This window comes from Acidovorax sp. YS12, assembly GCA_021496925.1.
GTDB lineage: Bacteria > Pseudomonadota > Gammaproteobacteria > Burkholderiales > Burkholderiaceae_C > Paenacidovorax.
Genome location: CP053915.1, coordinates 1,701,333 through 1,816,675 on the forward strand (window position 1 = coordinate 1,701,333; position 115,343 = coordinate 1,816,675).

The 115,343-nt window shown below is 69.2% G+C and carries 91 protein-coding genes, 1 tRNA gene and 4 pseudogenes (2 of these 96 cut by a window edge); 42 read left to right on the forward strand and 54 right to left on the reverse strand.

Annotation, left to right across the window (positions count from 1 at the left end):
- A protein-coding gene (locus YS110_07720) for a PD-(D/E)XK nuclease family protein (GenBank protein ID UJB64641.1) crosses the window boundary here: on the reverse strand, window positions 1-864 show its 5' portion. The gene continues 432 nt to the left of window position 1, outside the view; only the first 864 of its 1,296 coding nucleotides appear in the window; the start codon lies at window positions 862-864; the stop codon falls past the left edge of the window.
- A 229-nt stretch (window positions 865-1,093) separates the two neighbouring features.
- On the opposite strand from YS110_07720, the gene YS110_07725 reads away from it, so the two are divergent.
- Genes YS110_07725 through YS110_07740 form a run of 4 tightly spaced genes read left to right on the forward strand, consistent with a single transcriptional unit; the run spans window position 1,094 to window position 4,439 of the window.
- A complete protein-coding gene (locus tag YS110_07725; protein ID UJB64642.1) occupies window positions 1,094-1,561 on the forward strand; it encodes a hypothetical protein in 468 nt (155 codons plus the stop codon).
- Between the two features lie 15 nt (window positions 1,562-1,576).
- Complete coding sequence (locus tag YS110_07730; protein ID UJB64643.1) at window positions 1,577-1,963, forward strand: hypothetical protein; 387 nt, start codon at window positions 1,577-1,579, stop codon at window positions 1,961-1,963.
- A 5-nt stretch (window positions 1,964-1,968) separates the two neighbouring features.
- On the forward strand, window positions 1,969-3,456 hold the full coding sequence (locus YS110_07735) for a DUF2779 domain-containing protein (GenBank protein UJB64644.1): 1,488 nt from the start codon (window positions 1,969-1,971) through the stop codon (window positions 3,454-3,456).
- A gap of 5 nt (window positions 3,457-3,461) precedes the next feature.
- Entirely contained in the window at window positions 3,462-4,439 is a 978-nt protein-coding gene (locus YS110_07740) for a WYL domain-containing protein (GenBank protein ID UJB64645.1), read from the forward strand.
- Between the two features lie 129 nt (window positions 4,440-4,568).
- Here YS110_07740 and YS110_07745 read toward each other — a convergent pair whose 3' ends face one another.
- From YS110_07745 to cysM, 3 genes are read right to left on the reverse strand one after another with little or no spacing between them, the layout of a single operon-like run.
- Window positions 4,569-4,796: a sulfurtransferase TusA family protein gene (locus YS110_07745; GenBank protein ID UJB64646.1), complete on the reverse strand. Its 228-nt coding sequence runs from the start codon at window positions 4,794-4,796 to the stop codon at window positions 4,569-4,571.
- A gap of 5 nt (window positions 4,797-4,801) precedes the next feature.
- Window positions 4,802-5,365 carry an NUDIX domain-containing protein gene (locus tag YS110_07750; protein ID UJB64647.1) on the reverse strand — a complete coding sequence of 188 codons (564 nt, stop codon included), beginning with the start codon at window positions 5,363-5,365 and terminating at the stop codon, window positions 4,802-4,804.
- Between the two features lie 59 nt (window positions 5,366-5,424).
- Complete coding sequence (gene cysM / locus YS110_07755) at window positions 5,425-6,342, reverse strand: cysteine synthase CysM (protein UJB64648.1); 918 nt, start codon at window positions 6,340-6,342, stop codon at window positions 5,425-5,427.
- A 42-nt stretch (window positions 6,343-6,384) separates the two neighbouring features.
- On the opposite strand from cysM, the gene YS110_07760 reads away from it, so the two are divergent.
- Window positions 6,385-6,469: transfer RNA gene (locus YS110_07760), tRNA-Leu, on the forward strand.
- A 72-nt stretch (window positions 6,470-6,541) separates the two neighbouring features.
- Here the strand turns inward: YS110_07760 and YS110_07765 are convergent.
- From YS110_07765 to YS110_07780, 4 genes are all read right to left on the reverse strand, one after another.
- Window positions 6,542-6,769, reverse strand: a complete 228-nt coding sequence (locus tag YS110_07765; protein ID UJB64649.1) for a hypothetical protein — start codon at window positions 6,767-6,769, stop codon at window positions 6,542-6,544.
- Between the two features lie 212 nt (window positions 6,770-6,981).
- On the reverse strand, window positions 6,982-8,445 hold the full coding sequence (locus YS110_07770) for a deoxyribodipyrimidine photo-lyase (GenBank protein UJB64650.1): 1,464 nt from the start codon (window positions 8,443-8,445) through the stop codon (window positions 6,982-6,984).
- Window positions 8,446-8,450: 5 nt separating this feature from the next.
- Window positions 8,451-9,140 carry a glutathione S-transferase gene (locus tag YS110_07775; protein ID UJB64651.1) on the reverse strand — a complete coding sequence of 230 codons (690 nt, stop codon included), beginning with the start codon at window positions 9,138-9,140 and terminating at the stop codon, window positions 8,451-8,453.
- Window positions 9,141-9,185: 45 nt separating this feature from the next.
- Window positions 9,186-10,091, reverse strand: a complete 906-nt coding sequence (locus YS110_07780) for a LysR family transcriptional regulator (protein ID UJB64652.1) — start codon at window positions 10,089-10,091, stop codon at window positions 9,186-9,188.
- A gap of 128 nt (window positions 10,092-10,219) precedes the next feature.
- Here YS110_07780 and YS110_07785 point away from each other — a divergent pair, with 128 nt between their 5' ends.
- The 4 genes from YS110_07785 (at window position 10,220) to YS110_07800 (ending at window position 13,935) form a co-directional block, all read left to right on the forward strand.
- Window positions 10,220-11,416 (forward strand): acyl-CoA dehydrogenase, encoded by a 1,197-nt coding sequence (locus YS110_07785; protein UJB64653.1) that lies wholly within the window; start codon window positions 10,220-10,222, stop codon window positions 11,414-11,416.
- A gap of 125 nt (window positions 11,417-11,541) precedes the next feature.
- On the forward strand, window positions 11,542-12,804 hold the full coding sequence (locus YS110_07790; protein ID UJB64654.1) for a CoA transferase: 1,263 nt from the start codon (window positions 11,542-11,544) through the stop codon (window positions 12,802-12,804).
- A gap of 111 nt (window positions 12,805-12,915) precedes the next feature.
- Entirely contained in the window at window positions 12,916-13,125 is a 210-nt protein-coding gene (locus YS110_07795; protein ID UJB64655.1) for a hypothetical protein, read from the forward strand.
- 165 nt (window positions 13,126-13,290) lie between these two features.
- The gene (locus YS110_07800; GenBank protein ID UJB64656.1) at window positions 13,291-13,935 is read left to right on the forward strand and encodes a DUF4124 domain-containing protein; all 645 of its coding nucleotides are present in this window, start codon (window positions 13,291-13,293) and stop codon (window positions 13,933-13,935) included.
- A gap of 196 nt (window positions 13,936-14,131) precedes the next feature.
- Here the strand turns inward: YS110_07800 and YS110_07805 are convergent, their stop codons facing one another.
- The 5 genes from YS110_07805 to YS110_07825 form a co-directional block, all read right to left on the reverse strand.
- Complete coding sequence (locus YS110_07805; protein ID UJB64657.1) at window positions 14,132-16,798, reverse strand: diguanylate cyclase; 2,667 nt, start codon at window positions 16,796-16,798, stop codon at window positions 14,132-14,134.
- Between the two features lie 93 nt (window positions 16,799-16,891).
- A complete protein-coding gene (locus YS110_07810) occupies window positions 16,892-17,710 on the reverse strand; it encodes an amino acid ABC transporter substrate-binding protein (protein UJB64658.1) in 819 nt (272 codons plus the stop codon).
- 192 nt (window positions 17,711-17,902) lie between these two features.
- Window positions 17,903-19,033 (reverse strand): two-component system response regulator, encoded by a 1,131-nt coding sequence (locus tag YS110_07815; protein UJB64659.1) that lies wholly within the window; start codon window positions 19,031-19,033, stop codon window positions 17,903-17,905.
- Window positions 19,034-19,069: 36 nt separating this feature from the next.
- On the reverse strand, window positions 19,070-23,854 hold the full coding sequence (locus YS110_07820; protein ID UJB64660.1) for a PAS domain S-box protein: 4,785 nt from the start codon (window positions 23,852-23,854) through the stop codon (window positions 19,070-19,072).
- Between the two features lie 6 nt (window positions 23,855-23,860).
- Window positions 23,861-26,296, reverse strand: coding sequence for an EAL domain-containing protein (locus YS110_07825; protein ID UJB67394.1), 2,436 nt, complete (start codon window positions 26,294-26,296; stop codon window positions 23,861-23,863).
- A gap of 470 nt (window positions 26,297-26,766) precedes the next feature.
- Between YS110_07825 and mutS the strand changes: the two genes are divergently transcribed.
- The 5 genes from mutS to YS110_07850 all read left to right on the forward strand — a co-directional run bounded on the left by mutS (window position 26,767) and on the right by YS110_07850 (window position 36,053).
- Entirely contained in the window at window positions 26,767-29,358 is a 2,592-nt protein-coding gene (gene mutS / locus YS110_07830) for a DNA mismatch repair protein MutS (protein ID UJB67395.1), read from the forward strand.
- A 269-nt stretch (window positions 29,359-29,627) separates the two neighbouring features.
- Window positions 29,628-31,685, forward strand: coding sequence for a cache domain-containing protein (locus tag YS110_07835; protein ID UJB64661.1), 2,058 nt, complete (start codon window positions 29,628-29,630; stop codon window positions 31,683-31,685).
- A 126-nt stretch (window positions 31,686-31,811) separates the two neighbouring features.
- On the forward strand, window positions 31,812-32,618 hold the full coding sequence (locus YS110_07840) for an alpha/beta hydrolase (protein UJB64662.1): 807 nt from the start codon (window positions 31,812-31,814) through the stop codon (window positions 32,616-32,618).
- 130 nt (window positions 32,619-32,748) lie between these two features.
- Window positions 32,749-34,218: a DUF2236 domain-containing protein gene (locus YS110_07845; GenBank protein ID UJB64663.1), complete on the forward strand. Its 1,470-nt coding sequence runs from the start codon at window positions 32,749-32,751 to the stop codon at window positions 34,216-34,218.
- Between the two features lie 89 nt (window positions 34,219-34,307).
- A complete protein-coding gene (locus YS110_07850; GenBank protein ID UJB67396.1) occupies window positions 34,308-36,053 on the forward strand; it encodes a GGDEF domain-containing protein in 1,746 nt (581 codons plus the stop codon).
- A gap of 9 nt (window positions 36,054-36,062) precedes the next feature.
- Here YS110_07850 and YS110_07855 read toward each other — a convergent pair whose 3' ends face one another.
- Complete coding sequence (locus YS110_07855) at window positions 36,063-36,887, reverse strand: undecaprenyl-diphosphate phosphatase (GenBank protein ID UJB64664.1); 825 nt, start codon at window positions 36,885-36,887, stop codon at window positions 36,063-36,065.
- A 242-nt stretch (window positions 36,888-37,129) separates the two neighbouring features.
- On the opposite strand from YS110_07855, the gene YS110_07860 reads away from it, so the two are divergent.
- Window positions 37,130-38,176 (forward strand): histidine kinase, encoded by a 1,047-nt coding sequence (locus YS110_07860; GenBank protein UJB64665.1) that lies wholly within the window; start codon window positions 37,130-37,132, stop codon window positions 38,174-38,176.
- A complete protein-coding gene (locus YS110_07865; GenBank protein ID UJB64666.1) occupies window positions 38,142-38,960 on the forward strand; it encodes a response regulator transcription factor in 819 nt (272 codons plus the stop codon). Before YS110_07860 ends, YS110_07865 begins: the two co-directional genes overlap by 35 nt.
- A 44-nt stretch (window positions 38,961-39,004) precedes the next feature.
- On the opposite strand, the gene YS110_07870 is transcribed toward YS110_07865, so the two are convergent.
- From YS110_07870 to YS110_07905, 8 genes are all read right to left on the reverse strand, one after another.
- Window positions 39,005-41,179: a DUF1566 domain-containing protein gene (locus YS110_07870; protein ID UJB64667.1), complete on the reverse strand. Its 2,175-nt coding sequence runs from the start codon at window positions 41,177-41,179 to the stop codon at window positions 39,005-39,007.
- Window positions 41,180-41,237: 58 nt separating this feature from the next.
- Window positions 41,238-43,016 (reverse strand): DUF1566 domain-containing protein, encoded by a 1,779-nt coding sequence (locus YS110_07875; protein ID UJB64668.1) that lies wholly within the window; start codon window positions 43,014-43,016, stop codon window positions 41,238-41,240.
- Window positions 43,017-43,087: 71 nt separating this feature from the next.
- The gene (locus YS110_07880) at window positions 43,088-45,145 is read right to left on the reverse strand and encodes a DUF1566 domain-containing protein (GenBank protein ID UJB64669.1); all 2,058 of its coding nucleotides are present in this window, start codon (window positions 45,143-45,145) and stop codon (window positions 43,088-43,090) included.
- 71 nt (window positions 45,146-45,216) lie between these two features.
- Entirely contained in the window at window positions 45,217-46,980 is a 1,764-nt protein-coding gene (locus tag YS110_07885) for a DUF1566 domain-containing protein (protein UJB64670.1), read from the reverse strand.
- 8 nt (window positions 46,981-46,988) lie between these two features.
- Entirely contained in the window at window positions 46,989-49,157 is a 2,169-nt protein-coding gene (locus YS110_07890) for a DUF1566 domain-containing protein (protein UJB64671.1), read from the reverse strand.
- A 413-nt stretch (window positions 49,158-49,570) separates the two neighbouring features.
- Window positions 49,571-51,628, reverse strand: coding sequence for a fibronectin type III domain-containing protein (locus tag YS110_07895; protein ID UJB64672.1), 2,058 nt, complete (start codon window positions 51,626-51,628; stop codon window positions 49,571-49,573).
- An 87-nt stretch (window positions 51,629-51,715) separates the two neighbouring features.
- The gene (locus tag YS110_07900) at window positions 51,716-52,720 is read right to left on the reverse strand and encodes an AraC family transcriptional regulator (GenBank protein UJB64673.1); all 1,005 of its coding nucleotides are present in this window, start codon (window positions 52,718-52,720) and stop codon (window positions 51,716-51,718) included.
- Window positions 52,721-52,958: 238 nt separating this feature from the next.
- A complete protein-coding gene (locus tag YS110_07905; protein UJB63256.1) occupies window positions 52,959-53,117 on the reverse strand; it encodes a hypothetical protein in 159 nt (52 codons plus the stop codon).
- A gap of 36 nt (window positions 53,118-53,153) precedes the next feature.
- On the opposite strand from YS110_07905, the pseudogene YS110_07910 reads away from it, so the two are divergent.
- Window positions 53,154-53,288 (forward strand): annotated as a pseudogene (locus YS110_07910) (IS256 family transposase).
- Between the two features lie 34 nt (window positions 53,289-53,322).
- On the opposite strand, the pseudogene YS110_07915 reads toward YS110_07910, so the two are convergent.
- From YS110_07915 to YS110_07940, 6 genes and pseudogenes are all read right to left on the reverse strand, one after another.
- Window positions 53,323-53,442 (reverse strand): annotated as a pseudogene (locus YS110_07915) (transposase).
- A 6-nt stretch (window positions 53,443-53,448) separates the two neighbouring features.
- Window positions 53,449-54,247, reverse strand: a protein-coding gene (locus YS110_07920; GenBank protein UJB64674.1) for an IS5 family transposase whose coding sequence is annotated in 2 segments (ribosomal slippage) — window positions 53,449-53,977 and window positions 53,976-54,247 — 801 coding nt in all. Because the reading frame shifts where the segments join, the coding sequence is not laid out codon by codon here.
- A 39-nt stretch (window positions 54,248-54,286) separates the two neighbouring features.
- A pseudogene (locus YS110_07925) lies at window positions 54,287-54,934 on the reverse strand (IS256 family transposase).
- Between the two features lie 366 nt (window positions 54,935-55,300).
- On the reverse strand, window positions 55,301-56,455 hold the full coding sequence (locus YS110_07930) for a porin (protein ID UJB64675.1): 1,155 nt from the start codon (window positions 56,453-56,455) through the stop codon (window positions 55,301-55,303).
- Window positions 56,456-56,847: 392 nt separating this feature from the next.
- Entirely contained in the window at window positions 56,848-58,026 is a 1,179-nt protein-coding gene (locus YS110_07935; GenBank protein UJB64676.1) for a saccharopine dehydrogenase NADP-binding domain-containing protein, read from the reverse strand.
- Between the two features lie 36 nt (window positions 58,027-58,062).
- Window positions 58,063-59,502, reverse strand: a complete 1,440-nt coding sequence (locus YS110_07940) for an APC family permease (GenBank protein UJB64677.1) — start codon at window positions 59,500-59,502, stop codon at window positions 58,063-58,065.
- Window positions 59,503-59,701: 199 nt separating this feature from the next.
- On the opposite strand from YS110_07940, the gene YS110_07945 reads away from it, so the two are divergent.
- Window positions 59,702-60,400 carry a TetR family transcriptional regulator gene (locus YS110_07945; GenBank protein UJB64678.1) on the forward strand — a complete coding sequence of 233 codons (699 nt, stop codon included), beginning with the start codon at window positions 59,702-59,704 and terminating at the stop codon, window positions 60,398-60,400.
- Window positions 60,401-60,466: 66 nt separating this feature from the next.
- Window positions 60,467-61,069: pseudogene (locus YS110_07950) on the forward strand (IS5 family transposase).
- Window positions 61,070-61,087: 18 nt separating this feature from the next.
- Here YS110_07950 and YS110_07955 read toward each other — a convergent pair.
- A complete protein-coding gene (locus YS110_07955) occupies window positions 61,088-61,723 on the reverse strand; it encodes an ATP-binding cassette domain-containing protein (GenBank protein UJB64679.1) in 636 nt (211 codons plus the stop codon).
- Window positions 61,724-61,780: 57 nt separating this feature from the next.
- Between YS110_07955 and YS110_07960 the strand changes: the two genes are divergently transcribed.
- Window positions 61,781-62,137 carry a hypothetical protein gene (locus YS110_07960; GenBank protein ID UJB67397.1) on the forward strand — a complete coding sequence of 119 codons (357 nt, stop codon included), beginning with the start codon at window positions 61,781-61,783 and terminating at the stop codon, window positions 62,135-62,137.
- Window positions 62,138-62,143: 6 nt separating this feature from the next.
- Here YS110_07960 and dut read toward each other — a convergent pair whose 3' ends face one another.
- Window positions 62,144-62,590: a dUTP diphosphatase gene (gene dut, locus YS110_07965; GenBank protein UJB64680.1), complete on the reverse strand. Its 447-nt coding sequence runs from the start codon at window positions 62,588-62,590 to the stop codon at window positions 62,144-62,146.
- Entirely contained in the window at window positions 62,587-63,807 is a 1,221-nt protein-coding gene (coaBC, locus tag YS110_07970; GenBank protein UJB64681.1) for a bifunctional phosphopantothenoylcysteine decarboxylase/phosphopantothenate--cysteine ligase CoaBC, read from the reverse strand. The genes dut and coaBC overlap by 4 nt, the downstream gene beginning before the upstream one ends.
- A 104-nt stretch (window positions 63,808-63,911) precedes the next feature.
- Here coaBC and YS110_07975 point away from each other — a divergent pair, with 104 nt between their 5' ends.
- The 4 genes from YS110_07975 to ftsB all read left to right on the forward strand — a co-directional run bounded on the left by YS110_07975 (window position 63,912) and on the right by ftsB (window position 68,115).
- The gene (locus tag YS110_07975; protein UJB64682.1) at window positions 63,912-65,561 is read left to right on the forward strand and encodes a CTP synthase; all 1,650 of its coding nucleotides are present in this window, start codon (window positions 63,912-63,914) and stop codon (window positions 65,559-65,561) included.
- A gap of 4 nt (window positions 65,562-65,565) precedes the next feature.
- Entirely contained in the window at window positions 65,566-66,423 is an 858-nt protein-coding gene (gene kdsA / locus YS110_07980) for a 3-deoxy-8-phosphooctulonate synthase (protein ID UJB64683.1), read from the forward strand.
- 94 nt (window positions 66,424-66,517) lie between these two features.
- On the forward strand, window positions 66,518-67,804 hold the full coding sequence (gene eno / locus YS110_07985) for a phosphopyruvate hydratase (protein ID UJB64684.1): 1,287 nt from the start codon (window positions 66,518-66,520) through the stop codon (window positions 67,802-67,804).
- A 20-nt stretch (window positions 67,805-67,824) separates the two neighbouring features.
- Window positions 67,825-68,115 carry a cell division protein FtsB gene (gene ftsB, locus YS110_07990; GenBank protein UJB64685.1) on the forward strand — a complete coding sequence of 97 codons (291 nt, stop codon included), beginning with the start codon at window positions 67,825-67,827 and terminating at the stop codon, window positions 68,113-68,115.
- A 73-nt stretch (window positions 68,116-68,188) separates the two neighbouring features.
- On the opposite strand, the gene YS110_07995 is transcribed toward ftsB, so the two are convergent.
- The 9 genes from YS110_07995 to YS110_08035 form a co-directional block, all read right to left on the reverse strand.
- Window positions 68,189-69,916: an ATP-grasp domain-containing protein gene (locus YS110_07995; protein ID UJB67398.1), complete on the reverse strand. Its 1,728-nt coding sequence runs from the start codon at window positions 69,914-69,916 to the stop codon at window positions 68,189-68,191.
- Window positions 69,916-71,700 (reverse strand): 5-oxoprolinase/urea amidolyase family protein, encoded by a 1,785-nt coding sequence (locus YS110_08000; GenBank protein ID UJB64686.1) that lies wholly within the window; start codon window positions 71,698-71,700, stop codon window positions 69,916-69,918. The genes YS110_07995 and YS110_08000 overlap by 1 nt, the downstream gene beginning before the upstream one ends.
- A 4-nt stretch (window positions 71,701-71,704) precedes the next feature.
- On the reverse strand, window positions 71,705-72,460 hold the full coding sequence (locus tag YS110_08005) for a LamB/YcsF family protein (GenBank protein ID UJB64687.1): 756 nt from the start codon (window positions 72,458-72,460) through the stop codon (window positions 71,705-71,707).
- A 55-nt stretch (window positions 72,461-72,515) separates the two neighbouring features.
- Window positions 72,516-73,283, reverse strand: a complete 768-nt coding sequence (gene map / locus YS110_08010) for a type I methionyl aminopeptidase (protein ID UJB64688.1) — start codon at window positions 73,281-73,283, stop codon at window positions 72,516-72,518.
- A complete protein-coding gene (locus YS110_08015; GenBank protein UJB64689.1) occupies window positions 73,280-73,492 on the reverse strand; it encodes a ParD-like family protein in 213 nt (70 codons plus the stop codon). Before YS110_08015 ends, map begins: the two co-directional genes overlap by 4 nt.
- A gap of 156 nt (window positions 73,493-73,648) precedes the next feature.
- Window positions 73,649-74,428, reverse strand: a complete 780-nt coding sequence (locus YS110_08020) for an ATP-binding cassette domain-containing protein (protein ID UJB64690.1) — start codon at window positions 74,426-74,428, stop codon at window positions 73,649-73,651.
- 11 nt (window positions 74,429-74,439) lie between these two features.
- On the reverse strand, window positions 74,440-75,153 hold the full coding sequence (locus YS110_08025; GenBank protein UJB64691.1) for an ABC transporter permease subunit: 714 nt from the start codon (window positions 75,151-75,153) through the stop codon (window positions 74,440-74,442).
- Window positions 75,150-75,839, reverse strand: coding sequence for an ABC transporter permease subunit (locus YS110_08030; GenBank protein UJB64692.1), 690 nt, complete (start codon window positions 75,837-75,839; stop codon window positions 75,150-75,152). The genes YS110_08025 and YS110_08030 overlap by 4 nt, the downstream gene beginning before the upstream one ends.
- A gap of 25 nt (window positions 75,840-75,864) precedes the next feature.
- Window positions 75,865-76,626 (reverse strand): transporter substrate-binding domain-containing protein, encoded by a 762-nt coding sequence (locus YS110_08035; GenBank protein ID UJB64693.1) that lies wholly within the window; start codon window positions 76,624-76,626, stop codon window positions 75,865-75,867.
- A 225-nt stretch (window positions 76,627-76,851) separates the two neighbouring features.
- On the opposite strand from YS110_08035, the gene YS110_08040 reads away from it, so the two are divergent.
- From YS110_08040 to YS110_08050, 3 genes are all read left to right on the forward strand, one after another.
- The gene (locus YS110_08040; protein UJB64694.1) at window positions 76,852-77,367 is read left to right on the forward strand and encodes an RNA polymerase sigma factor; all 516 of its coding nucleotides are present in this window, start codon (window positions 76,852-76,854) and stop codon (window positions 77,365-77,367) included.
- Complete coding sequence (locus YS110_08045; protein ID UJB64695.1) at window positions 77,364-78,257, forward strand: FecR domain-containing protein; 894 nt, start codon at window positions 77,364-77,366, stop codon at window positions 78,255-78,257. Before YS110_08040 ends, YS110_08045 begins: the two co-directional genes overlap by 4 nt.
- A 191-nt stretch (window positions 78,258-78,448) precedes the next feature.
- Window positions 78,449-80,884: a TonB-dependent siderophore receptor gene (locus YS110_08050; GenBank protein ID UJB64696.1), complete on the forward strand. Its 2,436-nt coding sequence runs from the start codon at window positions 78,449-78,451 to the stop codon at window positions 80,882-80,884.
- A gap of 98 nt (window positions 80,885-80,982) precedes the next feature.
- Here the strand turns inward: YS110_08050 and YS110_08055 are convergent, their stop codons facing one another.
- Window positions 80,983-81,972 (reverse strand): Hsp33 family molecular chaperone HslO, encoded by a 990-nt coding sequence (locus YS110_08055; protein ID UJB64697.1) that lies wholly within the window; start codon window positions 81,970-81,972, stop codon window positions 80,983-80,985.
- Between the two features lie 11 nt (window positions 81,973-81,983).
- Window positions 81,984-82,508, reverse strand: a complete 525-nt coding sequence (locus tag YS110_08060; protein UJB64698.1) for a gamma carbonic anhydrase family protein — start codon at window positions 82,506-82,508, stop codon at window positions 81,984-81,986.
- Window positions 82,509-82,579: 71 nt separating this feature from the next.
- Here YS110_08060 and YS110_08065 point away from each other — a divergent pair, with 71 nt between their 5' ends.
- The 3 genes from YS110_08065 to YS110_08075 all read left to right on the forward strand — a co-directional run bounded on the left by YS110_08065 (window position 82,580) and on the right by YS110_08075 (window position 86,121).
- Entirely contained in the window at window positions 82,580-83,383 is an 804-nt protein-coding gene (locus YS110_08065; GenBank protein UJB64699.1) for a ferritin-like domain-containing protein, read from the forward strand.
- An 85-nt stretch (window positions 83,384-83,468) separates the two neighbouring features.
- Complete coding sequence (locus YS110_08070) at window positions 83,469-84,728, forward strand: HDOD domain-containing protein (GenBank protein ID UJB64700.1); 1,260 nt, start codon at window positions 83,469-83,471, stop codon at window positions 84,726-84,728.
- Window positions 84,729-84,840: 112 nt separating this feature from the next.
- Window positions 84,841-86,121, forward strand: coding sequence for an HDOD domain-containing protein (locus YS110_08075; protein ID UJB64701.1), 1,281 nt, complete (start codon window positions 84,841-84,843; stop codon window positions 86,119-86,121).
- 111 nt (window positions 86,122-86,232) lie between these two features.
- Here YS110_08075 and xerD read toward each other — a convergent pair whose 3' ends face one another.
- The gene (xerD, locus tag YS110_08080) at window positions 86,233-87,180 is read right to left on the reverse strand and encodes a site-specific tyrosine recombinase XerD (protein UJB64702.1); all 948 of its coding nucleotides are present in this window, start codon (window positions 87,178-87,180) and stop codon (window positions 86,233-86,235) included.
- Window positions 87,181-87,535: 355 nt separating this feature from the next.
- On the opposite strand from xerD, the gene YS110_08085 reads away from it, so the two are divergent.
- Window positions 87,536-89,608: a CocE/NonD family hydrolase gene (locus tag YS110_08085; GenBank protein ID UJB67399.1), complete on the forward strand. Its 2,073-nt coding sequence runs from the start codon at window positions 87,536-87,538 to the stop codon at window positions 89,606-89,608.
- Between the two features lie 34 nt (window positions 89,609-89,642).
- Window positions 89,643-90,548, forward strand: a complete 906-nt coding sequence (locus YS110_08090; protein ID UJB64703.1) for an AEC family transporter — start codon at window positions 89,643-89,645, stop codon at window positions 90,546-90,548.
- 63 nt (window positions 90,549-90,611) lie between these two features.
- On the opposite strand, the gene YS110_08095 is transcribed toward YS110_08090, so the two are convergent.
- Window positions 90,612-93,647: a diguanylate cyclase gene (locus tag YS110_08095; GenBank protein ID UJB64704.1), complete on the reverse strand. Its 3,036-nt coding sequence runs from the start codon at window positions 93,645-93,647 to the stop codon at window positions 90,612-90,614.
- Between the two features lie 237 nt (window positions 93,648-93,884).
- Here YS110_08095 and YS110_08100 point away from each other — a divergent pair, with 237 nt between their 5' ends.
- Window positions 93,885-94,214: a helix-turn-helix transcriptional regulator gene (locus tag YS110_08100; GenBank protein ID UJB64705.1), complete on the forward strand. Its 330-nt coding sequence runs from the start codon at window positions 93,885-93,887 to the stop codon at window positions 94,212-94,214.
- Between the two features lie 116 nt (window positions 94,215-94,330).
- Here the strand turns inward: YS110_08100 and queG are convergent, their stop codons facing one another.
- Window positions 94,331-95,449, reverse strand: coding sequence for a tRNA epoxyqueuosine(34) reductase QueG (gene queG / locus YS110_08105; GenBank protein ID UJB64706.1), 1,119 nt, complete (start codon window positions 95,447-95,449; stop codon window positions 94,331-94,333).
- On the opposite strand from queG, the gene tsaE reads away from it, so the two are divergent.
- From tsaE to YS110_08125, 4 genes are all read left to right on the forward strand, one after another.
- Window positions 95,387-95,902 carry a tRNA (adenosine(37)-N6)-threonylcarbamoyltransferase complex ATPase subunit type 1 TsaE gene (gene tsaE / locus YS110_08110; GenBank protein UJB64707.1) on the forward strand — a complete coding sequence of 172 codons (516 nt, stop codon included), beginning with the start codon at window positions 95,387-95,389 and terminating at the stop codon, window positions 95,900-95,902. The genes queG and tsaE overlap by 63 nt on opposite strands.
- On the forward strand, window positions 95,899-97,293 hold the full coding sequence (locus YS110_08115; protein UJB64708.1) for an N-acetylmuramoyl-L-alanine amidase: 1,395 nt from the start codon (window positions 95,899-95,901) through the stop codon (window positions 97,291-97,293). Before tsaE ends, YS110_08115 begins: the two co-directional genes overlap by 4 nt.
- 106 nt (window positions 97,294-97,399) lie before the next feature.
- Complete coding sequence (locus tag YS110_08120) at window positions 97,400-98,218, forward strand: mechanosensitive ion channel family protein (protein ID UJB64709.1); 819 nt, start codon at window positions 97,400-97,402, stop codon at window positions 98,216-98,218.
- Window positions 98,219-98,306: 88 nt separating this feature from the next.
- Complete coding sequence (locus YS110_08125; GenBank protein ID UJB67400.1) at window positions 98,307-98,528, forward strand: glycine zipper 2TM domain-containing protein; 222 nt, start codon at window positions 98,307-98,309, stop codon at window positions 98,526-98,528.
- Between the two features lie 67 nt (window positions 98,529-98,595).
- On the opposite strand, the gene YS110_08130 is transcribed toward YS110_08125, so the two are convergent.
- Window positions 98,596-99,237: a DedA family protein gene (locus YS110_08130; protein ID UJB64710.1), complete on the reverse strand. Its 642-nt coding sequence runs from the start codon at window positions 99,235-99,237 to the stop codon at window positions 98,596-98,598.
- A gap of 62 nt (window positions 99,238-99,299) precedes the next feature.
- Between YS110_08130 and mutL the strand changes: the two genes are divergently transcribed.
- The 3 genes from mutL to YS110_08145 are packed head-to-tail and all read left to right on the forward strand — an operon-like array spanning window position 99,300 to window position 103,294.
- On the forward strand, window positions 99,300-101,207 hold the full coding sequence (gene mutL, locus YS110_08135) for a DNA mismatch repair endonuclease MutL (protein ID UJB64711.1): 1,908 nt from the start codon (window positions 99,300-99,302) through the stop codon (window positions 101,205-101,207).
- A gap of 6 nt (window positions 101,208-101,213) precedes the next feature.
- A complete protein-coding gene (locus tag YS110_08140) occupies window positions 101,214-101,885 on the forward strand; it encodes a response regulator transcription factor (GenBank protein UJB64712.1) in 672 nt (223 codons plus the stop codon).
- Complete coding sequence (locus tag YS110_08145) at window positions 101,882-103,294, forward strand: sensor histidine kinase N-terminal domain-containing protein (GenBank protein ID UJB64713.1); 1,413 nt, start codon at window positions 101,882-101,884, stop codon at window positions 103,292-103,294. Before YS110_08140 ends, YS110_08145 begins: the two co-directional genes overlap by 4 nt.
- 63 nt (window positions 103,295-103,357) lie before the next feature.
- On the opposite strand, the gene YS110_08150 is transcribed toward YS110_08145, so the two are convergent.
- Genes YS110_08150 through YS110_08165 form a run of 4 tightly spaced genes read right to left on the reverse strand, consistent with a single transcriptional unit; the run spans window position 103,358 to window position 109,168 of the window.
- The gene (locus YS110_08150) at window positions 103,358-104,665 is read right to left on the reverse strand and encodes a TolC family protein (GenBank protein UJB64714.1); all 1,308 of its coding nucleotides are present in this window, start codon (window positions 104,663-104,665) and stop codon (window positions 103,358-103,360) included.
- Window positions 104,662-105,000 (reverse strand): DUF3240 family protein, encoded by a 339-nt coding sequence (locus YS110_08155; GenBank protein ID UJB64715.1) that lies wholly within the window; start codon window positions 104,998-105,000, stop codon window positions 104,662-104,664. Before YS110_08155 ends, YS110_08150 begins: the two co-directional genes overlap by 4 nt.
- Window positions 104,997-108,101: an efflux RND transporter permease subunit gene (locus YS110_08160; GenBank protein UJB64716.1), complete on the reverse strand. Its 3,105-nt coding sequence runs from the start codon at window positions 108,099-108,101 to the stop codon at window positions 104,997-104,999. The genes YS110_08155 and YS110_08160 overlap by 4 nt, the downstream gene beginning before the upstream one ends.
- Entirely contained in the window at window positions 108,101-109,168 is a 1,068-nt protein-coding gene (locus YS110_08165; protein UJB67401.1) for an efflux RND transporter periplasmic adaptor subunit, read from the reverse strand. Before YS110_08165 ends, YS110_08160 begins: the two co-directional genes overlap by 1 nt.
- Window positions 109,169-109,557: 389 nt before the next feature.
- Between YS110_08165 and gdhA the strand changes: the two genes are divergently transcribed.
- Both gdhA and miaA read left to right on the forward strand, forming a co-directional pair.
- Window positions 109,558-110,901, forward strand: coding sequence for an NADP-specific glutamate dehydrogenase (gene gdhA / locus YS110_08170; GenBank protein ID UJB64717.1), 1,344 nt, complete (start codon window positions 109,558-109,560; stop codon window positions 110,899-110,901).
- 112 nt (window positions 110,902-111,013) lie between these two features.
- Entirely contained in the window at window positions 111,014-112,018 is a 1,005-nt protein-coding gene (gene miaA, locus YS110_08175) for a tRNA (adenosine(37)-N6)-dimethylallyltransferase MiaA (protein UJB64718.1), read from the forward strand.
- 150 nt (window positions 112,019-112,168) lie between these two features.
- Here the strand turns inward: miaA and YS110_08180 are convergent, their stop codons facing one another.
- The 4 genes in view from YS110_08180 to YS110_08195 are tightly spaced (at most 51 nt apart) and all read right to left on the reverse strand, a layout consistent with a single transcriptional unit that may run on beyond the window.
- Entirely contained in the window at window positions 112,169-113,155 is a 987-nt protein-coding gene (locus YS110_08180) for a branched-chain amino acid ABC transporter permease (protein UJB64719.1), read from the reverse strand.
- A gap of 16 nt (window positions 113,156-113,171) precedes the next feature.
- Window positions 113,172-114,056 carry a branched-chain amino acid ABC transporter permease gene (locus YS110_08185; GenBank protein UJB64720.1) on the reverse strand — a complete coding sequence of 295 codons (885 nt, stop codon included), beginning with the start codon at window positions 114,054-114,056 and terminating at the stop codon, window positions 113,172-113,174.
- 51 nt (window positions 114,057-114,107) lie between these two features.
- Window positions 114,108-115,307 (reverse strand): ABC transporter substrate-binding protein, encoded by a 1,200-nt coding sequence (locus YS110_08190; GenBank protein UJB64721.1) that lies wholly within the window; start codon window positions 115,305-115,307, stop codon window positions 114,108-114,110.
- Window positions 115,308-115,339: 32 nt separating this feature from the next.
- Window positions 115,340-115,343: the final stretch of an ABC transporter substrate-binding protein gene (locus YS110_08195; protein ID UJB64722.1), read on the reverse strand. It continues 1,193 nt past the right edge of the window; the window shows 4 of its 1,197 coding nt (coding positions 1,194-1,197); the start codon falls outside the window, past its right edge; it ends in the stop codon at window positions 115,340-115,342.

Below are 115,343 nucleotides of genomic sequence, written 5' to 3' on the forward strand. Positions count from 1 at the left end.
TTGGCGTTCTGCAGCAGTGCCTTTCAGTTTTTGATCAAGCGCGGAAATCACATTCTCCCGAAAGCTCTTTTTTATTGTATCCAGCACACCTTTCAAGTGCTCCCGCACATCCAAAGCCGCTGCCAGATTTCCGGAATCCTGCAGCAATTCGGTAATTTTTTTATTCTCCAAAGCCATCTCTTCACTTCCTTTTGCTGCGCGATAGATGCCATGGCACAGCCGGACATATTGATTGACCGTCACCTTGAGTGAAACAGCGGTTTCCGGACAATCCGCCAAGCCATCTTCGAGTACCATGGCCAGATCCGCATACGACATGCGCACATATTCATTGCCGTTGGCAGTAATTCCGTGGCGCCCATCAGGCGTCAAGAAAATCAGTCTCAAATTTTCCGTACCCATGCGACGGCGTCGCAGCCAATTCCAATAGCGCTCCAACTGCCTCTCACTCTCGTAATAGTTTATCTTATTCTCAATGGCAATGGTTGTGCCGTCGCACAATTGAATCACCAGGTCGATACGTCCATCTTCCTCGGCATGCTTTTCCGTTTGAACGTGGGCCGCTACCGCATGCCGGAGCACCGTGTCTGGAAGCCCGCCCGGTTTTTCAGCCAGCCATCGCAAGAAACTGTTCAGGAACACAGCTCCCTGGTCATGCTCTGCCACAGGATCCAACAGATAGGCAATCAAGCGCGAGTGATAGTTTTCCTTATGGCCCACCCCCAGCGCATCGAAAATATTGTGGCGTTGCGCCGTCAGGGTCCGCAACATGCGGCGCTGGATTCGATTTTCCCGAATGACCGGATTGCGCAGCAAATCCCAGACCTTCTGAAACCTCTTTTCACCATCGGCATGGGAATCCATGGGCTATGTCCCTCCATTATTTTTGATTACAAGCAGGGCCGCACTATACCCAGCGCCAACCACCATCACCGCGATTCAATGCACGGCTGAAAGCGACACATTTTGTCGCGCCCATGCTGGATGATGCTGCCACGCAAGAAATCGCCATGCCCCAACCGATCCAGACCATCGACCACATCGCCCGCACCCGGCAACACGGGGCGCGGATACGCCACCAGCAGATCAAGATATGACCACGCAAAACCCAGGAACCCAGACACCCCGCATCGTCCTGCAAACCTGCACGCTGCTTGTTGCCCACTTCCGCCATCTGCTGGAGCATGGCGGCTCCGGATTTCACACGCGGCTTTTCTCGCACATGCTTCATCCGGAAGCCCAGTTCGTATTCACCGGGAGATCGATGGCCGCCCACCAGGACGTTCCAACCCACCCCGAGCATGTCGTCCCATGCGCCGTTCTGATTTCCGAGTGCAAAAGAATGATCCAGGAAGGCGCTCCCGATGCACAGATCGCCGCCCTGCTGGCCAGGCACTGGAAGCTCGCCACGATTACCAAGGAAGAGCAAAAATGCCTCGACTACACGTGGGGCTACAAGTCCAAGATGCCGCCGGGGTGGCGCTTTGAAGAAGGCGACACGTTCGCCCGTTTTCATGCGGCAGGCATCGTGCTTGCCGAGCGGCCAAGTACCGTCTCCTGATGCGCCGAGGGATTCATGACCCCAGAACTTGACACGCTGCTGTGCCAGCGCCACCCGCAGCTCTTCCGGCACCGCGACGCCGACCCGCAAACCCACCCCATGGGGTGGGGCCTGCGATGCGGCGATGGCTGGTTCGACCTGATCGACACCTTGTGCGAACGCCTGCAACAAGAAACCGAACACGGCGATGCGCCACAAGCGGTCACCATGCAGGTCAAGCAGAAATGGGGACGGCTGCGCTTTGCCGTGGAACCCGCCACCGAACGCCAGCAAGCCATGATCGACCTGGCCGAGGCCCTGTCCGCGCGCCTGTGCGAGCAGTGCGGCAAGCCCGGCCAGATGCGGTCCATCAGCGGTTTTCGCACCCCGCGCTGCGCGGAACACACGCCGCCTGCGCCTTGACTGCCATGCGCGTCCTGTCCAAATCCAAGCTCTTGGCCTTGCGCCAGTGCCCCAAGCGCCTGTGGCTCGAAATCCACCAGCCCAGCGCCTGCGAAGACTCCGGCGCCACCGTCGCCACCCGCGCAGCAGGCCACCAGGTGGGCGACATCGCGCGCCAGATTTACGATCCGCAGCAGCAAGGCACGCTCATCGACCCGCAGGCCGAGGGCTTCGACGCCGCCTTCGCGCGCACCCAGGCGCTGCTGCCATCCGCCCAACCCATCTTCGAGGCAGGCTTTCGCGCCGAGGGCGCGCTGGCCTTTGCCGACGTGCTGCTGCCGACACGCCGCAACGGCTGGCGCATGGTGGAAGTGAAGTCATCCACCACCGTGAAGGACTACCACCGCGACGATGCCGCCGTGCAGTCCTTCCTCGCCCGCGCCTGCGGCGTGAAGCTGCAATCCGTCGCCATCGCGCACATCGACAACCAGTTCATCTATCCCGGCAACGGCGACTACCGGGGGCTGCTGGTGGAAGAAGACCTGACCGAAGAAGCCTTCGCCCGCGCCGACGAAGTGCGCGGCTGGATCACCGACGCACAGGCCGTGCTGGCCCGTGAAACGGCACCGCCCATCGCCACCGGCGGCCAGTGCGGGTCGCCCTACGAATGCGGCTTCCACGCCCATTGCAGCAGCCAGGAGCCGCAGGCCCAACACCCCATCCACTGGCTGCCGCGCCCCGGCAAATTCCTCAAGGCGCACGTTGCGGAAAACACCATTACCGAGCTGCGCGACGTGCCCGACGACCTGCTCAACGCCACGCAACAGCGCGTCAAGGCCGCCACCCTGTCGGGCCAGCCCTACTTCGACCAGCCCGCCGCCGCGCAAGCCCTGGCCGCGCACAGGCTGCCCGCCTGGTTCATCGACTTTGAAACCATCCAGTTCGCCGTGCCCCTGTGGCCCGGCACGCGGCCCTACCAGCAGATACCCTTCCAGTTCAGCGTGCACCACCTGAACCGCAACGGGCGCGCCACGCACCAGGCGTTTCTCGACCTCTCGGGCCAGAACCCCGCACAGGCCTTTGCCCAGGCCCTCATCGCCGCCTGCGGCGAGCGCGGCCCGGTCTTCGTCTACAACGCCGCGTTCGAGCGCACCCGCATCCGCGAACTGGCCGGCCGCTACCCGGCCCTGGCCCCGGCGCTGCACGCCATCCACGCGCGCATCGTCGATCTGCTGCCCATCGCCCGCGCACACTACTACCACCCGAGCCAGCAGGGAAGCTGGAGCATCAAGGCCGTGCTACCCGCCCTGTGCCCCGACCTCGGCTACGACGCGCTCGACGGCGTGCAGGACGGTGGCGCGGCCCAGCAGGCCTACCTGGAAGCCATCGCCCCCGATGCCACCGCCGCGCGCAAGGCCGAGCTGGAGCGTCAACTGCTCGCCTACTGCCACCTCGACACCTGGGGCATGGTGCGGCTGTGGGGGGCGTTCACCCATACGCCCGTGACACACTGACCCGCATGCCCAAGCGCCCCGACACCCTGGACACCGCCCTGCTCATGGTCGAGCTGCTGCGCCGCATCCCGCGCGGGCGCAAGATCACCACCGGCGAGCTGCACCAGCAGCTCCAGGACGCGGGCTTCGACCGCGACGTACGCACCATCCAGCGCCAGCTCGAAATCCTCAGCGAACACTTCGATATCGAGCGCGACGACCGCAGCAAGCCCTACGGCTACCGCTGGCGGGAGCGCGCCCAGGGCCTGGCCCTGGCCCAGCTCACGCCGCAGGAATCGCTGCTGCTGCAACTGGCCGAGGAACACCTGAAGTACCTGCTGCCCATGCGGCTGATGAAGTCCATGGACGGCTTCTTCGCCCAGGCGCGGCGCAACCTGGGCGGTGGCGCCAACACAGCCCTGGAACGCGAATGGCCGCGCAAGGTGCGCGTGGTCGCCACCAGCCAGCCACTGCTGCCGCCCAGGATCGCGCCGGGCGTGCTCGAAGCCGTGAGCGAGGCGCTGTACGCCAACCGCTGGCTGCACATCGACTACCAGAACGCCCAGGGCAAGCGCCGCCAGGCCCAGGTCATGCCCCTGGGCCTGGCCCAGCAAGGCCCGCGCCTGTACCTGGCGTGCCGCTACGAGGGCTTCGACAACGAGCGCAGTCTGGCGCTGCACCGTATCCGCAAGGCCGAGGCGTCCACACTGACCTTTGAGCGCCCGCCCGAGTTCGACCTGGCGAAGTACGAGGCCGATGGCCGCTTCGTCTTTGGCGACGGGCAGCGCGTGCGACTCACCTTCCGCATCACACGCGAGGCGGGACTGCACCTGACGGAAACACCGCTTTCGACCGATCAGCAGGTGCGGGAGGTGGATGACGAATGGCTGGAGATTTCGGCCACCGTGGTGGACAGCGCGATGCTGGAATGGTGGCTGCGGGGGTTTGGGGAGGCGGTCACGCGGATTGAAAAAGCGGTTCTGACTGAAACATCAGGGCACTGAGAGGCCCTATCGCCCCAACCGCGCATCCGGCATCCGTAGCCCCAGGAAGCGCTGCCATCCAAACGCTATTAAAAAAGAAGCCACTTGCGCTTGCTGCGCAAGGGTTTGTGGCCTATTCGGCTTGCAACCTCAACGCCGCCGCAGCACGTGCACGTATTCCTCACCCACCGTCTGCTGCTCCACCAGCTCGTTGCCCGTCTGCTTGGCGAACGCCTGGAAGTCGCGCAGCGAGCCGCTGTCGGTGGCCAGCACCTTGAGCAGCTGGCCGCTGGCCATGTCGGCCAGGGCCTTCTTGGCCTTGAGGATGGGCAGCGGACAGTTGAGGCCGCGCGTATCGATTTCCTTGTGGATGTCCATGTCTTTCAGTCCTTCGGCAGGCCCAGCCCGCGCCGGCGCTCCTCATTTTCCTCGGCCGTGAAGAAAACCGGCTCATGTCCGCGCGTGCGCAGCCAGTCGGCCAGCGCATAGCCCGTGCCGGCGGGCCAGCACTTGAGCTCGTGCAGGTCGTACAGGCGCCAGTCCACCAGCTCGGGCGAGAGCCTGACCTCGCCGCGCGCCACGACGTGGTAGGCGATGATGACCTGGTTCATGCGCAGGAACTCGTAGGCGCCGACGATGCGGCACGACAGCACGTCGAGGTTGGTTTCTTCCTTCACTTCGCGCGCGATGCCCTCCTGGGGCGACTCGCCCGCCTCCATGAAGCCGGTGATGAGCGCGAACATCTTCGGCGGCCAGGCGGCGTTGCGCGCCAGCAGCACCTTGCCGTCCAGCTCGACGATGGCGGCCAGTACCGGGGTGGGGTTGTTCCAGTGCGTCCAGCCGCAGGCGGGGCAGCGCAGGCGCTCCTTGTCGCCGCCGTCCTCGGCCATGACGATGGGGGCGAGCGCCGTGGCGCAGTGGGGGCAGAAGCGGGTTTCGTAGTGCATTGCTCTTGTTCTTATAGCTGTTTGCGCTTGTCCATCAAGGGCTGGAGGGCTTTTTTGCCTCAAGCCGGGAAGACGCCGGTGGACAGGTAGCGGTCGCCGCGGTCGCACACCACGAAGACGATGGTGGCGTTGCGCTCGCGCGCCGCGATCTGCTGCGCCACCCAGCAGGCGCCAGCGGCGGAAATGCCGCCGAAGATGCCCTCCTCGCGCGCCAGGCGGCGGCACATGTCCTCGGCGTCGTCCTGGCGCACATACACCAGTTCATCCACCAGGCGCGGCTCGTAGATCTTGGGCAGGTACTCCTCGGGCCACTTGCGGATGCCGGGAATACGCGAGCCCTCTTGCGGCTGGGCGCCCACGATCTGGACCGCCGGGTTCTTCTCCTTGAGGAACCGCGCCACGCCGGTGATGGTGCCGGTCGTGCCCATGGCGCTGACGAAGTGGGTGATGCGCCCTCCGGTCTGCTCCCACAGCTCGGGGCCGGTGGTCTCGTAGTGGATGCGCGGGTTGTCCGGGTTGGCGAACTGGTCGAGCACGCGGCCCTTGCCCTGCCTGACCATGGTATCGGCGAGGTCGCGGGCGTACTCCATGCCCCCGCTCTTGGGCGTCAGGATGAGTTCGGCGCCAAAGGCCTTCATGGTCTGGGCGCGCTCGATGGACAGGTCCTCGGGCATGACCAGCACCATGCGGTAGCCCTTGATGGCCGCCGCCATGGCCAGCGCGATGCCGGTGTTGCCCGAGGTGGCCTCGATCAGCGTGTCGCCGGGCTTGATCTCGCCACGCTCCTCGGCGCGCCGGATCATCGACAGCGCGGGCCGGTCCTTCACCGAGCCCGCGGGATTGTTGCCCTCGAGCTTGCCCAGCACCACGTTGCACCGCGCCTGGTTGTCCTGCGCGCCGATGCGTTGCAACGCAACCAGCGGCGTGCGGCCGATCGCGTCCTCGATGGTGGGGTAGTGCTTGGTGTGTGAAGTCATACGCCACTACTGTGCCATAATTTAAAGCTTCACGAATTCCCCGCCGGAGTGGTGAAATTGGTAGACGCAGGGGACTCAAAATCCCCCGCCGCAAGGCGTGCCGGTTCGATTCCGGCCTCCGGCACCAGAAACAAAGCCGCATGCCTGTCAGGCATGCGGCTTTTTTCATGGCGGGCAGGCCGTACCTGCCCCAGGACGCTCAGTCCTCCTGGCGCCGGATCCAGCGGCGGCCGCTGTCCGTCAGGGCGAACTGGCCTTGCGCGGTCTTGGTGATGCAGCCGTGATCCACCAGCCGCCCGGACAGGTGCTGCTTGAGCGCCTCGGGCATGCCCATGGGCTGGCCCAGTTCCAGGTGCTTGAGCGTGGCCAGCTCGTCCACGGTGGGCTCGAAAACGGGCGCGTGGTACAGGGGTTGTGCGGTGGCCATGGCGTGTCCTCCTTGCTGTGTGATGGGTAACGGAGACAGCGTATGCCTGTCGGATGCAAAGCGCAATCGGCCGCGCCCCCGGTGCGCGCCCGTGCGGCAGCCCCGGGGCCGTTCGCCATCGGCACAAGATGTGCCATGAAAATGGGCTCCAGCGCTTATGCAGCAAGCGCCAGCAGCTATCAATACGAAAGCACCCGCGGCCCGCGCGGCGTTCACGCCCGGGCGTCCGCGCCGAGGAAGTGAAAGCGCATCAGCGTGCGCTCGCGCGCGCTGGCGTGGTCCACCACCGGCAGCGGGTAGTCCTGGCCCAGGCGCAGCCCGCAGGCCTGCAGCTCCAGCGGTTTCATGGCCGCGGGGAAGTGAATGTGCGCGTCGGGCACCTGCGCCAGCTCGGGCAGGTAGCGGCGGATGAACGCACCGCCGGGGTCGAACTTCTGCGACTGCGTGACCGGGTTGAAGATGCGGAACCAGGGCTGCGCGTCGCAGCCGGTGGAGGCGGCCCACTGCCAGCCGCCGTTGTTGGCGGCCAGGTCGTAGTCGTTCAGGTGCTCGGCGAAGTAGCGCTCGCCCCGGCGCCAGTCGATGCCCAGGTCCTTGGTCAGAAAGCTGGCCACCACCATGCGCAGGCGGTTGTGCATGTAGCCGGTCTGCCGCAGTTGGCGCATGGCCGCGTCCACCAGCGGGTAGCCGGTGCGCGCCTCGCACCAGGCCTGCCAGAGCTCCGGCGCGTCGTCCCACTGCACGCGGTCGTACGCGGGCCGGAACGACTGCGTGACGACGTGCGGGTGGTGCCACAGGATCATGAAGTAGAAGTCGCGCCACGCCAGTTCGGACAGCCATGCCTGCGCGCCCGCGCAGCCCTGGGCGGCCTGCCGGGCCGCCAGGTCCGCCAGCTGGCGGATGGACACGGTACCGAAGCGCAGGTGCACCGACAGGTAGGACACCCCCTTGCGCCCCGGATAGTCGCGTGCCGCGTGGTACGCCGCCATGCGCGGCGCGAAGTCCCGCAGCAGCCGCTGGGCGCCCTGCATGCCGGCGGGCAGGGGCAGCGCCCCGGGGTCGGCCAGCGCGAAGCCCAGGCGGGCCAGCGATGGCAGCGTCTCGCCCGGCGGCGGCGCGGCCAGGTGCCTGGCGTGGCGCTCCACCGGATACGGCGTGCGCTGGAAGGCGTCGAGCCTGTCCAGCCAGGCGCGCTTGTAGGGCGTGAACACGCTGTAGGGCTGGCCCTGGCGGGTCAGCACCTCGTCGCGTTCGAGCAGCACCTGGTCCTTGTAGTCGCTGAAGGCGATGCCCTCGGCGCGCAGGGCCTCGGCCACGTGCCGGTCGCGGGCGATGGCCTCGGGCTCGTAGTCGCGGTTGGCCAGCACCTCGCGCACGCCCAGGGTGCGCGCGAGCTGCACGATGCATTCGCGCGCCGGGCCATGGCGCACGATCAGCCCGCCGCCGGGCGCGCCGCTGCGCGCGGCGAGCTGGCGCAGGCCCTCGTCCAGCGCCTGCACGCTGGCATGGATGAACGCCACGCGCCGGTCGCCGCGGCTGGGCAGCGCATCCAGGATGCCGGTGTCGAAGACGAAGGCGCAGTACACCCGCCCGTAGCGGCGCAGCGCGTGGTACAGGGCGGCGTGGTCGTCGCAGCGCAGGTCGCGCCGCATCCACACCAGGGCGCTGGCGGCCATCGGGCTCAAGCCTGCATCACCACGGGGCCGCCCTTGTCCAGCGCGCGCTGGTAGGCGGGCCTGCCGTGCATGCGCTGGCGGTAGGCCCGCAGATGGGGCCAGGCGGCCTCGTCGCCGCCGCGCGCCAGCGCGGCTTCGACGGCGAAGCTCATCTGGAAGTCGGCCATGCTCAGGTGCTCGCCGGCGAACCAGCGGTGCCGCGCCAGGTGTTCCTCCATGAACGCCAGCGCGGCCTGCACGTTGGGGCGGATGAGCTTGTGCTGCACCTTGCCGCACAGCGCGCGCGCCACCGGGCGCACGAAGAACGGCATGGGCTGGCGCGGGATGGTGTCGAACACCAGCTTCATGACCAGCCAGTTCATCAGCGAGCCCTCGGCGTAGTGCATCCAGAAGCGGCACTGGCGGTGCTCCGGCGTGCCGCGCGCGGGCTCCAGGTACGCCAGTTCGGCGGGCGCCTGCGCGCCGTAGCGCTCGGCCAGGTACTCGATGATGGCGCCGGATTCGGCCACCACCTCGCCGCCGTCGGTGACGACCGGCGACTTGCCCAGCGGGTGCACCTGCTTGAGCGCTGGCGGCGCCAGCTTCGTGGCGGGGTCGCGCGCGTAGCGGCGGATGTCGTACGGCACGCCCAGCTCCTCAAGCAGCCACAGGATGCGCTGGGAGCGCGATGTTTCAAGATGGTGAACGGTCAGCATGGGGTGGCATGGTAGTGGCGCCGCGCCATTCGCGCTGGCGCCCGGCTACACGCCCTGCGCCGCCGCCATCTCGCCCAGCCACCGGGCGAACGCTGCGAGCACCGGCGGCTGCGGCTGCGCAGGACTGACCAGGTAGTAGCCGCGCTCGCCGCGCAGCGGCCGGGCGCAGGCCACCACCAGGTCGCCGCGCGCCAGCTCGGCCTCGATGAGCAGCGGCGGGATCAGCGCCACGCCCAGGCCGTGCGCGGCGGCGGCAGCAGTCATGGAAAACAGCTCGTAGCGCGGCCCGTCGAGCGCGCGCGCCACGCCCGCCACCCCCATGGCGTCGAACCACTGCTGCCAGCCATAGGGCCGCGTGCTCTGCTGCAGCAGCGGCAGGCGTGCCAGGGCCTGCGGCGCCACGCCCCCGGGGGGCAGCAGGCGCGGGCTGCACACCGGCACCACGTCCTCCTGCAGCAGCAGTTGCGCCTGCACGCCGGGCCAGTTGGCCACCTGCTCGGGCGTGCCGGCGTACAGCGCGGCGTCGAACGCGGAGTCGGCGAACAGGAAGGGGCGCGTGCGCGTCTCGATGTGCACCACGATCTCGGGGTGGCGCGCGGCCAGCAGCGGCAGGCGCGGAATCAGCCAGCGCGTGGCGAACGTGGGCACCGCCGCCAGCGACAGCGCGCCGCCGTGGCCCTGGTGCGCCATCACGTCGAGCGTGCCCTGCTCCAGCGCCTGCAGCCAGCGCGCCACCTGGCGCCCGTAGTGGCGCCCGGCGGGCGTGAGCACCACGCCATGGCGCGTGCGGCGGAACAGTTGCACGCCCAGTTGCTCCTCCAGCGCCAGGATCTGGCGCGACACGGCGCTCTGCGTCAGCGCCAGCTCCTGCGCGGCGCGCGTGTAGCTCTCGTGCCGCGCGGCGGCGTCGAAACAGGCCAGGGCCTGGGTGGAGGGCAAATGGCGGCGCATGCGCGCACTCTACCCCATACATTCCCAAAACGCATTTCTGGATGCCAACTACGCGCTTGCCACTCCTAGGGTCGCTGCCCTACGATGCGCGCATTCCGCATGTATTCTTTTTTGCCCTGGAGACACCGATGGCCCACGCCCCCTTCCGCTGGGAAGACCCGTTCCTGCTCGACCAGCAACTCAGCGCCGACGAGCGCGCCATCCGCGACGCCGCCGCCGCCTACTGCCAGGACCAGCTCGCCCCGCGCGTGCAAGACATGTTCCGCCATGAAACAACCGACGTGTCCATCTTCCGCGAGATGGGCGCCCTCGGCCTGCTCGGGCCCACCATTCCCGAGGCCTATGGCGGCGCGGGCCTGAATTACGTCAGCTACGGCCTGATCGCGCGCGAGATCGAGCGCGTGGATTCAGGCTACCGCTCCATGGCCAGCGTACAGTCGTCTCTGGTGATGGTGCCGATCCATGCCTTCGGCACCGAGGCGCAGAAGCAGAAGTACCTGCCCCCATTGGCTTCGGGCGCGTTCATCGGCTGCTTCGGCCTGACGGAGCCCGACCATGGCTCGGACCCCGGCTCCATGGCGACGCGGGCCACCAAGGTGGCTGGCGGCTACAAGCTCAAGGGCAGCAAGATGTGGATCACCAATTCGCCGGTGGCGGATGTGTTCGTGGTCTGGGCCAAGGAAGTGTCCGAAGGCGGCGCCGTGGGCCCGATCCGCGGCTTCATCCTGGACAAGGGCATGAAGGGCCTGAGCGCCCCCGCCATCCACGGCAAGGTGGGGCTGCGCGCTTCCATCACCGGCGAGATCGTCATGGACGATGTGTTCGTGCCCGAGGAGAACGCCTTCCCCGAGGTGCGCGGCCTCAAGGGGCCGTTCACCTGCCTGAACAGCGCGCGCTTCGGCATTGCCTGGGGCGCCATGGGCGCGGCCGAGTTCTGCTGGCATACGGCGCGCCAGTACACGCTGGACCGCCAGCAGTTCGGCCGCCCGCTGGCGGCCAACCAGCTCGTGCAGAAGAAGCTGGCGGACATGCAGACCGAGATCACCCTGGGCCTGCAGGCCGCGCTGCGCGTGGGCCGCATGAAGGACGAGCACCAGAACGTGGTGGAGATCACTTCGCTCATCAAGCGCAACAACTGCGGCAAGGCGCTGGACATCGCCCGCCTGGCGCGCGACATGCTCGGCGGCAACGGCATCAGCGACGAGTTCGGCGTGGCGCGCCATCTGGTGAACCTGGAGGTGGTCAACACCTACGAGGGCACGCACGATGTGCATGCGCTCATCCTGGGGCGCGCGCAGACGGGCATCCCGGCTTTCGCCAACTAGACGGAGCTGATACAGCGCTCCTGAAAAATGAGCTGCCAGCGCTTGCCACAAGCCATTTTCGGCATTAAACATACATGAAAGTGGCGAATGGCAAGCGCAAGCAGCTCCTGATTGAATAGCAAGCCATGACCCCTCCCCCCACGGCGCCCGGCGCCCTCGCGGGCATCAAGGTGCTCGATCTCTCGCGCGTGCTGGCCGGCCCCTGGTGCACGCAGCAACTGGCCGACCTGGGGGCCGACGTGGTCAAGGTCGAGCGCCCCGGCAGCGGCGACGACACGCGCCACTGGGGCCCGCCCTTCCTGCACGACGCAGCGGGCCAGCCCACGGCCGAGGCCAGCTACTACAGCGCCTGCAACCGCAACAAGCGCTCCATCACCGTGGACATGGCGCACCCCGAGGGCCAGGCACTGCTGCGGCGCATGGCGCTGCAGGCCGACGTGGTGGTGGAGAACTTCAAGGCCGGCGGCCTGGCGCGCTACGGGCTCGACGACGCCAGCCTGCGGCCGCACAACCCGCGCCTGGTGTACTGCTCCATCACCGGCTTCGGGCAGGACGGGCCCTATGCCGGGCGCGCGGGCTACGACCTGATGGTGCAGGCCCTGTGCGGCCTCATGAGCATCACCGGCCATGCCGACGGCGAGCCCGGCGGCGGCCCGCTGCGCGCGGGCGTGGCCGTCATCGACCTGTTCACCGGCCTGTACGCCAGCAACGCCATCCTGGCCGCGCTGCACGCGCGCCAGGCCAGCGGCCAGGGCCAGTACATCGACATGGCGCTGCTCGACACCGGCATGGCCTTGCTGGCCAACCAGGCGGCGGGCTATCTGGCCACCGGCCAGGCGCCGCAGCGCATGGGCAACGCCCACCCCAGCCTGGCGCCCTACCAGGACCTGCGCACGCGCGACGGCCACGTGCTGCTGGCCATCGGCAACGACGGGCAGTTCGCGCGCTTTTGCGCCGCGGCCGGCCACCCCGAATGGGCCGAAGACCCGCGCTTCGCCACCAACACCGCGCGCGTGCGCCACCGCGACGCGCTGCTGGCCTGCATGGCGCCGGTGCTGCAGGCCCGCACCAGCGCCGAGTGGATCGCGCTGCTGCAGGACAAGGCCGTGCCCTGCGGGCCCATCAACACCATCGCCCAGGCCTTCGACGACCCGCAGGTGCGCGCCCGCGGCCTGCGCCTGGAGCTGCCGCGCTGGCGCGCGCACGAGGCCCCCGGCAGCGGCCCGGCGCGCATCGCCGGCGTGGCCAGCCCCATGCGCCTGTCGGCCACGCCCGTGGCCTACCGCAACGCGCCCCCGGCCCTGGGCCAGCACACCGACGAAGTGCTGCGCGAGCTGGGGCTCGATGCCGGCGCCATCGCCGCGCTGCGCGCCAGCGGCGCGCTGTAGGGCCGGGGCATGTGAACCAAAACCGGCCCTGGCGCGTCATAGTGGTTGCGGGTATGCGATGTTCGTGCCACCCTGCGCAGCACCCGCCGAACAAAAAAGATGGAAAGCGCCATGCCCACCCCCTTCACCCGCCCCCTGGTTCTGCTGCTGGCGCTGGCCGCCGGCGGCTGCGCCTCGGCCCCTGCCCAGCCCCCCGCGCCCGCGGCCCCCGCGTCGGCCCCGGCCCCTGGCGAGCAACCGCCGCGCCGCTTCGGCCCGCCCGGCGAGCGCACCGACCCAGGCCAACGCCCGCCGCCGTTCGACTGGAAGACATCGAAATGACCCCCCTGCGTCGCTTCGCGCCTTCCCCCCGCTCTCGCCACGCTGCGCGTGGCGGGCAGGGGGACGCCGCCAGCGCGGCGGGGCGGCCCTTGCGCGGCGTCCGCTGGCCTGGGCTGCGCCAGTTTCATGGGCCGTGGGGGGCGCGCGGCGCCATGGAGAGCTGAGATGCCCTCCCGCGCCCCCGTCCTGACCGCCTGCCTGGCCGCCTGCGCAGTGCTGGCCAGCCTGGGCGCACCGGCCCAGGTGCTGCGCTGCACCGACCCGCGCACCGGCAAGGTCACCTACACCGATGGCGAATGCACCAGCGACAGCCAGGCGCTGGAGGTCGAGCCGCGCAAGACGCCCGAGGCGCTGCGCGCCGAGCGCGAGCAGGCCGCCGAGGCCATCGCGCGCAAGCAGCAGCGCCAGCAGGCCGAGGCCGCAGAGCGCCAGCGCGAGGCCGAACTGCAGCGCGCCGCGCGCGCCACGAGCGCGGCCCAACCCTTCGACTACACGCAGTCGGCCGCCTGCCTGCAGTCGCGCCAGGAGGTCGACCGCGCGCTCGGCCGCCTGTCCTCCGGCAGCGACCAGGAGCAATTGCGCCTGCAGGCCCTGCAGCGCCAGATGGACCTGGACTGCCTGGGCCCCGAGCGCTTCGCCGAGATCGAGCGCACCCGGGCGCTGCAGCCCGCCGCGCCCGTGGTGGTGGCGCCGCCCTACCGCCCCCTGCCACGCCCGCCGCACACGCAGCCGCCCCAGCCCGCGCCGCGCATCACACACTGCAACGTGTTCCGCTGCTACGACGCGCAAGGCGGCACGCATCCGCGGTGAGAGGAAACACCCCCTGAGGCGCTTCGCGCCTTCCCCCTCTCTCTGCGCGCTTCGCGCTCCGGGAGGGGGACGCAGCCCTCGCTGCGGGGCGGCCCTTGCTCGGCTGCCCGCGCCTGGGCCGCGCCGGTTTCATGCGCCATGGAAAACTGAAACGCTTGCGCACGCCCGCGCCGGCAGCTATCGAAAATGGAGTGAATCAAGCGGCGCCGGGGCCGGCCCCGGCCATTCCCGGCGCGTACAGCACGTAGCGGTTGCGCCCGCGCTGCTTGGCCTGGTACATGGCCTGGTCGGCCTGGCGCAGGAGCTGCTCGGCGTCGCGGCCGTCCTGCGGATAGACGGTGATGCCCATGCTGCCCGAGACATGCACGGTATGCCCCTCGACCTCGATGGGCAGGGCCACGGCGTGCAGCGCGCGGCGCACGGTGTCCTCGCATTCGCGCGGGTGGCGCAGGCCGCCCAGCAGCAGCACGAATTCGTCGCCGCCCAGGCGCGCGGCGGTGTCGCCCGCGCGGATGCTGCCCTGCAGGCGGCGCGCCACCTCGGCCAGCAGGTCGTCGCCAGCATCGTGGCCGTGCGCGTCGTTCACGGCCTTGAAGCCGTCCAGGTCCATGAAGCACACCGCCAGCCCCTGGCGCGCCCGCTGCGCGCGCGCCAGGGCCTGCTGCAGCCGGTCGGCCAGCAGGGCGCGGTTGGGCAGGCCGGTCAGGGGGTCGAAGTGGGCCAGGCGCTCCAGTTGCTCCTGCTGGTGCTTGCGCTCGGTGACGTCGGAGAACACGCTGACGTAGTGCGTCACCTGCCCGTCGGCGTCGCGCAACGCGTTGATGGTGCTGGCGGCGGCGTACAGGCTGCCGCTCTTGTGCCGGTTCCAGAACTCACCCTGCCAGTGCCCGTGCTGGTGCAGCGCCTGCCACATGGCGGGATACTGCTCGCGGCTCCTGCGCCCGGAGGAGAGCAGGCTGGGCTTGCGGCCCAGGGCCTCGGCGGCGGGGTAGCCGGTGATGCGGGTGAAGGCCGGGTTGACCTCGATGATGCGCTGCATGGCGTCGCACACCATCACGCCCTCGTGGGTGTTGGCCACCACGCTGGCGGCCAGGCGCAGGGCCTTCTCGGCTTCCTTGGCGGCGGTGATGTCCTGCTTGATGCCCAGGTAATGGGTGATCCGGCCCTGGTCATCGACCAGCGGCGCGATGGTGGCGCTTTCGGTGTACAGCACGCCGCTCTTGCGCCGGTTGACGAATTCGCCCTGCCAGACCCTGCCCGCCACCAGCTCTGCCCACATGGCCTGGTAGGTGGCCGGGCTGGTCTGGCCCGACTGCAGCACGCGCGGGTTGGCCCCCAGCACCTCGGCCGGGGTATAGCCGGTGGTGCGGAAGAAATGCGGGTTGGCGTACTCGATGGCCGGGGCCGTGGAGGTGATGACGATGCTGGTGGGGCTTTGCTCCACGGCGAGCGAGAGCTTGCGGATGGTGGCCTCGTCGGCGCGCAGGCGCGAGAGGTCGTGCAGCACGCCGACGTAGTTGACCACCCGGCCCGCGCTGTCGCGGATGGCGTTGACCGTGAGCCAGCCGGTCAGCGGCGTGCCGTCCTTGCGCCAGTCGATGACCTCGCCCTGCCATGCGCCTTCGGCGGCGATGGCGGACCACATGGCGTCGAAGTGGGCGGGCACGGGCCGCGTGGGGGACAGGTGGCCAGGCAGGCACCCCGCGGCCTCGGCCGCGCTGAAGCCCGTGCCGCGCTCGAACGCGGGGTTGACGGTGACGATGCGCCCCTGCCGGTCGGTGATGACGATGAAATCGCTGCTGTGCGCGAACACGCTGGCGGCGAGGCGGTTTTCCTCCAGGCGCTGCTCCTCGCGCTGCAGCGAGCGGCGCACCCGCCAGGTCAGCGCGCCGGTGGTGAGCAGGACCAGCAGCAGGGACAGCCCGGCCAGCAGGGCCAGCTGGCGCATGTCGCGCCGCCACGCCTGCAGCACCTGCGCGCTGGAAGCCTGCGACTGCACGAACCAGGGGTAGTTGCGCGAGGCGCGGAAGGCCACCAGCCAGGTGTCGCCGCGCGGCCCGGGCCACTGCGCCACGCCCACCTGGTGCTCCAGCGCGGCGGCCAGGCGCACGCCGTCCAGCACCGTGCCGGGCAGGTCGTCCTCGGCGGTGGACAGCAGCAGCGTGCCGTCGTCGGTATAGAGCTGGTGGCGCAGCGCGGGCACGACTTCGTGGTTCAGCGCCTGGTTGATGAAGTAGTCGCTGTTGATGGCCGCGACGATGGTCCATTGCGGTGCCTCGGGCAGCACCAGGGTGATGGGGAAGAAGCCGGCATCGCGCGCGTCCGGAGCCTCCCCCGGCCCCGGCGTGGCCGGCCAGAGGCTGCCGTCGGCGAAGTCGCGCCCGCGCCAGGGCGCGCCGAAGCGCAGCACGCCCGGGGTGTGGGGAGCGACGCGCGGCAGCAGGGGCTCCAGACCGGGCTGCAGGCCGATGTTGGCGGCCTGGGTGCTGGCCAGCACCCGGCCCGAGCGCGCCAGCACCGACAGCGAGCGGACATACGGCAGCTTGTTCTGCAGGGCGGTCAGGGCGTTTTCCAGGTCCCTGGGGGCCACGCCCTGTTCGGCGTACTGGATCTCGGGGTGCTCGGCCGCGAGGGCGCGCAGGTGCATGTCCAGCAGGTTGAAGCTCTGCGTCAGGCTGTCTTCGAGGTTGTGGGTCTGCACCTGGGCATGGCTGCGCATGTGGTCGAGCGCCACGCCGCGCAGGTGCTGGCCGCTGAAATACAGCCCCGCCAGCACACTGGCCACCAGCAGCAGCTGCAAGCCCACCAGCAGCGCCACGGAGCCCCGGCCCAGGCGGCGGCCTGCCGGAGTTGCTTCGGGCATGGGCAAGAGGGAATCGGCCACTCGGTGCTTCAGGGGGCTACGCACCAGCCGCCGATGAAACCGGCGCGGCCCAGGGGGGGGCGCTGCGGCACCTCAATCCAGCACCACGATGGGGTCAAGCTTGTGCCTGCGCGCGGCGGCCAGCAGGCGGCCATCGCGCTTGATGTCGCGCAGAAACTCCTCCAGGCGGGCATGCCAGGCGTCGTCGCCGGGCTGCACGGCCCAGGCGTAGGGGGTGACGTGCCAGGCCGCCGCCGGGGCCACCAGGCGTGCCCAGTCGGTGGTCTCCAGCATGCGGCGGGTGTAGGGGAAGTCGGTCATGAACACGTCAGCACGCCCGGCCTGCACCTCCTGCTCGCGCGCGTGCGGGGTGTCGGGGGTGATGAGCCGGGCCTTGTGCAGCCGCTCGCGCATCAGGGGCTCGTGCAGCGTGCCCTTGGCCACGGCCACCACCACGCCGGGCTGGTCGATGTCGTCCCAGCTGCGGATCTTGCGGTTGCTGCGGGTGGTGATGGCCAGCACGTCGCTGGCCAGGTAGGGCTGGGTGAAGCGCACGAACTGCTGGCGCTGCGGCGTGATGCCGATGGCGAACATGGCCACGTCGCAGCGCCCTTCCTGCAGGTCGGGCACCAGGCGGGCGAAGGAGCTGTCGACGAACTGCACCGCCACCCCCAGCTCGCGCCCCAGCGCCTGGGCCAGGTCGATGTCGATCCCCGACAGGGCCTGGGTGCGCGGGTCGCGGTAGGAAATGCCGTAGTAGTCGGGCCAGATGCACACCTGCACCTGGCCGCTGCCGCGAATGCGCTCCAGGCGCCCGTCGGCCGCCGCGCCCAGGCCGCACAACGCCATGCAGGCCCCCAGGACCGCCGCCCGAGCCAGCCCGTGCCCCGCCTTGTCGCGCCGTGGATTCATGACAACCCGATACACACAAAAACAATATGGTCAATTTTAAAACACATTGCAACTTTTTGCCGTCCGGCGCCAGGGCCGGGCCGGCGGCGGCCACGCGCGATGCGCCCGGGCACCGGTGAACTCCTGATTCGATAGCTGCAAGCGCTTTCCAGCAAAGGGCTGGAAGCCTTTTTCCTTTTGAATCGCCGCGGACTAATCCGGGTCCGGATAGCGCTGCGAGATGCGCAGGAAGTCCTGGGCGATCTCGACGAAGGCATCGACCATGTCCGGATCGAAGTGCGTGCCCCGGCCCTTGACGATGGTGGCGCAGGCCTGCTCGTGCGGGAACGCGGGCTTGTACACACGCTTACTGATGAGCGCGTCGTACACGTCGGCCACGGCCATGAGGCGCGCCGACACGGGGATGGCGTCGCCCTTGAGGCCTTCGGGATAGCCCGAGCCGTCCCACTTCTCCTGGTGGCTGTAGGCGATTTCCTTGGACACGCTGAGGAACGCCACGCGCATGCCCAGGCGCCGCTCGGCCTCCTCGATGGCGTTGCGCCCCAGCGTGGTGTGGGTTTTCATGACCTCGAACTCCTGCACCGTCAGCTTGCCGGGCTTGAGCAGGATGGCGTCGGGAATGCCGATCTTGCCGATGTCGTGCAGCGGCGCCGACTTGTACAGCAGGTCGATCATGCGGTCGGTGAGCACGTGGGCGAAGCGCGGGTGGTCGCGCAGGTGCTCGGCCAGGGCCTTCACGTACAGCTGGGTGCGGCGGATGTGGTTGCCGGTCTCGTTGTCGCGCGTCTCGGCCAGCGAGGTCATGGCCATGATGGTCACGTCCTGGATGGCCTGCACCTCCAGCGTGCGCAGCGCCACCTCGCGCTCCAGATAGGCGCTCTTGTCGCGCAGGAAGTCGGCCGAGGCCTTGAGCGCCAGGTGCGTGGCCACGCGCGCCAGCAGGATGGGCGGACTGATGGGCTTGGTGATGTAGTCCACCGCCCCCAGCTCCAGGCCCAGGCGCTCGTCCTCCATGTCGGCGCGCGCGGTGAGGAAGATCACGGGAATGTCGCGCGTGTGCAGGTTCGCCTTGAGCCTGCGGCAGACCTCATAGCCGTCCATGCCAGGCATCATGATGTCGAGCAGGATGAGGTCGGGCGGCTGCTCGCCCTGCGCGATCTTCAGCGCCTTCTCCCCCTGGTTGGCCACCTTCACGTGGTAGTGGTCGCGCAGCAACCCGCCCATGAGCGAGAGGTTGTCGGGCGTGTCGTCCACCACGAGCACCGTGGCGATCGGCTTCTCGACGAACACCGACTGTGCATCAAAGAACGGGGCATGGTCCATGAATGCTCCTGCAGGGGTTGTGGCGGCGGTGCGGCATCACGGGGGCGGCGCCGCCGCGTCGATGGCCTCCAGCGCCTGCTCGAACTCGAATGCCTGGACCCTGTCGTGCACCCGCTGCAAGCCGGGCCCGAGCACCGTTTCGAGGACGGCTACATTGTGTTGCAAATACTCGATCGCTGCAGGATCGTCCTCCCGCAGCAGGGTGCGCAACTGGCGCAGGGCCTCGTCCGCCGCCAGCCCGGGCGTGCCGGATGGCACCGGCGACGGCAGGCCCGCGCTCCAGTCGGCGAGCCCCTGCAGCAGCGGGCCCAGCGCGCCCTCCAAGGCATCGCGCAGCGCCTGCACCTGCGTTTTCGGCGCCTGCGCGCGCAGGGCCTGCTCCAGCGCCTGCGCATGCTGCGACAGCGTCTGCGCGCCGATGTTGGCGGCCACCGAGCGCAGCGTGTGCGCCATGCGCTCGGCCTGCAGCAGCCCCCCGGCGGCCAGCGCCGCGTCGAAGTCCGGCACCCAGGCCGCCTGGCCTTGCGTGAAGCGGCGCAGCAGGTCGGCATAGAGGCCCGGGCGGCCCAGCGCCCGGCGCAGCCCCAGCGCCATGTCCACGCCCGGCAGGGCCGGCGGCAGCGCGTCGGCCACGGCATCGGGCGGTGGCACGGGCGCGGCGGCCTCGCCCAGCCCGGGGCGCGCGCGGATCCAGCGCGCCAGCGCCGCCCACAGCTGCGCCGGGTCGATGGGCTTGGCCACGTGGTCGTTCATGCCCACGGCGAAGCAGCGCTGGCGGTCGGCCTCCAGGGCATTGGCGGTCATGGCGATGACGGGCAGGTTGGCGAAGCGCGGGTCGGCGCGCAGCAGGCGCGTGGCGGTCTCGCCGTCCATCACGGGCATCTGCATGTCCATGAGCACCGCGTCGTAGCGCCTGCGCTCCAGGGCGTCGAGCGCCTGCCGGCCATGCGCGGCCACGTCCACCGCGAAGCCCGCGTCGCGCAGCAGCTCCACGGCCACGAGCTGGTTCAGCTCGTTGTCCTCGACCAGCAGCACCACCGCGCCGCGCACCGGGGCCAGCAGCGCCTGCTGCTGCGGGTCCTCCAGGCTGGCGCCACGGCCCACGGGCTGGCTGATGGCGGCAATGGGCTGCACCAGGGTCTCGAACAGCACCGAGGCGCTCACGGGCTTGATCAGCACCGTCTCGATGCCCTGCGTGCGCGCCGCGTGCATCACGTCCTCGCGCCCGTAGGCCGTGACCATGAGCATTTGCGGCACCGGGCCGATGTCCAGCGCCCGGATGCGCCGCGCCAGCTCGATGCCATCCATGCCCGGCATGTGCCAGTCCAGCAGCAGCAGGCTGTGCGGGTGCCCCTGGGCCACCGCTTCGCGCACCGCCGCCAGAGCCTGGGCGCCCGAGTGCACCTGCTCGGCCTGCAGGCCGAGCGATTGCAGCATGTCGCACAGCACGGTGGCCGCAGCGTGGTTGTCGTCCACCACCAGCACCCTGCCTTCCTGCAGCGCGGTGGCGGACAGCTCGCGCTGCGGCGCCGGCTCGCCCAGGTCGAGCGGCACCGTGGCCCAGAAGCGCGAGCCCTGGCCGGGCTGGCTGTCGGCACCCACGTCGCCGCCCATCAGCAAGGCCAGCTTGCGGCAGATGGCCAGGCCCAGGCCGGTGCCGCCATAGCGGCGCGTGGTCGAGCTGTCGGCCTGCTCGAAGCTCTGGAACAGGCGCCCCATCTGCTCGGGCGTGATGCCGATGCCGGTGTCGCGCACCTCGAAGCGCAGCAGCACGGCGCCCGCGCGCTGCGCCTCCAGGCGCACGCCGATGGCGATCTCGCCCGTCTCGGTGAACTTGATGGCGTTGTTGGCGAAGTTGATGAGGATCTGCCCCAGCCGCAGCGCATCGCCCACGAGGCTTTGCGGCACGTCCGCCGCCACGTCGAGCACCAGCTCCAGCCCCTTGGCGCCGGCCTTGTAGCCGACCACGTCCACCACGCCGGCCAGCATGCGGTCGAGCTCGAAGGGCTGCGGGTCGAGCTGGAGCTTGCCGGCCTCGATCTTGGAGAAGTCGAGGATGTCGTTGATCACGCCCAGCAGGTGCTGGCCGGCCTGCTGGATCTTGCTCACGTAGCCGTGCTGGCGCGCGTCCAGCCCGGACTTGAGCGCCAGGTGCGACATGCCGATGATGGCGTTCATGGGCGTGCGGATCTCGTGGCTCATGTTGGCCAGGAAGTCGCTCTTGGCGCGGCTGGCGGCGTCCGCCGCCTCCTTGGCCTCGCGCAGCTCCTGCTGGATCTGCTTTTGCTCGGTGATGTCGGTGAAGGTGCCGATGAGCCCGCCCGGCGAGCCATCGGGCAGGCGGAAGCCCCGCGTCCAGTGCGACACCTGGTGCACCAGGCCGTCGCGGAAGATGCGCTGCGTCTCCTTGTGCACCGTGATGCCCTGGCGGATGACCAGCGCGTCCTCCTCGGCCTGCGCCTGGCGCTGCGCCAGCGGCACGCCAGGGTAGTCGAGCACGGTCTTGCCGACCATGGTGTCGCGCTCCTGGCCCATGAGTTCCTCGAAGGCGCGGTTGGTGCCGAGGTAGCGGCCCTGGGCGTCCTTGTAGAACACCGGCACGGGCACGGTGTCGAGCAGCGCCTGCTGGAACGCCAGTTGCTCGCCCACCCGCGCCTCCAGCAGTTTCTGCACATGCACGTCGATGTTCACCCCGACGGCACGCCGGGCCTTGCCGTCGGCGTCGCGCACGATGCGCGCCGACAGCAGCATCCAGCGCCACTGGCCGTCGGGGCGCACGATGCGCCAGCTGTCCTGGATCTCGCTGGCCGTCCCGTTCACGCAGCCCTGGAAATGGGCCAGCGCCCGTTCGCGGTCATCCGGGTGCAAGGTGGCCGACCAGGCGGCGATCGGGCGGCGGTTGGTTCCCGGCGGCAGACCGAGCATTTCGAGCAACTTGTCGGACCACACAACCTCGCCGCGCACGAAGTCGGCATCGAACACCCCGATGAGGCCGGCTTCCTGCGCCAGCGCCAGGCGTTCGTTGGCCTCCAGCACTGCGGCCTCGGCACGCCGCGCCTCGGTGACGTTCTCGATCACCCACAGCGAGCCCTTCTCGCAACCCGCCAGCTGCACACTGCGCCCGGACAGGCGCGCCTCGAAAGGGGTGCCATCGAAACGCTGCAGCTCCCAGACGTCGCGCACGGGCTGCTGCTGGGCCAATGCCTGCGCCACGCGGGCATTGAAGTCGCGCCAGCTCTGCACGCTGCCGAACAGACGCTGCACGGGTTGCCCGGCCAGCGCCTGCTCCGAGGCACCCATGAGCTCCGCGAACGCCGGGTTGCAGCGGCGAAAACGCCCGTCGCACACCAGCAGGATCGGCGGCGCGTGGTCGAAGATGGCGGTCTGCTGGTCCAGCAGCTCGTTGAGCTGGCGTTCGCGCTGCTGCAGCTCCTGCTGCGCCTGGATGCGTGCCGTCACGTCCTGCTGCAGCCCCACCACGGCGATGCAGCGTCCTTTCCTGTCGAACACCGGCGAGAGCGTGGCATCGTCATGGTAGATGGTGCCGTCACGCCGACGGTTGATGAACTCGCCGCGCCAGGAGCGGCCCGCGAGCAGTTCGGCCCACATTTCCCGGTAGGTCTGCGCCGGCGTCTGGCCGCTGGCGACCAGGCCCGGCTTGCGGCCGCGCACCTCGGCCAGGCTGTAGCCGGTGCTGCGCTCGTACTCGGGGTTGACCCACTCGATGCGGCCCTGCGCATCGGTGATGACCACGCCCACCGGGCTGCTCTCCAGCGCCGCCCCCAGCACCTGGAAGCGCTCCATCACCGCCGCCATGCGGGCGCGGCTGCGCAGGATATCCAGCAGCATGCCCCCCAGCAGGAACAGCACCACGAAGGCGCCGCCGCCCACCTTCCAGCGCAACGCGGCCGGCACCAGGCTGGTGACATCGTCCAGCGCCACGAGCTGCCAGGGGCCCGCGGGGTCGAACCACTCGACGGGCTGCCGCGCGATGGCATAGGCCTTGCCATTGATCTGCGCGCGCGCCGCCCCCGCGGCAAACGGCAGGGCGGAGGCCATGCCGTTGTCGAAATGCGTGCCGAACTGGCGCAGCGCGCGCACCTCGTCGATGCGCTCCTGCGCCAGCGGCGGCAGCATGGCGTACTGCCACTCGGGACGCGTGGAGGCGAACGCCACGCCCTGGGGCGACAGCAGCAGCATGGTCATGCCGCTGCGCGGCAGCAGCGCATCGAGCGGCTGGAAACTCGCCTGGAACACCACGGCCCCGACCACTGCGCCCGTGGCCGCGTCCCCGGCATACAAGGGGGCGGTGTAGTACAGCCCGCGCGCATGGGTCTTCGGCGCCAGTGCGGCGCAGACGTTGGCCACGCCGCGCAGCGCCTGCTGCAGGTAGGGCTGCAGGTACAGGTTGAAGCCGGCCATGCTCTCGCCCGCAGTGTCGTGGGCGACGACCGTGCCCGCCTTGTCCAGCACATAGACATCGCTGCCGCCAAAACGCGCGCGGGCGAGTGCCATGCGGGCCAGCGCATCAGGGGCATCGGGCGGCAACTCGCCCAGCGCCAGGCCCTTGAGCAGCGGCTCGTGCAGCCCCAGTTGCGCCACGGCATCGAGCAACGGGCCGCCCGTGGTCTTGCCCAGCAAGGCCTGGGCGGTTTGCTGCAGGGTGCGGGCGCGCTCCTCGGCGCGCTGCATCTGGTGCAGCGACTCCATGGTCTGCACCGCCAGCCAGGCCCCCAGCAGGGACAGCAACACCACCACCAGCGCGCCCGGCACCCAACGTGCATCGCGCACCTGCAGTTTGTCGATCACGCTCTGCGCCATGGCGGGTCAGCGCGCGGTGAACAGCATTTCGTCCCAGGCCTGCAGGGGCGCGGGGCGGCCGAACAGGTAGCCCTGGAAGCCGCCGCAGCCATGCAGGCGCAGAAAGCCCAGCTGGCCCGCCGTCTCCACCCCCTCGGCCACGACCTGCAGGTCCAGGCTCTGCGCCAGCGCCAGGATGGTGCGCACGATGGCGGCGTCGTTCGGGTCCTCCAGCACGTCGCGCACGAAGCTCTGGTCGATCTTGATCTGCTCCAGCGGCAGGCGCTTGAGAAAGCTCAGGCTGGAATAGCCCGTGCCGAAATCGTCGAGGGCGAAGCCGATGCCCTCGCGCTTGAGCTGCTGCATGCGCGCGATGGCATCCTCGACGTTGCCCAGCAGCATGCTTTCGGTCAGCTCCAGCGTCAGCCTGCGCGGGTTGGCCGCATGTTCACGCAGGGCCTCCAGCACCTCGGCCACGAAATCAGCATGGCGGAACTGGCGCGCGCTCACGTTCACCGACAGGCCCAGGTGCGCGGTGGCGGGGCCCTGCGCCCAGCGCGCCAGCTGCGCGCAAGCCTGCTGCAGCACGAAGCGACCCAGCTGCAGGATCAGGCCGCTCTGCTCGGCCAGCGGAATGAACTCGGCCGGGCTCACCATGCCGCGCACGGGATGGCGCCAGCGCAGCAGCACCTCGGCGCCCACGAGGCGCGCGCGCTCGTCCACCACGGGCTGGTAGTGCACGCTGAACTCGCCGCGCTCCAGCCCCTGGCGCATGTCGGCCTCCAGGTGCAGGCGCGCGTTCACCGCGGCCTGCATGCCGGGGTCGAAGAAGCGCAGCGTGTTGCGCCCGGCCGCCTTGGCCTCGTACATCGCCAGGTCGGCGCGCTTGAGCAGCTCGTGCACCTCCACGCGCTCGCCCCCGAACAGCGCGATGCCGATGCTCGGTGAGCTGTAGTGGTGGCGCCCGCCCAGCACGATGGGCTGGTTGACGTGGGCCAGCAGTTTTTCCGCCACACCCTCGACCTGCAGCGCCGCCTCGGCGCTGTCGCACGCCAGGTGCTCCAGCATCACCACGAACTCGTCGCCGCCGAAGCGCGCCACCGTGTCGCTCTCGCGCACCGTGGCCACCAGGCGCCGCGCCACCTCGATGAGGAGCTGATCGCCCATGTCGTGGCCCAGGGTGTCGTTGAGCACCTTGAAGTTGTCCAGGTCGATGAACAGCAGCGCGCCCTGCTGGCGCGTGCGCTGGCTCAGCACGACGGAGCGCTGCAGCCGGTCGAGCAGCAGGCGCCGGTTGGGCAGGCCGGTGAGCGCGTCGTAGAACGCCAGGCGCTCGATCTGCTGTTCGGCCTGCTTGCGCTCGGTGATGTCCATGGTGAAGCCGTGCGAGACGACTGCGCCGTCGCTCTCGCGGTGCGGCACGGCACTGGTCATGTGCCAGCGCACGCTGCCGTCGGGCATGCGCACGCGGTATTCGCTCTGCCAGGGCACCAGGCGGCGCACCGACAGCATGGCCGAGCGGCGTAGTTGCGGCACGTCCTCGGGCAGCACGCGCTGCTCCAGCAGGCCATGGTCGCGCATCACCTCGCGGGGCGCCACGCCCAGGAACTCGCGCACCGCCTCGCTGATGTACTGCACGCTGGCCGTCGAGCCATCGCGGTGGATGCGGTACTGGTAGATGAAACCCGGCACCCGGCTGGCGATGCGCTGGATGAACACCAACTGCTCGCGCAGCTGTTCGGCCGCGCGGTGCTCCTCGGTCACGTCCTGCACCACGCCCATCTGCACCGACACGCCGTCGCGCGAGCGCACGCGCTGCACGCGCGAACGCATCCAGCGCACCTCGCCGTCGGGGCGCCGCCAGCGGTATTCCACGTTGGCGCCATCCTGGGCCCGGCTCGCCGCGTCGAACAGCGGCCGGTCCTCGGGCAGGATGCCGCTCATCGCGTATTCGGGGTCGAGCCACTCCTGGCGCTCGAAGCCGGCGATTTCGCACAGGCCCGGCGACCACAGCAGCACGGTCTCGCCCGGGTCCTTGATGCGCCGCCAGTGGCCGGCACGGGCCAGGGTCTCCATGGTGTCGAACACCTCGGTCTGCTCGCGCAGGTCGCGCCGCGCCTCGGCCAGCGCCTGCTCGCTGGCCTGCAGCGCCTGGCGCAGCCCCTCGGCTTCGGAAACGTCGCTCACGGCCACCAGCACGCAGTCGCTGGCCATGCGGCGCGCTGCGATATCCCAGGCCAGCTGCAGCCGGGGGCCGTCGCGCAGCACATGGCGCCCGTCCAGCGGCACGCCCAGCCGGGCCACGCCGCACAGCTGGTCGATCAGCGCGGTGCCGGCGAGCTGGTCGAACACGGCGCGGGCATCGGCGCCCGGCTCGCGCACCCCGCCCAGCCCCGGCATGCGGCGCGCGGCGGCGTTGGCCGTCAGCAGGACCAGGCGCTCGCCGCTCAGGCGGAACTCCATCAGGGCAATCGGCACGGCATCCAGCAAGGCCTGCAGACCGACATATGCCGCGTGCGGCAGTTGCGGTTCACCCGCAGGGGCCAGCAAGGCAGACAGCAGATCAGAGGGCTTCACGATGAATCCGGCACCTTTTCAAACCAGGCCCCGAGGGGCGTTTCGAATGCATGCACAGCAATCGCATCCGAGAATCCGAGCAGTATGGCAAACCCCGGGAGCCCCGAGAAATATTTGTTACAAATATGCCCCCCGGGAATACCCGGCAACCGTCCCGTTGCAGGCGGCTGCATCCATGCACCATACACCTTCACGGCGCGGCCGGGAACTGGCCCCAGGGCTCGGCCCGCGGCATGCAAGGTCGGGGACAATGCGGGGCTTTGCACCGCCCCGGTTCACAAAGGTTCGTACAGGCAATGAGTCCAGAAAAGCCCGCTTCCGAAGATTTGCTCCGCAACCTCGAGAGCCATACGCCCATGATGCAGCAGTACCTCGCGCTCAAGGCCGGGTACCCCGACACGCTGCTGCTGTACCGCATGGGCGACTTCTACGAGGTGTTCTGGCAGGACGCCGAGAAGGCCTCGCGGCTGCTCGACATCACGCTGACCCAGCGCGGCCAGTCGGCGGGCCAGCCGGTGCTGATGGCCGGGGTGCCGTTCCATGCGCTGGAGAGCTACCTGGGCCGCCTGATCAAGATGGGCGAATCGGTGGCGATCGCCGAGCAGGTGGGCGACGTGGCCACGGCCAAGGGCCCGGTGGAGCGCAAGGTGGTGCGCGTGGTCACCCCCGGCACGCTGACCGACAGCGAGCTGCTGTCGGACAAGAGCGAATCGCTGCTGCTGGCCGTGCACCAGGGCAAGCGCGCGCGCTGCGGCCTGGCCTGGCTCAGCGTGACGCAGGGGCGCGTGTTCCTGGCCGAATGCACGGTGGAGGAGCTGGGCGGCTGGCTGGCGCGCATCGCCCCGAGCGAGTTGCTGTACAGCGGCGGCGCCACCCAGCGCTTCGAGCAGCAATTGCAGCAGTTGCGCCAGAGCGGCGCCTGCACCTGCCCCCTCGCCCCGCGCCCCGACTGGCAGTTCGACAGCGCCCTGGGCGAGCGCAAGCTGCTCGAAGCCACCGGCGCGGCCACGCTGCAGGCCTGGGGCGCGCAGGATCTGGCGCAGGCCCACGCCGCCGCCGCCGCGCTGCTGCACTACGCCGAGCACACGCAGGGGCGCCAGCTCACGCACATCCACAGCATCCAGGTGCAGCGCGGCAGCGAACTGATCGACCTGCCCGCCAGCACGCGCCGCAACCTGGAGCTGGTCAAGACGCTGCGCGGCGAGGATGCGCCTACGCTGTTCTCGCTGCTCGACACCTGCATGACCGGCATGGGCAGCCGCCTGCTCAAAACCTGGCTGCTGGAGCCCCGGCGCGAGCGCGCCGAGGCCAGCGCCCGCCTGGCCGCCACGCGGGCGCTGCGCGGCGACGCCGCCAGCGCCGGCCCCGCGCCATGGAGCTGGCTGCGCGAGCAGCTCAAGGGCGTGAGCGACGCCGAGCGCATCACCGCGCGCATCGCGCTGCGCCAGGTGCGCCCGCGCGAACTCGTTGCGCTGGCCAAAACGCTACAGAAAGCAGAGCTGCTGGCGCAATCCGGACAAGCGCCAGAGCCGTATTTGGCCCAAATCTTCGGCCAGCTCCAGCCGCCGCCCGAATGCGCCGCGCTGCTGCAGCGCGCGATTTGCGAGGATCCTGCAGCGCTGGTGCGCGACGGCGGCGTGATCGCCAGCGGCTTCGACGCCGAGCTGGACGAGCTGCGCGCCATCCAGGGCAACTGCGACGCCTTCCTGCTCGACCTGGAAACGCGCGAGAAAGCGCGCAGCGGCATCCCCAACCTGCGCGTGCAGTTCAACAAGGTGCACGGCTTCTACATCGAGGTCACCGTCAGCCACCTCGACAAGGTGCCCCATGACTACCGCCGCCGCCAGACGCTGAAGAACGCCGAGCGCTTCATCACCCCCGAGCTGAAGGCCTTCGAGGACAAGGCCCTGTCGGCCCAGGAGCGCGCGCTGGCGCGCGAGAAGTGGCTGTACGAGCAGATCCTCGACCAGCTCCAGCCGCACGTGCCCGCGCTCACGCGCCTGGCCCACGCGCTGGCCGCGCTGGACGTGCTGTGCACCTTCGCCGAGCGCTCGCTCACGCTGGGCTGGTGCGCGCCGCAATTCGTGCCCGAGCCGTGCATCGAGATCGAGGCCGGCCGCCACCCGGTGGTCGAAGCGCGCCTGGCCGAAACGTCCAGCGGCGCCTTCATCGCCAACCACACGCGCCTGCACGCGCACCAGCGCATGCAGATCATCACCGGCCCGAACATGGGCGGTAAATCGACCTACATGCGCCAGGTGGCGCTGATCGTGCTGCTGGCCAGCATCGGCAGCCACGTGCCGGCGGCCAACTGCCGCCTCGGCCCCATCGACGCCATCCACACGCGCATCGGCGCGGCCGACGACCTGGCCAACGCGCAATCGACCTTCATGCTGGAGATGGTGGAGGCGGCGCAGATCCTGCACGCCGCCACGCCGCACAGCCTGGTGCTGATGGACGAGATCGGCCGCGGCACCAGCACCTTCGACGGCCTGGCGCTGGCCAGCGGCATCGCCACGCACCTGCACGACAGGACGCGCGCCTTCACGCTGTTCGCCACGCACTACTTCGAGCTGACCGAGCTGCCCGCCACGGCGCGCCACGCCGTCAACATGCACGTGAGCGCGGCGGAGAACGGTGCCGACATCGTGTTCCTGCACGAGATCCAGGCCGGCCCGGCCAGCCGCAGCTACGGGCTGCAGGTAGCCAAGCTGGCCGGCATGCCCGCCGCCGTGCTGCACCACGCGCGCCACGCCCTGGCGGCGCTGGAAGAACGCGCCGCCGAAGACGCCCAGCAGGTGGACCTGTTCGCCCCGCCGCCCCCGCCCGAGATGGCCGTGGGCAGCGCCGTGGAAACCGCCCTGGCGCAGATCAACCCCGACCAGCTCAGCCCGCGCGAGGCGCTGGACGCGCTCTACCAGCTCAAGCGGCTGGCACCTGCTCCCTGACATCCGCCGCGCCATGGCGCCGGGAACAGAGGGCGTCATGCGCGGCAAAGCCATGGCGCTATTCAAAGCATAGCTTTCAGCGCTTGCCAGACAAGGGCTAGAGGCCAATTCGTCCCCATTCCTGCCGGGCCGGCCGGGCTGCATTCGCGCCCCAATGAAATAAATAATCTATTGGCCTAATTAAAGCAATTGCTAGTTTCACGGACGCAGCCTTACGGTATGTACTCTTACGATCGGCCGTTTGATAAAAATTCACAATCGAGACATCCATGCCCCCCCTGCTCCCCCGCGCCAGCGACGGCGCGCCCCTGGCGCACCCGCACGCCGACGGCTCCGGCTTCTTCCAGTACCACGGCATATGGGCCCCTGGCGTACGGGCCTTCCGCCGCCTGCGTTTCATGTCCAAGGCCGCGATCATTTCGCTGGCCTTCATGCTGCCGCTGCTCGCCCTGGTGGGCTGGCTGCTGCTGGCCAACTTCGACAACACCATGCAGGAGCGCAAGGACGCCACGCGCCAGCACGTGGAGGTGGCGCACGGCGTGCTGGCCTGGGCCCATGCCCAGGAGCAGGCGGGCACGCTCACGCGCGAACAGGCGCAGCAGCAGGCGCTGCGCCTGATCGAGAAGCTGCGCTACGAGCGGCAGGAATATTTCTGGATCAACGACCTGCACCCGCGCATGGTCATGCACCCCTTCAAGCCCGAGCTGAACGGCCAGGACGTGGGCGGCCTCAAGGACCCGAACGGCCTGGCGCTGTTCAGCGCCTTCGCCGACATGGTGCGCCGCAACGGCCAGGGCTTCGTGCCCTACCAGTGGCCCAAGCCGGGCAGCGACACGCCGGTGGACAAGGTCTCCTACGTGCTCGGCTTCGCGCCCTGGGGCTGGGTGATCGGCTCGGGCATCTACGTCGATGACGTGCAGCAGGTCCTGCTGCGCCGGCTGGCCTGGACGGGCTCGTGCGTGCTCGCCACGCTGCTGGTGGCGGGCTACCTGTTCCTGAGCTTCTACCGCGTGATGGACGGCGGCCTGCGCGAGACGCGCCGCCACCTGCGCGCCATGACGAACGGCGACCTGACCACCTCCCCCGAACCCTGGGGCAGCGACGAGGCCGCCGACCTGATGGTGGAGCTGCACAAGATGCAGGACGCACTGCGCGGCATGGTCTGGCGCGTGCGCCGCTCGGGCGAGGAGATCGTGCACACGGCCACCGAGATCGCCAGCGGCGCCATGGACCTGTCGCGCCGCACCGAGGCGGCGGCGGCAAGCCTGGAGGAGTCGGCGGCGTCGATGGAGGAGATCGCCTCTACGGTGAACAACAGCACCGAGCACGTGCAGGAGGCATCGCAGATGGCGCGCCACAACGCCGAGATGGCGACGGACGGCGGACGCGTCATGCAGGAGGTGGTGCAGACCATGGAGGGCATCCGCGCCTCGTCGGCCAAGATCGCCGAGATCATCGCCACCATCGACGGCATCGCCTTCCAGACCAACCTGCTGGCGCTGAACGCTGCCGTCGAAGCCGCGCGCGCGGGCGAGCAGGGGCGCGGCTTCGCCGTGGTGGCCACCGAGGTGCGCAACCTCGCGGGCCTGAGCGCCGCGGCGGCGCGCGAGATCAAGGCCCTCATCGGCAGCAGCGTGGAGCAGATCGCCAGCGGCGCGCAGGTGGTGCGCAAGGCCGGCGCCACCATCGAGGACATCGTGGCATCGTCGCAGCACGTCAACCAGCTGCTGGGCGAAATCGCCACCGGCGCGCGCGAGCAGAACCAGGGCATCGCCCAGATCGGCCAGGCCGTGCAGCAGCTCGACCAGATGACGCAGCAGAACGCCGCGCTGGTCGAGGAGACAGCGGCCGCATCGTCGGCCATGCAGGAGCAGGCCCACACCCTGGCCGTGGAGGTGGCGCACTTCAAGATGCCCGCCCACGTGAACGAACGCATGACGCAGGACGACGCGCGCCTGGCGCTGGAGCGCCGCGAGGGCTTCGACTTCGACCAGGCCATCGAGGCCCACCGCCTGTGGAAGGTGAAGCTGCGCCAGGCCATCGCCAACCACGAACAACTCGACGCCGACACCATTTGCCGCGACGACCGCTGTCCGCTGGGCCAGTGGCTGCACGGCGATGGCGGCCAGCGCTGGGGCGGGCGCCCGCTGTTCACGCAACTGCTGCAGAAGCACGCCGCCTTCCACCAGCGCGCGGGCAGCGTGGCGCGCAAGATCAACGCCGGCCAGTACACCGACGCCGACCAGCTGATCGGCGCGGGCTCGGACTTCGCGCAGGTCTCGCTGGAAGTGACCACGCTGCTGGCCAGTGCCAAGCGCAGCCTGTGAGCGCCGTGGAGGCATGGCAGCGAAAATGGCCTCCAGCCCTTTGCTGGCCTGCGCGGGAAGCTATCATTCTTGAGTTCCGGGGCCCGTCCCCCGGAACCCCCATGCACTCCCCGCCCGGCCCATGCCATGACCTCCATCGTCTTCTCGCACGCCAATAGCTTCCCGGCCAGCACCTACCGCGTGCTGTTCAGCCACCTGCGCCAGCGCGGCTTCGAGGTCAGCGCGGTCGAGCGCTACGGCCACGACGCGCAATACCCCGTCACCAGCAACTGGCCCCACCTGGTGCAGCAACTGGCCGACTTCGCCGCCGCGCAGCAGCAGCGCACCGGGCAGCGCGCCTTCCTGGTGGGGCACTCGCTGGGCGGCTTCCTCAGCGCCATGGCCGCCGCGCGGCACCCGGAGCTGGCGCGCGGCGTGGTGCTGATCGACTCGCCCCTGATCGGCGGCTGGCGCGCCAGCGCCCTGGGCGTGGCCAAGCACACGCAGGTGGTGGGCGCCGTCTCGCCCGGGCGCGTGAGCCGCGCGCGGCGCAACACCTGGGCCAGCACGCAGGAGGCGCTGGAGCACTTTCGCCGCAAGAAGGCCTTTGCCCGCTGGGACGCCGAGGTGCTGCAGGACTACGTGACCCACTGCCTGGACGACGACGCGCACGGCAAGCGCGTGCTCGCCTTCGACCGTGCCGTGGAAACGCAGATCTACAACACCCTGCCGCACAACCTGGCGCATCTGCTGCGCCAGCACCCGCTGCGCTGCCGCGCCGCCTTCATCGGCGGGCGCGACTCGGTGGAAATGCGCCAGGTGGGCATGGCGATGACACGGCGCATCACCGAGGGCCGCATCATGATGCTCGACGGCACCCATCTGTTCCCGATGGAGCAGCCCGCCGCCACGGCCGCCGCCATCGAGGCGGCGGTGCTGAACCTCGCGGGCTGACCTGCCGCCAGCGGCAAAAAAATCGTGGTGTACGCCACGGCCGCCGCCGTTCCCCTACACTGGGTAGTATCGTTACAGCACGATACACATTGCCATTGCTGCGCTGGACGCCCCCACCCAAGGAGCCCCCATGACGGATGCCCAACTGCGCGCTGCCAACGAGGCGGAACTCAACGCCATGCAGCTCGACACCGATCCGCTGGCCGACGACACCATCGCCCGCATCCTCGGCCCCTGGCCCGCGGGCATGCCCGAACCGGACGCCCCGCAGTGGCAGGCCATCGCCACCGTGAACCGGGTCATCGCCCAATGGACCGACAACGCCAGCCTGCACACCTGGCAGCCCGGCGACGACGTGCCGGCCCCCATCGCCCAGGCCCTGCGCGACTACGTGGACGCGGCGCAGGCCCTGCCCCCGTGGGCCGACGCGCGCAAGATCGCCCGCGCCGAGCAGCTGTTCATGGAACACGGCGCGCTGTCGTGCCTGCTGCTGTTCTGCGCCAGCCTGCCCGAGTGCTATGTGATTCCGGACCTCTCGGCCGTGCTCCATACCTCGGGCCAGCTGGAGCAGCACACCGAGTACCGCATCCGCGCCACCGCCGCCATGATCTTCCCGGTGATGCTGCACGGCGGCCTGACGCGGCCCCAGGGCTGCGGCGTGGCCCAGGTGCTGAAGGTGCGCCTCATCCACGCCACCATCCGCAACCTGATCCTGCACGGCAATCCCCAGGATGCCGGGGGGCGCCTCCGGTCGGGGCAGGTCCCGGCGCTGGCGCTGCAGGCCGGCGTCCCCGTGACCATGTACGGCGCCATGTACGCACGCGGCTGGAACCTCGCGCAGCAGGGCGCGCCGTGCAACCAGGAGGAGCAGGCCTACACCCTGCTGACCTTCGGCTACGTGTTCCTGCGCGGCATGCGGCGCCTGGGCATCGGCCTGCCGCCGGCCGATGAGGAGGCATTCCTGCACGCCTGGAACGTGATCGGCCACATTCTCGGCATCGACAACGCGCTGATGGTGCACAACATGCACCAGGGCGCGTCGCTGATGGCGCAGATGCAGGAGCGCGGCCGGGCCAGCCCCGTCACTCCGGATCCGCGCCCCGCGCTGGGCCAGGCCCTGATGCAGACCATGGCCCAGGCCATTCCATGGGGGCCGGCCAAGGCCTTTCCGCCCCTCATGACGCACTACCTGTGCGGCACGCAAACCGCGCAGGACCTGGGCATCGACACCCGCGCCGTCCCCTGGACCAGCAAGCTCCTGTTCCATGGCCTGCTGGGCACCGCGCGGGCCATCGACCGGCTGGTGCGCCTCCTGCTGCCGCGCTTTTCCCTCACTCGCATGCTGGCCCGCGCGGTGAGCTACCAGTTCATGAGCCGCCTGCTCATGAGCCAGACACGCCCCCTGCAGTTGCCCGAGCAGCTGCTCAACCCCATGCAGGAAGCCGTCGCCAGCTGGAGCGACGACCCGCGCGCGCCCGCCTGGGTCAACCGCCTGGAAGACCGGCTGACCACCACCGGCACCTGGCGCCTGCACACCGCCACGGCAGCGCGGCCTCAGCCGCAGGGCGCGGCCCACACCGCACCACAGACCCCCGCTTGAACCACGTGCCAGCCCTCCCCCCCTTCGCTCTGCAGCGCAGCGGCGCACCGCGCCGCCCCCGCGTTCGACGCGGACGGCGCGGCTGGGCCCTGCTGTGGCTGGGATGGCTGTGGCTCCTGTGCGGAGCCGCCCTGGCGCAAACCAGCCCCGCGCCCGCCGAACGCCCGCCCGCGCTGCTGGCCGATGCCGCGGGCAGCGTGGCGCTGTGGCCCGCCATCACGCTGTGGGCGGACGCTTCGGCACAGGCAACGCCCGAACAGGCACTGGCGCAGCTGCCGGCCTTTGAAGCGCCCAAGGCCGGCTCCACCCTGGGGGTGCGCCAGGACGCGGTGTGGCTGTACGCCAGCGTGGCCGTGGACCCCGCATCGGCGGGCCGCTGGACCCTGGACATCAACCACCCGGACCTGAACCGCATCGACGTTTACGTGCTGCAAGGCAGCCGCCTGCTGCGCCACGTGGCCCTGGGCACCGAAATCCCGCGCGCCGAACGCCCCTTGCGCGTACGCACCCCGGCGGTGGAGCTGGCGCTGCAGCCCGGCCAGCGCTACGCGCTGCTGCTGCGCGTGCAAACGCGCGGCGCCATGATCCTGCCGATCACGCTCAACACCCCTCCGGCCATGCTGGAGCGCGCGCTGAACGAGCACATCCTGCAAGGCGTGCTGACGGGGCTGGCGCTGTGCCTCATCCTCTACAGCCTGGCCCAGTGGATGAGCCTGCGCGAGCCCCTGTTCCTGCAATACGCGCTGATGACCACCGGCAGCGTGCTGTATTCGCTGCATTTCTTCGGCATTGGCCAGCAGTACCTGTGGGGCCACAGCCCCTGGCTGACCGACCATGCCGTGGGGCTGTCCTCGCTCATGGCCCTGGGGGGCAGCTTTCTGTTCATGAGCCAGGCAGTGGCGGGGGACGTTCCGCACAGCCGCTTTCTCCGGTTCATGCGCATGGGGGCGGTGGGTGCTGCAGCCCTGTGCCTGGCCCATGCCCTGGATCTGCTCAGCCTCAAGCAGGTGGCGATGGCCGTGAGTCTCCTGGGGCCCATGCCCGCCCTGCTGTCCCTGCCCGGGGCGCTGCGGCGCGCGCGGTCTGGCGACCCCATCGGCACCACCCTGCTGGTGGCCTGGTTCATCTATGGAGCCGGCGCGGCGGTCAGCATCGGGGTCATCAACGGCGCCATCCCCGTGAACTTCTGGAGCATGCACTCGTTCCAGATCTCCGCGACGGTGGACATGCTGCTGTTCATGCGGGTGCTGGGCCTGCGCACCCAGGCGCTGCGCGTGGCGGCCCTGCATGCGCGCCAGGAGCGCGACGCCCTGCACTCCCTGGCGCACAGCGACGCCCTGACCGGCCTGCCCAACCGGCGCGCGCTGCAGGCCGCGCTGGCGTCGGCGCTCGCCCACGTGGGCCCCGACAACCTGCTGGCGGTCTACATCCTGGACCTGGACGGGTTCAAGCCCGTCAACGACCTGTACGGCCACGACGTCGGCGACGAACTGCTGGTCGCGGCCACGCACCGCCTGCAGGACACGCTGCGCCAGAGCGACCTGATCGCGCGCCTGGGCGGCGACGAATTCGTGGTGGTGACCGGACAGCTGCAAAGCCCGCAGCAGGCCCACGACCTGGGGCAAAAGCTGCTCGACGCCTTCCATGCGCCCTTCGCGCTGGACACCGTGCAGATCAAGGTCGGCCTGACCATCGGCTACGCCATGGCCCCCGAAGACAGCATGGACGCCGCCACCTTGCTCAAGCTGGCCGACGCCGCCATGTACAGCGGCAAGCAAAGCGGCAAGTTCTGCCTGCGCCGCAACCGTGGCGACCTGGCCTTGTCTTCGGCTTGAGCAGGAACGTCAGTCCGCCCAGGTCACCAGCCCCGACCAGGCGGTCAGCAGCACCACCAGCCCGAACACGATGCGGTAGTAGGCGAACGGCACGAAGCTGTGCGAGCTGATGTAGCGCAGCAGCCAGCGCACGCACAGCCACGCGCTGATGAAGGAAAACACCAGGCCCACGGCGAACAGCGGCACGTCGGCTGCCGAGAGCAGCGCGCGCTCCTTGTACAGGCTGTACACGCCCGCGCCGATCAGCGTGGGGATGGCCAGGAAGAACGAGTAATCGGTGGCCGCCTTGCGCGACAGCCCCAGCAGCATGCCGCCGATGATGGTGGCGCCGCTGCGGCTGGTGCCCGGCACCATCGCCAGGCACTGCACCAGGCCCACCTTCAGCGCATCCAGCGGGCCCATCTCGTCCACCGACTGGATGCGCACCGCCGCCTGCTGGCGCCGCTCCGCCCACAGAATGATGAAGCCGCCGACGATGAAGGTGCTGGCCACCACCACCGGCGTGAACAGGTGCGCCTTGATCGCCTTGCCCAGCAGCAGCCCCAGCACCACGGCGGGCAGAAAGCCGATGAGCACGTTCAGCGCGAAGCGCTGCGCCTGGCGCTGCGTGGGCAGCGCCGCCACGGTGGCACGGATGCGCTCCCAATAGACCAGGATGACCGCGAAGATCGCCCCCGTCTGGATGGCGATGTCGAACACCTTGGCCTTGGCATCGTCGAACCCCAGCAGCGCGCCCGCGAGGATCAGGTGGCCGGTGGAGGAGATGGGCAAAAACTCGGTCAAGCCCTCGACCACGCCCATGATGGCGGCCTTGAGCAGCAAAACGATATCCACGCGCGTTCCTCGCAGCGAAAAAGGGAGCGATTATCCGCCCCCACCGCCCCCCACCGCCCGCGCCGCCACGGCGGCATCCGGCGCCGCGCCATGGCGTTTCGTCGCAGCGCGCTTTCCCGCGGGAATGCCGGCGGGCACAGTGCGCCCCATTCCCTCAGCCCACCGGAGCCCGCCCCATGCCCGCCCGCCAGGCCTGCCGCACAATGCGGGGCACGCCGCCGCCTGCCCCGCAACCCAGCCCCATGCCGCCCACCGACCTCCGCACCTTCCTGCGCCGCGGCCTGGGCACCGCCGTTTTCTGCAGCTTCATCGCGCTGGCGCTGACGCTCTCCGGCCAGGGCGCGTGGGACGTGCAGTGGGTCTACTCCCTGGCCATCGGCCTGACCGCATGGCTGGTGATCGAGATGGGCTGCACCAAGGGCTGGCCACCCGGCCTGCGCGGCGTGCTGCTGGTGCTCGCGGGCAGCGTGACCGGCTTTGTGCTGGGCACCACCCTGGGCGACGCATACAGCGGCAACCCGCACCCGCTGTGGCAGGGCCGCAGCTGGCTGGCCATGCTGCTGCTCACCCTGGCGACGGGCACCATCCTCTCGTACTTCTTCTATACACAGGCCCAGGCGCAGCAGCTGCAGCTGCACATGGCCGAGGCGCAGCGCACCGCCACCGAGGCCCGGCTCAAACTGCTGGAAGCGCAGCTGGAGCCGCACATGCTGTTCAACACGCTGGCCAACCTGCGCGCGCTCATCGCCAACGACCCCGAGCGGGCCGGGCACATGCTGGACCGCCTGATCGACTACCTGCGCGCCACGCTGGGCGCCTCGCGCCGCGAGCGGCACCCCCTGGCCGACGAATTCGCGCGGCTGGACGACTACCTCGCCCTCATGGCCGTGCGCATGGGGCCGCGCCTGGGCTACACGCTCGACCTGCCCGCGCCGCTGGCACAGGCCAGCGTGCCGCCGCTGCTGCTGCAGCCGCTGGTGGAAAACGCCATCCGCCACGGGCTGGAGCCGCAGCTCGCGGGCGGGCGCATCCGGGTCAGCGCCCAGTCCATCGCCCAGGGCCGCCGCCTGCAGCTGTGCGTGCACGACACCGGCGCGGGCCTGGGCGAGACGGCCACGGCAACACCTGGCGGCGGCTTCGGCCTGCAGCAGGTGCGCGAGCGCCTGGCCACGCTCTACGGGCCCGAGGGCACTCTCGAATTGATAGCTGCCAGCGCAGGCGGAACAAGCGCCATCGTCACTTTCCCTTTGCAATATGCCACCGACACCACCGCGCGCCCTGATCGCTGAGGACGAACCGCTGCTGGCCGCCGCGCTGCAGCAGGCGCTGGCCCGGGCCTGGCCCGAGCTGCGCGTGGCCGCCACCGTGGGCGACGGCCTTTCCGCCGTGCGCGAGGCGCTGGCGCTGCGGCCCGACGTGCTGTTCTTCGACATCCGCATGCCCTGCCAGAGCGGCCTGGACGCCGCCGCTGCCCTGGCCGACGCCTGGCCCGCCGAAGAAGCGCCCTTCCCCGCGCTGGTATTCGTCACGGCCTACGACCAATACGCCCTGCAGGCCTTCGAGACGCAGGCCGTGGACTACCTGCTCAAGCCCGTGCAGCCCGCCCGGCTGGAAAAGACCGTGCACAAGCTGCGCCAGGCGCTGCAGCGCGGCGCCGCCCCGGCGCCGGAGGACACCTTCGCCCAATTGCGCGCGCTGCTGCACACCCCCGGCCTGGGCGCCGCGCCGGCGGCCCCGCGCCTGCACATGATCCAGGCCATGGTCCAGACCGGCGGCGGCACGCAGATCCACTTCGTGCCCGTGGCCGAGGTGCTGTACTTCGAGGCCGCCGACAAGTACGTGCGCGTGCTCACCGCCACGCGTGAGTACCTGATCCGCACCCCGCTCAAGGAACTGGCCGCGCAGCTCGACCCCGCCGCGTTCTGGCAGGTGCACCGCGGCACCCTGGTGCGCGCCAGCGCCATCGCCCGCGCCACGCGCGACGAAGCAGGCCGCCTGCACCTGCACCTGCGCGAGCGGCCCGAGCGCCTGGCGGTAAGCCGGCTGTATGCGCACCTATTCAGGGGGATGTAGCACACGCTGACGCTACGTATTCAATAGCTGGTAGCGCTTACCCATCAAGGTTTTGAGGCCGATTTTGCTCGCAATCCGCGCAGCCCCGGCAAAACCGCCAGCAGCGACAGCAGCAGCACGCTCCACGCGCCCAGCGTGGGGATGGCCTGGGCGCTGGCAGGCGCCGCCACCCGCGCCGCGCCGCCGGGGTCGGTAATCGATTGGTTGGGTGCCAGATCGTCGTCGCCGTCCTCGCCGTCGATCAGCGTCAGAGTGATGGTGTTGCCCGCGATGCGCGCGCCGCTGAACGGGTACCAGTGGGCAGCCGCCTTGTCCTTGGTGGGGCCGTACTTGTAGTAGACCGTGCCCGGCGGCAGTGCCTCGGGGTAGGTCAGCACCACAGTGGCCGTGCTGCCCGGTGTACCCAGCGCCAGGCGCAGGTTCACCACGCCGTAGGGCAGCGTTACACCTTGCGGCAGCGCGGCGCCCACGCTGGCGGCGGTTTGCGTGCTGGCACTGGCCACCTGCCAGCCGTTGGCGGCCGGCGGCGTCAGGGTAATGGTCTGCCCCGCCAGCCGCCCCTCGGGCACGGTCAGCACCGGCGGCGCCGCCTTGAACGTGGCGTTCACGCTGCAATCGGCCGTGACCTGCGCAGTGGTGAAGGTGCTGCCCATCAGGGTGCCGCCGCAGCCCGCCACCGTATCCACCACATGGCCCGTGGCGGGTGTGACGGAGATGCTGGCCGTGCCGTTGTAGGCCACGGTCTGCGCCGCGCCAATGCTGCCATTGGCCCCGGCCGAGGTGCTGACGGTGTAGCCGCGCGGGGCCTGGCAGGCGGCGTCGGTGCCGCTGTTCGCACCGGTGCAGTTCCACGTCCAGGCGCTGGTGCTGCCCGCCACGCTGGTGGCCGTGCCCGCGCTGCACAGACTGGCCGCAGGGGCGCTGGCCAGCAGTGCCGTGCCGCCGTGTGCGCTGCCGCACTGGCCATTGACCGGGGCCAGCTTGAACGTGGCGCTCACGCTGCAATCGGCCATAACCTGCGCGGTGGTGAAGACACCGCCCGCCAGGCTGCCGCCGCAGGTGCTGTTCACGGCATCCACCACATAGCCCGTGGCGGGCGTGACGGTGATGGCCGGTGTGCCGCCATAGCCCACGGTCTGCACCGCGCCGATGCTGCCGTTCGCTCCGGCCGAGGTGGCGACGGTGTAGCCGCGCGACGCCTCGCAGGCGGCCGGGGCGTCGGCCGGGGCGGTGGTGCAGCTCCATTGCCAGTGGGTGTTGCCGCCATTGACCTGGCTGGCGGTGCCGGTCTGGCACAGGCCGGCGGCGGGGCCCTGGGTTTGCAGTGGCGGGGCAGCAGCGCTGCCGCACGCAGCCGCAGCGCCAGTGCCGAAGGCGAGCTTCGCCGCCGCGCTGCCCAGGTGGCCCAGGGTGGATTCGGCCAGCAGGTAGACGTCGTAAGCGGTGCCCGCGCTCAGCCCGGTGAAGCTGAGTGCAGCCTGCTTGTCCGTCAGATCCGCGCTGCCGCTCTGGATGGCCGTGGCGGCGGTGTAGGCGCCGGGGGTCTTGACCTGCGCCGGGGTGGGCGCCGTGCTGCCACGCGCCAGCAGCAGCCAGTAGGCCCGGCCCCCCTGGGTGCTGGTGGCCGACACGGCGGCGGTGTTCGCCGTGGGCGTGCCCGCCAGGGCCACGCCGCTCCACTGCGGCAGCAGCGACAGGGCCGCGCCGTGGGTGCCGCCGCGCACCAGGCGCAGCGCGTAGGCGGCACTGGTACGCAAGGCGGCGGCCTGCGTGCCGTCGGCGAAGTCCACGGCCCACGCCTTGTCGTCACCCTCGGGCGTGCCGGTCCACACGCCCACGCCGCTGCCGTGGGCCTGGTTCTGGAATATGTCGTCGTTGATGGCGGGGGCGGTGCGGCAGTATTCGAGCAGGGTGCGCAGCTCCTTCACATTGGGCACGCGCCAGTCGCCGTGCCCGCCCAGGGAGGCCTGGACGGCCGCGCCCAGCGCCGTGGCCCAGTCCATGCTTGCGGCGGTACCGGCGCAGGTGGCCGGGTTCTGCCCGCCAAGGCAGCGCGACCACATCAGGCCCGTGCGCTGGTCGGTCACGGTGTCGCCGTCCACGGTGTAAATGGCGCTGGGGTTGGCGGGCGGGTTGCCCAGGGCGCAGTCCAGCGCCTGGGCGGGCGCGGCCAGCAGCCACAGCGCGGCGGCCATCACGGGGGTCAGGGTGTGTTTCATGACAGTCTGGCTCTCATTGAAAAAATGGTTGAGGAATCGAGAACTGGCCGGGGCGCGCTCACTGCCCGCCGCGCACCAGCCGCACGCGCAGCGCATCGGCGCGCGGCGCGGGCCGGGGGGCGCCGGTGGCGAAGTCCAGCGCCCATGCCTGGGCCGTGCTGCCCGCGAAGGGCGTGCGCGTCCAGTACGGGGCGGCGGCGGTGCCGGGGACATAGGCGGGGAAGTTGGCCGGGTCGATGCGCGGCTCGGCGCCGCTGCGGCCCAGGTCCACCAGCGTTTCCAGCTCCTGCAGCGTGGGCAGGCGCCAGTCATTCGCGCCGCAAAGGGCGGCGGCGTTCGCAGCGGCCACGTACTGGGCGGTGTCGCAGGGGGCCGCGCCCGTGCATTGCACACCGGGGGCGCCGTCGGGGCTGTGGGGGTCGAACCAGGTGTAGGTGTGGTTTTGCCCGTGCAGGCCGGTGCCGGTCTTGACCTCCCACACCAGGCCGGTCACGTTGTCGCGCGTGCAGGCCCAGGGGGCGCCAATGGGGGTGAAGTCGAAGCCGTTGCGCGCGTCGGCGCTGGCGCCGGTCTTGGCCAGTTGCCCGGTGGCGGCCCCTGCGTCGCGGCCGTGGTGGCAGTCCTGCGCGGCGGGGCGGCTGGCGTCGCAGGCCAGCGTGCCAGTGTCGTTGAGCGGGCGGGTGACAAACCGGGTGGTGTCGAACTCGGCGGTCTCGACCAGCGCGCCCGTCACGTTGGCCAGGGTGCAGGTCGCCGGCTGGCCCGCGCAGCCGCCGCCCTGCCACGCCTTGAACGGGTATTTGCTGGATGCCGCCTGGCACACCGCCGTGCCGCCATGCGGCACCGGGTTGGGCGCGCAGGTGACGCTGCCTGTGCCAAGGGGCCGCACGATGGTGCCGATGGGGTGCGGCGCGCCCAGGGTGAAGGCGGCCTGGGTCTGGCGCATGGCGGTGGCTTCGCTGCCGCCGTTGGCAGCGCCGTCGCTGGTGCCGGTGGTCTGGCCGCTGCGCACGGTGAGCGTGGCGGTGCGCGTGCTGCCCGCGCCTGCGGTGAAGCGCATGCGCACGGCGATCTGGTCGCCGCTGGTGACGATGGCCTCTGTCACCCAGGCGCCGCTGCCGTTCACCTCGAATTCGGGCTCGCCCTCGCCTGCAATGCGCGCGCCACCCCAGGCGTGGCCCCCGGCGACGTGGGGCGCGAGGGTGACGGGGGGGAAAGTCTCCTGCGCGCCCGCCGTGGCCGCGCGCGCTGCTGGCGCGGCCACGGCGGCGAAGGGCTGCCCGCCGCGCACGAGCAGGGCATAGGTCGCGTTGATGAGGGGGTTGTAGCTTTCATGGCCACTCCTGAAATTCACCCCATATGCCATGTCGTAACTATTGGCATCGGGCGAAGCCGACCAGACCACCTCTGACGGCATACCGGGGAACACGCTGCGGTTGCCCCTGGGGTCGTTGTCGCAGTTGACGGCGATGCGCATCAACTCGGTCTTGTAGGCCATGCGCCAGCCGCCGCTCTCCAGCAGGTTCTGCTGAAGGCTGTCGCTGATGTGGAAGTTGGCCTGGCCGCTGAACGGCTTGGGCAGCCATTGCGCGGCCCAGTGAACCCAGGTTCCGCCTGGGGAGCCGGTCCAGAGCGTGCATTGGCCGCTGGCGAAGCCCCTGCCCTCAATGCAGCGCTTCCACACCAGGCCCGTGTCCCAATGCATGGCGCTGGCCGCGCCCTCGGCCGTGCCCAGGATGTAGTCGCCATCGGTATTCGGGCTGGTGCAGGTTTGCGCCTGCGCGGCCAGCACCGCCAGCGGGGCGAGGCAGGCCAGGGCGGTGCGTTTCAGGGCCATGCGTTCGCTCCTTTCCCGATAGCTGCCAGCGATTGTCTGGCGTGGGTTTTTGACTGATTTCATATAAATCCTCACTGCCCGCCGCGCACCAGTCGCACGCGCAGCGCATCGGCGCGCGGCGCGGGGCGGGGGGCGCCGGTGGCGAAGTCCAGCGCCCATGCCTTGGTGATGTCGCCCGCGAAGGGCGTGGCCGTCCAGTACGCCGCCGCAGGGGTGCCAGGGAAGTAGCTCGGGTCGATGCGCGAGCCGCCTTGGCCCATGTCCACCAGCGTTTCCAGCTCTTGCAGCGTGGGCAGGCGCCAATCGGTCTGGCCGCAAAGCGCGGCGGTGTTCGCGGCGGCCACGTCCCAGGTGTAGGTGTTCATGGCGCTGCCGGCCTGGGCCTCCCAGGTGAGGCCGGTCACGTTGTCGTGCGTGCAGGCCAGGGGGTCGCCGATGGGGGTGAAGTCGAAGCCGCTGCGCGCATCGGCGCTGGCGCCGGTCTTGGTGAGTTGCCCGGTGGCGGCGCCTGCGTCGCGGCCGTGGTGGCAGTCTTGCGCGGTGGCGGCACCGGTGTCGCAGGCCAGCGCGCCGGTGTCGTTGAGCGGGCGGGCGATGAACCGGGCGGTGTCGAACTCGGCGGTTTCGGCCAGCGCGCCGGTCACGTTGGCGACGGTGCAGGTGGCCTGCGGCTGGCCGGCGCAACGGCCGCCCTGCCACGCCTTGAACGGGTGCGCGCTGGCTGCCGCCTTGCACACCGCCGTGCCGCCGTGCGGCACCAAGTCGGGCGTGCAGGCGGCGGTGCCCGCGCCCGGCGGGCTTGCGCTGGCGGTGGCCGGGTAGCGCTTGATGCTGAACTGGGCCGTGACGGCGGTCGCGCCGCTCACCGTGGGCGTGCAGGCGGCGGTGCCGCTGCAAGCCCCGGCCCAGCCGGCGAAGTCGTAGCCGGTGCCGGGCGTGGCCGTGCAGGTGGTGGTGCGGCCGTAGGTGACGGGGCTGTTGCACTGGGCGCTGTTGCCGCCCGTGGCGGGGCTGGCCGTGGCGGTGACGGCGTATTGGCGCAGCGCGCTGCACGATTCCGAGGTGCCGCCGTGCAGGCCCGCGCAGTTCCAGGTGTAGTTGGCTGCCGCCGCGCTGTTCACGGCGCTGGGGGTGCCTGCGCTGCACAGGTTGGCCGAGGGGGCAGCCAGGGTGGGCTGGCCGTCGGCGCTGCCGCAGGCGCCGTTGCCCGCCACGTTGAGGGTGAAGCTGGCCGTTTTGTCCACCGGGGTGGTGGATTCCAGGCCCTGGCCGGCGGCGTTGGTGCCGGTGGTTTCGCCGCTGCGCACGGTGAGCGTGGCGGTGCGCGTGCTGCCCGCCACGCCTGCGGTAAGGCGCACGGTGATCTGGTCGCCGCTTTTGACGATGGCCTCTGTCACCCAGGGGCCGCTGCCAACCCGGAATTCGGGACTGCCATCGCCTGCGATGCGCGCGCCGCCCCAGGCGCTACCCCCAGCGCGGGGCACGAGGGTCAAGGCGGTAAAAGTTTGCTGCGTGTCTGCCGCGACGATCAGCGCGGCGGGGGCTGCCAGAGGGGCAAAAGGCTGCCCACCGCGCACAAGCCGAACGTGGTAACTGCCGTCACGGCCGTTGTAGCCGGCTGCGCCATAGTTGAAACCCACGCCCCACGCGTAGTTCGAATCGCCCGCCACGGGCGAACCCGACCAGACAACCGAAGACGGTGGTATGTCGGGGAATACCACGCGGTTGACCTTGGGGTTGTCGCCGCAACTGGCGGTGATCCCCAGCAGTTCGGTCTTGTAGGCCATGCGCCAGTCGCCGCTGGTCAGAAAGTCCCGGCCTGTGGGGGCGGAATGCTGGTAGTCCCCCGAGTCGGCGAAGTATTGCGGCAGATAGTCTGTTGCCCAGTCTTGCCACTGTTTTTCGGTCGCACCGCCCGTGCATTGCCCGGTGGCGCTGTTGAAAGCCATGCCTTCGAGGCAGCGCTTCCACACCAGCCCGGTGGGCCAGTGCATGGCGCTGGCGGTGGTGCCCACATCGCCCAGGATGTATTCGCCATTGGTGTTCGGGCTGGCGCAGTTGTCCTGCGCCTGCGCCGTCAGCACCGCCAGCGGGGCGAGGCAGGCCAGGGCGGCGTGTTTCAGTGCCATATGTTTGCTCTTTTTATAGGAGCTTCTTGCGCTTGTCTGATGCGGGTTTGGGGCCGATTTCATATGAATCCTCATTGCCCGCCGCGCACCAGGCGCACGCGCAGGGCATCGGCGCGCAAGCGCGGGGCGGGGGCGCCGGTGGCGAAGTCCAGCGCCCATGCCTGGGCCGTGTCGCCCGCGAAGGGCGTGGCCGTCCAGTACGGGGCGGGGGCGGTGGCGGGGAAGTGGGCGGGGTCGATGCGCGGCTCGGGGCCGCCTTGGCCCAGATCGACCAGGGTTTCCAGCTCTTGCAGCGTGGGCAGGCGCCAATCGGCATGGCCGCAGAGCGCGGCGGTGTTCGCGGCGGCCGCGTCCCAGGTGTGCAGGGCGCTGCCAGCCTGGGCTTCCCAGGTGAGGCCGGTCACGTTGTCGTGCGTGCAGGCCCAGGGGGTGCCGATGGGGGTGAAGTCGAAGCCGTTGCGCGCATCGGCGCTGGCGCCGGTCTTGGCGAGCTGCCCGGTGGCGGCGCCTGCGTCGCGGCCGTGGTGGCAGTCTTGCGCGGTGGCGGCGCTGGTGTCGCAGGCCTGCGCGCCGGTGTCGTTGAGCGGGCGGGCGATGGGCTGGGCGGTGTCGAACGTGGCTGCGGCGGTGATTGCGTTCGTTACGTTGGCGAGGGTGCAGGCGCCGGTTTGGCCGGCGCAGGCGCCGCCCCATTCCTTGAATGCGAATGCGCTGGATGCCGCCTTGCACACGCTGGCGCCGCCGTGCGGCACCGGGTTGGGCGTGCAGGTGACGGCGCCCGCGCCGGGGGGCTGCGCGGCGGTGGCGATGGGGTGGGTCACCGCATCGAGGTTGAAAAGGGCCTGCGTCTGCTGCATGGCGGTGGCTTCCGCGCCTGCGTTCGCGGCGGCATTCTGGGTTCCGGTGGTCTGGCCGCTGCGCACGGTGAGGGTGGCGGTGTGGCGGCTGCCCACGCTGGCCGGGGCCGTGAGGCGCACGGTGATCGTGTCGGTGCTTTTGACGATGGCCTCTGTCACCCAGGCGCCCGCCCCGTTGACCCGGAACGCGGGGGTGCCCTCGCCCTCGATGCGCGCGCCGCCCCAGGCCGTGCCCCCGGCGATGCTGGGCGCGAGGGTGATGGGGGGGAAGGTTTCCTGCGCGCCGGCCGCGCCGGCGCGCCCGGCCAGGGCCGCCAAGGCGGCAAAAGGCTGCCCGCCGCGCACGGGGCGCACCGGGTTATGGCTGTCGAGGTTGGTCTGGTAGTCCTGGGCGGCATAGGCATAGCCGAAATCCAGGCCCCATGCCTTAGCCCCATTGCTGGCAACGGGCGAGCCCGTCCAGACATACGCGTTCTGCGCGGTGAGCGCATCGGCAAACACGGCCGGATGAGTCCACGGCGGGCCATCGCAGCCTTCGGCGAGTTTCAGCAGCTCGGTCTTGTAGGCCATGCGCCAGTCGCCGCTCTCCAGCAGGTTCTGGCTGAACTGGGCGTTGATGCCCCAGCCGTTCTGGCCGGTGAAGGACTTGGGCAGCAGGTGCTGCGTTTCGGCCCAGGCTTTCCATTGCCGGGCTTCCGGCGTGCCGGTGCATTGCCCGGTGCCTGCGTCAAAGCCCATGCCTTCGACGCAGCGCTTCCACACCAGCCCCGTCGCCCAATGCATGGCACTGGCCGCATCCTCGGCCGTACCCAGGATGTAGTCGCCATCGGTATTGGGGCTGCCACAGGTTTGCGCCTGCGCCGTCAGCACGGCCAGCGGGGCGATGCAGGCCAGGGCGGCGTGTTTCAGCGCCGTGCGCTTGCTCTTTTTATAGGAGCTGCTTGCGCTTTTCTGGCGTGGGTTTTGGGCCGACTTCATATCAATCCTCATTGACCGCCGCGCACCAGGCGCACGCGCAACGCACCGGAGCGCGGGGCGGGGCTGGGGGTGCCGGTGGCGAAGTCGAGCGCCCATGCCTGGGCGGTGCTGCCCGCGAAGGGGGTGCGTGCCCAGTACGAGGCGGCGGCGGTGCCCGGAAAGTGGGCCGGGTCAATGCGCGGCCCGGCGGCGCCCATGTCCACCAGCGTTTCCAGCTCTTGCAGCATGGGCAGGCGCCAATCGCTCATGCCGCAGAGCGCGGCGGCGTTCACGGCGGCCACGTACTGGGCGGTGTCGCAGGGGGCCACGCCCCCCGTGCATTGCGCGCCGGGGGCGCCGTCGGGGCTGTGGGGGTCGTGCCAGGTGTAGGTGTGGTCTTGCCCGTGCAGGCCGATGGCGGTTTTGGCCTCCCACTCCAGGCCGGTCACGTTGTCGCGCGTGCAGGCCACGGGGGTGCCGATGGGGGTGAAGTCAAAGCCGTTGCGCGTGTCGGCGCTGGCGCCCTGCTTGGCGATCTGGCCGGTGGCGGCCCCGGCGTCGCGGCCGTGGTGGCAGTCTTGCGCCGTGGCGCCAGTGCCGGTGCTCGCGGCGCAGGCCAGCGCACCGGTGTCGTTGAGCGGGCGGGCGGTGGGCCGGGTGGTATCGAGCCGCGCGATAACCGTGGGCGCGGCGGTGACGGCGGCCAGGGTGCAGGCGGGACCGCTTTGCCCGGTGCAGTCGCCCGCCCAGGCGTGCAGCCGCCAGGCGCTGGGTTGCAGCGCGCAGGTGGTGCTGGCGCCGTGCGGCACCGGGTTGGGCACGCAGGTGACGGCGCCCGCGCCTTGCGGGTCTGCGCTGGCGCTGACCGGGTAGCGCTTGAGGCTGAACTGGGCCGTGACAGCGGTGGCGCCGCTCACCACGGGCGTGCAGGCGGCGGTGCCGCTGCAATCCCCGGCCCAGCCGGTGAAGTCATAGCCGGGGCCGGGAGTGGCGGTGCAGGTGGCGACGCTGTAGTGGGTAGCGGGGTTGGGGCTGCACTGGGCTGTGTTGCCGCCGCTGGCGGGGCTGGCCGTGGCGGTGACGGGGTATTGGCGCGGCGCGCTGCACGATGCCGTGGTGCCGCCCTGCAGGCCGGCGCATTGCCAGGTGTAGCCCGCTGCCGCGCTGCCCACGGCGCTGGGGGTGCCCGTGCTGCACAGGTTGGCCGAGGGCGCGGCCAGGGTGGGCTGGCCGAGGGCGCTGCCGCAGGCACCGTTTTGCGCCACGCCGAGGGTGAAGCGGGTTTGCGTCTCCTGCACGGCGGTGGTTTCCGTGGAGGTGTTGATGGGGTATGCCTCGGTGCCGCCGGTCAGGCCGCTGCGCAGGCTGAGGGTGGCTTGGCGCGAGCTGCCCGCCGCGCCAGCGGTGAAGCGCACGGCGATCTTGTCGCCAGTCTGGACGATGGCCTCGGTGCGCCACGCACCCGCGCCGTTGCGCTGGAATTGGGGGCTGCCTTCGCCCTCGATGCGCGCGCCGCCCCATGCCGTGGTGCCGCTGGGCGATGCCAGGGTGACGGCCGCGAAGCCGTGCTGCACGCCTGCCGCCACCTTGGCGCTGGCCGTGCCCGCCAGCGCGTTGAAGGGCTGGCCGCCGCGCACGAAGAGCAGTGCCCCCAGGGTGCTGCGGTCAATCAGGCTGGCCGAGCCTGCGCTGATGCCGACGTAGCGCGCCTGGCTGAGCGATTGGTTCGACCCGGCGGGCGATCCGCTCCAGTACACCTCCACGCCATTGGCAGCCAGGGGGAACACCTGGCGGTTGAGCCGGGGCGAGCCCGTGCAGCCCGTGGCGAGCGCCACCATTTCATTGCGGTAGGGCATGCGCCACGCGCCGCTGACGAGGCGATCCACCTTGTGCGCTTCTTGCAACGGGGCCGCACCGCCCCACCACAGATCCATGCCGCCGTAGGGGCGGGGCATGGCCTCGGTCATCCAGTCGTTCCAGCTCTGCCGCCACGCCTCACCGGTGCAGGTGTCTCCCACGGTCATGCCCGCAGGGCAGCGCTGCCACACCAGCCCGCTGCTCCAGTGCATGGCCGTATCGCCCTCGACGATGTAGTTGGCACCGTGGTTGGGCGCGGTGGCCGCATCGCCGCCGCAGGTTTCCTGCGCCTGGGCCAGCAGCGGCGCGGCCAGGGCCAGCAAGACCCAGGTGTTCTTCATGGAGGCTCCCTCTGTTCGCTCTTTTTTCAATAGCTGCGAGCGCTTGTCCACAAAGCGCTAGAAGCCGTTCTGGCTTGAATTCAACCCAGCCCCTGGCAGGCCGGGCAGTCCGCAGGCGAAGCCCTGCACAGCCATGCGCCAAGGCTATGCGGGTGCGGCGCAAGACGCCTCCACTGAGCGCCACTGCGTGGCACATCCGGCGCCCCCAGGGCAATCGCATCTCCATTTGCGGGGCTTTCGCTGGCAGGAGCGGCCTTGGCCGCGAATGACTGCCATGGCGCGAAGGCCGTGCTTTCGCGGCCAAGGCCGCTCCTACAGCCGGGAGCGCATTGATTTCATTGATTTTTAAGATGCGATCGCCCTGCCGGCGCCCCCGCCCCACTCTTCTTTCGATAGCTCCGAGCGCTTTCCAGTCAATGGTTTTGTGCCGTTTTGGCTTGAAATCCGCGCAGGCCGAGCACGCCCAGCAGCGCCGCCAGCAGCAGCAGGCCCCACGCCCCCAGCGTGGGGATGGGCCGAGCGCCGCCGGGCGCCGGAGGGGGCTCCTGCGCCATCACGCCCACGCCGCCGGGGTCGGCGATGCGGCCCGGCGCCGGGTCGTCGTCGCCCGGACCGTTGTCGGTGAGGGTCAGCGTGACGGTGCCGGCCGCCGCGTCCACCACCGCGCCGTCGAACACGGCCCAGGCGTTGGCGGCGTTGCGCTTCCAGTACTTCGCGCCAGCGGGGATGCCGGGGTATTGCAGGTGGAGGGTGACGCTGGCGCAGCCGGCCAGGGCGAAGTCGAGCAGGCCGTGCGCCAGCGCCAGGCCCTCGGGCGGGGCCGTGGGGCCGCTGGCGGCGGGCGCCTCCAGCACGGCGCGCGTGAACGTGCATGCCGCCTCGGCACTGGTGAAGCGGCCCTGGATGCCGCCCAGCGCAAAGCTGCGCCAGGCGGGCGTGGCGCTGGCGCTGGCCGCGCCGCCGCTGCCCGCCACGTTGGCGGCGGTGACGGTGAAGGTGTATTCCTGCCCGTTGGCCAGACCCGTGGCGGTGCAGGTGGTGGCCGTGGCCGGGCTGGGCACGCACGTGCCGCCGGGGCTGACGGCCACGCTGTAGCCGCCGATGGCCGCGCCGCCGTCGCTGGCGGGCGCCACCCAGACCAGCGTGACTTCGCCGTTGCCGGGCGTGGCCACCAGCCCCGTAGGCGCGCCGGGCACGCTGCGCGGGGTGGCGCTGGCGGTGGCGGGGGCCGAGTCGCCGGCGGCGTTGCGTGCCTTCACGGCGAAGGTGTAGGCAGTGCCGTTGGCCAGGCCGACGACGGTGCAGCCCGGGGCGGTGCAGTTGGTGGCGGCGCCGTTGGCGGTGACGGCGTAGCCGGTAATGGCGCCGCCGCCGTCGCTGGCGGGGGCGTCCCAGCGGAGGGTGGCGCTGCCGTCGCCGGGCTCGGCCTGGACGTTGCGGGGCGCGCCGGGCACGGCGACGGGCGGCGTCATCAGGCCCGCGCCGCCGGTGAAGGCGATGTAGCTATTGCGGGAGTCGCTGTCGCCCGGCCGGTTGTCGGTCAGGGTCAGCGTGAGGGTGCCCGCCTGCGCGTCCACCGCCGCGCCGCCAAACGCGGCCCACTGGTCGAGGCGGTCGCGCATCCAGTACGTGGCCCCGGCTGGGAGGGGGCCGGGGTACTGGAGGGTCAGCGCCAGGGTGGCGCCGGGGCATTCGTGCAGGGAGAAGTCCACCAGCCCGTACGGCAGGTCCAGCCCTGCGGGCGGGGCGGTGGGGCCGCTGGCGGCGGGCGCCTGCGCGGCCACCAGCGTGAAGGTGCAGGACTGTTCGCCGCTGGTGAAGCTGCCCGAGACGCCGCCCGCGAGCGTGAAGCTGCGCCACACCGGGTAGATTCTGGCGAGGGCCGCCTGGCTCTCGCCAATGGTGTTGCGCGCCATCACGCGCAGCAGGTATTCCTGCCCATTGGCCAGGCCGGTGATGGTACAGCCCGATGCGGTGCAGTCGGCAGGATCGCCATTGGCGGTGACGCGGTAGCCGGTGACGGGGCCGCTGCCCGCGTCCAGCGGCGCATCCCAGGTGAGCACGGCCTGGCCGTTGCCGGGGGTGGCCTGCACGTTCATGGGCGGCAGCGGCACGATGCCCGGTGTGGCAGGGATATAGGAGGTATAGCTGCCGATATCCCCCGAGGCTGCCCTGGCCGCCACCCTGAATTCGTACTCCACCCCATTGGTGAATCCGCCGATGGTGCAAGGCGATGCGGCGCAGCCATCGAAGTTGACGCCTGAAAAGGAAAATTCCCCCCCGCGGTACTTGACCCGGTAGCCCGTCACCGGGTCACCGGGATCATCCGGCGTGGCGTTCCAGGTGAGGGTGACCTCGCCATTGCCGGGCGTGGCACGCAGGTTGCCGGGTGGTTCGATGGCGAGCGCCTGGCCCGCCAGCGCGCAGCACAGCGCGGCGCAGCAGTGTGTAAAGAAAGTGGAAATGCGCATCGCCCGAGGCTATGCGGGGGCGGCGCAAGGCGCCTCCACTGAGCGCCACAACACCGCACATTCCAGCGGCGCAGGACACAGGCGGTGCTATGCCGGCATGCCTTGCGCGTGCAGCTGCCGCACCTCGCCGGGCGCGGCAGCGAAGCGCTGCCTGAAGGCCCGGTAGAACCAAGACAGGTTGTTGAACCCGGCGTCATACGCAATGGCGCTGACGGTGCTGCGCGTGTGCCGGGGGCTGGCCAGTTGACCAAAGGCACGCTGCAGGCGCAGCTCCAGCAGGTAGCCGCTGAAGGCGGTGCCCTCTTGCTCGAACAGCGCGCGCACGTAGCGTGGCGAAATGCCATGGCGTGCCGCCACCCATTCCAGGGTCAGGTCGCCGCGCCAGGCGTGCACCCGCAGGTCGGCCTGGATCGCCTTGAGCCGCGCCTGCCGCAGTCCGCGCGCGCTGGCACGGGCCTGCGCCTGGGGCGTGGCGCCCAGCGCCAGGGCGCCGAGGTCGAGCAGTTGGTCGCTAATGCGCAGGCGCTCGGCGTCGCTGATGCCGGCGTCGTCGCTGGCACCGCTGGGGCGGGCGAGCGCCTGCGCCTGCCGGGCCAGCAGGCGCAGCGGCAGGGTGTCGGGCAGGCTCTGGTGCAGGGCGCGGTCCACGTCGGCCACCTGGGGCAGCAGGGATTCGCGCGGGAAGGCGATGAGCAGGAGGCCGCTGCTGGCGCCGTGGAAGTCGATGCGCCCTGCCCTCTCGTTCAGGCCGAGGTAGCCGGGGCCGCCGGTGCAGGCCATTTCGCCCTGCTGGCGCAGCACCCAGCCGCTGCCCCCGGCCTCTTTCGCCGCAGTGCCACCAGGGTTCAGGAACAGCAGGACATCGTCGTTGCCATCGGCGAGCTGCCGCGGGCTGCGGCTGACGCTCAAGGCGGAGCATTCAACCGATGCGATGGAAACACCGGGCAGCAGGCGTACGTGCATGGACATGTCCAGGGTACCGCCGTCAGAGATGTCGGGCGCCATGTTGGCCATGGCGGCGCAGGTTTCGCGCACGGCGTCGGCGCGCTCGTGCGGGAGGTGGTTGCGGGTGTCGAATTCGATAAAGGCCATGTAACCATCGCCGCCCCAGGACGGAAGGCGGCCTCTGCGGAGTTCATCGGGAAAGGATGGCGGCTCGCGCCAGCGGATTCCGTGAGTGCTTGTGCGCGATTCACCAGAATGGTGCGGAGTCTAGGAAAGCCTCGCGGCTGCGTCCATCGCACAAAAAGACTAGCCGCCCTAGACGGCCCGGACGCTCACTGTGGAGTTGGAGTTGACCCACTTTCGCGGACGGGTACTGGTTTGATTCTCAAACCGTTTCGGGTGTTATCTCGACATGCACGGCATCGTCGACAACATCAAACAAGGCTTCGTTGCTCCTTTCAAAGTTCAGGGGTGAGAGGTAGCCCAGGCCGCTGTGGCGGCGCCAGGGGTTGTACCAGCCTTCAATCCAGGTGAAGACGGCCATTCGGGCCTGAGCCTTGCTCTGGAAGGTGCTGCGCTCGACGAGGCGCTGACCAAGCTGTTCTACCTGGCCCTGCGCAACATCAGCCAGAAGTGGACCATGCCCATCCGGGATTGGAAGGCCACGCTGACCCGCTTTACCATTCAGTTCGGAGACCGCATCTCCGTCAATTGAAGTCCGAACCGTTTACACAAAAATTCGGACACGCCCGGGGGAAGACGGCCTCGATGGCGTCAGGAAAGCCCTTGAGCCCATCGACGCAGGCGATGAAGATGTCCTGCACGCCCCGGTTGCGCAGCTCCGTGACCACCTGCAACCAGAACTTAGAACGTGTTTACGATCTCCTGAGCAGTAGGGCCAGGAAAGCCAAGTGGACGAACTGCAGGCTGGTGTTCAGGAGCCGCTCGCAGTTCTTCCATAGCCTCCTGTTCTTGTCCAGCCACGCAAAGCTGCGCTCGACGATCCAGCGCTTGGGCATGACCTTGAAGGTGTGTAGCTCACTCCTCTTGGCGATCTGCACCGTCACGTGCTCGCCCACAATCTCCTGCACACCCTGCTCAAAAGGCTTGCCGGTGTAGCCGCTGTCGCACAGCACACTTTGCACCCGGCCCAGGTTGGGCTTGCAGCGCTTGAGCGCCTGCAGTGCCCCTTTGCGATCCGTCACCTCAGCCGTGGTCACCGCGATCGCATGCGGCAAACCCTGGGTATCCACCGCGATGTGGCGCTTGATGCCCGAGACCTTCTTGCCTGCGTCATAGCCCTTCAGGGCCGCCGTGTCCGTGTTCTTCACGCTCTGCGCGTCCACGATCAAGAACGCGCTGCATGCGTTGCGCACCAGTTTCTCGCGGGCCGCGCCAACCTGTTTTTTTTAAAGCCTGCTCCAGCACGCTCACACCGTGCTGGTCAGGCTCACTCCACTTGCGCCAGTAGGCGTACACGCTTTGCCACTTGGGAAACTCCGGTGGCAGGAAGCGCCACTGACAGCCTGTGCGCAGCAGGTAAAGCACTGCGCAAAATACTTCATACAAGTCCACCGTCACCGGCTTCGTGGTGCGCCGCACGCTGCGCAGCAGCGGCTCGATCTGCGCAAACTTCTCTCTGCTGACGTCGCTGGCGTAGGGCTTTCTCTTCACTCGGCTATTGTCGAGTCATAGAAGGATCGTAAACACGTTCTTAGCGCCCTCGGTCTGCGCCAGCCACAGGCCCAATACCTCTTTCTCGCCGTTCATGGTGATGCCGATGGCCAGGTACACCGCCTTGACCCGCACCACGCCCTCGCGCACCTTCACATGGATGCAGTCCAGGTAGACGATGGGGTAAATCGGCTCCAGCGGTCACGCTTGCCAGGCCTTGACTGCGTCGGCCACGGCGTCCGTCACCGAGGAAATCAGACTGGGCGAGACTTCGGTGCCGTACATCTCTTCGAGGTGAGCCTGTATCTCGCGCACCGTCATGCCACGAGCGTACAGCGAGATGATTTTGTCGTCGAAGTCGGCCCAGCGGGTCTGGTGCTTGGGGATGAGCTGGGGCTCGAAGCTGCCATGGCGGTCGCGGGGCACCTCAATGGGCAACTCGCCGAAATCGCCCTTGAGGGTCTTCTTGCTCTTGCCGTTGCGGGTGTTCCCGCTGGGGTTGGCCACCGCCTCGTTGCGTTCATGGCCCAGGTGCTCGGTCAGTTCGGCGTCAAGCGCCTTCTCGACCAGCAGCTTGGTCAACTGCTTGAGCAGGCTGTTCTCGCCGATGAGGTCTTCAGGCTTCTTGTAGTCGGCCAGCAGGCTGGCCAGCAGTTCTTCGGGTACTTCGTGCTTCTTGAATGCCATTGTGCTTACGGACAAACCGGCTCGCGCCGGCGGTGGATTGTCCGTTTACACAAAATTCTGCACACCCTCCCACGCTCGAATGGGTCTCGTGGTTCAACCATCACCGGTTGATGGCGCACCTGGGCTACATCCCGCCGGCTGAAGCCGAGGCAAACTACCATCGGCAACTCGCCAGTCAGGCCATCCCGGCCTGACTCACACCAACTGGCCTCCACGAAAGCCGGGGCAATTCAGCCCGCTCGAACCAGCTCGACCATCTGTTGGCGGAATTGCGCCGGGTACGGCGGTCGTACTTTGGACATTTGCGACTCCTTGAACACAAACAATGATGTGTCCACGGAAACGGGTCAACTCCAATGGCACGTCCTAGAAACGGTGGCGCAGACCAATGGTAAAGCCTGTGCGTGTGGTCGCCCCATTGGCATCCAGTGCCACACCGGAGCCTCCGTTGACCCGGGTATGGTCCACACCCACATAGGCGTCAGTGCGCTCGGAGAGCGCATAGTCCAGCGCCGCCACCACGAAATCGGCCTTGCCATTGAAGCCTCCGCTAGCCGATCCCGACTGCTTCGCATGGTAGTAGTGCAAGCCGACATTGGTCTGAGACGTGACTTGATAGCCAAAACCCAGCTTGTACATCTGGCGCTTAGTGGCATCGCCCGCCAGGAATCCGCCATCGGAAGAGCCCGTCCAGAAAGCATAAAGAATGGCTTGATCAATCTCTCCGCCTTGGGCAGCGGCTGGAAAGCTGTCCTTGCGCTTGTTCAGGCCATAGCCCATGTTGAAATACCATGGTCCCGAGCGATAGGAGCCCCCCAGCGTCCAGGCATCGACCCTGGTGCCCGCTGGAAAAATAGAACTCAAATAAGCTGCGCCAGCCGAGACGCCATTCTCCGAATAGCGCAAATAGCCACCGAATGTTTTCATGGCGCCACTTCCGGTGAAATTGACATTCGCCCCAGCCTTTTCAAACGTATTTCCCTCATCGAAGGAGTACTGCAATCCCCCGCGCACAGAACCAAACTCGCCCACATACTTGATCATATTGTTGGCACGGGCGCCCATGGAAAGTCCGATCTCTGGTTTGTAGGCCTCCATATAGGGAGAGTAGGGGAACGATGCGTAGGTTGATGTCACCAAATCGAACAGAATGTTGTACTGGCGGCCAAGAGTGATCTTGCCAAGACTCTTGCTGCGTATGCCTACCCAAGACTGCTGGAAGAAGTTGTCCTCGGAAGCCTGCATGCCTGTATCGGAGACAAAGCAGGCTTCGAGGTTAGCGATGGCCGTCAAGCCGGCGCCAAGGTCCTCGACCACATTCACACCCCAACGGCTTTCGGACATACCTCCTCCCATCATTTTCGTTTTACCGCTTCGATCTGCACCTTCGTTATTGGTATGGCGAATCGCCGCATCAACTACTCCATATATTTGCACGCCACTTTGCTGCGAGAAAGCCATGGAAGCACTGCCTCCTATGGCAGCCAGTGTAATCATCTTCTTCAAGTAAGGGATTTTCATTTTGTCTCTTTTATGGGCGTTTGGTTTGTTTGCGCGTTGTTTGTTTTGAGTTGATGGAAGTCGCCTTCGTTGCAAATAGTTTAAATTCAGAAGTCTGGTCGGGTGATTTTTTGATTTTGATGCGAAATTGATGTGAATTAATGACACTTGAGCAAGTGGTCTATTTTTATATTGACTTGATGTGTTATCGGGTGGTGATTCGCGACAGAGAAATTAAATTTTGGCTTTCCGAAGGTTTCCAGGAAATCGCGTCGAAGATTATTTCGTGGCAGTGAGTTATAAAAAACAATCACTATTGATTTCGTGACCAAAACATGAAATTCCTTCCCCACTTCGTCCGCACGCCATTGCGGCTCCACTCCTGTCGAAATGGGGTTCCGGTGGGCGATCCATCAATCCTCGGTTTCATCGATCACCAGGATGTCTTCGATGGCGGTGGTTGCCCCAGTCACGAAATGCCGGTACAGATCAAAATAATCTCGGGGGTTGAAGGCCGTTTCCGGGGCGTGCACACCTACGTCGGACATCACGCCCCTGCGTATCAGCTCCAAGCCGATGGCCAATGGGATTCCGGTATTGCCGCCCATGGCGCCAGGCAGTTCGACCCTGGGGTACGCTGCCACCGCCAGCTTTGTGCCGCCACGGCTACCGCGTGCCAGGGCAAACAGCGGCGGCAGGGTCGGGGTATCGGCTGGGGTTGGCATTTCGGTGCGTGAATCGAGCAGGTTGGCGGCTTCGTCCACGCTCATCGCACCGGATTCGACCTGGACGACAACGGTCCGCAACTGATCGAACAGCTCATCCGGGCCGCACTGCAGGTTGAGTGCGCGCTGCAACCCCGCAAAGGCGCGCGGCAGAGTGATCGGCTCGGGGTGGCCCATGGTGTAGGCGTGTACGGCTCCGAGGCCGGGAAAGTTGAAATCGACCCGCGCTAAGGGATCGATGTCGCTTGCGCAGCCCTCGCTCCAGGCTCGGATCTTGCCGGTGCATTGCAGCAGCCAGTGCTTGGCGGCGGCGGTGCCGGCGGCAAACGCTGGCTCGGGCTCGACGATGGCCGCTGCCATGCTCCACCCGGTGTGCAGCTCGTGCACTGTGTCCAAGCGCTCGGCAGCAATGCGGGCGCACAGGTTGGTGGTGCCGGGGCTGGCCCCCATGCCGATGACCACCCGGCGCCCGAGGCTGCGTGCCTGGGCGTCGAAATCGAAGGCTTCGAGCGTGGATTGCCAGTCGTCGTCGATGTCCAGATAGTCACAGCCAGATTCGAGTGCGGCTCGCAGGATGGGTGTGCCGAAACGAGCGAACGGCCCCATGGTGTTGAGCACGGCGTCATGCCCCGAGAAGGCTTGGCGCATGGCGGCGGGGTCGGTGGCATCCAGTTGCAGCGCGTGGGCGACGGGGCCGATTTCATCGGCCAGTCGCCCGGCGCGGGCGCTGTCCAGGTCAGCGACGGTGATGCGGCGTGCGCTGCCTAGCCTGGCGAGGGCGCGTACGACGTGCCGGCCCATTGCGCCGGCACCGCCGACGACGATGATCGAAAAGGGCTTGGATTCGGTCTGGATGCTTGCAGTCATAAGTGAACTTCCGGTGAAACAAAAATGGCGTGTTGCTTAAAGCTCGTGAGTTTTCGGCTGCGTGCCGATGGCGGCGTAGACGTGTGGGCGCTTACGGCGCAGCCACAGAGCGTGGGCAATGCCCCCCAGCGCCACCGCGACCAAGACCCAGGGCAGGTGATTGATGAGAGGGTTATCCACGCCGGTGAGCTGGGCGTAGTTCGCGACAATCAGTACCACTGCGGTCGTCAAGCCCAAGCCGCCGAGCGCCGGCGCGATCAGGGTGCGCCACCAGTGGTGATCAGGGCGTCCGTGGAAGTAGCCGATCACGGCGAAGGCGGTGGCTGCTTGCATAAGCACCACGCCCAGCGTGCCCAGCCCGGTCATGCTCACCGACAGCGTGGTGTAGGGCTCCAGCCCGGCCAGGGCGAACGCACCGATAACCACGACGTTGATCGCGCTTTGCATGAGGCTGGCGTACGAAGGCGAGCCATGCACGGGGTGCACGCGGCCCAGCGCACGCGGTAGCACGTTTTCGCGCCCGAGGGCAAAGACCAGGCGGTTGGTGGAATTGTGCGAAGCCAGCAGCGTGGCGAACAGGCTCGTAAGCAGCAGCACGCTGAGCAGGTCGGCTGCGGTTTGCCCTATCTGGTGGGCCACCAGGTGCAGATACAGCTCGCCGAGCTGGCTCGCGGCCTCGGCGCGGATCTGCCCGGGGCCGATGGCACCGACCGCCACCCAACTGGTCAAGCCGTAGAACAGCGCGATCACGATGACGGAGGCGTAGGTGGCCAGCGGCACTGTGCGCTTTGGGTTGCGCGACTCTTCTCCGTACAGCGCGGCGGCTTCGAAGCCGAGAAACGAGGAGAAAGCGAACATCAGCCCTACGGCCAGAAAGCCCGGGGGCAACTGCGCCACGTCGAACGCGGCCAGCGGGAAGGCTGCCAGGCCGTGCCGGTGGATGAACACCGCGTCGATGGCCAGCAGTACGCCGATCTCGGCGACGACCAGTAAGGCTAGCACTCGGGCGCTCAGGTCGATGCGCCGGTAGCCTAGCCAGGCCGTCAGCACGATGGCCACGCCGGCAAATACCTGCCAGGGCAGGTGCAGTCCTGAGGCGCTGAACACCAGCTCACAAAAGTAGCCGAAGGCCGCCACCAACATGACGGAGAAGGCGTTGTAGGCCAGCAGGCCGATCAGCCCTGCGGCTACCGCCACTGGCCGCCCCAGGCCCGCCGCGATGTAGGTGTAAAGGCCGCCAGCGTTGGTGATTTGGCGACTCATCGCGGCGTAGCCGACGGAAAAGCACAGCAGTATCGCTGCCGCGATTAGGTACATCGCAGGCGTGGCCGCCCCCGCGCCCATGATGAAGGCTAGTGGTAGCAGGCCGATCATGGCGGCCAGCGGCGAGGCGGCGGCGATGACGAAAAAGATGATCTTGGGCGCCGTCAGCTCGGCGCGTAGCGTGGCCGTATCGGCCCTATGGACTGCTGGCATGGTGTCTCCTTAGGGCAACCTCGTTGCCCGTTGCGTTGTTGTGACGCTGATTGAATCACAATTAGGTCATCCGACCAAGTCATAAGACCAAATTAAACGGCCAGCCTGTCACGTTTGCTACACTGAGCGCCCAACCCATGCCATTGATTTCGGGGGGGCCACAGAGCGAAGGCGCCCAGGGTTGACGGAACTTCATTGAATGAAGGTTGAAAATGCGCATGCAGTGTGTGAATTTGGCGGTGAGATGAACAAAAATGAATTGACAGTCAGGTTGACAGTCGATGACCGCCGGGCCTTGTTGCTGGATGCAGCATTACGGGTAATTGCGAGGGTGGGTATTGCCGCGTTAACGACGCGCGCGATCACCGAGGAAGCGGGTATGCGTCAGGGTGTCTTCCACTACTGCTTTCGTGACAAGAATGAAATGCTTGCCGAGCTGATTGCTTTGACGGTGTCCAGGCTGATCGAGGACTCCTCAGTAGTGAACGTCGTCAAAGGGGATTTCAGTGCCACCGTACGCTTCACGCTGAGAGCACTGTGGACGAAGATCAGCGCAACACCTACCAGCCACCTAGCGCTGTACGAGTTGACCTTGCATGCGATGCGCGATCCCGAACTTGCTGCTCTAGCGCAGCGTCAGTACGAAGGCTATCTAGCAGCCGCGTCACGGCTACTAGGCACTCTGGCCCGGGAGGCGGGAATTCGCTGGCAGGCCCCGACGGATACGCTGGCCCGCACGTTGGTCACGGTGATTGACGGGCTCGGTTTAAACTGGCTGGCTGACCGTGATGCGCAGGCCACGTTAGCAGTGCTCGACGCGTTTTCCTGCCAATTGGCGGCGCTAGTGGAACCCGCGCCTCGCGTCCAGTGTCCTGAGTTAGCAGTTTCAAAGAACTAAATTCGTTGCCTAGAGCGTGTTATGAACTTTGTTCCGTGAGCGTGAAGCCAAGGGTAGAGTCTGCGGATGCCCCGCAAGCCCTACCCGACGGACGTCAGCGATGAAGAATGGAACTTCGCTGCGCCCTACCTGACCCTGATGGACCAGCACGCTCCCCAGCGCGAGCATGATCTGCGCGAGGTCTTCAATGCTTTGCGTTGGCTGGTTCGCGCAGGAGCACCTTGGCGGATGCTGCCCAATGATCTGCCGCCCCGGGAAGCGGTCTACCAGCAGAGTCGGCGCTGGCTGGATGCGGGCTGTTTCGAGGCGATGGTGTCGGACCTGCGCTCCATCATTCGGGTGGCGCAGGGACGCCAGGGCCAGCCCAGTGCCATGGTGATGGATGGGCGCACATTGCAGTCGAGCTGCGAGAGCGGTCCACGCGCAGGCTACGACGGCTACAAACGCAAGCGTGGCAGCAAGGTCCATATGGCTGTGGACACCCTGGGCCACTTGTTGGCGGTGCATGTCACGCCGGCAGACGAACAGGAGCGCACGCAGGTGCAGCTCCTGTGCAAAGACGTGCAGCAGACCACGGGCCACACGGTGCAGTTGGCTTGGGCTGACCAAGGCTACACGGGTGATGCTGCATCCAAGGCGGCGCAGGACAATGGGATTGATCTGCAGATACCCGTCCACCGAAGTGGGTCAACTCCAACTCCACTGCGGCAGATCGGCCACCGCATCCCAGGGCACGCCGGGCAGGGCCTCGTAATGCGCCACCAGCACCAGCCGCCCGGGCGCGCCCGCGCACTGCGCCAGCGCGTGCTGCAGGTACTGGATGGACGGCCTGTCCAGCGCGGCGATGGGTTCGTCGATGAGCGTCAGCGGCGCGCCGCTGGCCAGGGCGGCGGCCATGAAGATCTTGCGCTGGGTGCCGCTGGACAGGGCGTGGAACGGCTTTTCAAGGTGCTGCGCCAGGCTCCAGCCCTGCACGTGCGCCCGCAGCGCGGCATCGCTCCACTGCGGGTAGTGCGCGGGCAGGCCGTGCAGCCACTGCGCCGGGGTCTGACCCTCGTGCGCGGGCAGGCCGGGCAGGCGCGGGTCGATCCAGAACACCTGGCGGCGGTAGGCCTCGGGCTGCGCCGCGGCGTCCACGCCCTGCAGCACCAGCCGCCCCCGTGCGGGCGCGAGCTGCCCGGCCAGCAGGCGCAGCAGCGTGGTCTTGCCCGCGCCGTCGCCGCCGCGCACCAGCGCCACGCCGGGGCCCCAGGCATGCGACCAGGGCGCCCACGGCGGGCAGCCCGGGTGGGCGAAGGCAAGGTCGTGCATCTGCAGCAGCATTGGCGGTGGTCTCGGAAAAGCGGTGCGCCGAGTGTAGATGCCGGACAATGCCGCGCCATGGCCCTGGACTACCTCGATTTCGACTACAGCGAAGACTTTGACGACAACGGCACCTGGGACGCCATGGCCGCCGTGCGGCCCGAGCGCCTGCCCGCGCTGCGCGCCGAGCTGGCGCAACTGCTGGCCTGGGCGCACGCGGCGTTCGCGGGCCGCCAGGGGCCGTGCGAGGACGGCGGCGACTGGGATTACGACCTGCAGGCGCAGGATGCGGCAGGCCGCCCGCTGCGCGCGTGCTACGGCGCGGGCGTGCTCGACCTGGAAGGCGCGCCCGGCGGCGGGCTGACCACGGTGACGCTCACGCTCAGCGGCTCGCCCGCGTTCGGCGCGGCGCTGCGCGAGCGCTGGGGGGTATGAGATCCCCTAGTGCTTGCCTGTGGAGCCGTAGCCGCCCTCGCCGCGTTCGCTGGCAGGAAACTCGCTGACCACGTTGAACTGCGCCTGCACCACCGGCACGATGACCAGTTGCGCCAGCCGCTCCATGGGCTGGAGCGTGAAGGCCGTGTCGCTGCGGTTCCAGGCGCTCACCATGAGCTGGCCCTGGTAGTCGCTGTCGATCAGCCCCACCAGGTTGCCCAGCACGATGCCGTGCTTGTGGCCCAGGCCCGAGCGCGGCAGGATCAGCGCGGCGTAGCCGGGGTCTTTCAAATAGATGGCGATGCCCGTGGGCACGAGCTGCCAGGCGTTGGGCGCGAGCGTGAGCGGCGCATCGAGGCAGGCGCGCAGGTCGAGCCCGGCGCTGCCGGGCGTGGCGTAGGCGGGGAGCTGGTCCGCCATGCGCGGGTCGAGGATTTTGACGTCGATTTTCATTTCTTGGTGTCCAGCCGCCGGGCGATTTCGGCAACGAGCTGGCGGCCCAGCGCGGCCTTGCTCGCGCGCGGCAGCTCGCGGTGGCCGTGTTCGTCGATGAGCAGCAGCGCGTTGTCGTCCTGGCCGAAGGTGGCGGGGCCGATGTTGCCCACCAGCAGCGGCACGCCCTTGCGCGCGCGCTTGGCGCTGGCGTGCGCCAGCAGGTTCTCGCTCTCTGCCGCGAAGCCGACGCAGTAGAGCTGGCCCGCGCGGGCGCGCTCCGATTGGGCCACGGTGGCGAGGATGTCGGGGTTCTCCACGAAGGCAAGCTGGGGCATCTGGCCGCTGCCGTCCTTCTTGATCTTGTGCACGGCGCTGCTGGCCGGGCGCCAGTCGGCCACGGCCGCCGTCGCTATGAAAATGGTAGCTTTCTGCGCTTGGCTGGCAACGGCTTCAAGCATGTCTTGTGCCGATTGCACGTCGATGCGGCGCACGCCGCGCGGCGTGGGCAGGTGCACCGGGCCGGCCACCAGGGTCACGTCGGCGCCCGCCTCGTGCGCGGCGCGGGCGATGGCAAAACCCATCTTGCCGCTGGAGAGGTTGGTGATGCCACGCACCGGGTCGATGGCCTCGAACGTGGGCCCGGCCGTGACCAGCACGCGCTGGCCCGCGAGGTGCTTGGGCGCGAAGAAGGCGGTCAGTTCGTCGAGCAGCTCCGGCGGCTCCAGCATGCGGCCGTCGCCAGTTTCGCCGCAGGCCTGCGCGCCGTGGCCCACGCCGAGCACGGTGGCGCCGTCCTGCGCCGCCTGGGCCAGGTTGCGCCGGGTGGCCGGGTGCGCCCACATCTCGCGGTTCATGGCCGGGGCGATGAGCAGCGGCACGCGCTCCACCGGCCGCGCCAGGCACAGCAGCGAGAGCAGTTCGTCGGCGCGCCCCTGCACCAGGCGCGCGACGAAGTCGGCGCTGCACGGCGCGATGAGGATCGCATCGGCCTCGCGGCTCAGGTTGATGTGGGGCATGTTGTTGGGCTCGCGCGCGTCCCACTGCGAGCCGTAGACCGGCCGCCCCGACAGGGCCTGCATGGTCACGGGCGTGATGAACTGGGCGGCGGCCTCGGTCATCACCACCTGCACGCTGGCGCCGGCCTTGACGAGCAGCCGCGCCAATTCGGCGCTCTTGTAGCAGGCCACGCCGCCGCTCAGGCCCAGGACGATGTGTTTGCCTTGCAGTTCATTCATGGTCGCGCAATTTAGCAGACGCCGCGCGGGGCCAAGCCCGCCACCGGCATGGGCCATGCCCGGGGCGGACTTTATAATCGCAATTTCCCACCACCATCAAAGACATGACCAAATTCGTCTTCGTCACCGGCGGTGTGGTGTCTTCCCTGGGCAAGGGAATCGCCTCAGCCTCCCTTGCCGCGATCCTCGAATCGCGGGGTCTCAAAGTCACCCTCATCAAGCTCGACCCGTACATCAACGTGGACCCGGGCACCATGTCTCCGTTCCAGCATGGTGAGGTCTTCGTGACCGACGACGGCGCCGAAACCGACCTCGACCTGGGCCACTACGAGCGCTTCATCGAAACGCGCATGAAGCAGGCCAACAACTTCACCACCGGCCGCATCTACCAGAGCGTGCTGGAAAAAGAGCGCCGTGGCGACTACCTGGGCAAGACCGTGCAGGTCATTCCCCACGTCACCAACGAAATCCAGGAATTCGTGCGCCGCGGCGCCGGCATCGGCACGCCCGACGCGGTGGACGTGGCCATCTGCGAAGTCGGCGGCACCGTGGGCGACATCGAGTCGCTGCCGTTCCTCGAGGCCGTGCGCCAGATGAGCCTGCGCCTGGGCCCGAACAACGCCGCCTTCGTGCACCTGACCTACCTGCCGTACATCGCCACGGCGGGCGAGCTCAAGACCAAGCCGACGCAGCACACCGTCCAGAAGCTGCGCGAGATCGGCATCCAGCCCGATGCGCTGCTGTGCCGCGCCCAGCACCAGGTGCCCGACGAGGAGAAGGAAAAGATCTCCCTGTTCACCAACGTGCCCGAGTGGGGCGTGATCTCCATGTGGGACGTGGACACCATCTACAAGGTGCCGCGCATGCTGCACGAGCAGGGCCTGGACGGCCTGATCTGCGACAAGCTGCGCCTGAACACGCCGCCCACCAACCTCAAGCGCTGGGACGCGCTGGTGCACGAGACCGAGCACCCGCAGGGTGAAGTCAGGATCGCCATGGTGGGCAAGTACGTCGAGCTGTCCGACGCCTACAAGTCGGTCAACGAGGCGCTCAAGCACGCCGGCATGCAGAGCCATGTGCGCGTGAAGATCGACCACGTCGATTCCGAGACCATCACCGACGCCAACGCGGCGCAGCAGCTGAACGCCTACGACGCCATCCTGGTGCCCGGCGGCTTCGGCTCGCGCGGCGTGGAGGGCAAGATCGCCACCGCGCGCTATGCGCGCGAGCACAAGGTGCCCTACCTGGGCATCTGCCTGGGCATGCAGGTGGCCACCATCGAATACGCGCGCCACGTGGCGGGCCTGGCCGGCGCCAACTCCACCGAGTTCGACCCGGCCACACCGCACCCGGTGATCGCGCTGATCACCGAGTGGAAGGACGCCGACGGCACCATCAAGACGCGCGACGCCAACTCCGACCTCGGCGGCACCATGCGCCTGGGCGCGCAGTCTTCCGACGTGCAGCCCGGCACGCTGGCGCACGCCATCTACGGCGACGTGGTGACCGAGCGCCACCGCCACCGCTACGAGGCCAACACCCAGTACCTGGACCAGTTGCGCGGCGCCGGCCTGGTGATCTCGGCGCTGACGCAGCGCGAGCAGCTCACCGAGATCGTCGAGCTGCCGCAGGCCGCGCACCCCTGGTACATCGGCGTGCAGTTCCACCCCGAGTTCAAATCCACGCCCTGGAACGGCCACCCGCTGTTCAACGCCTTCGTCAAGGCGGCCATCGCGCACCAGAAAAAGGCCTGACCCCATGAAACTCTGCGGCTTCGACATCGGGCTCGACCGGCCCTTCTTCCTCATCGCCGGCCCGTGCGTGGTGGAAAGTGAACAGTTGCAGATGGACGTGGCGGGCCAGCTCAAGGAGATCACCGCCTCCCTGGGCATTCCGTTCATCTTCAAGAGCAGCTACGACAAGGCCAACCGCTCCAGCGGCGCGAGCTTTCGCGGCCCCGGCATGGACAAGGGCCTGGAGATCCTGGCCAAGGTGAAGCGGGAACTGCAGGTGCCCCTGCTCACCGACGTGCACACCGAGGCCGAGATTCCCGCCGTGGCCGCCGTGGTGGACGTGCTGCAGACCCCCGCCTTCCTGTGCCGCCAGACCGACTTCATCCACGCCGTGGCGCAGTCGGGCAAGCCGGTGAACATCAAGAAGGGCCAGTTCCTGGCCCCGCACGACATGAAGAACGTCATCGAAAAGGCCCGCGCCGCCGCGCGCGAGAAGGGCCTGCCGGAAGACAACTTCATGGCCTGCGAGCGCGGCGCCAGCTTCGGCTACAACAACCTGGTGAGCGACATGCGCAGCCTCGCCATCCTGCGCGAGACCGGCGCGCCGGTGGTGTTCGACGCCACGCACAGCGTGCAGTTGCCGGGCGGCCAGGGCACCAGCAGCGGCGGCATGCGCGAGATGGTGCCCGTGCTCTCGCGCGCCGCCGTGGCCGTGGGCGTGGCGGGCCTGTTCATGGAAACCCACCCGGATCCGTGCAACGCGCTCTCCGACGGGCCGAACGCCGTGCCGCTCAAGCACATGCGCGCGCTGCTCGAAACGCTGCTGCAGCTCGACGCCATCACCAAGCGAAACGGTTTCCTCGAAGACCGTTTCGACGCCTGAATGCTTGCATTTCGATAGCTGCCAGCGCTTGCCAGACAAGGGCTGGAGCCCGATTTGACTGCAAAGAATCTGAAACCCGCATCAAAGGAAGACCATGAGTGCCATCGTTGACATCGTAGGCCGCGAAGTGCTGGACAGCCGCGGCAACCCCACCGTCGAGTGCGACGTGCTGCTCGAATCGGGCGTGATGGGCCGCGCCGCCGTGCCCTCGGGCGCCTCCACCGGCAGCCGCGAGGCCATCGAGCTGCGCGACGGCGACAAGGCGCGCTACCTGGGCAAGGGCGTGCTCAAGGCCGTGGAGCACATCAACACCGAGATCAGCGAGGCCGTGCTGGGCCTGGACGCCTCCGAGCAGGCCTTCCTCGACAAGACCCTGATCGACCTGGACGGCACCGACAACAAGAGCCGCCTGGGCGCCAACGCCATGCTGGCCGTCTCCATGGCCGTGGCCCGGGCCGCGGCCGAAGAGGCCGGCCTGCCGCTGTACCGCTACTTCGGCGGCATGAACGGCTGCCAGCTGCCCGTGCCGATGATGAACGTCATCAACGGCGGCGCGCACGCCAACAACACGCTGGACCTGCAGGAATTCATGATCATCCCCGTGGGCGCGCCGAGCTTCCGCGAGGCCCTGCGCTGGGGCGCCGAGGTGTTCCACGCGCTCAAGAAGATCATCCACGACAAGGGCATGAGCACCGCCGTGGGCGACGAAGGCGGCTTTGCACCCTCCGTGGAGAACCACGAGGCCGCGATCCAGCTCATCCTCGAAGCCATCGACAAGGCCGGCTACACGGCGGGCGAGCAGATCGTGCTGGGCCTGGACTGCGCCGCCAGCGAGTTCTACAAGGATGGCAAGTACGTGCTCGAAGGCGAAGGCGGCATCCAGCTCACGGCCCAGCAGTGGACCGACATGCTCGCCACCTGGGCGGACAAGTACCCCATCATCTCCATCGAGGACGGCATGGCCGAGGGCGACTGGGACGGCTGGAAGCTGCTGACGGAAAAGCTCGGCGACAAGGTGCAACTGGTGGGCGACGACCTGTTCGTCACCAACACCAAGATCCTCAAGGAAGGCATCGACAAGAAGATTGCCAACTCGATCCTCATCAAGATCAACCAGATCGGCACGCTGACCGAGACCTTCGCCGCCATCGAGATGGCCAAGCGCGCCGGCTACACCGCCGTGATCTCGCACCGCTCGGGCGAAACCGAGGACAGCACCATCGCCGACATCGCCGTGGGCCTGAACGCGGGCCAGATCAAGACCGGCTCGCTCTCGCGCTCGGACCGCATCGCCAAATACAACCAGCTGCTGCGCATCGAGGAAGACCTGGGCGACGTGGCCGAGTACCCGGGCCGCGCGGCCTTCTACAACCTGCGCTGAACGGCATTCGACCGACTGCCATGGTGTCCCGCCTCGTTCCCCTGGTGCTGCTGGCCTTGTTGGTGGCCATCCACGCCCAGTTGTGGACCGGGCGGGGCAGCATCCACCATGTGCAGGACCTGCAGCACGCCATTGCCACCCAGCAGGCGGCCAACGCCAAGGCGCGGCAGGAAAACGAGCGCCTGACCTCCGAAGTGCAGGACCTCAAGGAAGGCCTGGACATGGTGGAGGAAAAGGCGCGCAGCGAGCTGGGCATGGTGAAGCAAGGGGAGGTGTATGTACACATCACCCCGGCAACGGCACAGCGCTGAAATCTTGGACCTGAAATAGCTGCTGGCGCTTGCTGGACAAGCGCCAGCAGCTATTTTTTTGAGAGCAACCCGCTCACTCCGGCAGCACCCGCGCCATGCACTGCCCGGCCTGCAGCACGCTGCCCGCCGCCACCAGGCACTCCAGCCGGCCCGCCCGGGGCGCGGCCACGGCGGTTTCCATCTTCATGGCCTCCAGCACCGCGATCACCTCGCCCGCCTGCACCCGCTCGCCACCGTGCCTGCGCCAGGCCACCAGGCTGCCGGTCAGCGGGGCCAGCACCTCCCCCGGGGCCGGGGCGGCCACCGCCGGGGCGGCGGCAGGGGCTGCGCCGCCGTCCCGTGCCAGGCCCAGCCCCGCAGGCAGGCCCAGGCGCACGCGCTTGCCGTCGATCTCCACATAGGTGCGCAGCAGCGCCGCCGGCGCCTCGGCCCCGGGGCGCGCGGCGCTGTCGAAGCGGGTGGCCATCTCGGTCTCGATCCAGCGCGTGTGCACGCCGAAACCGGCTTGCGCGGTGAACGCCGGGTCATCCACCACGGCGCGGTGGAACGGCAGCACCGTGGCCACGCCCTCGATGGCGAACTCGCGCAGCGCGCGCCGCGCCCGCGCCAGCGCCTGCGCGCGCGTGGCGCCGGTGACGATGAGCTTGGCCATGAGCGAGTCGAAGCTGCCCGGGACGGTGGAGCCGCTGGCCACGCCCGTGTCCAGGCGCACGCCGGGGCCGCTGGGCGGCTCGAAGCGCGCGATGCGCCCCGGCGTGGGCAGGTAGCCCCGGCCCGGGTCTTCGGCGTTGATGCGGAACTCGATGCTGTGGCCGCGCACCGGTGGCGTCTCGGTGAACGACAGCGGCAGGCCGTCGGCCACGCGCAGTTGCTCCAGCACCAGGTCCACGCCGGTGGTTTCCTCCGTCACCGGGTGCTCTACCTGCAGGCGCGTGTTCACTTCCAGGAACGAGATCTGCCCGCCACGGCCGAGCAGGAATTCCACCGTGCCGGCGCCGACGTAGCCCGCCGCCGCGCCAATGGCGCGCGCCGCCTGGTGGATCTGCGCGCGCTGCGCGTCGTCCAGGAACGGCGCCGGCGCCTCTTCCACCAGCTTCTGGTGGCGCCGCTGCAGCGAGCAGTCGCGCGTGCCCACCACCACCATGTGGCCGTGCTGGTCGGCCAGGATCTGCGCCTCGATGTGGCGCGGCCGGTCCAGGTACTGCTCCACGAAGCACGCGCCCCGGCCAAACGCCGCCGTGGCTTCGCGCACGGCGGATTCGTACAGCTCGGCCACCTCGTCCATCCGCCAGGCCACCTTGAGCCCACGCCCGCCGCCGCCCCACGCGGCCTTGATGGCCACGGGCAGGCCGTGCCGGCGGGCGAAGGCCCGCACCTCCTCGGCGCTCTGCACCGGCCCGGCCGTGCCCGCCACCAGCGGCGCGCCCGCCTGCAGCGCGATCCTGCGCGCGGCCACCTTGTCGCCCAGGGCCTCGATGGTCTCGGGGCGCGGCCCGATCCAGGCCAGCCCGGCGCCGATGACGGCGCGCGCGAAGTCGGCGCGCTCGGACAGGAAGCCATAGCCCGGGTGCACGGCGTCGGCGCCGCTGCGCCGCGCCACGTCCAGCAGCCTGGCGATGTCGAGGTAGGTCTCGGCCGGGCGCACGCCCTCCAGTGCCCAGGCCTCGTCGGCCGCGTGCACGTGCAGGGCATCGGCGTCGGGGTCGGCATAGACGGCGACGGAGCGCACGCCGTAGTCGCGGCAGGCGCGGGCGACACGGACAGCAACCTCGCCACGGTTGGCGATCAATACCTTGGCGATCATCCAGACACCTCCTCGAAAAACGGCGCGATGACGTTGAAGCGCACGCTGCAGCCCACCGGAATCTGCGCCGCCAGGCCCAGGTGATGGCTGGCCACGGCGCCGATGACGGGGTAGCCCCCGGTCAAGGGATGGTCGGCCAGGAACAGCACGGGCTGGCCGTTGGCGGGCACCTGGATGGCGCCGTGCACCGTGCCCTCGCTCGGCAGTTCGTCCGTGCGGCTGCGCGGCAGGGGCTGCGCGCCCTCCAGGCGCATGCCCACGCGGTTGGACTGCGGCGTGACGCGCCAGGGCTGGCGCACCAGCCGTGCCAGCGCCTCGGGCGTGAACCAGTCGGTGCGCGGGCCCAGCACCACGTCCAGCACCACCTCATCGCCCGCGCGCGGCCACGGCGGTGGCGCCTCGGCGGCCTGCGTGGCCTGCAGCGCAGCGGCGGGCACGGCCCCCACGGCCAGGCGCTGCCCGGCCTGCAGGGCCGGGGGGCCGATGTGCGCCAGCGTGTCGGTGGCGCAACTGCCCAGCACCGGGGCCACCCGCCAGCCGCCGCGCACGGCGACGTAGCTGCGCACGCCGGCGCGCGGTGCGCCGAGGGCCAGGGTGTCGCCATCGTCCAGCGCCACGCAGGCGTGGCTGGGCACGGGCCACGCGCGGCCATCGGCGGCGTGCAGCGTCAGCGGCACGGCGGCGCCGGTCACGGCCAGCGTGGCCCGCCCGTGGCAGCGCAGTTGCAGGCCGCCGGGCAGGCTCTCCAGCACGCACGCATCCGCGGGATTGCCCACCAGGCGGTTGGCCGCGCGCATGGAAGGCGCATCGAGCGCGCCCGAGGGTGCGATGCCCAGGCCCGCCATGCCGTGGCGGCCGCCATCCTGCACCAGCGTCTGCACGCCAGGTGCTACGACTTCAATAGCTGCTTGCGCTTTATCCACGGGCGCTGGAGCCCGATTTGGCTCTGAGAAGGTGTGAACGAATCCGCCATGCCCGCTCATCCCGCAAAAACGCACGCCCTCGGCGTTGCAAATGCTCGCCATAGCCCGCGCTATGGCTGCGCTTTGCGCCTTGATGGCGCACGTTTGTGCGGCCTGCTCGGGCACGCCGGATTCATTCACACCTTCTGATTCCTTGCACACCGGCAGGCTGACGCGCACGCCCGGCGCGCACGCATCGCGGAACTGCACGCGAAAGCCCGGCTGCACGTAGGCGGGCTCGGTGCGCCGCATATCCCACATGGGCACGCCGGTCACGCCGATGAGCTGCCAGCCGCCCGGGCTGGCGGCCGGGTAGACGGCGCTGAAGCCGCCCGCCAGCGCCACCGCGCCCGCCGGCACGCGCGTGCGCGGCGCGCTGCGGCGCGGCAGCTGGAAGCAGGGGTGCCCCCCGGCCAGGTAGACGAACCCGGGCGCGAAGCCGGCGAACGCCGCCTGCCAGGGCTGGCCGGTGTGGCGCGCGATGACCTCCCGCACGGAAATGCCGAGCCGCTCGGCCACTTCCGGCAGGTCTTCGCCGTCGTAGCGCACCGGAATCTCCACCAGGCGGCCCGGCAGCACGGCCTGGGCCGCGCCGGTGTCCGCCACGGCCTCGGCGGCACGCGCGCGCAGCGCCGCCGCCAGGGCGGACAGCGCCACGGCGCCGCGCTGGCAGGTGACCAGCAGGGTGCGCGCGGCCGGCACCACCTCCAGCACCCCCGCGATGGGCCGTGCGCGCAGCGCGCGGTGCAGGGCCATGGCGTGGGCCAGATCGGGCAGTTCGACCAGCAGCGCGCTGTCGCCGGCGGGCAGGAAGCGCATGGGCTCAATCACAGGCGAATGGCCGCAGCGCCACGCCGGCCTGCGCCAGCCGCGCGCGGATGGCGCGCGCCGCGTCCACCGCGCCGGGGCTGTCGCCATGCACGCAGATGGAATCGGCCTGCACGCGCACGCCGCGGCCGGTGATGGATTCGACCTCGCCGGTCTGCACCAGGCGCAGCATGCGCGCGGCGATGGCGTCGGCATCGTGCAGCACGGCGCCGGGCTGGCGGCGCGAGACCAGCGTGCCGTCGTCGTGGTAGGCGCGGTCGGCGAACGCCTCGGCCACCACGCGCAGGCCGCGCGCGCGCGCCCAGCCGATCAGCGGCGAGCCCGCCAGCGCCAGCAGTGCCAGGCCGGGGTCCAGCGCCAGCATGGCGGTGATGACGTCGCCCGCCTGGCGTTCGTCGTGCGCGATGGTGTTGTACAGCGCGCCGTGCGGCTTGACGTAGCGCACCCGCGTGCCGGCGGCGGCGGCCAGGCCCTGCAGCGCGCCGATCTGGTAGACCACGTCGGCCACCAGCTCGCGGCTGGACGGGTCCATGGCGCGGCGGCCAAAGCCCGCCAGGTCCGGGTAGCCGACGTGCGCCCCCACGGCCACGCCGCGCTGCGCGGCGGCGCGCAGGGTGTCGAGAATGCCGGCGGGGTCGCCCGCGTGGAAGCCGCAGGCGACGTTGGCGCTGGTGACGATGTCCAGCATGGCCGCGTCGTCACCCATGCGCCAGGCGCCGAAGCTTTCGCCGAGATCGCTGTTGATGTCCATCTGGTGTCCTCGTTCATCACCGCAGGTTGCCGGCGCGGTACGGCCTTTTCCGGCCTCAGTGCAGCCGCTTTTCGTCGGCGCGCAAGGTCAGCACGCGCACGCCATTCCCGGTGACGGCCACGGTGTGCTCGAACTGCGCGGACAGTTGCCCATCGCGCGTGACGACGGTCCAGCCGTCGTCTTCGGTGCGCACGGCGTGCCGCCCCTGGTTCACCATCGGCTCGATGGTGAACACCATGCCCTCGCGCAACACCAGGCCGGTGCGCGGGCGGCCCCAGTGCAGCACCTGGGGCTCTTCGTGCATCTCGCGGCCGATGCCGTGGCCGCAATACTCCCTGACCACCGAATAGCCATTGCGGCGGGCATGCCGCTCGATGGCGTGCCCCACGTCGCCGAGCGTGGCGCCGGGGCGCACGGCCTGGATGCCTTTCCACATCGCCTCGTAGGCCGTCTGCACCAGCCGCCTGGCCGGCAGCGGCACTTCGCCCACGAGATAGGTCTTGCTGGAATCGGCGATGTAGCCGTTCTTCTCCAGCGTGATGTCGAAGTTCACGATGTCCCCGTCCTGCAGGATTTCCGCCGTGGACGGAACGCCGTGGCAGACCACGTGGTTGCGCGAAGCGTTGAGCGCGTAGGCGTAGCCGTATTGCCCCTTGCTGGCCGGGCGCGCGTTGAGCTCGTGGACGATAAGGCGCTCGGCCAGGTCGTTGACCTGCATGGTGGACATGCCGGCCAGGCGCAACTGGTCCAGGTGGCCGAACACCTGCGCCAGCAGCCTGCCGGACTCCGCCAGCAGCGCGATTTCCTCGGGCCGCTTGGTCATGTGGCCGCCGCGTTGACCGTTGGGGCCGCCACGCCAGCGGCCCGCAGCTCGCTGGTGACGATCTCGTTGAAACTCAGCGTCGGGTTCATTTCGCACCGGATGCCGATCCTGATCCAGAAGGCCGCCTGCGCGTTGATCGAGCGGCACGACACGGCGCTGGCCTTGCGCAGTTGGTCGTGCAAGTCGTCGTCCAGGTTCACGATGCCCATGCCGTAGAGTCCATATGAAACATATATGAATCATACATTCCGTAGCGCATGGCGCAAGTGCGCCTGCGCGCCATGCCTCGCCCAGGAAAAAATAGCGAAAACCGGCCTGAACCCTTACCAGGAAAGCGCCAGCAGCTATTCTTTCAGAAGCAAAACCTACTTCAGATTCCCCGACAGGAAGCGCGCCAGCCGCTCGCTGCGCGGGTTGGCCATGATGGCGCGCGGGTCGCCCTGCTCCTCGATCAGCCCCTGGTGCAGGAAGATGACGTGGTTCGACACCTCGCGCGCGAAACCCATCTCGTGCGTCACCACCAGCATGGTGCGCCCCTCCTGCGCCAGCACCTGCATCACGCGCAGCACCTCGCCCACCAGTTCGGGGTCGAGCGCGCTGGTGGGCTCGTCGAACAGCATCACCTCGGGCTCCACCGCCAGCGCGCGGGCGATGGCCACGCGCTGCTGCTGGCCGCCGCTCATGTGGTTGGGGTAGGTGTCCTCGCGCCCTTCCAGGCCCACCAGGCGCAGGTACTTGCGCGCGCGCTCCACCGCCTCGTCGCGCGGCAGGCCGAGCACGTGCACCGGCACTTCGGTGATGTTGTGCAGCACCGTCATGTGCGCCCACAGGTTGAAGTGCTGGAACACCATGGCCAAGCGCGTGCGCAGGCGCTGCAGCTGCCGGTGGTCGGCGGCTTCGAGCGCGCCGCCCGGGCCCGGGCGCAGCGCCAGCTCCTCGCCGGCCACCAGGATGCGGCCCTGCTGCGGGCGCTCCAGCAGGTTGATGCAGCGCAGCAGCGTGCTCTTGCCCGAGCCCGAGCTGCCGATGATGCTGATGACGTCGCCCGCGTGCGCGGTGAGCGAGACGCCCTTGAGCACCTCGTTGGCGCCGTAGCGCTTGTGGATGTCGTCCACCTGGAGTTTGACGGGGGAATTGCGGTGCATGGGGCGGGGTGTCAGTGTTTGCGCGGTGCTAGGTAGCCCAGAAAGCGGCGCTCCAGCAGCTTGGAGGCGCCGATCAGCGCGAAGGTGATGCACAGGTAGATCGCCGCGGCGAACAGGTAGGCCTCGAACGGCAGGAAGAAGTCGGCATAGACGCGGCTGGCCGCGCCGGTGAGGTCGAGCAGCGCCGGCACGGTGCTGGCCAGGCTGGAGCTGTGCAGCATCATCACCACCTCGTTGCCGTAGGCCGGCAGCATGCGGCGGATGGCGCTGGGCAGCACGATGCGGCGCATCAGCATCCCGTGGCCCATGCCCATGGCGCGCGCCGCCTCGACCTCGCCCTTGTGGGTCTCGCGGATCGAGCCGGCCAGCGTCTCGGCGGTGTAGGCCGCCGTGTTCAGGCTGAACGACAGCAGCGTGCAGAAGAACGGCTCCTTGAACTGCGTCCAGGGCCACACCGCGTCCCAGCGCGCCTGCACCCATTCGAGCTGGGCCACGCCGTAGTAGATCAGGTACACCTGAATGAGCAGCGGCGTGCCGCGCATGAAGTAGGTGAAGGTCTGCGCCGGCCAGCGCAGCCAGGCGCGCGGGCTCACCAGCGCCAGCGCGCAGGCCAGCGCCAGCACCGCGCCCAGCCCCAGGCTGTAGAGCGTGAGCTGCAGCGTGACCACCAGGCCCTGCCCGTACAGCGCCAGCGTGTCGGGCTCGAAAATCACGCTCCAGTTCATAGCAGTTGCACCTTGTCGGCGCCCAGGCTGTAGCGCTCGCTCAGGCGCCGCAGCGCCCACAGCGACAGCGAGGTATAGACCAGGTACAGCGCGGCGGTGAACAGGAAGAAGGCGAAGGGCTCGCGCACGGCGGCGCTGGACTGCTTGGCCAGGTAGGTCATGTCGTGCAGGCCGATCAGGCTCACCAGCGCCGTGGCCTTGATGAGCACCAGCCAGTTGTTGGTGAAGCTGGGCAGCGCGTAGCGCACCATCTGCGGCAGCGTGATGCGCACGAAGGTCTGCGTCCGCCCCATGCCGAAGGCCCAGGCGGCCTCCATCTGGCCCTTCGGAATGGCCAGGATGGCGCCGCGGAAGGTCTCGGTCATGTAGGCGCCGTAGATGAAGCCGATGGTCAGCACGCCGGCGATGAAGGGGTCGAGGTCGACCCCCTCCTCATAGCCAAAGGCTTCGAGCAGGTTGTTCAGGCCGATGGCGCCGCCGTAGAAGATCAGCAGCATCATCAGCAGCTCGGGAATGCCGCGCACCACCGTGGTGTAGCTGGTGGCCAGCCACACCAGCGGGCGGCGGCCCGAGAGCTTGGCCGCCGCGCCCAGCAGGCCGATGAGCGTGGCCACCGCGAGCGACGCCAGCGACACCGCCACCGTCAGCAGCGAGCCATTCAGGATGGCGAGGTAGTAGTCACGCATCGCGGGTCAGGCACGGCTGCGCGGCTCACTGGCCATACGGATCGAAATCAAAGTATTTCTTGGCGATGTTGGCGTAGGTGCCATTGGCGCGGATGGTGGCAATGGCGTCGTTGAGCTGCTTCTTCAGGTCGCCCTGGCCCTTGCGCAGCGCGATGCCGATGCCTTCGCCGTAGTATTTCTGGTCGTACTGGTCGGCGCCCACGTAGCCGAAGTCCTGGCCTTCGGGCTTGCGCAGGAAGCCGCCATGCACCTCCACCTTGTCGGCCACGGTGCCGTCGAGGCGGCCGGCCTTGATGTCCAGGTAGACCTGGTTCTGCGACTGGTAGGGCACCACGTTCACGCCCGCGGGCTTGAGCTCGCCCAGGGCCCACTTCTCTTGCGTGCTGCCCTTGAGCACGCCTATCTTCATGCCCTTGAGCGAGGCCGGGCCGTCGTACTTCGTGCCCTTCTTCACCACGATGGCGCTGGGCGTCTTGTAGTAGCGGTTGGTGAAGTCCACCACGCGCGCGCGCTCGGGGGTGATCGACATGGAGCTGACGATCACGTCGTACTTCTTGGCCTGCAGGCCGGGGATGATGCTGTCCCACTCCGATTCGACGAACACGCACTTGCGCTGGATCTGCGCGCACAGCGCGTTGGCGATGTCCACGTCGAAGCCGACGATCTCGCCCGTGGCGGTCTTGGACTCAAAGGGTTCGTAGGCAGGGTTCAGGCCCACGCGCAGGTCGGCGGCCAGGGCAGCGCCGGCCAATGTGGTGATGGCCAGGGCAACAAGTGTTTTGCGCATGAAGATATTCCTTATGGGAACGACAAAGGGGGCTATTGTCGCCGCCCCGCAAGAGACCGGAAACAACCCGTCCCGACAAGACCCGGGCACGACGCATGCACAGTTGTTGCTTGTGTGCGACAGAAACAGAGAATGAGAACCAATCTCAAATAAAATCATCAACTCCGCCCTCCCACCCTACGCCCCCGCGTGCCCTCCCTGTTCCTCGGTCCGACCCCACCCCTGATGGCCACGCTCGTGCGCCACTACGAGGAACTCGTCGCCCACGTCTGGCGCGGCCCCGTGGCGCGCTGGTCCGATGCCGCCATGGCCCGCGAGGTGGTGCACGACGTGTGCGCCGAACTCATCGAGCGCCCGCCCGCCCCGCCACGCACGCCGCTGGCCTTCCTGCGCACCGTGTGCACGCGCCGCGCCATCGACCGCTGCCGGATCGAACAGCGCCACGCCCAATGGACCGGCAGCGCCGGGACCCTGCCCGACGTTGCCCTGCCCGACAGCCACGACCCCGCACGCATCCTGGAGGGCCGCCAGCGCCTGGCCCTGCTGGCCGACTGCATCCACGCCCTGCCGCCGCGCCGCCGCGACGTGTTCGTCATGCACCGCATTCACGGCATGGCGCAGCAGGACATCGCGCGGCACCTGGGCATTTCGCTCAAGACGGTGGAAAAACACCTGGCGCTCGGCACCGCCGCCTGCCGTGGCGCAATGGACCAGGCCCTGCACGACCTGGCGGCGCCATGACGCCGCCCCACGCCCGGGCACCCGTACGCCCCGCACCGCGCGGCCAGCGCCGCGCCCCCGAGGCCTGCCACCCGTTCGACGCCGTGCTGCAGGCCGAGCGCGAGGCCCTGCGCGCGCTGTTCCCCCTGCCGCCCGCGCGGGCGCCGCGCGGCACGGGCCGGCAGGCGCTGCGCAACGGCGGCGTGGCCGCCCTCGTGCTGGCCGCCGCCACCGGCGCCCTGCTCTGGGCCGACCCGGCCTGGCGCACCGAGCACCATGCCACCGCCACCGGCGAACGCCGCGACGTGCCGCTGGCCGACGGCAGCACCCTCACCCTGGACACGGCCACCGCGCTCGACGTGGCCTGGCACCTGCGCAGCCGCCGCGTGGCGCTGCGGCAGGGGCAGGCGCGCTTTGCCGTGGCGCCGTCCACCTGGCGCCCGTTCGAGGTGGCCGCCGCCAGCGCGCGCATCCGCGTCGTCGGCACCGTGTTCGACGTGCGCCGCACGCAGGAGCGGGTACAGGTCACGGTGCTGCAAGGGCGCGTGGCGGTGCACGGCCCGGGCGATGCGGGCGCGCCGCAGCTGCTGGCGCCCGGCCAGCGCCTGCGCCTCGAAGGCGGCCGCGCCACCGCCCCCCAGGCCGTGGACGCGGCGCAGGCCGGCGCCTGGCAGCAAGGCCGCCTGGTGTTCGACCGCACGCCGCTGCGCGACGCCCTGGCCGAGGCGCAGCGCTACCGCGGCGGCGCCATCCGCCTGCACGACGACGGGCGCCTGGGCGGCCACGCCGTTTCAGGGGTCTTCGAGACGGCGCGCACCGACCAGATGCTCGACCTGCTGCCGCGCATCGCGCCCGCCCGGGTGCAGCGCCATGCGGACGGCAGCGTGGACATCACGCCCGCCGCACGGTAATTCAGGGGAAAAAGGCCTCCAGCGCCCGCCAGGCAAGCGCTGGCAGCTATGGTTTTTGAGACACCAAGCCCCTTCGCCTCCATCCAGCGGAATTTTTTTGCGCGGCGAGGCAGGGTTTCGCGCGCGCCATTCGACAACTCCTCCTGAACGCCTTTGTTCGTCTTGTTCATACACCCCGAGGAGAAAACCGCATGCCATCCCCCCGCCCGCCGCGCGCCCCGCGCATGGCCCCCATCGCCGCCGCCCTGCTGCTTGCCTGCGCCGCCCACGCGCAGCCGGCGCGGGTGCCGGTGGACATCGCCCCCGCGCCGCTGGACCGCGCCATCGGCACCCTGGCGCGGCAGGCCGGGGTGCAGGTGTTCCTGTCCTCCGAGCTGGCCCAGGGCCGCACGGCACCCGCGCTGCGCGGCGAGTACACCGCGCAGGAGGCGCTGGAGCGCCTCGTGGCCGGCAGCGGCCTGGTGGTGCGCGCACAGGACGGCAAGACCTTCACCGTGGAACGCGCCCCAGCCCACCCGGCCCCGCAGAGCAGCGGCGCCGCCACGCTGGCCGAAGTGAAGGTGGTGGCCGAGGCCGACGCGAGCGGCACCACCGAAGGCTCGGGCAGCTACACCACGCGCGCGGCCAGCACCGCCGCCAAGCTGCCGCTGTCGCTGCGCGAGACGCCGCAGTCCGCCACCGTCATCACGCGCCAGCGCATGGACGACCAGGCCATGGCCAGCATCGTCGACGTGGTCAAGGGCACGCCGGGGCTGTTCCTGAGCAACGCGGACGGCGTGGGCCGCCCCAACATCACGGCGCGCGGCTTCAGCGCCAACGTGATGTACGAGGGTTTCACCAGCGCCTGGAGCAGCTTCACGCCCAGCTCGCAGGCCAACATGGCGCTGTTCGACCGCGTGGAGGTGGTGCGCGGCGCCACCGGGCTGGCGCAGGGCGCGGGCAACCCCTCGGCGGCCATCAACATGGTGCACAAGCGGCCCACGCATGCGTTCCAGGGATCGGTCAGCGCCAGCGCCGGCAGCTGGGACGACTACGGCCTCACGGCCGACCTGGGCGGGCCGCTGAACGCCGCCGGCACGCTGCGCGGCCGCCTGGTGGCGGCAGGACAGGATTCCCGAACCTTCCGCGACGTGGAGCGGCATGACCACGGCCTGCTCTACGGCGTGCTGGAGGCCGACCTGGGCGAGCGCACGCTGCTCACGGCGGGCGCCTACCGCCAGACGGACTTCACCAACCACTTCTGGTACGACCTGCCCATCTCCGGCACCGGCGGGCACCTGAACCTGCCGCGATCGACCTTCGCGGGCAACGACTGGGAGTATGCGAAGAACCGCGTGAGCACCGCCTTCGCCACGCTGGAGCACCAGCTGGGCGGCGACTGGAAACTGCGCCTGGCCACGCTGCAGACCTGGCGCGACCTGGACCTGCTGGGCACCGCCACCTACCGCGCCTCGGCCGACGACACCAGCAACCAGTTCTACCAGTCGGTCTGGGGCGGCAAGTACGCCTACCGGCACGAGAACTACGACGTGTCGGCCGCCGGCCCCTTCGAGTTGCTGGGCCGCAAGCACCAGGCCGTGGCGGGCGCCACGCGCCAGGTGCTGGACAGCACCACCTACAACCGCACCTGGTCGCCCGCGCGCATCAACGGCATCGACATCTTCACGCACGACCCGCGCGCCACGCCCCAGCCCGTGGGCACCTTCACCACCACCGGCAACAACGTGACCACGCAAGACAGCGTGTACGCCGCCACCCACCTGCACCTGGCCGAACGCTGGAAGCTGCTGCTGGGCGCGCGCCTGGACTGGTACGAGTACGAGAACCACAGCGGCTCGGGCAGCTACAAGGTCAACCGCAACGCGACACGCTACGCCGGGCTGACGTACGACATCGACCGCCAGCACACGGCCTACGCGAGCTACACCGACATCTTCAACCCGCAGACGGCCAAGGGCATCGACGGCAACATCCTCAAGCCCATCGTGGGCGAGAACTACGAGGTGGGCGTCAAGGGCGAATACTTCGGCGGCGCGCTGAACGCCAGCCTGGCCTACTTCCAGATCGACCAGACCAACCGCGCGCGCACGCTGGACGACCAGAGCGCCTGCCCGACGTACCCCGAGACGTCGTGCTCCGAGGCCTCGGGCCTGGTGCGCACCAAGGGCGTGGACCTGGAGCTGCAAGGCGCCGTGACGCCGCGCTGGCAGGTCGGCCTGGGCTACACCTATGCCGACACGCGCTACGTGCGCGACGCCAACCCGGCCAACGCCGGGCGGCGCTTCACCACCAGCACCAACCCGCAGAACATGCTCAAGCTGTCCACGCTGTACCGCTTCGACGGCGCATGGCAGCGCTGGCGCGCGGGCGCCAGCGTCTACTGGCAAAGCCGCCTGTACAGCGAGGGCACCACGGCGGGCCTGGCCTGGCGCAACCAGCAAAGCGCCTACGCGGTGGCGGACGTGATCCTCGGCTACCAGCCCGCGCCGCGGTGGGACATCCAGCTCAACGTGACCAACCTGTTCGACAAGGTGTACTACCGCGCCGTCGGCTATTCCACGCAGTGGGGCACCGACGTGTACGGCGAGCCGCGCAAGCTCAAGCTGACGGCCAAGTACAGCTTCTGACGGCGCTCATCCATTGATAGCTGCCAGCGCTTGCCACGCAAGCGCTGGAGGCCGATTTGGTTTGTATTACCGCGGGTATTGCCCGGCGCCGCGCCGGGCTACTGCACCGTCTTCGCCCCGGGCGCCAGCTCGGCCGGGCCGGTGAAGATCTGCGCTGCGTCCACCGCGTCGAAGTGGTACTGCTGGCCGCAGAACTCGCACCCGACCTCGACCGTCTCGCGCTCGGCCAGGATGCTCTCGACCTCTTCCGCGCCCAGGCTGCGCAGCATGTTGCGCACGCGCTCGCGCGAGCAGGTGCAGGCAAAGCGGGGCCCGGCCGCGCCCTGCTGGGGCGCGAAATGCAGCAGCTTCTCCTCCCAGAACAGGCGGCGCAGGATGGTATCCACGTCCAGCGTGAGCAGCTCCTCGCGCGTGAGGCTGGCGGCCAGGTGCGCGATGCGGTTGTAGTCTTCGTTGTGGCCGTTCTGGTCGGCCCCCGCGCCCGGGCCGGCGGCGCCCGCCAAGTTGGCCTCGCCCTGCAGCGGCATGCGCTGGACCATCAGCCCCGCGGCCACCTGGTCGTTGGCGGCCAGCACCAGGATGGTGTCGAGCTGCTCGGACTGCAGCATGTAGAACGTGAGCGCCTGCGACAGGCTCTGGAACTTGTCCCCCGCCGCGCCCTGCAGCGGCACCACCCCCTGGTAGGGCTGCTGGCCGGGCTGGCGCTCCTTCGGATCGAGCGTGATGGCGCAGCGCCCCGCGCCGCCGGCATTCACCATCTCGGGCAGGCGCGCCTGCGCCGGCACCTCGCCCTGCACCGAGGCGGTGGCGCGCAGGCCCAGGTCGGACTGCACCTCGGCCACCGCGAGCTTGACCGGCCCGTCGCCATGCACCTGCATCACCAGGGCGCCGTTGAACTTGATGTTGGACTGCATCAGCACCCCGGCGGCCAGCATCTCGCCCAGCAGCTCGCGCACGGGTGGCGCGTAGGCGCCGGTTTCGCTGTTGCTGGCGCGCCGGCGCTGGACCTCGGCCCAGGCGTCGGTCAGGCGCACGATGGAGCCGCGCACGGGCATGCCATCGAACAAAAACTTGTGCAGTTCAGACATCCAATTCCACATCAATCCAGTTTGCGCAGCCCGGCCCGGAAGCGCCGCGCGTTGTCCACATAGTGCCGCGCGCTCAGGCGCAGCCCCTCGATCTGCTCGGGCGTGAGCTGGCGCACCGCCTTGGCCGGGCTGCCCAGGATCATCGACCCGTCGGGGAACTCCTTGCCCTCGGTCACCAGCGCGCCCGCGCCCACCAGGCAGTTCTTGCCGATGCGCGCGCCGTTGAGCACGACGGCGCCGATGCCGATGAGCGACTCGTCGCCAATCGTGCAGCCATGCAGCATGACCTGGTGGCCCACGGTGACGCGCTCGCCGATCATCAGCGGCTTGCCGAAGTCGGCGTGCAGCACGCTCGCGTCCTGCACATTGCTGCCCGCGCCGATGGCGATGCTCTCGGTATCGCCGCGCACCACGGTGCCGAACCAGACGCTGGCGTCCTCGCCCAGCGTCACATTGCCCATGACCTGGGCGCTGTCGGCCACCCAGGCCGTCGCGTGCACCTGCGGGGCCACGCCATCGAGTTCATAGATCGCCATCGCCGTCTTGTCTCCTTCGTGCCTTGCGTCGCGTTTGTGTCGCTCTTCTCGCAAAACCTACAATTGTAGGGATGGAGCTTCGCCAATGCGCATTGCAGGCCTTGTGCCTGCCAGACCCTGAAGAAAAAGCCGCTGCAGCGCTTGCCCTGCATGCGCAAGCAGCTACTGTTTCAATAGCGCCGCAAGCGCCGCCCCCGCCCCTGGACGGGAGCCTGCTGCCAGGCCGCCCGCCGCGCCCGGAACTGCGCCACCACACCGCCGTGGCGCGCCGCTCGCCGGCCACGCTGGAAGGCCGGGCCATCCTGGTCCACGCCATCGCGCACATCGAATTCAACGCCATGAACCTGGCGCTCGACGCCGTGTGGCGCTTCGACGGCATGCCGCGCGCGTTCCACCTCGACTGGCTGCAGGTGGCCGCCGAGGAGGCCCGGCACTTTCGCCTGCTGCGCACCCACCTGCAGGGCATGGGCTGGGACTATGGCGATTTTCCAGCCCACCAGGGCCTGTGGGCCATGTGCGAGAAGACGGCGCACGACATCGTGGCGCGCATGGCCCTGGTGCCGCGCACGCTGGAAGCGCGCGGCCTGGACGCCACGCCGCAGATCCAGGCCAAGCTGCGCCAGGTGGGCACGCCCGACGCGCTGGCGGCGGTGGACATCCTGGACACCATCCTGCGCGAGGAAATCGGCCACGTGGCCATCGGCAACCACTGGTACCGCTGGCTGTGCGCGCGCGAGGGGCTGGAGCCCGAGGCCCACTACCCCGTGCTGGCGCAGCGCTACGAGGCGCCGCGCCCCAAGCCGCCGCTGAACGACAGCGCGCGCCGGGCCGCCGGTTTCAGCGAGACCGAGATGCGCTGGCTGGCCCAGATGTAACCGGGCGCAAGCCCAGGCTCTGGACAACCCTGGTTCCTTCCTACAATCGACCATCGCCACTGGCCCCGAAATCCGTTCGTCCTCCATGTCCCAAGCTCCCGCCCCCACCGCTGCCGCAGGCAGTGCGCAATCCGCCATTTCCATGATCGCCCGCCAGGCCATCGTGAACGGGCAGCATGTGGTGATCGGCTACGAGCTGTTCAACCGCTCGCGCAGCGTCTCGGGGCACACGGCGGCCTCCGACGTGATCCTGGTGTTCACCGCGCTGTCGCACGCGGGCACCGAGGAGCTGGTGGGCAAGAAGCTCATCTTCGTCAACTGCACGCACGAGAGCCTGGCTGGCGGCCACCTGGAGCTGCTCGACCCGGACAAGGTGGTGCTGGAAATTCCCCCGCTGGGCCACGCCGCCAAGGACGAGGTGGCCGCGCGCCTGCCCATCCTGACCGGGCTGCGCGAGCGCGGCTTCCACCTGGCGTTCAACCACACCGTGCTCGAATCGGCCTACGCCGCCTGGCTGCCGCTGGCCGACTACATCAAGCTCGACCTGTCAGTGCTGGCGCCGGACCAGGTGGCCGTGCTCATCAGCTACGCAGGCCGCCACTCGCGCGCCGAACTCATCGCAGAAAAGGTGGAGACCGCGCAGCAGTACGACATGGTCTCCACCATGGGCGTGCAGCTGTTCCAGGGCTACTGGTTCGCGCGCCCGGCGCTGGTGCAGGCCAAGCTGCTGTCGCCGGGCCAGGCCAGCATCGTGCAGCTCATCAACCTGGTGCGCCAGCAGGCCAGCACCGACGCCATCGAGGAAGTGCTGAAAAAGGACGCCGGCCTGGCCTTCAACCTCATGCGCCTGATCAATTCGGCCGGCTTCGGCCTCACGCGCGAGATCACCTCGTTCCGCCAGGCCGTGATGCTCATGGGGCTGAAGAAGCTGTTCCGCTGGGCCGCGCTGCTGCTCACCGCCTCGCGCACCGGTGGCGTGCCCTCCTCGGTGGGCCAGACCGCCGTGGTGCGCGGGCGCCTGATGGAGCTGCTGGCCGCCGATTGCATGCCGCCCGAGGAGGCCGACCAGGCCTTCGTGACCGGCATCTTCTCGCTGCTCGACGTCATGCTGGGCATGCCCATGGAGTCGGCGCTCGGCCTGCTGTCGGTGCCCGAGCCCGTGGCCAACGCGCTGCTGCACCATGCCGGCCCGCTGGGCGAGCTGCTGTCGCTGGCGCAGGCCTGCGAAAGCAGCAACGACGCGCTGTTCGACCGCGCTGCGGCCTCGCTGCAGCTGAGCAGCCAGCAGATCAACATGGCCCACCTGCAGGCCCTGGCCTGGGCCGACCACGTCACCGAAGCGTGAATGCCCATGGCGCGTCCCGCGCACCGGGCACAATCGTTAACCAAGGTGCCCGCAGCCCCGCTGGCAGCCCGCCTAGAATCCCTGCAGCTTTGCCACCCATCCGATAGCGCCCATGTCGAGTAACCCAGACACCGCAGCCACGATGCCCGCCGAGAGCGCTGAAGAGCAGGGCAACGTTGCCATCATCGCGCGCCAGGCCATCGTCGACGAACGCCGTGCCGTGTTCGGCTACGAGCTGTTCGACCGCTCCACGGCCCACGACGCGCACACCGCCGCCAGCGATGCGGCGCTGCTGTTCAACGCCCTGTCCTACGCCGACACCGAGACCCTGGTGGGGCGCAAGATCGTCTTCATCAACTGCACGCACGACAGCCTGGCAGGCGGCCACCTGGAGCTGATCCACCCTGAAAAAGTGGTGCTCGAAATACCCACGCTGCACGACAAGGCCACGGCCGAGGACATCGCCAGCCGCCTGCCGACCTTCGAGGCCCTGCGCCAGCGCGGCTTCCGCCTGGCCCTCGACCAGCGCGCGCTGATGCCCCCGTACGTGAGCTGGCTGCAGCACGCCGCCTTCATCAAGCTGGACATGGCGGCCTTCCGGCCCGAGCTGTGCGGCCCCCTGGTCAAGCACGTACGCCTGCACGCACCCAAGGCGCAGATCGTGGCCGAGAAGGTCGAGACGGCCGAGCAGCACGAGCGCATGTCGCTGCTGGGCGTGAAGCTGTTCCAGGGCTACTGGTTCGCCAAGCCGTCGATCGTCAAGGCGCAAACCATCCGGCCCTCGCAGGCCACCATCATCCAGCTCATCAACCTGGTGCGCAAGCAGGCCACCACGGCGGAGATCGAGGACCTGCTCAAGAAGGACCCGACGCTGTCATTCAACCTGCTGCGCTTCATCAACTCGTCAGGCTTCGGCCTCTCGTGCGAGATCACCTCGTTCCGCCACGCGGTGATGATCCTGGGGCTGAAGAAGCTGTTCCGCTGGGCCGCGCTGCTGCTCACCACCTCGCGCAAGGACGGCTCGCCGCCCGCCGTCGGCCAGACCGCCGTGGTGCGCGGGCGCCTGATGGAGCTGCTGGCGGCCGAGCTGCTGCCGCCCGAGGAATGCGACAACGCCTTCGTCGTCGGCGTGTTCTCCATGCTCGACACCATGCTGGGCGTGCCCATCGAGCGCGCGCTCGAATCGGTGGCCCTGCCCGAATCGGTGATCGAGGCGCTGCTGCACAACAAGGGCGTCTTCGCCCCCTTCCTGGAGCTGACCCGCGCCTGCGAGAGCGGCGACGACGCGGCATTCGCCCGCACGGCCGATGCCCTGCACCTGTCGAACCACCAGATCAACATGGCGCACATGAACGCGCTGATCTGGGCCGAAAGCCTGAACGCCGAGGAATAGCCGTCAGGTGCCGCACGCGGCACCTGCATACGCTATCGAATAGAGAGCTGCCCACGCTTCATGGACGGGCGCCAGAAGCCAATTCGATGCCAGCACTTCACCAGCACTTCATCACCCGCGCGGATGGTGCTGCGCGTGCAGCGCCTTGAGCCGCTCGCGCGCCACGTGGGTGTAGATGGTGGTGGTGGAGATGTCCGCATGCCCCAGCAGCAGTTGCACCACGCGCAGGTCGGCGCCATGGTTCAGCAGGTGCGTGGCGAAAGCGTGGCGCAGCGTGTGCGGCGACAGCGGCACGGTGATGCCCGCGAGCTGCGCCTGCTTCTTCACGATGACCCAGAACATCACGCGCGTCATGCCCGCGCCGCGCTGGGTCACGAACAGGTCGTCGCTCTGCTGCCCGCCGAGGATGGCGCCGCGCGCCTCGGCCAGGTAGCGCTGCAGCCAGGCGCGCGCCTCCTCGCCGAACGGCACCAGGCGTTCCTTGCCGCCCTTGCCCATGACGCGCAGCACGCCTTCGGCCATGCCGAGGTGGAAGGTCTTGAGCGTGACCAGTTCGCTCACGCGCAGGCCGCTGGCATACATCAGCTCCAGCATGGTGCGGTCGCGCAGGCCGAGCGGCTGCGCCACGTCGGGTGCGGCCAGCAGCGCCTCGACCTGGGCCTGTGACAGCGTCTTGGGCACGCGCAGCGGCTGGCGCGCGGCCTGCAGGCGCACCGTGGGGTCCTGCGCCATGAGGTGCTCGCGCAGCGCCCAGCGGAAAAAGCGCTTGAACACCGTGAGCCGCCGGTTGGCCGTGGTGGCGCGGGTCTGGCCATGGCGGTGTGCGAAGTAGGCGCTCAGGTCGGCCTCGCCCGCCTGCAGCAGTCCCCGGCCCTGCGGCGCCAGCCAGCGTGCAAACGCGCGCAGGTCGCTGCGGTAGGCCTGCAGGGTGTTGCGCGACAGCCCTTCCTCGAGCCACAGCGCGTCGGCGAAGGCGTCGATGCTGGCATCGCTAGCGTCCGGCGGTACAGGCGGTGCAGGCAGCACAGACGGACAGGGTTCGGGGCGGGTGTGGTGCATACGGCACGGGTCCGGCCCGCCAGGCCCATCCTGGCGGCCTGCCCGACACAGGTCAAAACCTGGCATTCTGCCCTGCTGGCCTTGCCCGGCCCAGCAAACGGGAATCTCTTATTCACCATGAATCAGCGGTGGGATTTTCAAGAAAATCCCACCTGCTGGCCGGAGAAAATCCGCAGTGCGAACCGATGCGCCCGACTGGGACACCCGGGATTCCCCCCGCCGGCTTGCCAGGAACCGCCGCCACGGCCATGATGAAAGGTTATTGCGTGTGAACGCTGCCGCCACCTGGCTACGGTTCCTCCGTCAGTCGGGATTCACACATTCAAGCAACAAAAAAATCATCCGGAGAAAAACGATGAGATGGAGCGCAACCGCCATGAGAAAACTGACAGCCTGCTTCTTGCTGGCATGCGGCTTGATCGGCTGCTCCGGCGATACCAAGGTGCCAGAAGAAGCCCGGCATTATGCTTTTTCAATGGAGAACGGCACGCTTGAAATGAAAGATGGCGTGCATCTGGCCGTCACATACTATCGCCCTTCCGCCAGAACGCCTGGCGAGACCTTCCCGGTGATCATGGAGATGCTGCCCTATCGTAAGGATGATTTCTTTGCGCTGGGAGACTACGAATATGGTGCCTACTTCGCCAAGCGTGGTTATGTCGTTGCCAGGGTGGACGTTCGCGGCACAGGCGCAAGCGAAGGGAGCATTCCCGTCAGCGAATATTCCGAAGCAGAGATTTCCGATGCCGAGGAGCTGATCGCACAGCTATCCCAAAAGAGCTGGTCCAATGGCAAGGTGGGAATGTACGGTCTTTCATGGAGCGCCTTCAATTCGCTGATGACGGCCCACAGGAAACCGCCTGCGCTCAAGGCCATTATCGCGGCGCATGGTTCGACGGATCTTTTCTACAACGACGTGCACTACATTGACGGCGCATTGCACATAGATTCCTATGCGCATCAAATCGACACCGACAATGCCATGCCGCAAAGCCCGGACTACCGCATTGATGAAAATTACTTCAAGAACAGGTTCGACAAGGAGCCCTGGCTATTCACCTGGCTGCGCCAGCAACAGGATGGAGAATTCTGGCGCAAGGAGTCCGTCAAATTCAAAGCGCCCCTGGAGGTTCCCGCCTATTTGATCGGCGGTCTGCTCGATGGCTACCGCGATTTCGTCATGGAAGTCAGCCATACCGCCAAGGCGCCCGTGATTGCGGAAATCGGGCCATGGAACCATGCATGGCCAGAATACGGCGTGCCCGGCCCCAATTACGAGTGGCGGCAAAAGGCGCTGCGCTGGTGGGATTATTGGCTCAAAGGCGTGGACAATGGCCTCCTGAATGAGCCGCGCTGGACGACCTTCATGCGCACCGGGCACGCGCCCGCCACCGATCTGGCCACCGTTCCTGGTTTTTGGCGCTGCCACAAGCAGTGGCCATTGGACGGCAGCAGCACCCAGCGCCTCTATCCGCACGCTGCGCAAAAACTAGGCGATACCCCTTCATCGCAGGAAAATACCGAAAGCCTGCGCTACCGTGCTGGCGCCGGGATGGCTGCAGGCGGCTGGTGGGGCGAGCAAACGGGCGACATGGCAGCGGACGATGCCCACAGCCTGGTCTACGACTCGGCCCCGTTGACCGAGGCCATCGACATCATGGGCATGCCGCAAGTGCGCTTGCGCGTGGCGGCGGATGCCCCCTTCTACCAATGGACGGTACGCCTGGAGGACGTCGCCCCGGATGGCAAGGTGTCGCTGGTCAGTGGTGCGGCCATCAATCCTTCCCAGCGCTTCTCACGGCTTGCGCCCACAGCGCTGGTACCAGGTGAGCCGACCACGCTGGCCACTTCGATCCACTTCACCACGTGGCGCTTCCAGCCGGGCCACCGCATCCGCCTGGCCGTCGCCAATGCGCAATTTCCCATGATCTGGCCCAGCCCCACGCCAGGCACCACGCATCTTTTGCTGGGCGAGAACACATGGCTCGAGTTACCGAAAGTCCCTGTGGCAAACGCAACCGATCCGGCCTGCACACTGCCCCCGCCAGAGCCCAGCGATGTCGCGCCTTTTGGCAGGGAGCTGGAAAAGCACAACCCGGTTTTCAACAGCGTTCGTGATGAAAAAAACGGCGATTCGACATTCACGACAGCCAGTGACATTACCTGGCTCATTCGCGAAAACAAATACCAATCGAGTGAGTCGTACCGTTGGAGCGTGAATGACGCCACGCCTGCCAACGCCCAATACCATGGCGAACGCAGAAACGTATTCAACATTGCGGGTAATGAAATAGACCTTGCCACCACGGCGATGATTGCATCGGATACTGCCTATTTCCACGTCACTTTCACCAAAACCTTGCGGCAAAACGGCAGCCTGGTCAGGGAAAAGACATGGACAGACCACATTCCGCGCGCATACCAGTGAGGGAGGTCCCGCGTTCTTGCGCTACGCTCGCCCGGTGAACTATGCACAGCTGCTTTTCCCGGACTTCTCGCTGATTCTCGGCGGCTACCTCATCTGCCGCTTCACGGCGCTCAACCGCGCGGTCTGGCAGCCCGTCGAGGGGCTGGTGTACTACCTGCTGTTCCCGGTGCTGCTGTTCCAGTCCATCGTCAGGAACCCCATCAACGTGCACGAGGCCTCGGGCCTGATGGCCGCCGGGCTGCTGCTGTGCCTGGGGGGCATCGCCCTGGCCTACGCGCTGCCGCGCCTGCCCGGCATCGGGCGGCATATGCCCGCACGTGAGCATGCCGGCGCGGCGCAGGTGGCGTTCCGCTTCAACTCGTTCATGGGGCTGGCGCTGGCCGAGCGCGTGGCGGGCAGCCAGGGGCTGCAGATGATCGCCGTGCTCATCGGGGTGTGCGTGCCGCTGCTCAACGTGGCCGCCGTCTGGCCCATGGCGCGCCAGGGGGAGCACCACTTCCTGCGCGAGCTGCTGCGCAACCCGCTCATCATCGCCACCGTGTCGGGCCTGGCGGCGAACCTGCTGGGCCTGGCCATTCCCGGCTGGATGGCGCCTACCGTCTCGCGCATCGGCAATGCCGCGCTGGTGCTGGGCCTGATGGCCGCCGGCGCGGGCATGCAGTGGGGCCACCTGCAGCACAACCGCCTGCTGTCGGTGCTGCTGCTGGGCATACGCCACCTGCTGCTGCCGCTGCTGGCCTGGGCCGTGGCGCGCCTGCTGGGACTGGACGCCACGCAGACCACCGTGCTGCTGGCCTTCTCCGCGCTGCCCACCGCGTCGAGCTGCTACGTGCTCGCGGCGCGCATGGGCTACAACGGCCCGTATGTGGCGGGCCTGGTCACGCTCTCCACGCTGCTGGCCCTGGCCAGCCTGCCGTTCGCGCTGGGGCTGCCGCGCTAGCTTTTCAAGCGAAAACCGGCTCAAACCCTTGCTGGGAAAGCGCAAGCAGCTATCAAAAATGTATCAAGCATGGGTGGCTTCGGGCAAATCCTCGGTCCACACGGTGGACTGGTTGCGCCCGTTGCGCTTCGAGGCGTACAGGGCGGCGTCGGCCCGCGCCAGGCACTCCTGCGCCGAGACGTCGCCGCGCAGCATCGCGTACACCCCGAGGCTGATGGTGCAGCGGATGTCTCCGGCCTTGTCCACCGGCACCGCGCACGCGGCCACCGCCTCGCGCAGGCGCTCGGCGCGCCGGTAGCCGGCCGCGCCATCGGCGTCCGACAGCAGCACGGCGAATTCCTCGCCCCCGAGCCGCCCCACCATGTCGCCCTTGCGCAGGGCCTGGGTGATGACGGTGGCCAGGTGCTTGAGCACGGCATCGCCGGCGGAGTGGCCGTAGGTGTCGTTGACGCGCTTGAAGTGGTCGATGTCCAGCATGAGCAGGGCGGATGACGCCACCGCGCCCGCGCGCAGGCGGCCGATCTCGCCGTCCAGCCGCGCCATGAAGGCGCGGCGGTTGGGCACGCCCGTCAGTCCATCGGTCAGCGCCATGCTCTCCAGCAACGATTCACGCTGCCTGCGCTCGGTCACGTCATGCAGCACCCAGCACTGGCCGAGGTGGCGTGCGCCGTCGCGCAGGGTGATTTTCTCGACCTCCAGGCAACGGCCATCGGGCAGCGACTGCAGCCGCTTGCCCACCGCGGATTCGCTGTGCGCCACCCAGGCGCCGCCGCCCGCAGCGTCCGTCAGCGGGGCCAGGCGGTCGGTCAATGCGGCGACGGGCATGCCCACCAGGGACGCGGGCGGGCCTTGCAGCCCCAGCACCGCCACCAGCATGCGATTGACGGCCAGCACCTGCCCGCCGGCAGCGTCGGTCACCAGGATGCCGGCCGGAAAATGCTCGATGAGCGCCTCGAGCCTGCGCTGCGCCTCGCCCAGGGCAGCCTCGGCGCGGTGGCGCGCGTCGGTGTCCATCAGCGTCCAGATGACGTCACTGGCGGGGTCCTCGGGGTCCAGCAGCGAGCCCAGCATGTCAAACCAGTGCCCCTCGCCCTCGCGCGTGCGCAAAGGCCACTCGGTGCGCACCGTGCCGTACTGCTTGAGCGCTTCGTAAAAGCTGCCGAAGCGCGCAAAGCTCTCGTCGTCCGTGTGGATCTCGCGGAACGAGCGCGCTTCGGATTGCACCCCGGTCTCGATGCCGAACACCTGCGCCGCGCGCTCGTTGGCGTACAGGATCTCGCGCCGCGAATTGGCCATGGCAATCAAGGCGCCGCTGCGGTCGAGCAAAACCTTGATCAACCGGGACTGCTCCACCCGCTGCTGGATGTCGGTATGGGTGCCCAGCATGCGCAAGGGCGCGCCCTGCGTCCCGCGCTGCGTGACCTCCCCGCGCGACTCCACCCACAGCCAGCGGCCATCGGCCGTCGCCAGGCGCATCTCCACCCGGAAGTCGGCGCCCTCCTCGACGTGGCGCTGCAGCTGCGCCTGGACGCGCGCCCTGTCCGCCGGATGCACCCGGTCCAGGAACGCGTCGAAGGTGAGCGCGAACGCCCGGTGCGCGAAGCCCAGCATCTGGTAGCAGCGTGCGTCCCACTCCACGTGGCCCGAGGGCCAGTGCCACTGCCACAGCCCGTCGCCCACCGCCCCCACGGTCAGGCGCAGCCGTTCCTCGTTCAGGCGCGTGGCCTCCTGCATGGCCTGGTCCCGGGTGATGTCGTGGAGGTAGCCGTGCCACACCAGGGCGCCGTCCTCATCCGGCTGCGGCCGGGCCTGGCCATGCAGCCAGCGCACCTCGCCAGCGGGCGTGCAAATGCGGTACTTCTGCTCCCAGGCCACGCCCGCGCGCACGCTCGCCTGCACCGCGTCCCGCACGCGCTGCCGGTCCTCGGGGTGGACGCAGTGCATGAAGTCCACCTCGAACCCGGCCCGCGCCTTGGCAGGCACGCCGTGTACTTCAAAGAAACCGGGACTGGCATAAGGCACCATGAACCTGCCGTCGGAGGCCATGCGCACCTGGAACAGTCCCCCGGGCACCTCCTGCGCCAGGCGCGCGAAGCGGCGCTTCTGCCGGATGCGCAGCCAATCGCTGCGCTGGCGCTGCAGCGCCAGCCAGACCGTCAGCAACGACCCCAGGACGATGCACGCCGAGCCCACGGCGTTGCGCTCCACGCCGCGCGCAATGGCTTCCTCCGCCGAGGCGAATGCCGTGCCGCGCTCCAGCCCGGTGCTGACGATGACGGGATACCCCTCCACCCGGCGCCAGGCATACAGCCGGGCCACGCCATCCACCGTGGCCACCGTCTCGTAGGTTCCCTGCCTTTGGCCCGGCCCGAACAGCTGCACCCGTTCGGGCGGAACGAACTGCCCCAGCACCGCGTCCTGCCCTTGCGAGCGCGCCAGGTAGGCGCCATCCTCGCGCACCAGCACCACGACGTCGTCGGTGTGCTCGAACAGCGTGTGGAAGTAGCGTCCGATGTAATCCGGGGAAACGGAAAGCACCAGAACGCCGATGAACCGGCCATCGCGGTACAGCCCCCGGCTGAGCTGGATGGTCCACTCCTGCGATACGCGCCCCCGCACCGGCCGGCCGACGAACAGGCCCTGCGCCTGCTGGCGCGCATGGACCTGGAAGTGCTCGCGGTCGCGGATCGACACGCCGGCCAGCGGCTTGCCGTGGCGCTCCAGGCTGGAAAACACCATCCGGCCCTCGGCATCGGCCACGGCGATCTGCACGAACGTGCCCTGGGGATAGGCGTCGAGCGACGATTGCACCGCGCGCTGAAAGTTGCCGCCGAGCCCCTCGGCATACTCCCCTGCCAGCTGGCGCGAGGTGTAGTCGAGCCCGGAAAACAGCGTCTGCACCTGCACCGAGATGGCCTGGGCCATCTGCTCCACGCGCAGCCAGGTCTGCTGCGCCGCGTAGCGCCGCTGGGCTTCGTGGCTGTCCAGCAGGACGGCCCAGTACCCCGCCAGCGCCAGCCAGACGCACAGCACGCCCAGCACCACCGCGATGGTTGCCTGGGTCCAGCGTCCAAACAATGACCGGAACGTGCGCCACATATCTTTATTCTCCCCCTCTCAACAGCCAGCGAAGCGGGCACACGCGGTCTTCATTCACGCGATGGCGCACGGCCGGGCCCACATGCCAGACCACGCCCTCCCCCTGGTTCCAGCCAGCGCCGCACGCAGCCGGCAGGCGATGCACTCGTATCAGAAGGAAAAATAATCTCCAGTATGGCAAATCGATGTCACATTTTCCGTGACGACTAACGGCAACACAGTCACAAAAATCGTGACATGGGTTCTGAGCCTGCCTACGACAGCACCGTCATTGGCCGCAGGATGCGGTCAATGCGCGAAACCTTGGGATGGCCGCAGGAGAGGGTCGGTGTGGAGATAGGCATCGACGAGTCGGCCAGCCGGGCCCGGATCAGCCGCTACGAGCTGGGCGCGCACGAGCCGCCGGTCAAGACGGCCCAGCTGATCGCCCAGGCGCTGGGCGTGCCGCTGGCCTACCTGTACTGCGAAGACGACGACGTGGCCGCGCTGCTGCTGGCGGTGGAGCGCCTGCCGCAGGAGCGCAGGGAGTCGCTGCTGGCCCAGTGGTGCGCCGAGGCAGCCGAATAGCGCTGACCCTCATACGGGTTTGCATTCAACCGCATAACTAGGCGGGAAGCCTACGATCAGTGCTGTAGCACGGCAAGGCGAACCAACGACGTTAGACGGTTGAAGGCAAATCCGTATCACGCGGCCTCTTGCGCCAGGGCCCAGGCGACGTGCTCGCGCACCAGCGCGCTGGCGTCCTGCGCGCGCGCCTGCAGCGCCGCGCGCACGGCCGGGTCGCCCGTGGCGCGCAGCGCGTTGCCCAGCGCCACGGCGACGTTGCGCAGCCAGCGCTCATGGCCAATGCGGCGGATCGGGCCGCCCTCCGTCTGGCGCAGGAAGGTCGCCTCATCCCAGCCGAACAGGTGCACGAGCTGCTGCCCCGTCAGCCCAGCGCGCGCGTCGAAGTCGGGCAATGGGCTGGGCTGCGCGAACTTGTTCCACGGGCAGACGAGCTGGCAGTCATCGCAGCCATAGATGCGGTTGCCCATGCGCGGGCGCAATGCGAGCGGAATCTCCCCCGCATGCTCGATGGTCAGGTAGGAGATGCAGCGGCGCGCATCGACGCGGTGCGGCGCCACGATGGCCTGCGTGGGGCACGCATCCATGCAAGCCTGGCAGCTGCCGCAATGCGCCGTGACCGGCGCCGTGGGCGCCAGCGCCATGTCCACGTAGATCTCGCCCAGGAAGAACATCGACCCGGCCTCGCGCGAGAGCACCAGCGTGTGCTTGCCGCGCCAGCCCTGTCCGCTGCGCCGCGCCAGCTCGGCCTCCAGCACCGGGGCGGAGTCGGTGAAGACCCGGTGGCCGAAGGGCCCGGCGGCCTCGGCGATGCGGTCGGCGAGCTTTTGCAGGCGCGCGCGCAGCACCTTGTGGTAGTCCCGCCCCCGGGCGTAGACCGAGACGATGGCCTCCCCGGGGCGCCGCAGGCGCTCCCATTCCACGGCCTGCCAGCCCTCGGGGGTGGTGCGCGGAAGGTAGTCCATGCGCGCCGTGATGACGCTCACCGTGCCGGGCACCAGTTCGGCCGGCCGCGCGCGCTTCAGGCCGTGGGCGGCCATGTAGTGCATGTCGCCATGGAACCCCTGGGCCAGCCATTGCATCAATCCAGGTTCTGCCGAAGACAAGTCCACACCCGTGACGCCGATTTGGGAAAATCCCAGCTCGCGCGCCCACTCCTGAATCCGAGGAACCCATTGACTTCCGTCCTGCACCATCGCCCGATTGTAGAAAGCGCCCCCGCCCTGGCCGTGGCACATGCCACCTGGCACAGCGAGGACGACACCGCGGCGTGGGCCCGCAGGCTGGCCGCCCGGCCGCAACTGGCCCATGCCTACATCACCCTGCACGGCGACCTGGGCGCGGGCAAGACCACGCTGGTGCGCCACCTGCTGCGGGCGCTGGGCGTGCAGGGCCGGATTAAAAGCCCCACCTATGCCGTGGTGGAGCCGCACGAGGCGGGAGGGCTGGCCATCTGGCACTTCGACTTCTACCGCTTCGACGATCCGCGCGAATGGGAGGATGCCGGCTTGCGCGACATCTTCGCCACGCCCGGCCTCAAGCTGGCAGAATGGCCGGAAAAGGCGGCGGGGCTTGCCCCGCCTGCGGATCTAGCTATCTATCTGGAAGCAATCGACGAAATGCAGCGGCATGCCACGTTGAAAGCGTTCACCGCGCCGGGCCAGGCCCTGCTGGAAGGGCTGCAGCCATGAAGGGGCCCAAGCCCGCCAGCCAGGCCCGCCGTGCGCTGCTGCGCCGGGGCAGCCTGGTGCTGCTGCTGGGCGTGCAGCAAATCGCCCGCGGCGCCACCATCGTCGCCGTGCGCGTGTGGCCGGCCCCCGAATACTCGCGCGTCACCATCGAGTCCGACGCCAAGCTCGTGGCCAAGCAGTTCTTCGTGCCCCAGCCGCCGCGCCTGGCCGTGGACATCGAGGGCATCGACCTGAACCCCGCGCTGCGCGAACTGGTGGCCAAGGTGCGCGCCGACGACCCGAACATCGCGGGCATCCGCGTGGGCCAGAACGCCCCCGGCGTGGTGCGCCTGGTGATCGACCTGAAGCAGGCAGCGGTGCCCCAGGTGTTCACGCTCACGCCCGTGGCCGCCTACCAGCACCGCCTGGTGTTCGACCTGTACCCGGCGAAATCGGTCGATCCGCTCGAAGCGCTGATCGCCGAGCATTTGAACGACACGCCCTCTGCCTCCGCGCCGCATGCCGAAGCCGCCTCGCCCCAGCCAGCAGATCCGCTGGGCGACTTGATCGCGCAGCATGGCCAGCGCCCCGAACCCGCCAAGCCGCCCGCACCGCCCCCCAGCCCCCCGGTAGCGGCCGCGCCCCCCCCCAGCCCGGCGCCGCGCGCGCCCGCCGGCGGGCGGCAGACCGACCGGCTCATCATCGTGGCCCTCGACCCCGGCCATGGCGGTGAAGACCCCGGCGCCATCGGCCCCGGCGGCACGCGCGAGAAGGACGTGGTGCTGAAAGTGGCGCACCTGCTGCGCGAGCGCATCAACGCCGCCAGCGTCGGCGGCAACCCCATGCGCGCCTTCCTCACACGCGACGGCGACTATTTCGTGCCCCTGGGCACGCGCGTGGAGAAGGCCCGGCGCGTGCAGGCCGACCTGTTCGTCTCCATCCACGCCGACGCCTTCACCACGCCCAGCGCGCGCGGCGCCAGCGTGTTCGCCCTGAGCCAGAGCGGCGCCTCCAGCACGGCGGCGCGCTGGCTGGCCAACAAGGAAAACCAGGCCGACCTGGTGGGCGGCCTGAACGTCAAGAGCCAGGACCAGCACGTGCAGCGCGCCCTGCTGGACATGAGCACCACGGCCCAGATCAACGACAGCCTCAAGCTCGGCAGCGTGCTGCTGGGCGAGATCGGCGGCATGGCCCGGCTGCACAAGCCGCGCGTGGAGCAGGCCGGCTTCGCCGTGCTCAAGGCGCCCGACATCCCCAGCGTGCTGGTGGAGACCGCCTTCATCAGCAACCCCGAGGAAGAGGCCAAGCTGCGCTCGGCGGCCTACCAGGTGCAACTGGCCGACGCGCTGATGCGCGGCATACAGCGCTACTTCGCCAAGAACCCGCCGCTGGCGCGCAGCCGCACGGTATGACTGCGCCGGGCCGGGCCCGGGCCCGGGCCGGTTCACAGTTGTCCACATTCGGCCGCTGAGGCGCTGCCTACACTCGTGCGTTTCTTCATCTTCACCCGGAGCGACCATGAACACGCAGGACATCTGGCACTTCCTCTCCACCCAGGGCACGGAGTTCGGCATCAAGCTGCTCACGGCCATCGCTGCCTGGATCGTGGGCCGCTGGCTGATCGCGCTGGCTGTCGGCCTGATGGGCAAGCTGCTGGCGCGCGGCGGCAAGATCGACGCCACGCTGGCGAACTACCTCAAGTCCATCACCTCGGTGGTGCTCAACGTCATCCTGATCCTGGCGATCCTGGACATCTTCGGCGTCAAGACCACCTCGTTCGCCGCGCTGCTGGCGGGCGCGGGCCTGGCCATCGGCGCGGCCTGGAGCGGCATGCTGGGCAACTTCGCCGCCGGGGTCTTCATGCAGGTGCTGCGTCCCTACAAGGTGGGCGACTTCATCAGCGCGGGCGGCGTGGTCGGCACGGTGACGGAGCTGGGCCTGTTCGCCACCACCCTGACCACGCCCGACAACGTGATGACCGTGGTGGGCAACGGCAAGATCTTCGCCGACAACATCCAGAACTACAGCGCCCTGCCCGTGCGCCGCGTGGACTGCGTGGCCAAGGTCGCCAACAGCGTGAACCCGCTGGACGCCATCGCGCGCCTCAGGCCGGTGATCGCCGCCATCCCCAACGTGGCGGCCAGCCCGGCGCCCGACATCGAGATCCTGGAATTCACCCCCGAGGGCCCGAAGCTGTGCGTGCGCCCCTACACGCACACCGACCACTACTGGCAGGTCTATTTCGACACGCACAAGGCCATCGTCGAGACCTTCGGCACGGCCGGCTACCCCGTGCCCGAAACGCCCATGGCCTACCGCAACGCGCCGCTGGCCTGACCCGCCAGGCGACACGGCTGGTAACAGGCGCTCCTATCAAGAGGCCTACAGTGAAGGCCTCTTGAACCCCCAGAAGGAGAACACCGTGCTGAAGACCCGTTACCTGCTTGCCGTGACCACGCTGGCATCCGCATTTGCCCTGGGCGGCTGCGCCAGCGCACCGACCCACAACCAGTTGGGTACCGCCGCAGGTGCCGTCGCTGGCGGCGTGGCGGGCCATGTGCTGTTCGGCGGCCCGCTGGGTACCGTGGGCGGTGCCGCAGCGGGCGCGGTGATCGGCAACGAAATGAGCAAATCCAGGCGCCGCTGAAACACCCGCCGCCGGCCCTTTTCGCCCGCCACGCGCGGGCGATGTTGTTTCTGGCGAAGCGAAATGGTTACGCCGTTTTACGCCCGGCGCGCCAGGCGCCGAAGAGGGCGATCAGCCCCGGCACCAGGATCAGGCCCCAGATGATCTTCTCCAGGTGCTGGCGCACCCAGGGCAGGTTGCCGAAGAAATAGCCCGCCGTGCAGATGCCCAGCACCCACACCAGCGCGCCGCCCACGTTGTAGGCCGAGAACTTGCCCCGGCCCATGGCTGCCACGCCCGCCACGAAGGGCGCGAAGGTGCGGATGAAGGGCATGAAGCGCGCCAGCACGATGGTGATGCCGCCGTAGCGCTCGTAGAACGCATGCGCCTGGTCGAAGGCCCGCTTGTTGAACCAGCGCGAATCCTCCCACTGGAACACCTTCGGCCCGAAATAGCGCCCGATGGTGTAGTTGCACTGGTCGCCCAGGATGGCCGCCACCAGCAGGATGGCGCAGGCCAGCGGGAAGTTCAGCAGCCCCGCGCCGCTGAGCGCGCCGACGATGAACAGCAGCGAGTCGCCCGGCAGGAAGGGCATGACCACCACGCCCGTCTCCACGAAGACGATGAGGAACAGCAGCGCGTACACCCAGGCGCCGTAGTTGGCGACGAAGGCCTCCAGGTACTTGTCCACATGCAGGATGAAGTCGATGAGAAAGCTGACGAGTTCCATGAAAAAACGCGGTGCGCCCAAGGGCAAAGCGCGCATTATCCGCAGCTCCTAGAATTCCCCCGGTGAATGCAAGCCCCCCCCTCCCCGCCGCCGGCGCTCCGGCCCCGCTCCCCCGCCGCCCCATCCGCGACCTGCCCGACGAGCTGATCAGCCAGATCGCCGCGGGCGAGGTGGTCGAGCGCCCCGCCTCGGTGGTGCGCGAGCTGGTGGACAACGCGCTGGATTCAGGCGCCAGCGCCATCACCGTGCGGCTGCTGGCGGGCGGGGTGCGCCTCATCAGCGTCGAGGACGACGGCTGCGGCATTCCGCAGGACGAGCTGCCGGTGGCGCTGCGCCGCCACGCCACGAGCAAGATCACCAGCCTGCACGACCTGGAGACCGTGGCCACCATGGGCTTTCGCGGCGAGGCGCTGGCGGCCATCGCCTCGGTGTCGGAAACGGCGCTGCTGTCGCGCCCGCAGGCGCAGGCCAGCGCCTTCCTGCTCGACGCGCGCAGCGGCGAGATCCGCCCCGCGGCGCGCAGCCACGGCACCACGGTGGAGGTCAAGGAGCTGTTCTTCTCCACCCCGGCGCGGCGCAAGTTCCTCAAGAGCGACGCCACCGAACTCGCGCACTGCGTCGAGGCCGTGCGCCGCCACGCGCTGGCGCGGCCCGACGTGGGCTTCGCCATCTGGCACGAAGGCAAGCTGGTGGAGCAGTGGCGCGCCACTTTCGTGCCCGGCGCGGGGCAGGCACCGGACGCGCTGGCGCGCCGCCTGGCCGACGTGCTGGGCGAGGACTTCGTCACCCAGTCCGTGGCCGTGCAGCACCGCGCCGGCCCCGTCACCGTGACGGGCCGCGCCGGCCTGCCCGACGCCGCGCGCGCGCGCGCCGACCACCAGTACTGCTACGTCAACGGCCGCTTCGTGCGCGACAAGGTACTCACGCACGCCGGACGCAGCGCCTACGAGGACGTGCTGCACGGCCAGAAGCAGCCGGTCTATGCGCTGTACGTGGAGATCGACCCGGCGCGCGTGGACGTGAACGTGCACCCCACCAAGATCGAGGTGCGCTTCCGCGACAGCCGCGAGGTGCACCAGGCCGTGCGCCACGCTGTGGAGAACGCGCTGGCCGCACCGCGCGCGGCGGTGCTTGCTCCGCCTTTTGTAGCTGCCAGCGCTTTACCAGAAAGCGATTCAGATAGAAAACCATCTGAACCGCTTACAAGACAAGCGCAAGCAGCTATCAAATTTGAAGAGCGCCCCGGCCACAAGGTCAGCGACCTGCAAGCGCTGTGGCAGCCCACGCCGTCTGCGGCGCCTGCGGCCACGCCCGCACAGGGGGTGGCAGAGCCGCCGCCCATGGCCTGGGCCACGCCTGCGCCGCCCGCCGCCGAAGAACCCGCATGGCCCCTGGGCCGCGCGGTGGCGCAGATCCACGGCGTCTACATCCTGGCCGAGAGCGCGCAGGGCATGGTCATCGTGGACATGCACGCCGCGCACGAGCGCATCGTCTACGAACGCCTCAAGGCCCAGGTGGACGGCGGCGCGCGCATTGCCAGCCAGCCGCTGCTGATCCCCGCCACCTTCGCGGCCACGGCGCAGGAAGTGGCCACGGCCGAGGAATCGGCCGAAGTGCTGGCCACGCTGGGCCTGGAGGTCGTGCCCTTCTCCCCCAAGACCCTGGCCGTGCGCGCCGTGCCCACCACGCTGGCCCAGGGCGACGCGGTGGAGTTGGCGCGCAGCGTGCTGGCCGAGCTGGCCGCGCACGACGCCACCACCGTGGTGCAGCGCGCGCGCAATGAAATCCTGGCCACCATGGCCTGCCACGGCGCCGTGCGCGCCAACCGCAAACTCACGCTGGACGAGATGAACGCCCTGCTGCGCCAGATGGAAACCACCGACCGCAGCGACCAGTGCAACCACGGCCGGCCCACCTGGCGCCAGCTCACGATGAAAGAGCTGGACGCGCTGTTCCTGCGCGGGCGCTGAGCTGCGATGCGCATCCTGCTGGTCGAAGACGACCACCCCCTGGCCAGCGCCCTGGCCGAATTCCTCGGCGCCAAGGGCTTCGTGTGCGAGCGCGCCGCCAGCCTGCAGGCCGCGCGCGCCCTGCTGCCGCTGGCCCACTGGGGCGCCGTGCTGCTGGACTGGCAACTGCCCGACGGCGAAGGCCTGGCGCTGCTGCCCCTGCTGCGCGCGCGCCTGCCCGAGGCGGCCGTCATCGTGCTCACCGCGCGCGACCAGATCACCGACCGCATCCAGGGCCTGGACGCGGGGGCCGACGACTACCTCGTCAAGCCCTACGACCCCGATGAGCTGCTGGCGCGCCTGCGCGCCGTGGAGCGCCGGCGCAGCGGCGCCGCCAGCGCCGTGCTGCAACTGCCCGGCCTGGCCATCGACCTGGGCCGCACGGCGGTGCAGCTCGACGGCCAGGCGGTGGAGCTGACCGCCAAGGAATGGGCCGTGCTGCGCGTGCTGGCGCAGCGGCCCGACCGCATCCACCCGCGCGAGAGCCTGCTCGACGCCCTGTATGGCCTGGACGCCGACGCCAGCAGCAACACGCTGGAAGTGTTCATCAGCAACCTGCGCCGCAAGATCGGGCGCGAGCGCATCCAGACCCTGCGCGGCCTGGGCTACAAGCTCAACACCGCCGCCCCTGGCACATGAAGCAGCGCAGCCTGTCCTGGTCGCTCACGCGCGCCCTGCTGCCCTGGGTGGCGCTGGTGTGGGTGGCCATCAGCCTGGGCGTGGCCTGGTATGTGCAGCATGAGCTGGCCGAGCAGCTCGACGCCGGGCTGGTCGAGAGCGCGGAACGCCTGCTCGACCTGGCGGCGCACGATGCGCGCAACCACGAGAAGCCCTCCGAACGCGACGGCACGCTGTTCCGGCTGGAGGTGCCGCACAGCCAGTTGCACGGCGCCAAGCACGACGTGCTGCTGTACCAGGTGGTGAACACCGACAACGAGCTGCTGCTGCGCTCGGCCGACGCGCCGCACTACCCCTTGCCGGTGCCGCTGGACACCGGCTTTCACGAATACGCCGGCCTGCGCATCTACACCCTGGCCCACCCCAGCCTGCCCATGTACATCCACGCGGGCGACCCGCTGGCGCACCGCCAGGCCACGCGCACGCGCACGCTGCTGGGCCTGCTGGTGCCGCTGCTGGTGGTGCTGCCGCTGCTGGGCTGGCTGATCCGCGCCGTCACCCAGCGCGTGCTCGCGCCTGCCGGGCAGATCGCCCGCGAACTGCAGCAGCGCGACGGCAGGCACCTGGCCCCGCTAGCGCCAGCGCAGCCCCTGCCCACCGAGCTGCAAACCATCGTGGGCAGCGCCAACCACCTGCTGCAGCGCCTCGAAGGCGCGCTGGACACCGAACGCGCCCTGGCCGCCAACGCCGCCCACGAGCTGCGCACCCCCCTGGCCACCGTGCGCCTGCGCCTGCAGACCGCGCTGGCACAGGTGGCGGACGGCCCCGCGCGCCAGCGCGTGGAAGAAGCGCTGGACGCGCTCGACCAGTTGGGCCGGCGCAGCGAAAAGCTGCTGCAGCTCTCGCGCGCCGAGTCGGGCGCGGCCCTGGCGCAGGAGCGCGTGAACCTGGGCCAGTTGGCCGCCGTGGTGGCGCAGGAATTCTGGTCCGACCCCGCGCTGCTGCAGCGCCTGCACCTGATGCTGCCCGAGAGCGAGGACGTATGGGTGCGCGGCGATTTCGACGCGCTGGCCATCGCACTGCGCAACCTGGTGGAAAACGCCGTGCGCTACGCCCCCGGCGGGCCGGTGACGATCGCGGTGGAGGCGCCTGCCACCTGCAGCGTCAGCGACGAGGGCCCCGGGCTCTCGCCCGAGCGCGCGCACGCGCTGCGGCAGCGCCACCAGCGCAACGGCCACACGCCCCCGGCCCGCAGCGCGGCGGCGGCGCATGTGCCGGGCTACGGGCTGGGCCTGTCGATCGTGTCCACCATCGTGCAGCGCCAGGGCGGCACGCTGGTGCTGCAGTCGCCGCCGCCAGGGCAGGCCCAGGGGCTGCGCGCCGCCCTGGTGCTGCGCGCGGCGGATCAGCCCGCCTCGCCTGGAATTTGAAGGCTTTTGGCCCCCAGCGCTTATCTGGCAAGCGCTGGCAGCTCTCTTTTCAATAGCAACCCATCAAGGCCCGCCATCGGGCGTGCCATGGCCCGGGGGCGTCCACATGCGGTGCGCGTCGAGCAGCATGCGGGCCTGCGCCTGCTGGGCATCCAGCGCGGCCGTTTCCGCCGCCAGGCGGGCGTCCAGGGCGCCACGCTGCGCCAGCAGCCAGTCGCCCAGGCCGCTCTCCCCCAGGGCGTAGGCGCGGGCCTGCAGCGCCGCGCTTTTCTCGCTGTAGGCCAGGGCCTGGCGCTGCTGGGCCAGCGTGGCGCGGGCCTGCGCGGCCTCGCCCACCACGCGCCAGGCTTCGGCCTCGACGCGCTGGCGCGTGCGTGCCAGTTCCTGCCGCGCCACTTCGGCCTGGGCCAAAGCGGCTTGCGCGTCGGCACGGCGCCCTGCGCTCCCCAGGGGCAGCGAGAGGTAGACGCCCAGCACATGCTCCTGCCCGCCACGCTCGCGCGTGGCGCGCACGCCCACCGTGGGGTCGGGGGTGCGCTCGAGGTGCGTGCGCTCGGCCTGCAGGCGGGCCTGCCCGGCCTGCGCCTCGGCCAGCTCCAGTTCGTGGTTGTCGTCAAGAATGCGCGCCACCCAGGCCGTGGCATCGTCCGGGCCACGCGCATCGCCCGCCGGGGCCCCGGCGGGCCAGGGCGCGTCGTCCGGCGGCAGCAGGCTGGCCGGGTCGGGCAGGCCGGGGTAGCGGCGCAGCAGGCCCTGGCGGCCCAGCGTGTCCTGGGCCTCGGCGCGGCGGGCCTGGGCCTGCACGCGGGCATGCTCGGCCTGGGTGGCGAGCCATTCGAGCGTGGCCGCCTCGCCCAGGTCCACACGGCGCTGCATGGCGGCAAGCGTGCGCGCCATCAGCGCCTCCTGGACCCGCAGCAGTTGGGCGGTGCGCGCGGCGCGCAGGGCATCGAACCAGTCGGCCAGCAGGGTGCGCGCGGCCTCGTGCCAGGCGTCGGCCTGGGCGAGCACGGCCACCTGCTCGGCGGCCGAGCCCAGTTGGCGGTCGGCCGCCACCTTGCCGGGCCAGCGCATGCCGGTTTCCAGGCCCACCTCGGTTTCCGCATAGCGTGTGCCGCCCTGCTCGCGGCGCTGGCTGGCGCCGGCCTTGGCCACCCAGTCGTGGGGGCCGGCGCGCAGGCGCTCGCCACGCGCCTGGGCCAGGGCCAGGCCCGCACCGGCGGCACGCACCTGGGGCCATTGCGCGAGCACCTGCTGCACGGTGGCGGGGGGCGGCAGCACCTGCGCCGGCATCTCCTGGGCGCGGGCGCCGCAGGCCAGCGCGGCGGCACAGGCCAGCGCCGTGAGGCAACGGGCCGTGGTACGCCTCATGGCAGGCTCCCAAGGCGGCCAAAGGCCAGCAGCGGCGCGGCCCAGTAGGCGATCTGCGGAGTCGGCAGGGCCTGGCGCAGTGCGCCGATCAGCGGGGGCACCTGGCTTTGCGCCACGGCCAGTTGCACCAGCACACGGCGCGCGCGCCCCTGCACCTGCTCCATGGACGAGGCCAGGTGGATGTGCGCCCCCATGCCCTGCGCCGGCACCAGGGTGAAGCCCGGAGCCATGTGCGGCAGGGTGCGCAGCAGGTCGAGCACGTCTTCCTCCAGGGCCACGGGCAGCGCCAGGGTGAGCAGGCAGTCGGGGGTGGGCAATGCGGGTTCGGCAGTCATGGTGAAACAGCGCCTGCGGCGCGCGTGGAAGGAGTGGAGAGGCCAAAGCGGCGGTACAGCAGCGGCAGCAGCACCAGCGTGAGCAGGGTGGAGCTGACCAGCCCGCCAATCACCACGATGGCCAGGGGACGCTGGATTTCCGAGCCCGGCCCGGTGGCCAGCAGCAGCGGAATCAGCCCCAGCGCGGTAATGCTGGCCGTCATCAGCACCGGGCGCAGGCGGCGCAGCGCGCCCTGGCGCACCACCTCATGGATGGGCAGGCCACGCGCCGCCAGCTGGTTGAAGCAGGTGACCAGCACCAGGCCGTTGAGCACGGCAATGCCCATGAGCGCGATGAAGCCCACCGACGCGGGCACCGACAGGTACTCGCCCGTGAGCGCCAGGGCCACGATGCCGCCCACCAGGGCCAGCGGAATGTTGGCGAACACCAGCAGCGCCTGGCGCAAGCTGCCCAGGGTGGCGAACAGCAGGCCGACGATGAGGGCCAGCGCCACCGGCACCACCAGGCCCAGGCGCGCGGCGGCGCGCTGCTGGTTCTCGAACTGCCCGCCCCAGGCCAGGCTGTAGCCCGGCGGCAGCTTGACCTGCCGGGCCACTGCGGCCTGGGCCTCGGCCACGAAGCCCACCAGGTCGCGGCCGCGCACGTTGGCACGCACCACGGCCATGCGCGAGGACTGCTCGCGCTCGATCTTCACCGGGCCGTCCACCACCTCCAGCCGCGCCAGCTGCGACAGCGCCACCGGCTCACCGCCCGGCACGGGCAGGCGCAGCGCGGCAAAGCGCTCGGGCGACAGGCGCAGGTCGTCGCCGCCGCGCACCACCAGGGGGACGCGGCGCGCGTCCTGCATGACCACGCCCGCGCGCTGGCCTTCGACCAGCGTGCGCAGGTCGTTTTGCACCTGCTCCACCGTCAGCCCCAGGCGGCCAACGGCGAGGCGGTCGATGGCCACGCGCAGGTACTGCACGCCGTCGTTCTTGGTGGTGAGCACGTCCTCATTGCCTGGCAGGCCCTGCAGCACCTGCACGATGTCCTCGGCCAGGCGCGAGAGCTCTTGCGCCTGCGGCCCGAAGACCTTCACGGCCAGGTCGCCGCGCACGCCCGAGAGCATTTCGGAGGTGCGCATCTCGATCGGCTGGGTGAAGCTCAGGTTCACGCCGGGCACGGCCTCGGCGGCGGCGCGGATGGCGTCGATGAGTTCCTCCTTGGTCTTGAAGCGCCACGCGGCACGCGGCTTGAGCACCAGGAAACTGTCGGTTTCGTTCAGCCCCATGGGGTCGAGCCCCAGCTCGTCGGAGCCCACGCGGGCCACGATGCGCTCGACCTCGGGCACCTGCGCCAGGATGTGGCGCTGCAGCGCCTGGTCGGTGGCGGCCGACTGCTCCAGGTTGATGGAAGGCAGCTTTTCCACCTGCATGATGATGTCGCCTTCGTCCAGCGACGGCATGAACGACTTGCCGATGAACGGGAACAGCGCCAGCGCACCCGCCAGCGCCAGCACGGCCCCCGCCCCCACCGCGCGCGGGTGGCGCAGCGCGGCGTCGAGCAGCGGGGCATAGCCCGCTTCGAGCCTGCGCACCAGCCACGGGCTGGCGTGGCGGCCGGGCGCATGCGGGCGCAGCAGCAGCGAGGCCAGCACCGGGATCACCGTGAGCGACAGCAGCAGCGACGCGCCCAGCGCAAACACGATGGTCAGCGCCACGGGGCCGAACAGCTTGCCCTCCAGCCCCTGCAGGGTGAGCAGCGGCAGGAACACGATCATGATGATGGCCACGCCCGCGCCCACGGGCGTGGCCACCTCCTGCGTGGCGCGGTACAGCGCGTGCAGGCGCGGCGTGCCCGGCTCCACCGGGCGCGCCTCGATGTTTTCCACCACCACCACGGCGGCATCGACCAGCATGCCGATGGCAATGGCCAGGCCGCCCAGCGACATGAGGTTGGCCGACAGCCCCCACTGGCGCATGAGCACGAACGTGGCCAAGGCCGACAGCGGCAGGATGAGCGCCACCACCAGCGCCGCGCGCAGGTTGCCCAGGAACAGCAGCAGCAGGACCAGCACCAGGGCGATGGCCTCGGCCAGCGCCTTGGTCACCGTGCCCACGGCGCGCTCGACCAGACTGCCGCGGTTGTAGAACGGCACGATCGCCATGCCCTCGGGCAGGCTGGCTTCGATCTCCTGCAGGCGCGCCTGCACGTCGTGCACCAACTGGCGCGCGTTGGCGCCGCGCAGGCCCAGCACCAGGCCCTGCACGGCCTCGCCCTGGCCATTCTGCGTGACGCTGCCGTAGCGCGTGAGCGCGCCCAGGCGCACCTCGGCCACGTCGCCCACGCGCACCGGGGCGGCCAGGGCCAGGCCGTCCTGCACGCGCACGGCAATGGCGCGCAGGTCGTCCAGGCTGGTAATGCTGCCGTCGCTGCGCACCAGCAGCGACTCTTCGCCGCTGGACAGGCGCCCCGCGCCGTCGTTGCGGTTGTTGGCGGCCAGGGCCTCTTGCAACTGCGGCAGCGACACGCGCCGTGCCGCGAGCCGGGCCATGTCGGGCACCACCTCGAAGGTCTGCACCAGCCCGCCGAGCGTGTTCACGTCGGCCACGCCGGGAATGCCGCGCAGGCGCGGGCGGATGACGAAATCGAGCAGCTTGCGCTTTTCGGCCAGGGGGGCGTCGCCCTCGACGGTGAACATGAACATCTCGCCCAGCGGCGTGGTGATGGGCGCCAGGCCGCCGCTGATGCCCGGCGGCAGGTCGCCCATGACGCCGGCCAGGCGCTCGCTGACCTGCTGGCGCGCCCAGTAGATGTCGGTGCCGTCGGCAAAGTCGAGCGTGATGTCGGCAATGGCGTACTTGGCCTGCGAGCGCAGCATGGACTGGTGCGCAATGCCCAGCAGCTCCTGCTCGACGGGCGCGACGATGCGCGCCTCGACCTCCGAGGGCGTCATGCCCGGGGCCTTGAGGATGATCTTGACCTGGGTGGTGGACACGTCCGGAAAGGCGTCGATGGGCAGCTCGCGCAATGCCAGCCAGCCCGCCCCCACCAGGCCCAGCGACAGCACCGCCACCAGCAGGCGCTGCGCCAGGGCAAAGGCAATCAGGCGCTGCAGCATCACGGCGCCTTGCCTTCCTGGCCCAGGCCCAGCCAGGCCCCCTTGAGCGCGGCAATGCCGCCCACGGCCACCTCATCGCCCGTCTTCAGCCCCGCGCGCACGGGCTGCACGGCCTGCGGCCCGGCCCCCTGGGCCGCGCCGTCCAGCGCCACCGGCGTCGGCACGAAGCCCTGCGGGCTGCGCACGAACACATAGGCCTTGCCGTCCTGGCGCACCACGGCCTGCACGGGCACGCTGGGGCCTGCGGGCGCAGCGTTTGCCTCTTCCGGCGCGGGCAGCACGGTGGCCTGCACGAACTGCTGCAGGCGCAAGCAGTCCTCGGCAGCGGTGAAATCCGCCCGCACCTGAACCGCCTGGTTGGCCCCCAGCACCTGCGGCACGATGGCTGCCAGCCGCGCAGGGGCCCGGCAGCCCTCCAGCGCCAGGGCGTCGCCCACGCGCAGACTGCGCGCCTGCCCGGGCGTGGCGTGCAGCACGATGGCCAGGCGCCCGGAACGCGCCAGCCGGGCCACGGGCATGCCGGCATCGAGGCGCTGGCCGGGCACGGCGCTGACCTCCAGCACCGTGGCGGGTGCCGTGGCGCGCAGCAGCACCTGCGGCTGCAGACCGCCGCCCGCCAGGCCCAGGGACTGCAGCGCCTGCCGGCGCTCCTGCACGGCCAGCTGAGCCTGTTCGTCCTGCGCCCGGCTGTCCTGCAACCGCTGGGCGGGGATGATGCCTTCGGCATGCAATTGCGCGTCGCGCGCCAGCCGGCTCGCCGCCAGCCGCGCCTGGGACTGCGCCTGGGCCAGCTCGCGCTGCCATGCGAGCAGCTCGGGACTCAGCAGGCGGGCCACGGCCTGGCCTGCCTTCACGCGTTCGCCCGGCGCTACCAGCACCTGCTGCACCACGCCCGCCAGCGGCGCGCTGAGCAGCTCCGTGGCCTGGGGCGGCAGCTCCACCTGCCCCTGCAGCACCAGGCCCGCGCCCGGTTGCACTGGCGCGGCGGCGAGCGTGAGCGTGCGCACGCCTGCGGCCTCGGCCTGGGCGGGCGTCCAGGCAATCAGCGGCGCGCCCTCGGCGGCCATGGCCAAGGCGGCAAGGAGCAAGACAGGAGGCGCGCGCCAGTCACAGCGCGCCGGCAGGAGGGAGGGAAGCGGCATGGTGATGAACCCGTTTCGCCACGTTGGCGAACAAACACCAGGCAGCTTAGGCAGCGGACCTGAACCGGACATGAAGGCATTCGGCCCCCTCGTGCCGCCACCCCAGGCCGCTGCAAAAACGCACCACAAACGCCCACGGCGCCACAGCACCCTGCGTGGAAATCCTCTTTTTTGGTGCGTACAGCACCACAACGTGGCATATGCGCCGCATTTATCACCAAAACGGTGCGACGGTTATGCATGAGTACATACGTTTTTGGCATAATTCATTGCTGCACTGCCACATAACTTTTTCTCATCGAAAGCCTTTTCTTATGAAGTACGCGTCCGTAGGCCAATTCCTTGAACACGTTGCCCAGCGCAACCCCGGCCAGCCCGAGTTCCTGCAAGCCGTGACCGAGGTCATGGAAAGCCTGTGGCCCTTCATCGAAAAGCACCCCAAGTACGCCGAGAACGGCCTGCTGGAGCGCCTCGTCGAGCCCGAGCGCGCCATCCAGTTCCGCGTGAGCTGGCAGGACGACCACGGCACCGTGCATGTGAACCGGGGCTTCCGCATCCAGCACAGCATGGCCATCGGCCCGTACAAGGGCGGCATCCGCTTCCACCCCTCGGTGAACCAGTCGGTGCTCAAGTTCCTGGCGTTCGAGCAGACCTTCAAGAACGCGCTGACCACGCTGCCCATGGGCGGCGGCAAGGGCGGCTCGGACTTCGACCCCAAGGGCAAGAGCCCCACCGAGGTCATGCGCTTCTGCCAGGCCTTCGTGACGGAGCTGTTCCGCCACGTCGGCCCCGACACCGACGTGCCCGCCGGTGACATCGGCGTGGGCGGCCGCGAGGTCGGCTACATGGCCGGCATGTACAAGAAGCTGGCCAACAACGCCGCCAGCGTGTTCACCGGCAAGGGCCTGAGCTTCGGCGGCTCGCTGATCCGCCCCGAGGCCACGGGCTACGGCACGGTGTACTTCGCCGACGAGATGCTCAAGACGCGCGGCCAGTCGTTCCAGGGCAAGACGGTATCCGTCTCCGGCTCGGGCAACGTGGCGCAGTACGCCGTGGAAAAGGCCATGCAGCTCGGCGCCAAGGTGGTCACGGTGTCCGACTCGTCGGGCACGGTGTACGACAAGGACGGTTTCACGCCCGAAAAGCTGGCCATCCTCATGGACGTGAAGAACCACCGCTACGGCCGCGTGAACGAGTACGCCGAGAAGGTGGGCGCCGAGTTCATCGCCGGCAAGACGCCCTGGCACATCAAGGCGGACGTGGCCCTGCCCTGCGCCACGCAGAACGAGCTGGACGAGAACGACGCCAAGGTGCTGATCGCCAACGGCGTGCTGTGCGTGGCCGAGGGCGCGAACATGCCCTCGACCATCGAGGCGGCCAAGGCATTCGAGGCCGCGGGCGTGCTCTATGCACCCGGCAAGGCCAGCAATGCCGGCGGCGTGGCCACCTCGGGCCTGGAAATGAGCCAGAACGCCATGCGCCTGTCGTGGACGCGCGACGAAGTGGACGCGCGCCTGCTGCAGATCATGCAGGGCATCCACGCCGCCTGCCTGCAGTACGGCAAGCGCGCCGACGGCAGCGTGAGCTACATCGACGGCGCCAACATCGCCGGCTTCGTGAAGGTGGCCGACGCGATGACCGCCCAGGGCGTGATCTGACCCTGCTGCGGCCCGCCCCGCCGGGGCGGCCGGCCGCGCCTTCCAGCCCCGTGCCACGGCACGGGGCTTTGTTTTTTCCGGCCCCGGCATTCTTTGCTACGCTCGCACGCCTATGTCCGCGCCCGCCTGCCCCTCTGCCCTGCCCTGCATCGCCATCGCCGGCCCCACCGCCTGCGGCAAGACGGCGGGCGCCCTGGCGCTGGCGGCGGTGCTGGCGCGGCGCGGCGTGCGCACGGAGATCGTCAGCGTCGATTCGGCCCTGGTGTACCGCGGCATGGACATCGGCACGGCCAAGCCCAGCGCGGGCGAGCGCGCCAGCGTGCCGCACCACCTGATCGACATCCGCGACCCGCTGCAGGCCTACAGCGCGGCCGAGTTCGTGCAGGATGCCACGCGGCTCGTGGACGAGATCCGCGCGCGCGGCGCCCTGCCGCTGCTGGTGGGCGGCACCATGCTGTATTTCAAGGCGCTGTTCGACGGCATCGACGACATGCCGCCCGCTGACGCCGCCGTGCGCGCGCGCATCGACGCGCAGGCCGCGCACGGAGGCTGGCCCGCGCTGCACGCCGAGCTGGCGCGCGTGGACCCGGCCACGGCCGCGCGCCTGGCGCCCGGCGACAGCCAGCGCATCCAGCGCGCGCTGGAGGTGTGGCATGTGTCGGGGCGGCCCCTGTCCAGCTTTCACACTACAAAAAAAGGAGCTGCTAGCGCAGGCCCAGTATGCGTTACCGCCCTTTTTTCCTTGGAACCACAAGACCGCGCCTGGCTGCACGCGCGCATCGCGCAGCGCTTCGACGCCATGCTGCAGGCGGGCCTGGTGCAGGAAGTGCGGGCCCTGCGCGCGCGCGGCGACCTGCACCCCGACCTGCCCAGCATGCGCTGCGTGGGCTACCGCCAGGCCTGGGAGGCACTCGACGCCGAGGCCGCCAGCGGCCGGCCGCTGGACCTGGACGGGCTGCGCGAGCGTGGCATCGCCGCCACGCGCCAGCTCGCCAAGCGCCAGATCACCTGGCTGCGCGCCATGCCGCAGCGCCGCGCCATCGCCTGCGACGCGCCGGACGCCCTGGCGCAGCTGCTGCACGGCGCACTGGCGCTGGTGCCCGGCGCAGCGGATTGAACCTGGAAACGAACGGGGCCGTGAGGCCCCGTTCCTTTCGCTATCTACTTGATAGCTGGCAGCGCTTTCTGCAAGCCACTTTCCGGCATGAATCAACCGGAATTTGGCCCCTGCCAAGCGCTGGCAGCTATCGGAACAGGAGCATCAGATTCACCCCGCACGGCGGCGCTCGATCCATGCGATGAGCTCGCCCATGATGCCGCGGCGGAAGGCCAGCACGCAGACCACGAAGATCAGGCCTGTGACGATGGTCACCGATTCGCCCAGGGTGTTGAACCAGTCGATGGTGGTCCACTGCGCCAGCAGCGTGCCCAGTTCGCCGATCTTGTTCTCCAGCAGCACCACCACGGCGGAGCCGACGAGCGGGCCGCTGAGCGTGCCCAGGCCGCCCACCAGCGTCATCAGCACGACGTGGCCGGAGGCGCTCCAGTGCACGTCGGACAGCGTGGCGAAGCCCAGCACCAGGGTCTTGAGCGAACCGGCCAGGCCAGCGATTGCGGCGGAGATGACGAAGGCCAGCAGCTTGAAGCGGTTGGTGTCGTAGCCCAGGGACGTGGCGCGCGGCTCGTTCTCCTTGATGCCCTTGAGCACCTGGCCGAACGGCGAGTGGATGGTGCGCACGATGACCAGGAAGGCCAGCGCCACCACGGCCAGGCACACGTAGTACATGGCCATGTCGCTGGACAGGTCGATCAGGCCGAACAGCTTGCCGCGCGGCACGCCCTGCAGGCCGTCCTCGCCGCCGGTGAACTTGGCCTGCAGCGCCGCGAAGAACAGCATCTGCGCGAGCGCCAGCGTGATCATGGTGGCGTAGATGCCCTGGCGCCGGATGGTGAACCAGCCCATCACCAGGCCGAGCAGCGCGCCCGTGAGCAGGCCGGCGAGCAGGCCCAGTTCGGGCGTGGCGCCCCAGACCTTGACCGCATGGCCGGTGACGTAGGCCGCGCCGCCCAGGAAGGCCGCGTGGCCGAAGGACAGCAGGCCGGTGTAGCCCAGCAGCAGGTTGAAGGCCGAGGCGAACAGTGCGAAGCACAGCAGCTTCATCACGAACACCGGGTAGGCACCCAGCAGCGGCGCCGCGATCAGGCCCAGCAGCAGCAGGCCATAGCCGATAGGAGCGAATTTTTTCGAGTTCATGCGTTGGGCCCCTTGCTCACTTCTCTTTGCCGAACAGGCCTGCGGGGCGGATCAGGAGGACGATAGCCATGATGACGAACACCACGGTGGACGAAGCCTCGGGGTAGAAGACCTTGGTGAAGCCTTCGACCACCCCCAGGCCGAGGCCGGTGAGGATGGAGCCCATGATGGAGCCCATGCCCCCGATCACCACCACGGCGAAGACCACGATGATGAGGTTCTGCCCCATCAGCGGCGTGACCTGGTACACCGGTGCCGCGAGCACGCCGGCGAAGGCCGCCAGCGCCGCGCCGAAGGCATAGGTGAGCGTGATCATCACCGGCACGTTGACGCCGAAGGCCTCGACCAGGCGCGGGTTCTCGGTGCCGGCACGCAGGTAGGCGCCGAGCTTGGTCTTCTCGATCACGTACCAGGTGGCCACGCACACGGCGAGCGAGGCCACGACGACCCAGGCACGGTAGTTGGGCAGGATCATGAAGCCGAGGTTGGTCGCGCCTTCGAGCAGCTCGGGCGTGTCGTAGCCCAGGCCGGAGACGCCGTAGATGGAGCGGAACACGCCCTCGATCAGCAGCGTCAGGCCCAGCGTCAGCAGCAGGCCGTAGAGGTGGTCGAGCTTGTAGATCCAGCGCAGCAGCAGGCGCTCGATCACCACCCCGAAGACCCCCACCACCAGCGGCGCGGCCACCAGCATGACCCAGTAGTTGACGCCCAGATAGCTCATGCCCATCCAGGTCAGCAGGGCCCCGAGCATGAACAACGCGCCGTGGGCGAAGTTGATCACGTTGAGCAGGCCGAAGATCACCGCCAGCCCGAGGCTGAGGATGGCATAGAACGAGCCATTGACCAGCCCCAGCAGGAGCTGGCTCAGCATGGCTGGCATGGATACACCGAAGATTTCCATGGGTGCAGGAGACGCAATAAGGGGTGGGGATCGGTTCGGGTCAGCAGCGCGTCACTTCCACAGCGCGCACTTGCTTTCGGCCTTGGCGGTGAAGACGTCGTCGCCGGACAGCTTCTTCACGATCTTGTAGTAGTCCCAGGTGCCCTTGGATTCCTTGGGCTCCTTGACCTGGACCAGGTACATGTCGTGGATGTAGCTGCCATCGGCGCGGATCTGGCCCTTGGCGAAGAAGTCGTCCATCTTCATGCCACGCCAGGTTTCCATGACCTTATCGGCGTCGGTGGTGCCGGCGGCCTGCACGGCCTTGAGGTAGTTCATGGTGGCCGAGTAGTCGGCGGCCTGGATCTCGGTCGGGCGGCGCTGGGTCTTCTTCATGTACGCGTCGGCGAACTTGCGCGAGGCGGCGTCCATGTCCCAATACCAGCTGGTGACGAACTGCATGCCGGCGGTGTTCTTCAGGCCCAGGCTGTGGATGTCGCTGTAGAAGACCAGCAGCGGGGCGATCTTCATCGTCTTGTCGATGCCGAACTCCTTGGCCGCCTTGATGGTGTTGATGGTGTCGCCGCCCGCGTTGGCCAGCGCCAGCACCTGGGCCTTGGAGTTCTGCGCCTGCAGCAGGAACGAAGAGAAGTCCGACGCATTCAGCGGGTGGCGCACCGCGCTCGCCACCGTGCCGCCCTTGGCCTTGACGACGGCGGACGCATCCGCCTCCATGGCGTGGCCGAAGGCATAGTCTGCGGTGAGGAAGAACCAGCTCTTGCCGCCGCCATCGACGATGGCACCCGCTGCGCCCTTGGACAGCGCCACGGTGTCGTAGGCGTAGTGCACGGTGTAGGGGGTGCACGCCTCGTTGGTCAGGGCAGAGCTGCCCGCGCCGTTGTTGATCATCACGCGCTTCTTCTCCTCGGCGACCTTGGCCAGCGCCAAGGCGACGCCGGAGTTGGTGCCGCTGAAGATCATCGTCAGGTTCTGCGTGTCGATCCACTCGCGCGCCTTGCTGGCGGCGATGTCGGCCTTGTTCTGGTGGTCCACGGTGAGCAGCTCGATGGGCTTGCCCAGCACCTTGCCGCCGAAGTCGTCGATGGCCATCTGGATGGCGGTGGCGCCGCCCTTGCCTTCCAAGTCGGCGTACAGGCTCGACAGGTCGGAGATGTAGCCGATCTTGACCTTGTCCTGCGCGTGCGCGGCGCCTGCCAGCAGGCCGGCCGAACCGAGCAGCAGCGCCAGCGCGGTGAATTTTGCGTGCTTCATGTCATGTCTCCTGAAAGGTGGTTGGCACAGGCTCAC

Coding starts and splice junctions, on each gene's coding strand:
- YS110_07800 (UJB64656.1), top strand. CDS start 13,291: ATGCCCTCCCGCGCCCCCGTCCTGACCGCCTGCCTGGCCGCCTGCGCA.
- kdsA (UJB64683.1), top strand. CDS start 65,566: ATGAAACTCTGCGGCTTCGACATCGGGCTCGACCGGCCCTTCTTCCTC.
- YS110_07890 (UJB64671.1), bottom strand. CDS start 49,157: ATGAAGAACACCTGGGTCTTGCTGGCCCTGGCCGCGCCGCTGCTGGCC.
- YS110_07740 (UJB64645.1), top strand. CDS start 3,462: ATGCCCAAGCGCCCCGACACCCTGGACACCGCCCTGCTCATGGTCGAG.
- YS110_08130 (UJB64710.1), bottom strand. CDS start 99,237: ATGGAACTCGTCAGCTTTCTCATCGACTTCATCCTGCATGTGGACAAG.
- YS110_07795 (UJB64655.1), top strand. CDS start 12,916: ATGCCCACCCCCTTCACCCGCCCCCTGGTTCTGCTGCTGGCGCTGGCC.
- YS110_07875 (UJB64668.1), bottom strand. CDS start 43,016: ATGGCCCTGAAACGCACCGCCCTGGCCTGCCTCGCCCCGCTGGCGGTG.
- YS110_08085 (UJB67399.1), top strand. CDS start 87,536: ATGAGATGGAGCGCAACCGCCATGAGAAAACTGACAGCCTGCTTCTTG.
- YS110_07945 (UJB64678.1), top strand. CDS start 59,702: ATGAAGGTTGAAAATGCGCATGCAGTGTGTGAATTTGGCGGTGAGATG.
- YS110_08155 (UJB64715.1), bottom strand. CDS start 105,000: ATGACTGCCGAACCCGCATTGCCCACCCCCGACTGCCTGCTCACCCTG.
- YS110_08115 (UJB64708.1), top strand. CDS start 95,899: ATGAAGGGGCCCAAGCCCGCCAGCCAGGCCCGCCGTGCGCTGCTGCGC.
- YS110_07900 (UJB64673.1), bottom strand. CDS start 52,720: ATGGCCTTTATCGAATTCGACACCCGCAACCACCTCCCGCACGAGCGC.
- YS110_07845 (UJB64663.1), top strand. CDS start 32,749: ATGACGGATGCCCAACTGCGCGCTGCCAACGAGGCGGAACTCAACGCC.
- YS110_08025 (UJB64691.1), bottom strand. CDS start 75,153: ATGAACTGGAGCGTGATTTTCGAGCCCGACACGCTGGCGCTGTACGGG.
- YS110_07745 (UJB64646.1), bottom strand. CDS start 4,796: ATGGACATCCACAAGGAAATCGATACGCGCGGCCTCAACTGTCCGCTG.
- YS110_07870 (UJB64667.1), bottom strand. CDS start 41,179: ATGAAACACACCCTGACCCCCGTGATGGCCGCCGCGCTGTGGCTGCTG.
- miaA (UJB64718.1), top strand. CDS start 111,014: ATGTCCGCGCCCGCCTGCCCCTCTGCCCTGCCCTGCATCGCCATCGCC.
- YS110_08075 (UJB64701.1), top strand. CDS start 84,841: ATGTCGAGTAACCCAGACACCGCAGCCACGATGCCCGCCGAGAGCGCT.
- dut (UJB64680.1), bottom strand. CDS start 62,590: ATGAAAATCGACGTCAAAATCCTCGACCCGCGCATGGCGGACCAGCTC.
- ftsB (UJB64685.1), top strand. CDS start 67,825: ATGGTGTCCCGCCTCGTTCCCCTGGTGCTGCTGGCCTTGTTGGTGGCC.
- gdhA (UJB64717.1), top strand. CDS start 109,558: ATGAAGTACGCGTCCGTAGGCCAATTCCTTGAACACGTTGCCCAGCGC.
- xerD (UJB64702.1), bottom strand. CDS start 87,180: ATGCACCACACCCGCCCCGAACCCTGTCCGTCTGTGCTGCCTGCACCG.
- YS110_07905 (UJB63256.1), bottom strand. CDS start 53,117: ATGGCCGTCTTCACCTGGATTGAAGGCTGGTACAACCCCTGGCGCCGC.
- YS110_08020 (UJB64690.1), bottom strand. CDS start 74,428: ATGCACCGCAATTCCCCCGTCAAACTCCAGGTGGACGACATCCACAAG.
- YS110_08060 (UJB64698.1), bottom strand. CDS start 82,508: ATGGCGATCTATGAACTCGATGGCGTGGCCCCGCAGGTGCACGCGACG.
- YS110_08150 (UJB64714.1), bottom strand. CDS start 104,665: ATGAGGCGTACCACGGCCCGTTGCCTCACGGCGCTGGCCTGTGCCGCC.
- YS110_07810 (UJB64658.1), bottom strand. CDS start 17,710: ATGAATCCACGGCGCGACAAGGCGGGGCACGGGCTGGCTCGGGCGGCG.
- YS110_08140 (UJB64712.1), top strand. CDS start 101,214: ATGCGCATCCTGCTGGTCGAAGACGACCACCCCCTGGCCAGCGCCCTG.
- YS110_07785 (UJB64653.1), top strand. CDS start 10,220: ATGGCCCACGCCCCCTTCCGCTGGGAAGACCCGTTCCTGCTCGACCAG.
- YS110_08030 (UJB64692.1), bottom strand. CDS start 75,839: ATGCGTGACTACTACCTCGCCATCCTGAATGGCTCGCTGCTGACGGTG.
- cysM (UJB64648.1), bottom strand. CDS start 6,342: ATGACTTCACACACCAAGCACTACCCCACCATCGAGGACGCGATCGGC.
- YS110_07840 (UJB64662.1), top strand. CDS start 31,812: ATGACCTCCATCGTCTTCTCGCACGCCAATAGCTTCCCGGCCAGCACC.
- YS110_07770 (UJB64650.1), bottom strand. CDS start 8,445: ATGGCCGCCAGCGCCCTGGTGTGGATGCGGCGCGACCTGCGCTGCGAC.
- YS110_07860 (UJB64665.1), top strand. CDS start 37,130: ATGCCGCCCACCGACCTCCGCACCTTCCTGCGCCGCGGCCTGGGCACC.
- YS110_08015 (UJB64689.1), bottom strand. CDS start 73,492: ATGGGCATCGTGAACCTGGACGACGACTTGCACGACCAACTGCGCAAG.
- YS110_08035 (UJB64693.1), bottom strand. CDS start 76,626: ATGCGCAAAACACTTGTTGCCCTGGCCATCACCACATTGGCCGGCGCT.
- YS110_08165 (UJB67401.1), bottom strand. CDS start 109,168: ATGGCCGCCGAGGGCGCGCCGCTGATTGCCTGGACGCCCGCCCAGGCC.
- YS110_08055 (UJB64697.1), bottom strand. CDS start 81,972: ATGTCTGAACTGCACAAGTTTTTGTTCGATGGCATGCCCGTGCGCGGC.
- queG (UJB64706.1), bottom strand. CDS start 95,449: ATGTGCCACGGCCAGGGCGGGGGCGCTTTCTACAATCGGGCGATGGTG.
- YS110_07820 (UJB64660.1), bottom strand. CDS start 23,854: ATGGCGCAGAGCGTGATCGACAAACTGCAGGTGCGCGATGCACGTTGG.
- YS110_07765 (UJB64649.1), bottom strand. CDS start 6,769: ATGGCCACCGCACAACCCCTGTACCACGCGCCCGTTTTCGAGCCCACC.
- YS110_07955 (UJB64679.1), bottom strand. CDS start 61,723: ATGCTGCTGCAGATGCACGACCTTGCCTTCGCCCACCCGGGCTGCCCG.
- YS110_08145 (UJB64713.1), top strand. CDS start 101,882: ATGAAGCAGCGCAGCCTGTCCTGGTCGCTCACGCGCGCCCTGCTGCCC.
- YS110_08005 (UJB64687.1), bottom strand. CDS start 72,460: ATGGACATCAACAGCGATCTCGGCGAAAGCTTCGGCGCCTGGCGCATG.
- YS110_07815 (UJB64659.1), bottom strand. CDS start 19,033: ATGGACCATGCCCCGTTCTTTGATGCACAGTCGGTGTTCGTCGAGAAG.
- coaBC (UJB64681.1), bottom strand. CDS start 63,807: ATGAATGAACTGCAAGGCAAACACATCGTCCTGGGCCTGAGCGGCGGC.
- YS110_07935 (UJB64676.1), bottom strand. CDS start 58,026: ATGACTGCAAGCATCCAGACCGAATCCAAGCCCTTTTCGATCATCGTC.
- YS110_08045 (UJB64695.1), top strand. CDS start 77,364: ATGACGCCGCCCCACGCCCGGGCACCCGTACGCCCCGCACCGCGCGGC.
- YS110_07930 (UJB64675.1), bottom strand. CDS start 56,455: ATGAAAATCCCTTACTTGAAGAAGATGATTACACTGGCTGCCATAGGA.
- YS110_08190 (UJB64721.1), bottom strand. CDS start 115,307: ATGAAGCACGCAAAATTCACCGCGCTGGCGCTGCTGCTCGGTTCGGCC.
- YS110_07730 (UJB64643.1), top strand. CDS start 1,577: ATGACCCCAGAACTTGACACGCTGCTGTGCCAGCGCCACCCGCAGCTC.
- YS110_07940 (UJB64677.1), bottom strand. CDS start 59,502: ATGCCAGCAGTCCATAGGGCCGATACGGCCACGCTACGCGCCGAGCTG.
- YS110_07780 (UJB64652.1), bottom strand. CDS start 10,091: ATGCGCCGCCATTTGCCCTCCACCCAGGCCCTGGCCTGTTTCGACGCC.
- YS110_08160 (UJB64716.1), bottom strand. CDS start 108,101: ATGCTGCAGCGCCTGATTGCCTTTGCCCTGGCGCAGCGCCTGCTGGTG.
- YS110_07895 (UJB64672.1), bottom strand. CDS start 51,628: ATGCGCATTTCCACTTTCTTTACACACTGCTGCGCCGCGCTGTGCTGC.
- YS110_08070 (UJB64700.1), top strand. CDS start 83,469: ATGTCCCAAGCTCCCGCCCCCACCGCTGCCGCAGGCAGTGCGCAATCC.
- YS110_07865 (UJB64666.1), top strand. CDS start 38,142: ATGCCACCGACACCACCGCGCGCCCTGATCGCTGAGGACGAACCGCTG.
- YS110_07885 (UJB64670.1), bottom strand. CDS start 46,980: ATGAAGTCGGCCCAAAACCCACGCCAGAAAAGCGCAAGCAGCTCCTAT.
- YS110_07750 (UJB64647.1), bottom strand. CDS start 5,365: ATGCACTACGAAACCCGCTTCTGCCCCCACTGCGCCACGGCGCTCGCC.
- YS110_07735 (UJB64644.1), top strand. CDS start 1,969: ATGCGCGTCCTGTCCAAATCCAAGCTCTTGGCCTTGCGCCAGTGCCCC.
- YS110_08000 (UJB64686.1), bottom strand. CDS start 71,700: ATGCGCTTCCTGCCCGCCGGCGACAGCGCGCTGCTGGTCGAACTGCCC.
- mutS (UJB67395.1), top strand. CDS start 26,767: ATGATGCAGCAGTACCTCGCGCTCAAGGCCGGGTACCCCGACACGCTG.
- YS110_07790 (UJB64654.1), top strand. CDS start 11,542: ATGACCCCTCCCCCCACGGCGCCCGGCGCCCTCGCGGGCATCAAGGTG.
- YS110_07835 (UJB64661.1), top strand. CDS start 29,628: ATGCCCCCCCTGCTCCCCCGCGCCAGCGACGGCGCGCCCCTGGCGCAC.
- YS110_08180 (UJB64719.1), bottom strand. CDS start 113,155: ATGAACTCGAAAAAATTCGCTCCTATCGGCTATGGCCTGCTGCTGCTG.
- YS110_08095 (UJB64704.1), bottom strand. CDS start 93,647: ATGTGGCGCACGTTCCGGTCATTGTTTGGACGCTGGACCCAGGCAACC.
- eno (UJB64684.1), top strand. CDS start 66,518: ATGAGTGCCATCGTTGACATCGTAGGCCGCGAAGTGCTGGACAGCCGC.
- YS110_07725 (UJB64642.1), top strand. CDS start 1,094: ATGACCACGCAAAACCCAGGAACCCAGACACCCCGCATCGTCCTGCAA.
- YS110_07805 (UJB64657.1), bottom strand. CDS start 16,798: ATGCCCGAAGCAACTCCGGCAGGCCGCCGCCTGGGCCGGGGCTCCGTG.
- YS110_07975 (UJB64682.1), top strand. CDS start 63,912: ATGACCAAATTCGTCTTCGTCACCGGCGGTGTGGTGTCTTCCCTGGGC.
- YS110_08050 (UJB64696.1), top strand. CDS start 78,449: ATGCCATCCCCCCGCCCGCCGCGCGCCCCGCGCATGGCCCCCATCGCC.
- YS110_07880 (UJB64669.1), bottom strand. CDS start 45,145: ATGGCACTGAAACACGCCGCCCTGGCCTGCCTCGCCCCGCTGGCGGTG.
- YS110_08065 (UJB64699.1), top strand. CDS start 82,580: ATGGAGCTTCGCCAATGCGCATTGCAGGCCTTGTGCCTGCCAGACCCT.
- YS110_07960 (UJB67397.1), top strand. CDS start 61,781: ATGGCCCTGGACTACCTCGATTTCGACTACAGCGAAGACTTTGACGAC.
- YS110_08100 (UJB64705.1), top strand. CDS start 93,885: ATGGGTTCTGAGCCTGCCTACGACAGCACCGTCATTGGCCGCAGGATG.
- YS110_07775 (UJB64651.1), bottom strand. CDS start 9,140: ATGCTGACCGTTCACCATCTTGAAACATCGCGCTCCCAGCGCATCCTG.
- map (UJB64688.1), bottom strand. CDS start 73,283: ATGACCAAGCGGCCCGAGGAAATCGCGCTGCTGGCGGAGTCCGGCAGG.
- YS110_08185 (UJB64720.1), bottom strand. CDS start 114,056: ATGGAAATCTTCGGTGTATCCATGCCAGCCATGCTGAGCCAGCTCCTG.
- YS110_08120 (UJB64709.1), top strand. CDS start 97,400: ATGAACACGCAGGACATCTGGCACTTCCTCTCCACCCAGGGCACGGAG.
- YS110_08040 (UJB64694.1), top strand. CDS start 76,852: ATGGCCACGCTCGTGCGCCACTACGAGGAACTCGTCGCCCACGTCTGG.
- YS110_07825 (UJB67394.1), bottom strand. CDS start 26,296: ATGGAGTTCCGCCTGAGCGGCGAGCGCCTGGTCCTGCTGACGGCCAAC.